Origin of the sequence: Flavobacterium sp. (genome assembly GCF_046296355.1) — a bacterium.
GTDB lineage: Bacteria > Bacteroidota > Bacteroidia > Flavobacteriales > Flavobacteriaceae > Flavobacterium.
In genome coordinates this window covers 1-111706 of the sequence record NZ_JBKBLM010000005.1, presented here as the reverse complement: position 1 = coordinate 111706, position 111706 = coordinate 1, and the positions used below count along the sequence as shown (strand labels likewise).

Below are 111706 nucleotides of genomic sequence, written 5' to 3'. Positions count from 1 at the left end.
TTTTAATAAAGTAGATGTGGGGCAAACACTTTATAGAATTTAATTTAAGAACGTATTGTTTGATTTGGTTAGACAATATTAGCACAATCATCGATTAAAACACAAATAAAATCGATGAAATACATAATTTTATAATTATTATAAGATATTTTCCTACTTAAGTGTATTTCGTCGATACTTTTTATCGATGTTGACAAAACTAAAAAACCACTCCGAAGAGTGGCTTTTCTATATACTATTAAAAAATTAAGCAGATTTGTAAATCCGGTTTATAGGTATCGAATGTCCTTGTTTGAGAATAACCCGCTGATCAGTCAACGCCCAAACTGTAGTTTCGACTACTTTTTTAGATTGATTGTCTTCAAAATAAATTCTAATTTTAGAGTGCTCCAAATTGCCTAAAGCCAAAGCTCTATACAAATCTGAATGCCGTTGTTGGATTTCTTCTCGTGTTTCTAACACATCGGATTGTGGAAAGGAAAGAAGCTGAATTGTTTCTTTCTCAATGGTTTCAAAGTTGGGTTTCATAATACATAGATTAAGTTTGTAAATAGATTAATGGGCAGAATAAAATTAATAAAATATATTTGTGAACCAAACATTTACCCAAAAAACACCAAAACCATTTTGACAACAACTATCTCAAATTCAATACTCTCAGCCAAAATAAACCACAAAGGCGCTGAACTTATCTCGCTACAAAATCTTGAAACCAAAAGAGAATACATTTGGGAAGGAAACCCCGAATTTTGGGGAAAACACGCTCCTGTCCTATTTCCGATAGTAGGTACGTTAAAGAATAATTGCTATGAATATGAAGGCAAAATATTTTCTTTAAATCGACACGGATTTGCAAGAGATTTTGATTTTCAATTAATTACACAAGAAAAAGATAAAGTGGTTTTTTCCTTACAAGCTAATGAGATGACTTTTAACATTTATCCATTCAAATTTGAATTACAACTCACTTATACTTTGAATGAAACAACCTTAAACGTGTCTTATAAAGTGATTAACAACAGTTCTGAAACAATGCCTTTTTCTATTGGCGGACATCCGGCTTTTGCCTTAAATAATACCTTCGAAAAGTATGGTTTACAGTTTGAATCAGGCGAAAAATTAATTAGTTATACCTTAGAAAACGATTTGCTTTCAGACAAAACCCAAAACATTGAATTGAAAAATAACCAATTACCACTTACCTATTCTCTATTCGAAAAAGATGCTTTAGTGTTTAAGTCATTGCAATCAAAACAAATCAAAATCCTCGAAAACAATTTGCCTATCTTAAATTTCAAGTTCAATGATTTTCCTCATTTCGGAATTTGGACCAAAATAAATGCGCCATTTATCTGCTTGGAACCTTGGCTAGGCTACGCAGACACTACAAATACCATTGGAAATATCTTGGAGAAAGAAGGAATTCAATTGGCAGAAAGTAATTCTTATAAAGAATATAATTTTAGTATAGAAATTATATAAATTTACAAAAACGATTTTATGCTTACCATCAATTTTCATCCCTTTCAAAACCTTGAAACAGAGCGCTTGCTCTTGCGTCGCATTAACGAAAACGATGCTGACGAAGTTTTAGCCCTTCGCGGCAATCCCGAAATCATGAAATATATTCCGAGACCTTTGGCCAAAACCAAAGAAGATGCCTTGGAACATATTGCTATGATTGAAGACAAAATCGTAAACAATATTGGCATCAATTGGGGAATCACTATTAAAGGAAGTGACAAAATCATTGGCATTATTGGTCATTACAGAATCCAACTCGAAAATCACCGCGCTGAAATCGGTTATATGTCGTTACCCGAATATAATGGCAAAGGTTACATTACAGAAGCGATAAAAGCCGTTGTTGAATATGGTTTTGAACAGATGAACTTACACTCAATCGAAGCCGTAATTGATCCTGATAACATAGGTTCTGAAAAAGTTTTACAAAAAAATGGCTTTGTCAAAGAAGCTCATATATTAGAAAACGAATTGTGGGAAGGAAAATTTTGGGATACGGTTATCTACTCTTTACTGAAAAGAAATTTCAAAAAGTAATTACTTTTTATCAAACTTCGGAAGTGTCTTAATATACAATGTTTCCACTTGCTTCCTAGCCCAATCAGTCTTGCGCAAAAAGGTCAAACTCGATTTAACACTCGGATTGCTGTTAAAACACTTAATCTTAATCAGTTCGCCCAAAGTATCAAAACCATAATAGTCAACCAATTGCTCTACTATTTTTTGAAGCGTAACACCGTGAAGCGGATCTTTTGAAGGCACATTTTCCATAAAACAAAGGTATAGATTTCAAAAATAAAAACCGCCATTCAATCAAGAAAGGCGGTTTAAACTCCGACGAATCGGAAAAACTATAACTATTAATTTAATTAAAATACAAACTTAAATCCGAAAGATAAAGGTGTTGTTAAGTTTGGCATACTTCCGCCCAAAGCATTAACATAAATCGGATCTGCTGTAGCAACGTGAGCTAAAGAGAAATTGTTTATTGTTGTTTTGTCGCCACCATCAGGTTTGATTGTAGTTGAAGTGAAATTGGCCAAGTCATAAGAAAACTCAACAGAGAAATTTTTAGTGACAAAAAAGTCAAAACCACCAGACATAGCAACGCCAAACTGAGTCACTTTAGTATCGGCTTCTTTTTCTTTACCGGTAATAATTGGTGTCGCTAATTGACCAAAGAAGTAAAAATTGCCTGCTATGTTCCAATACTTTCTTACCAATGGTTCAACCACCATTAAATTAGTATTGGCATTAGTTACCGAACCGGTTTCCGATTTGATATTCATAATACCAACTCCGGCTCCAACGGCTACTGATGGTGTGACGAATGTTCCAACAATAGGAATTACCGATAGATTTGTGGCGGTGTCATCACCTGTTTTTGTTTGTTGGTAACCAAATTGTGAAGTGGCAAACCATGCGCCTTGTAATCCTTTACTTTGTTCTTGTGCTTGAGCAGTTAAACCAAAAAAAGCCAAACCTGCTACTAATAATAATTTTTTCATTTTGATTTGTTAGTTTAAAATTATACCCCAAAATTAGTCGGAAGATTTTGCCGAAAAACTGATATAAATCATTGTTTAAACATTTTTTTTATTGATAATTTCGTCGACATTTCAGTTCAGAATTAAGCATTAGTTTAGTACATTTGCCATCCGATGTTGAAAACGATTAACATACTTAACAAACGCGCCAGGTTCGATTATGAGATAATTGAAACTTACACGGCCGGTATTGTTTTAACCGGAACCGAAATCAAATCAATTCGCTTGGGCAAAGCCAATATTACTGAAGGATTTTGTGAATTTCACAACCACGAATTATTCGCCATCAATACCCAAATTGACGAATACTTATATGGTAATCAGTTCAATCATAAAGCCAAAAGCGAACGCAAATTATTATTGAATAAAAGAGAGTTAAAAAAACTCGAAAGAGCGATGGATACGAAAGGTTTGACCATTATTCCGTTGAAGTTGTTTACCAATGAAAAAGGGATAGCCAAATTAGATATCGGACTTTGTAGAGGAAAGAAAACTTATGACAAACGCGAAAGTCTTAAAGAACAAGACACAAAGCGTGATTTGGATCGAATTAAAAAATCATTCTAATTCTTATCTTCCAATAAAGGTACAAAACGGAATTCGCCAAACTCATGTTTTTCGAATTGGGTTTCATTTTTACGAATTAACATCGTCATTACTTGCTCGCCTTCACCTAGCGGAATAACCAATCTTCCCCCTATTTTGAGCTGAGCCATCAATGGTTTTGGAATAATTGGTGCGCCGGCAGTCACGATAATGCTATCGAATGGAGCGTGATTAGGCAAGCCTTTATAACCGTCTCCAAAAGACAAATGTTTGGGACGAATGCCCAACTTTGGCAACAAAGCCGAAGTAATTTTAAACAACTCATTCTGTCTTTCTACCGAATATACTTTGGCACCCAAAGCCACTAAAACCGCAGTTTGATAACCCGAACCGGTTCCGATTTCTAGCACTTTATGATCTTTTTTTACCTTCAACAATTCGGTTTGAAACGCTACAGTATAAGGTTGGGAAATGGTTTGTCCGGCCGCAATTGGAAACGCTTTATCCTGATACGCAAAGTCTTCAAAACTCGAGTTCAAAAATAAGTGTCTGGGGATTTTCCGGATGGCATCTAAAACGTGTTTATCGGTAATTCCTTTTTCTTCCAACACTTTGGCTAGTTGATTTCGAAGTCCTTGATGTTTGCTGGTATCTTTCAATGTAGGTTGAGATTTAAAGCGTAAAAATAGAAGTAAAAATTTCAATAAACAAATTCCTAATTCCATTAAACTTTTAAACCCTTAAACTTTTAAACTTTAAACTAAAATGCTACTTTTGATAAAATTTATCTTTATGCTCAAAGTTGGCGTTTTAGGTGCCGGTCACCTCGGAAAAATACACTTGCGATTACTACAACAATCTGAAAAATACGAACTCGTTGGTTTCTACGATGAGAATCACGAAAACGGGGCCAAAATTGAGGCCGAATTTGGATACAAACAATTCGATACCATTGCCAAATTAATCCACGCAGTAGATGTAATTGATATTGTTACGCCAACACTTTCGCATTATAAATGTGCCAAAGTTTCGATTAAATCAGGCAAACATGTTTTTATTGAAAAGCCAATCTCCGCAACGGTTGCAGAAGCTGAAGAAATTATTGCTTTGGCCAAAGAATACAATGTCAAAGGACAAGTTGGGCACGTTGAAAGATTCAACCCGGCATTCATTGCAGTGAAAGACCAAATCGAAAACCCAATGTTTATTGAAACCCATCGTTTGGCCGAATTCAATCCGCGTGGTACTGATGTTCCCGTAGTTTTGGATTTAATGATACACGATATCGATGCGATTTTGAGTGTGGTGAAATCAAAAGTAAAAGCGGTTCATGCCAGTGGTGTTTCGGTGTTGAGTCAGTCACCAGATATTGCAAATGCCCGAATCGAATTTGAAAACGGTTGCGTGGCCAATATTACTTCGAGCCGTATTTCAATGAAGAATATGCGCAAATCTCGTTTCTTTCAGAAAGATGCTTACATCTCTGTCGATTATTTAGACAAAGTTTGTGAAGTCGTAAAAATGAAAGAAGCACCTGAAGTTCCCGGAGATTTTGATATGATTTTACAAAATGCAGAAGGCCAAAAGAAACAAATCTATTTCAACAACCCGGAAGTAGCACCCAACAATGCCATTTTAGACGAATTGGAAACTTTTGCCGATGCCATCAATAGCAATGGAAAACCCGTAGTCACTTTAGAAGACGGAACAGAAGCTTTACGCGTAGCTTATATGATTATTGATTCGATGAATGAAAAAAACTAACTAAACAAACATAATGAATACAATTGCTGTAATAGGTGCAGGAACTATGGGCAACGGAATTGCCCACACTTTTGCCCAAAGCGGTTTTACCGTAAAACTAATTGATATTTCCGAGAAATCTTTGGAAAAAGGAATGGCAACAATTGCTGCTAACCTTGACCGAATGGTAACCAAAGGAACCATCACCGAAGAAGACAAACACAAAACCATTGGTAACATCATCACTTACACCGATATCAAAGACGGCGTGGTTGGTTGTGATTTAGTGGTTGAAGCTGCTACAGAGAACGTAAGTTTAAAACTCAATATTTTCAAACAACTAAGTGACATTTGCGACCACAATGTAATTTTGGCCACTAATACGTCTTCGATTTCTATTACCCAAATCGCAGCACAAGTCGTTCATCCCGAAAGAGTCATTGGAATGCACTTTATGAATCCGGTGCCGATTATGAAATTGGTAGAAATTATTCGAGGTTACAACACGTCTGATGAAGTGACCAAAATCATCATGGATTTATCGATGAAATTAGGTAAAACCCCAACAGAAGTCAACGATTATCCGGGCTTTGTAGCAAACAGAATTTTAATGCCAATGATTAACGAATCCATCGAAACGTTATACAATGGTGTTGCAGGCGTAAGCGAAATTGATACCGTAATGAAACTCGGAATGGCGCATCCCATGGGACCATTACAACTAGCCGATTTCATCGGATTAGATGTTTGTCTTTCGATTCTAAACGTAATGTACGACGGTTTCAAAAACCCAAAATATGCTCCTTGCCCATTATTAGTCAATATGGTTATGGCCGGAAAACTAGGCGTAAAATCGGGCGAAGGTTTCTACGATTATTCAGAATCGAAGAAAGCAGAGAAGGTTTCGAAGCAGTTTATATAAATGTTGTAGGTTCTAAGTTGTAAGTTCTAGGTTAAAATTAAACCAACTTACAACTTACAACTTACAACCCACAACTTACAACCAAAAAATGTCAAAAATAATCCCTTTCAAAGCCGTTCGTCCAACACCCGATAAAGTGGCGTTGGTGACTTGCCGAAACTACGATGATTACAGTTCGGCCGAACTCGCGGCTTGGTTGAGTTTTAATCCGTATTCGTTTTTGCATGTGATACATCCTGCCTATATGTATTCGCAGAAAATTACTTTGGACAAGCGCTTTAAAGGTGTGGCTCACAAATACCAGGACTTCAAAGATGACGGTATTTTTATGGAAGAAGATAAAGCCGCTTTTTTTCTGTATGAAATCAAAACCAAATCACAGTCGTTCACCGGAATAGTGGCCGGAACTTCAATCGAAGATTACAAAAATAATGTCATCAAAAAACACGAAGACACCTTGCAATATCGCGTAGAATATTTTAAGGATTATTTGCACCAAACTGGTTTTAACACCGAACCGGTTTTAATCACTTATCCGGATAATGAAACGCTAAATACTTGGATAGCCGAAAAGAAAAAAAGCTCTCCAATTTACAACTATTCCACCACCAATAAAGAGCAACACCAACTTTGGAAAATAGAAACCAAATCAGAAATAGATTGGTTATCCCAACAGTTTGAAAATATTCCTGAGTTATACATAGCCGATGGACATCACCGCTCGGCTTCAGCAGAGTTATTGTATGATGAAGACAAACATTTAGGCAACGAGAACCTAAACTATTTCATGAGTTTCCTAATTGCCGAAAGCAATGTCAAAATCTATGAATACAATAGAATTATTCGTGATTTGAATGGCTTTTCCAAAGAAGATTTTGTAGAGAAACTCTCCGAAAATTTCATCATCAAAGACAAAGAGCAAGAGTTGTGGAAACCGCAAAGCAAGTTTGAGTTTGGGATGTATCTCGATGGTAGTTTTTATGCGTTGTTTTACAAGCAAGAAAACAATCAGCCTTCTATTTTGGAAAATTTAGACGCTCAAATTTTATACGACAAAGTCTTGCAACCTTTATTGGGCATAGAAGATTTGCGAAACGACGAACGCATCGAATACATTCCGGGAAAGCAATCTATTTCAACGATTAAAGAATTGGTAGACGAAGGAGAATTTGAAGTTGGTTTCATGCTTTATCCTTCCGACATCTCTGAAATCAAAGCTTTGGCTGATAACAATTTGATTATGCCCCCAAAAAGTACTTATATAGAACCGAAGTTCAGAAGTGGATTGATGGTTTATGAATTGTAGGTTAGAAGTACGATTTACGAAGTACTAAATAAAAAATTAAAACATAAGCATGTCAATAGCACAAAACCTTCTCGAAATAAAAGCTTCTCTCCCATCACACGTGACTTTGGTAGCGGTTTCCAAAACCAAACCTGTTGCTGATTTGATGGAAGCGTACAATGCCGGCCAACGCATTTTTGGGGAAAATAAAATCCAGGAAATGACCGAAAAATGGCAGCAAATGCCAAAGGAAATCGAATGGCACATGATTGGTCACGTGCAATCCAACAAAGTGAAATATATGGTTCCGTATGTGAAACTAATTCAAGGTGTTGATAGTTTGAAATTGCTCAAAGAAATCAACCGTCACGCCGTTCGTTGGAGAAAAAATATTAATTGTCTGTTGCAAATTCACATAGCCGAAGAAGAAACCAAATTTGGTTTAGACGAAAAAGAATTAGACGAATTACTAAACTCCGAAGAATTCAAAAGCTTTACCAATATAAAAGTCGTTGGTTTAATGGGAATGGCAACCTTCACTGATAACCAAACCCAAATCAAACGCGAATTTGACCATTTAAAATCGATTTTCGATAAATACAAATCACTGAACACTAATAACTGCCAACTGAACACTCTCTCCATGGGCATGTCAGGCGACTATCAATTAGCTATCGACTGCGGAAGCAATATGGTTCGCATTGGAAGTAGTATCTTTGGAAGCCGATAAAAAGCTAATCACTATTCACTAATTACTATTCACTTATTTGTACGCAATACTCGACATAGAAACTACCGGAGGTCAATTTAATGAAGAAGGCATTACCGAAATCGCCATCTACAAATTTGACGGACACGAAATCGTAGATCAATTCATCAGCTTGGTCAATCCCGAAAAACCAATTCAGCCTTTTGTAGTTAAATTGACAGGGATTAATAACGCCATGTTGCGTTCGGCACCAAAGTTTTATGAAGTCGCCAAACGTATTATTGAGATTACTGAAAATTGTATTGTTGTAGCACATAACGCTTCTTTTGACTACAGAATTTTGCGCACGGAATTCGGTCGATTAGGCTATGATTTTATCAAACCAACACTTTGCACCGTAGAATTATCCCAAAAATTGATTCCCGGACAAGCTTCTTATAGTTTGGGGAAATTGGTTCGTTCATTGGGTATTCCAGTTACCGACAGACATCGTGCCAGCGGTGATGCATTGGCCACAGTAAAATTGTTCAAAATGATTTTAGACAAAGATGTGGAAAAGGAAATCCTAATCAGCCTAATCAAAGCCGAAATCAAAAAAGGATTATCACCAAAATTGCTTGACATAGTGGAAAGTATGCCAACAAGAACCGGTATCTACTACATTCACAATGAAAAAGGCGATTTAATTTACATAGGCAAAAGCAAAAATATTAAGAAAAGAATTAACCAACATTTCACCGGAACAACCGGCAAGTGCAAAAAGATTCAACGAGAAGTCTTTGCCGTTACTTACGAAGAAACCGGTAGCGATTTGATTGCCTTGTTGAAAGAAAGTGAGGAAATCAAAATCAACAAACCCATTTACAACCGCTCGCAACGCAAAACCATTTTTCAATATGCCTTGTATGCCGAAAAAGATGAAAATGGGTACATGGCCTTGAAAGTCCAAAAGGCAGATGGTCGCAAAAAGGAAATCACCTCTTTTACATCAATTCAAGAAGGGAAAAATCTTTTGCATAAAATCACGGCTCAGTACCATTTGTGCCAAAAAATCAATGGTCTTTACGATACCAAAAACGGTTGCTTCCAATTGAAAATAAAAGAATGCAACGGCGCATGTTTGAACCAAGAACCCACTGAAGCATACAACGAACGCGTAGAAGAATTTATCCGCGAAATGAAGTTTGACAACAACAATATGGTCATCATTGATCGCGGCAGAAACACCAACGAACGTAGTGCCGTACTTATCGAAGGCGGTATTTACAAAGGCTATTGTTTCTTTGATTTAAACTACCAAGTCAACAACATCGAAATCCTGAAAAACCTAATCATTCCAATGCAAAACAATCGCGATACCCGAACGATTATTCAAGGATATTTACGTCGTCATAAAGTAATTCGAATTGTAAAATTTTAATTTATCAGGAGCTATTTCCCGCTATCCGTTGCAATCTCTTCGAGGATTTCCACTACAAATGCGAAGCATTCATAGAACTCCAATTACAAATATTATCTTTGTGAGATAATCGGGGCTAAAAAAACAAAGTGCATTGAACTACTTAATCACCATCATAGGACCAACAGCCATCGGAAAAACTTCCCTGAGCATTGCTTTGGCCCAACATTTTGGTTGTGATATTATTTCGTGTGACAGCCGACAGTTTTTCAAAGAAATGCGTATTGGCACAGCGGTTCCAACCGAGGAAGAACTTAAATCAGCCACACACCATTTCATCCAAAACAAATCCATTTTCGATTCCTATTCTGTAGGCGATTTTGAGCAGGAAGCCATTTCCAAATTGGATGAATTATTTCAGAAGAATAATGTTCAAATTATGGTTGGCGGTTCGGGTCTATACGTTGATGCCGTACTCAAAGGCTTTGATGATTTTCCGGACATTGATGAATCAGTACGAACACAAATCAACGCTGATTTTGAAAAACTTGGCATAGATTATCTACAGCAAAAGTTACAAGAATTAGATTTAGATTATTTCCAAAAACTAACGTCTGAAAACCCGCAAACATTACAAAATCCGCAACGTATGAAACGCTTTGTGGAAGTTTGTTTGGGAACAGGAAAGCCATATTCAAGTTTTATAGGTCAAAAGAAAAACAATCGTCACTTCACTCCTATTGTAATCGGTTTAGAAGCCGAGCGAGATATCATGTACGACCGAATCAATCAACGTGTCGATATGATGATTAAAGAAGGACTTTTGGCAGAAGCCGAACAATTATACCCACATAAACAGTCGAATGCGCTGCAAACTGTGGGTTACCGAGAACTCTTTGATTATTTTGATGGAAAAATTACCTTGGAATTCGCCATTGAAGAAATCAAGAAAAACACGCGCCGTTTTGCCAAACGCCAAATCACTTGGTTCAAACGAACCAAAAACACGATGTGGTTTGACTACAAAACAGATCCAAAAAAAATAATTAATCATTTACATTTGATAATTCATAATTCATAATTCATAATTATTTATATGCCTATTGCGCCAAACTTTACGTCAAAACTGCAACAAGATTGGGAAGTCACATTCTTGCAATGCTATCCTAATGGGTACTTGAAATACACTGATTTGTGCAACATCCTGCAATTAACAGCCGGTTTGCATGCAGAATTAGGCGGAATTAGTTTTAGCGATATGCAAGTGCATCATCAAGCTTGGGTTTTGAGTCGGATGCGAGTTGAAATCAAACGTTTACCCAAATGGAAAGAAACGATAACCGTAAAAACCTGGATCAATTCGTTGGAGAATTCACGCTCGATTCGTTGTTTGGAAATGTATATCGGTGACGAGAAAATTATTGGTTGTGAAACCTTTTGGGCTGTTTTTAACACCCAAACGCGTCGTCCTGAGAATTTGGCTTTGCCACACGAACATTTTGAAAAGTTTCCTGAGAGAGCGACTTTACATCCTTTTAGCAAAATAGATATTCAACACGAAATGCAAACGGTTGGAACGCACATAGTCAAACTTTCTGATTTGGACATTGTCAACCATGCCAACAGTGTGAAATATTTAGAATGGTGTTTGGATTGTGTTGATTATACAATCATTCAGCATCAAAAGATTAATAGTTTTGAGATGAACTATCTGAAAGAAGTCTCGCTAAACGATACCGTTGAAATCAAACAGAAAGCTTCAAATAACGATATCATTTTTGCTGTTCAGCGAGAGGAAAAAGCCAATTTTGCATTACAATTGCACTTAAAATAAAAAAGCTCCGATTTCTCGAAGCTTTTTACTTTATTTTTTCACGACCAATCGGAAACCTTCTCCATGAATGTTGAGAATTTCAACACTTGGATCTTCTTTCAAGTATTTGCGCAATTTGGCAATGTAAACGTCCATACTTCTTGAGGTGAAGTAGTTGTCTTCTCTCCAAATTTTGGTTAGCGCCAACTCTCTTGGCATCAAATCGTTTTCGTAAATCGCCATCATTTTTAATAAATCAGACTCTTTTGGTGACAATTTGATTGGTTCGTCATTACCAAATTTTAAATAACGCAACTTAGAGTTTAAAAGAAACTTCCCGATTTGGAACTCAAATTTGGCCGGCTCGTTTTTAGTTTCAGCTGACTTTCTTTGGATAATGGCTTTGATTTTCATCAATAAAACATCAGAGTCGAAAGGTTTGTTCAGATAATCATCTGCCCCAACTTTGTAGCCTTTCATCACGTCTTCTTTCATTGATTTTGCCGTTAAGAAAATCAAGGGCACATCTTTGTTCTTTTCTCTGATTTCTTTGGCTAAGGTATAACCGTCTTTGTAAGGCATCATGACGTCCAAAATACACAAATCGTAATTGTCTTTTTTGAATTTTTCGAAACCTTCCATACCGTTTTTGGCTAGCGTAACATCAAAATCGTTTAGTGTGAGATATTCTCTCAATACGATTCCGAAGTTTTGGTCATCCTCGACTAGTAGTATTTTTTTATTTGCTTCCATAGTATTTTTTTTAATTTATGAGTGGGACTTTAATTATAAATATGCTTCCTTTTCCTTTTTCACTTTCTACAAAAATTTGACAATTGTGGTCATCAAGTATTCGTTTAACATAGGCCAATCCTAATCCGTGACCTTTTACATTGTGCAAATCACCGGTGTGTTCGCGGTAAAATTTTTCAAATATTCTTTTTTGTGCCGCTTTGGTCATTCCGGCGCCTTGATCTTTAATTTTGACAATCACAAACTCCTTGACATTTTCGGTATATATATCTATAACGGGATTATCGGGAGAATATTTTATGGCATTATCTAAAATATTAACAAAAACATTGGTAAAGTGAACATCATTCAATAAAACCGTTGTTCTTGTTGCGTCAAAATGTGTTGTTATACTGCCATTTCGGTCATCAATAATAAGATTAACATGATCAATGGCGTCTTCTATTATGCTGTGTATATCATTGGATTCCTTATTAATTTCTAACTCACGCTTTTCTAATTTAGAGATACGCAATACATTTTCCACTTGGGCATGCATTCTTTTATTTTCATCTCTTATCATTTGCAGATAACGATAAATTTTTTCTTTATCATCAATTACTTTAGGATTTTTAATCGCATCTAAAGCCAAATTAATTGTTGCAATAGGTGTTTTAAACTCATGTGTCATATTATTAATGAAATCGGTTTTGATTTCAGATATCTGACGTTGCTTTATCAATTGATTTAACGCACTTGAGTAAGCAATGATAATAATCAAAGTGAAAACGATTGACAATATGCAAATCCCTATCAATTCTGAAAATAAAAATTTCTTTTTCTGCGGGAAAGTGATTAACAATTGGTACTTATTATTACCGTCATTATCAATAAAAATCGGGATAGAATAAGTTGACGCCTTTTCATACCTGAATCGATCAGACTTGATTTTTGTAGCTAAACCATTGCTGTAAATATTGTACTCAAATGGAGTTTTAACCCCATACTGATTGAGTTCATCAGACAATAACTTTTGCAAAACTTCATTTTTAACCCTTTCCTGAATGGGTCTCAAAGCCGCAATATCTTTGTAAAAAATTTCAAATTGAGCATTGTCTAAAGATTCGGTTCTGCCCTCTTTTTCAATTTTAATATCTGGTGATTGATTCTGCTTAATAGAAGAATTATCAATATTGTCAGTATAAATTTCTGTTTTTCGCTTAGCAGTATAGTTTTTGATTTCTCTTAAACTATCCATTTTTCTGTCAATGAACGACGAATTAATTCCGTAATCTTCGGATATGATGCTATTGGAATAGACAATCATCTCATTGGTTCTGGAATCTCTTTGGTAATACCCAAATTCCAAAAAATCACTTTTATCCGGTACTTTTCCGGTACTGTCAATTACATTATTGTATTTTTCGTAATAGGTATACTGCTCTTTCTTTTGCAATTTGTCGGCGACATTACCGAGAACTTGTTTGACATGAAACTTAAATTGTTCTTCATTGTTTTCAAATGACTTGTCAAACCAATATACTTGAACAAGAATTATGCCTATTAAGGACAAACTCATTAAAATTACCAGTAGACGAAAAAACAATTTATTCATTAAACAAATTTAGTATTTTAACATTTATACAATAAATACATTAACCAAACATTAACATCTCAGGCTAATTTTGTTGATTTTTTAATAAATTAAGAATAACATCAACTTGATTCTTAGTATCTTCCATAGAAATATTGTGAATTACAAAATGGCTTTTGGCTATTTTTTGTTCTTCTGACCATTGGTTTTTTATTCTGCTTAAAACACTTTCGCGATTTGTATTATCGCGATCAATAACCCGCTGTAATCGAGTCTCTAAAGGTGCCGTAATTGTAATAATACTGTCACAGTATTTGTAGCTGCCACTTTCAAATAAAATGGCGGCTTCTTTTATTACAAAAGGAAATTTTTGGTGATTTTTCAACCAAATATCAAAGTTTTGTTTAACGAGCGGATGAATAATAGCATTCAGTTTTTGAAGCTTTTCAGGATTGTTAAATACCAACTGAGCCAATTTTGCCCTATCAATTTTTTTATCCGAAATGACGCTGTTACCAAATGCTGTTTCAACCAATCGGGTGACCTCTTGGGTTTCCATTATTTTTTTGGCCTCTTCGTCAGCAATGTATACAGGAATTCCCTTTGACTTTATATAGTTAGCCACTAAAGTCTTCCCGCTTCCTATTCCACCCGTAAGTCCTATTATTTTTGTCATGACTTTACTTTAAAAAATAATTCAGGAAAAGCAACTTCCGGCTTTTGCTTTTGAAGTTTAATCTTGATATAAGATTCTAGAAAACCTCTGCCATAGCCAAAGAATTGTTTTGTAACTGCAATTACAGATAAGAAGCCGATTTCAGGATCTTTAGTTTGTAAAGTGGCAAAAACAAAAATCAGGATATAGTATAAGGCATAACATAAAATCGGGAAGGTTAGACCAAAAAGAAAAAGAAAAACTGAAATTAAAAATCCTATGACAAACAAGGTTGGAAAGAAAAAGGTCAGCTTACTGTATTCGGGATACCAACTATCTAAAATTGGTCGGGCTTTACCAAATTTATTGACTTGAACAGAAAACTTATCCCAATCGATTCTCCTTTTGTGATAAACAAAAGCTTTGGGAAATAATTTTGTCTCAAAACCCAATTTCCATAATCTTATAGACAAATCCGGATCTTCTCCGGGATGGATATTTCCAAATCCGTCGGAAGCTTCAAAGGCTTTTTTGGCTATTCCCATATTAAAACTTCGGGGTTGAAACTTAGTCAACTTTTCTGAACCACCACGAATTCCACCGGTAGTTAAAAAAGAAGTCATGGCAAAGTTAATGGCTTTTTGGATATTGGAAAAAGAATCTAAAGCAGCATCAGAACCGCCAAAGCAATCCACATAATTTAGGGTTAACTCTTTTTCAACTTCGGTCAAATATTGCTTTGGTATTATACAATCTGAATCAAAAATAATATAGTAATCTCCTTTTGCCATTTTCATTCCAAAGTTTCTGGAATCACCTGGACCACTATTTTCTTTAAAGTAATAGGAAATATTAAGTTTATCTCTGTAGGCATCTATTGCTTCTCCACAAGGAATAGAAGAGCCGTCTTCAACAATTACAATTTCGTAAGGTTTATTATAGTTAGAAAGCACAAGACTTTCCAAAAGCTCCTTGATTTCATCGGGTCTGTTGTAAACCGGAATTACAATTGAAAAATACATAACATAAATTTTAACAAAGATAAGTTTTATACAAAAGAAAAACCACCTAAAATTTAGGTGGTTTTAAACTATTATAAAAGAACAAATGTTTACTCTTTAATCACTTTAATCGTTCTCACTTTGTTATCAGCAGTTACTTTTACCATATAAGTACCACTAGCTAAATTAGACATGTCAACTTGTCCTTGATTAGCTCCAATTGCATTAACGCTCATTTTTTGACCTAACAAATTGAATACTTCAACGCTTGTGATTTCTTGGTTATAGGATAGATTCAATACATTTTTAACCGGATTTGGATAATATGTGAAATTATTACTGTCAAAACCTTCATTAGATAATAATTGATTTCGTGAAACTCTTAAACAGAAACTACCCACTTGATCATCTGAATAACCTGCAACTCTAACATAATAGGTTTGACCTGCAGTAACGGCCGTATTTACAATTAATGAATTCCATGAAAATCCGTTTGGTTGTAATACAATACCACCATCATTATCACATGCAACTTGTGTTAAAGCACCGCAAGCTCCGGAATATAGAGCAACTTCTGTATCATACAAAGTACCTCCTAAGAAGTCTGTTGACACATCAACTGTAGCGGCATCTGCCGGTGCCACAAAAGAGTACCAAACATCATTCAAGCCATAGGCGAAACATGTTGCAGGAGTAACACCTGAATCTGTAGAACCTATATTAGTTCCATTAGTATTAGTTCCATTACAGAAAGTATCATCAACTACTAAGGCAATAGCGGCAGGACATTCATCATTTGCCGGAGCCGGAGCCGGAGTGACAGTTAAAACACCGCTTCCGAAAGTTGCACCATCCCAGAAATTACCATTGTTTGGAGGTGAAGCGTTAATTCCACCATAAACAAACGGACCACCGTTTAAAGTAAATCTTGTAGCATAATAATATGTTCCCGGTGCTAAAGCAGCCCCAATTACAGCTTGATATTCGTCATCATTACCCGCTTCAACATTGAAAGTGGCAGGAATCCATATAGTCCATGTATTTGGATTTGAATTGTCTCCTACCGGACTAATTCCAACCCATGCAAGTACACCTGGAGCTTGTCCTGAAGTAGTATCAGTAAGACCCGGCTCATAAACTCTTCCGTAAACCGTTGTATTACCACCTTGTACAATTGTAGCTGTCGGTGGCCATTGCAAGTTGGCGTAATCCACAGTATCTGTTGGCTGCGCTTCAGTAGTAAAACTCCAAACTGAGCATCCTATTGCTTCACCTGCTGCATTTCTGGCAATAACTTGCCAATAGATTGTAAAGCTGTATTCTCCAACAGGGCCAACAGCTGGAATAGTTGTAGCTGTAAAGTTTCCTCCAAATACTAAATTATCAACAGCTGTTCCTGTATAAACATCGTAAGAAGTTGCAGGATCACCGGTTGTTGGTGCTGTCCATGATAAATCAAAAGTAGCAAAAGCAGGAACTGTTGTACTACCATCGGCAGGAACCGGAGTCGAAGCACAACCCGGAAGAACCGCAGCCGTTGTACAAACTATTCTTCTTTCTCTTGATACATTTTCTGTTCCGCAAGTTGAATTGGTATGTATATAAAATCTAATTATACCATTGGCTGTAGGCGAATAAACCACACTACCGGCACCAACAGCTAAAGCAGTTGAACCATCAGCGGAAGATATGGTAATATAATCTGTCGGAACAGAAGTGGAGAAAGTATAAGTATTAGCAGCAAAAACTTCAACGTTAGAGTATTCTCCTGCCCATGCATCATCAATGGTTACATTAGTTGAAACACCATCACAAGTATCAACTGTTAATGGGTCTGCCGGATATAAAGTTGCTGTCAAACACAAAACACCACAGATTACATTAGTTGTTCTTTCCGAATCTTGAGTACCACATGTAATATTTGTATTAATGTGAACTCTTATATTACCGGTTACTGTTGAAACCCATGTAAGAGGTTGTGTTCCGGAAGCAACGGAAGTTGCACCATTATCGGTACTAATTGTAAAGAAATCAGTTGCTATAGAACTGGTAAACTTATACGTTTGACCTGAAGTTACACTTACAGTAAAGTAATCACCTGCAAAAGAGTCCTCTGATATTAAAGTAGGCGTAAAACCGTCGCAAACAGTAGGAGTAATTATACCACCTGGAAAATCAAATCCTGTCAAACAGGGAGTTGGTACAGAAATGATTGTTGGTGAATTAAAACAAAATCCCCAATTCCAATCCGCGCCGGCTAAACTATCATTGTAATAAATACGATATTTAAAACCTGATAATTGTGTAGCCGTAAAAGCAGCCACATCTAAATCAGGTGTGGAGAAAGTTACTTTTGGGATTGTACAAAAATTATCAAAAACAGCCGTGCTGTTTCCTGGAAGATTTCCTCCCCAAGGCACCCAAGTTGAAGTATCAGCATTCCAATACTCAAATCTTAAAACATCGGCGTCTAAATAATTGTATCCATAAAGAACACTTACTCTAACTTTTTGTTCACCTGCTGTATGGGCTGCAGTCAAATCAATAATTGGAGATTCAGCAGCTATTTGATCATCGCTGGTACCGCCAGCATCGTCATCATCAAAAGCAAAATTTGCTGAAGTTGTTGGATTAGCTTCAAATGCTGTGGCTGCAGCATTGTAAGTTCCAGTGACTGTCCAAGCAGGGTTAGGCCAACCCGCATTTTGGTTCAGTACTTGGGCGTTTATTTGCCAAACCGAAAATAAGGCAAACAACAATAAGTAATGTTTTTTCATTTGTTAAAGATTAAAAGTTAATTAACTATAAAAGTACTTTAAATAAAAAAAACTCACAAAAATTATTTGCGAGTTTTTAATATAGATATTAACAATCCTTACTATTTTATACTTGGCACTAAAACCATTTCATTAGTATCGGCATTATAATCAACTCCGTCAAAACCGAAACCGAATAAATTTAAGAAATCTTGTTTATAACCTGCTAAATCTCCTATTTCGGGAAGATTTTCTGTTGTAGCGGTTGCCCACAAGGCTTTAACTCTTTCTTGAATATCTTCACGCATTTCCCAATCGTCTATTCTGATTCTGCCTTTATCATCTGTTGGAACCGCTGCATTTGTATAAAGTCTGTCGGCGAAAAGTCGTTGGATTTGCTCAATACAACCTTCATGTACCCCTTCAGCTTTCATTATTTTATACAATAAAGAAATATATAAAGGAATCACCGGAATAGCTGAACTGGCTTGCGTTACCAATGCTTTATTTACAGAAACATATGCTTTTCCTCCTAAAGACTTTAAACTGTCTGTAATTTCAAAAGCTGTAGCTTCTAAATGGTCTTTAGCTCTACCAATAGTACCTTTTCTGTAAACTGCTTCAGTTACTTCCGGTCCGATATAAGAGTATGCTATAGTTGTGGTTCCTACTGCTAAAACTCCTGCATTTTTTAAAGCTTCCATCCACATTGACCAATCTTCACCACCCATAACTACAACAGTATTGTCAATATCTTCCTGATTAGCCGGTTCAATAGAAACCTGAGTTACATTTCCGGTATGAAAATCTACGGTTTTGTTGGTAAACGTCCCTCCAATTGGTTTCAAAACCGAACGATGCAAAACACCTGAAACAGGGTGCATACGAACCGGTGAAGCCAAACTGTAAATTATCATATCCACTTGACCTAAATCAGCTTTGATTAAGTCAATTGTTTTTTGCTTTACTTCGTTAGAGAATGCATCACCATTGATACTTTTGGCATACAAACCTGCTTTTTGCGCTTCTTGTTCAAAAGCAGCAGAATTGTACCAACCCGGAGTTGCCGTTTTACCTTCAGCAGGCTCTTTCTCAAAGAAAACCCCAATTGTCGCGGCATTAGAACCAAAAGCAGCCGTAATTCTTGAAGCCAAACCGAAACCGGTGGAAGCACCAATCACTAATACTTTTTTGGCACCCTCAATTGTTCCTTTAGATTTTACGTAACTAATTTGATTTTTAATGCTTTGCGCACATCCGTCCGGGTGAGCCGTTAAACAAATAAACCCGCGCATTCTTGGTTCTATAATCATATTCTTTGAAATTAAGTTGTCTGTATATTAAAATTAAAGTGGTACAAAAATAATAAATTAAAACGGTTAGTTTAGTAATGCTTTGGCATGATTGAGTGCCGAATCTGAAATATCTTTCCCCGAAAGCATTTCGGCAATTTCAATTATACGCTCGTCATTGGTTAATAATTTCAATTCGGAAACCGTATTGTCACCCAAAACCGTTTTGAAAACCTTATAATGGGTATTTCCTTTGGCTGCAATTTGCGGCAAATGAGTTATGGCAAAAACTTGCATCGATTGACTCATCTCACGCATAATTTCTCCCATTTTATTTGCAATTTCACCGGAAACACCAGTATCAATTTCGTCAAAAATAATGGTCGGTAATTTGGAATATTGGGATAAAATAGATTTTACTGCCAACATGATTCGGGACATTTCTCCACCGGAAGCCACTTTTTTCAACAAACCGAAATCGGTTCCTTTATTGGCCGAAAATAAGAACTGTAAAGTGTCTTTTCCGTTATTGTAATAGGTTGAAGTTGGCGTGATATCAATCTTGAAACGAACATTGGGCATACCCAACAAATTCAAAATATCGATTAGTTTTTGGGTAAGATTTGGAATGGCTTCACTCCTACTTTGAGAAATTTTAGCCGCAATAGCATCTAATTGAACCTCGAAGTCTTTAATGTTACTTTCAAGTTTAATAATTTCTTCTTCCAAAGTCACCACCGAAACCACTTTTCCTTCTAATTCATTTTGAATGTCAATCAATTCCTCAACCGTTTGTACTTGGTGTTTCTTTTGCAAACCGTAAATGAGTTGCAGTTTTTGATTAAGGAGTTCTAATTTTTCGGGATCATTGAATACCAAGTCCGATTCGCGATTCAGTTCTTTGATAATGTCATCAAACTCAATTAAAATCGAGTTAGTGCGCTCAAAAAGCGACTCATATTCAGTAGAAAAATTGGCGTTTTTTTGAAGTATTGTTTTGAATTCTTTCAGGTTTTTCAACAACCCGAATTGGTCTTCATTGGCCAAAACCAAAAGCGTTGAAAGATTTTCTTTGATGAATTCAACATTATTGAGGGCTTCATAACTCTTTTCAAGTTCTTCTAACTCACCTGATTTTAATTGGGCTGAATGCAATTCGTTGAACAGAAATTCGTTATAATCTTTCTCTTTCAGTATGGCAGACAAACTTGCTTTTTGGGTTTCCAAAGTAGCTTTAGCCGAACGATATTGTTTTAATATTGATGAATATTCAACTCTGAATTCTTGATTTTTTGCAATGGCATCAATGATTTTAAACTGGTATTCTTCTTCGGATAATTCTAAAGTTTGGTGTTGTGAATGCACATCGATTAGGTAAAAACTCAAATCCTGTAATTGCTGTAAATTCACCGGACTGTCATTTACAAAAGCACGTGATTTTCCAGAAGGTAGAATTTCTCTTCTAATGATAGTTTCTTCTTCATAATCCAAATCATTGGCTTCGAAGAAAGACTGTAAGTCATATTTTCCTATGGCAAAATTGGCTTCTACGATACATTTTTCTTCTTTATTTTTTAGCGAAGACAAATCAGCTCTTTTGCCGAGCACCAAACCTAAAGCGCCAAGAAGTATTGATTTTCCAGCTCCGGTTTCACCTGTAATAATTGAAAAACCGTTAGAAAAATCAATATTTAATTTTTCAATTAAGGCGAAGTTTTCAATCGAAAGCGAAGTAATCATGTGCAGAAAATGAAGTAAAGTTTAAGTAGTAAATATACTAATTATAACTTGATGGTTGCCCATTTACTTGAATTGAGTGGTGATATCTTATTCAAAGTATCGATAGTTGCTGACATTGAAACTTTTGGACCGCCTGAAAGGATGGAAACAATTTCGTCTCCTTTGGCATCAAAAAACACCCTGGTCAAAAAGGCATTGGAACGCACCTTATAAATCCCGCTTAAAGTAGTAATAGATTCTAAAATTTTTTCTTTAGAAGTTTTCAAATCTTTAGACATGTTATCTAAACCTTCTCTATGGTATTGGTACATCGCATCTCTGAAGGCATCATAAGTACCCGAAAGCATATCGCTAACCAAAAAGAAACGATTCTGATTGCCATCAACTTGACTCCATCCTTTATAACCACTTTGTTGGGCCACAGTCATAACTTGTTGCGCCACATCAAACCAAGGTTTACCACCATAAAGCGTATAAGTATCGGCATCAAAACCTAATATCATATAACTGTAATAAGCCAAAACAGAGACCAAATTGGAATCAAAATTGGCCGGATTAAAAAGGAGGTTTTCAAACTCTATGTATCGAAAAGAAAAATCTTTATCATTATAATTAAAAACCGGGGAAGAATACGTTGAGTTGAATATTGGTCTGGAAGATTCAACTTGAATTGTAGCTGAGAATTGATTCGATTCATAGCTGTTTAGGATGATTACCATCGAACAGTTTATCTTTTCATGCTGCTTATATTCTTCTCCTGTCCAATCTGTTTTGTTGACAAACTCATTGATTGATTTTTCCAAATTTTTAAAAATTTGGCTATTCGCATTGGTGACTTTATCCGAGTTGACTTGAACTGTACAATTTAATTGCTGCGCATGGGTCACTCCAACCAAAAACAATAAAAGAAAACTAGCTATTTTTTTCATAATGTGTCATTACTTTAGTCATTATATCCTCCGCTACTGCTTCTTTTGATTTTAAGGGCATAGGCTCAATCACAAAATCTTTATTAATAAATGTAATTTTATTAGTTGAAGTTGCAAAACCTGCACCTTTATCTTGTAGCGAATTTAAAACAATCAAATCTAAGTTTTTTTTCTGAATTTTCAGCTTCGCATTTTCAATTTCATTTTCGGTTTCCAGAGCAAAGCCAATTAAGAATTGCTTTTGTTTGATTTCGCCTAAAGAAGCTAAGATATCTTTTGTTTTTTCGAGTTCGATAGTGAAAGCTGCTTCTGTTTTTTTTATCTTTTGGTCTGCGACTACTTTGGGTTTATAATCTGCCACGGCTGCGGCGCAAATAGCAACATCCATTTCCTTAAAATACTGATGACAAGCCTCATACATTTCTTGAGCTGAAGTAACTCGTATTAAATTGACATTTGTATTATCAACATTCAAATCCGTTGGACCCGAAATTAAAATCACTTCTGCACCAAGATTGGCCGCGGTTTTAGCAATATCAAAGCCCATTTTACCCGAAGAATGATTCCCTATAAATCGAACCGGATCAATCGCTTCATAGGTTGGACCGGCCGTAATCATGATTTTTTTACCTCGCAAAGACAATTTACTTTCCAAGTCTTTCTCTAAAAAGTCCACAATGTTTTCGGGTTCTGCCATTCGGCCTTCACCTGATAATCCACTGGCTAACTCACCACTTTCAGCAGGAATCATGATGTTACCGAATTGCTTCAGCAAATTAAAACTCGATGAGGTTGACGGATGTTTGTGCATATCCAAATCCATTGCTGGAGCAAAGTATACCGGACATTTAGCCGATAAATAAGTCGCAATTAAAAGATTGTCGCAATTGCCATTTGCCATTTTGGAAAGCGTATTGGCTGTTGCCGGAGCAATCAACATCAAATCGGCCCAAAGTCCTAACTCAACGTGGTTGTTCCATTGTGCATTCTCGTCTTCTTCGTTGTAGAAAGTAGAATGAACCGGATTTTTGGAAAGTGTGGATAATGTTAACGGTGTTACAAAATCCTTAGAAGCAGGTGTCATTATCACTTGGACATGTGCACCTGCTTTTATAAATAATCTAACTAATGAGGCTGTTTTATAGGCGGCAATTCCTCCGGAAACGCCGAGTAGTATTTTTTTACCGCTTAAAACAGACATCTGAATTAGTCTTTTGTAGTATCTCTGTAGTAAATTTTGTCATCAAGCCATTCTTGAACAGCCAATGCGTGAGGTTTTGGTAATTTTTCGTAGTATTTAGAAACTTCGATTTGCTCTTTGTTTTCAAAGATTTCTTCCAAACTATCGTTGTAAGTGGCAAACTCTTCTAATTTTTCAGTCAATTCTTTTTTGATTTCAGAGTTGATTTGGTTTGCTCTTTTAGCCATTATTGTTATTGCCTCGTAAACATTGCCGGTACGCTCTTCAATTACAGTTTTATTGTAAGTGATTGTGTTAACCGGTGCATTCGTCTTTTTTAAATCCATGACTTTTTTATTTAGTAAATTGTTTTAAATCTGTTTCAATTCTAGCCAACATTTCATCGGCTTTTGCTTTGTACTGTGTATCTTCTTTGTGCTTGATTAATCCGGCATAAGCCGCTTTGGCAACATTCAAACGGTCTTCCATTTTAGAAGGCACACTATTTATAGCCAACTTGTAGGCCGAATCCAACTTGTAAAACAAAGCATCTTCTTTATAAGGCGTTCCTGGATAATTAATAACAAAGTTATCAAAAGCCACTATCGCTGCTTTGTAATCAGAAATTGTATTATAAGTTTTAGCATTTTCGAATGCTTTTTTCTCTAATTTCTCTCTTAATGATTTTGCTATTGTATTGGCATCACCTATATATTGTGATTCCGGGTACACATCGATAAAATTTTGCAGTTTTTCAATGGCTTTATAAGTATCTACTTGGTCTAAACTGTATACCGGAGACAATTTTGAGAAGCATTTTGCTCCTAAAAATAAAGCTTCTTCAATTTTTTCACTCTTTGGATAACTTGAAGCAAAATTTTCAAATTGATAACCCGCTAAATAAAATTGATTGGTTTTATAAAGTGATTGTGAATACATGTAAAACATTTTCTCAGCTTGCGGTTTCCCTTTGTAAGCCGGAGCAATTTGTTCAAAAAGTCTTATCGCTTTACCGTATTTCTTGGCATCATACATTTTGTTTGCCATATCAAACTTGACAGCAATATCCTCCGATTTTAATGCTTTTTGGTATTCGCTACACGACGAAAAAAATACTATGAATGCAAATAGGGCTAAAAATTTCTTCATTATGATGTTTAATGTTGCTGATTTTAAAGACATTTTGTGATTAAAAAAGCAATTGCAAATTTAGTTATTAATTGTTTACTACAAAATATTTTTTTCGACTGTGAAAAAACTACATTTTTGAAATTTTATTGGTAAAATCATGCAAGCGCGTTGCTAAGTTTTCATCAGCATTTACCAGCGGCAAACGAACGGTGTTCTCTGATAACCCCAATGATTTAAAGACTTCTTTAATTCCGGCCGGATTGCCTTGCTCGAAAATCATGTCAATTGAATCGGCCAAAAGGTAATGCAATTTATAGGCTTCTTCTACTCTTCTGTTCAAACCTAAATGCACCATTTCTGAAAATTGCTTTGGAAAACCCTCTGCAATTACGGAAATAACACCCGAGCCACCGGCTAAAATCATTGGCAATGTAATCATATCATCTCCTGAAATTACCAGAAAGTCTTTTGGCTTGCCTTGAATCAATTTCATAGCTTGAACAATATCACCTGCCGCTTCTTTGACAGCCACTACATTTTTAAAATCATTGGCCAAACGAATAATCGTTGACGGCAACATATTACTGGCAGTTCTTCCCGGAACATTGTATAAAATAATCGGAAGTGGTGAAGCTTCAGCAATGGCTTTGAAATGTTGGTAAATACCTTCTTGTGTTGGTTTGTTGTAATAAGGTGAAACCGATAATATTGCCACAAAATCAGCAAAATCTCTTGATTTTAATTCGGCCACAACTTCCTGCGTGTTATTGCTTCCAACACCCAAAACCAAGGGCAATCTTCCCTTATTGGCTTCCACGATTGTCTTTATTACCAATTCTTTTTCATCTTTAGACAAAGTTGCGGTTTCAGCAGTGGTTCCAAGAACAACTAAATAATCAATTCCGTTGTCAACTTGGAAGTTAACAATTGATTTTAACGCCTCAACATCTACTGAGAAATCTTTTTTGAATGGGGTAACAAGGGCAACTCCGGTGCCAATTAATGATTGCATTTTAAATTTTATTTAGAATTTTTAAATATTTGAATAGTTCGTCCATAAAGACTTTGTAATTTTCTGCATTGGTATTGATCATAAAGTGATTCAGCCTTTTGTCAATAGAAGCAAAACCGACTTTAAACCCGGCTTTGGATAGATGTGAAACTAATAAAAGTGCCACTTTTTCAGTATCGTAATAATTGATTAGCAAATCAAACGGCTCTTTAATAAAATCTTTAACTTCCTTTTTATCAACCGTTCCGTGCCAACTCAAATCTTTGTGGCTGAAAGTGGGATAATCAAAAACTTCATTCTTTTTGATTTTGTTTTTGAAAACCAAAACTTTAATGTCGTTTTCGGAAATTCCGTTCTTAATTAGCTCTTGAACTAAAGCTTCTCTTTCGTTAAAGTAGGTTTCATCAAAAATAATTCCGACCGTTTTAATCACGCTATCTGAAGCCAAATGTTTGACATTTGATAAACTATTCTTAACAATTTTTTTTGTTGAAAAATCCTTTAAGTAATTTAAAAACATACTACTTTTACTTGAATTACAAAATTACTAAAATTAGCGCCAAAAGCGATGGTAAAACTAAAAAACTATAACGTTGTATTGAAACATTTTGTTTTATTATTAACATTTACTAGCCTTATTTCCTGCGCGGAAAAAAAATACACAGTAACCCGGATTGAAGGCAAAGAAATTGCGATTACCGACAAGAATTCAGAAGTGACTGAAATTGAAAACTTTATCAAACCGTATCGCGATAATATTGACAAAGATTTAAGTTTGGTTTTGGCCAATGCACCGGAAACCATTGACAAATCGGGAGAATGGCAGACGCCAATGGGTAATTTTTTATCCGACATCACTTTTGAGAAATCAAATAACATTTTTCAACTCAGAGAGCAAAAATCAATCGACATTTGTTTGCTTAATCACGGTGGCATCCGAACTATTATTTCAAAAGGCGACGTAACGGCAAGAAATGCTTTTGAAATTATGCCTTTCGAAAACAGTTCGTTTGTTATTGGTTTAAAAGGTGAACAAATCCTGGAAATGGTAAACTATATCATCACTGAAAAGAAACCGCATCCGTTGAAAGGCCTGACATTTACCATTGGAAAAGACAATCAGCCGAAAAATATTGTTGTTAACGGAAAAGCTTTGGATAATAATAAAATCTATTATGTCGTCACTTCAGATTACCTTGTAAATGGCGGAGATAACATGCTTTTCTTTAAAAAAGGCGTTGAAAAATATGACCTAAACTATAAGCTTAGAAATATCATCATTGATTATTTCAAAGAAAATAAAACTATTACAGCCAATAAAGACATCCGAATCAGCAAAGAACCATAAGATGAAAAGAAGAGATTTTATACAAAAAACAGCGGCGAGTTCGGCATTACTTGGACTTGGCGGACTTTCATTGAGTAGTTTCAAGACTTTGAATACCAAACAGCTTACGGTTTTGCACACAAACGATGTCCACAGCTATATTGATCCGTTTCCGGCGAATCATCCTAAGAATCCGAACATGGGCGGCGTTGCCCGTAGAGCGGCATTGATAGAAAGTATCCGCAAAGAAAATCCCAACGTATTATTGCTTGATGCAGGAGATATTTTTCAAGGAACACCCTATTTCAACTATTACGGTGGCGAATTGGAATTTAAGTTGATGAGCATGATGCAATATGATTTGGCGACCATTGGAAACCATGACTTTGACAATGGCATTGAGGGTTTATATGCCCAATTACCTCATGCTAAATTTGAGTTTGTTTCGGCCAATTATGACTTCAAAAACACTATAATGAATGGCCATGTAAAACCTTATAAAGTGATTAACAAAGACGGAATAAAAGTCGGTGTTTTCGGGCTTGGCATAGGTTTAGAAGGTTTGGTGGATAAAAAGAATTACAAAGAAACGGTTTATAATGACCCGTTAACCGTTGCCCAAGATATGTCTCGTATTTTAAAACACGAAAAGAAATGTGATTTGGTCATTTGTCTTTCCCACATTGGCTACAAATACAAAGACGATGCTGAGAAAATTTGTGATACTAAATTGGCGACTTTAACCAAAGACATAGACTTAATCATAGGCGGTCATACCCATACTTTCCTAGACAAACCAACTGTTTTAAAAAATGTTGAAAACAAAGATGTTTTGGTGAACCAAGTTGGTTGTTATGGCATTAATTTAGGCCGAATTGATTTCTACTTCGATGACGACATGTCATTGTCAACTACCGGGAAATCAATTATTGTTTGATTTTTCGGCAATAATTACATACTTATATAAAGAAAAGAAAGCTAAGGTATTGAAAGTCATGGCTAATGGTCTGAACAGTTTTTGAAACTCATTGACCAAAAAGTACTTTTCAATAAAAACGGTAAACTGCAACATCACAAAAAGTAAAACAGAGATCAGTAAAACCGAGTTTTGCTTGTTATCATTCATCACATAACTGGAAAGCGCAATACCGGCAAATAAAGAAATGAGTATATTTTGCAAAATCAATAAGTAAAAACTATTGGCCGGGATTTCATTGGTTTCTATAAATAAATAAAAGAAAATCAACAAAAAAGGTGTCGTGGCAATAATTACCGGGATAAAGTCTTTCACTTTCTGCAGCTTGAAAATAAGATAAATAACCACAATCCTGTGAATGGTAAATATAATTAAGGCATAATAAAGACAAATAGGCGTATTGGGAATAAACAAAATATTAACCACCATTGAAAGCAACAAGACGATAACAAAAGTGGGGTTTTTCTTTTCTGAATTAATTAAATAAATCCCCGTCAACAGCAATGGAATCAATGGTTTCAGCGAACATATAAAAGGTGTATACGCTAAGTATTCTGAAACAATTTCAAAGAAAGCTATAATGAAATAGCCTAAGGTTAATGACTTTAATATGTTGGCTTTTGTAACCATGAAAATCATTTAGGATTATTAAAATTAACACAAAAAATAATACCAAATGATTAAATCACTAAAAAATTAATCTTTTCCTTACTAAGAAATCATTCCTAAAAAGTCATCTTCGGTTATAATCGGGACTTTTAGTTGTTTGGCTTTTTCTAATTTGGCCGGACCCATATTATCACCCGCAACCACAAAATCAGTCTTTGCCGAAATGGAACTACCTACTTTTCCGCCGTTGTCTTCAATGGCTTTTTTCAAATCGTCACGCGAGAATTTTTCAAATACGCCGGAAACTACAAAAGTTTTGCCGGCGAGTTTGATAGTTGCATTCGGATTGTATTTTTCAATAAGTTCTAATTGAACGCCATATTGTTTCAAACGCTCAATGATATGGACATTTTCTTCATTTTCAAAGAATTCGATAAGGCTTTGAGCTATCTTCTCTCCTATTTCATCTACCAAAATCAAATCCATTAAAGATGCATTTTTAATCGCGTCAATCGATTTATAATGTTTGGCTAATTTTTTGGCTACCGTTTCTCCGACATAACGAATTCCAATCGCGTACAAAACTCTTTCAAACGGCACTTCTTTCGATTTTTGAACGCCATTGACTAAATTCTCTGCCGATTTCTGCGCCATGCGTTCCAATGGTAAAATTTGGTCAACCGTGAGTTCGTATAAATCAGCGTAATCTTTTACTAAACCATTATTGAAAAGTAAAGCGACAGTTTCTCCTCCAAGCCCTTCAATATCCATCGCTTTGCGCGAAATGAAATGTTGAATTCTACCGATAATCTGTGGTGGACATCCATAAAAATTGGGACAATAGTGATTGGCTTCACCTTCAATTCTGACTAATTCCGAATGGCATTCTGGACAATGAGATATGTATTGCGTTTTTTCTGAATCCTGATTTCTTTTAGCCAAATTAACCGCAATAATCTTCGGAATAATTTCGCCTCCTTTTTCTACAAAAACGGTATCTCCAATTCTAATGTCGAGCTTTTCAATTTGGTCGGCATTGTGTAAAGAAGCTCTTTTTACAATAGTTCCTGCTAATTGTACCGGCTCCAAATTGGCCACAGGTGTAATCGAACCTGTTCTTCCTACTTGATACGAAATCGAATTTAATTTGGTGGAAACTTGTTCGGCTTTGAATTTATAAGCCATTGCCCAACGCGGAGATTTAGCCGTATAACCCAATTCATCCTGATGTTGGAAACAATTAACCTTAATGACAACGCCATCAGTTTCGTAAGGCAAGTTGTGTCGGTGTTCGTCCCAATAATTGATGTATTCGAAAACTTCTTCTAAACTATTGGCCAATCTGGCTTCTTTCGGGACTTTGAAACCCCAATTTCTCGCAGCTTCTAATCCTTCAAATTGGGTTTTGATATTGAGATTGTTTCCTACTATAAAGTATAACAAACATTCTAATGGTCGCTTGGCTACTTCGCTGCTGTCTTGCAATTTCAAACTTCCGGAAGCCGTGTTTCTTGGATTGGAATAAGGTGTTTCGCCTATTTCAATCAGTTCTTGGTTCATTTTTTCGAAACCTTCAAATGGCAGAATAATTTCGCCGCGAATGTCGAATCTTTCCGGAAAACTTCCTTTTAATTTAAGTGGAATTGATTTTATCGTCTTTATATTATTGGTGACATCATCTCCTTGAAAACCGTCACCTCGAGTTACGGCACGTTTTAATTTTCCATTTTGATAAGTAATGGAAATCGAAGCGCCGTCGTATTTTAATTCGCAAGTGTATTGCAACGGCACATTACCTAATACTTTTTGGATTCGGGTTTCCCAGTCGGTTAAATCTTCTGTAGAATAAGAATTGTCTAAAGAATACATGCGGTAATCGTGCACGACTGTTTGGAAATTCTTGGTAATCGTACCGCCAACTCTTTGTGTTGGAGAGTTTTCGTCGAATAATTCCGGATGCTGATTTTCTAACTCTTGAAGTTGTTTTAATTTTTGGTCAAATTCAAAGTCGGAAATCGTTGGATGGTCTAACACATAATAATTGTGGTTGTGTTGGTTGAGTTCGTCGCGTAAATCCTGAATGATTTTGGGAATATCCATAAAAAGAAATTGGCTATACTAGTTGCAAATTGTGTGCACTAAAATAGCCAATATTTTTGAAAAAGGAATAAACTTTACGACTGAATTATTCCGTTGATTTGCAAGTATAATTGTCCGTCGCTCAAAATAGCACCTTGCGTAATTAAATCGAATATAGAAGTATTTCTTCCGTCTTCATACTCTTTTTTACCTAAATGAATTTCTACCGTATCGGTAAATAAGTTATCACTTAACCATTGCAAGCCTTCTTTTTCCATAAAATTGACTTCCGGGTCTAATGCTTTCAACACTATAGACTGAATTAATTTTTCCTGACAATGAAAAAGGAAAATGTGGTTTTTAGAAAAATGCTCTAAGTATTGCGCATTGGTCAAAACGCCTTCCCAGATTAAATCGGAGAAAACGTCTAATTCTTGTTCGGCTACTTCCGGCTTATCGGCTTTGATTTTGTCCCATTCGCCTTTGTCTATAGATTGTGTGGCTAAGAAGTTACTGAATTCTTGGTGTAGGGCTTCGAATTGTTCTTTGGTTAGTCTTTTGTATTTCATGCTTTTTAAGGTTCTGAGGAACTGAGGATCTAAGGTTCTGAGGTTTTTTCTAGCCCCGATTGCAACGGCATCCTTTTGTCTTGTTGTCAAACAAGGCAAAAGATATAGTGGAAAGCGGGATTAGCTTCAAAAAAAAAATCCCGACTTACATCGGGACTCTTTGTTTTGTATATCGAAATATTATTTCTCAGCTACAATTTCGTATGGCAATTCGATCACTACTTCTCTGTGTAATCTCACAGTTGCAGCATATTTACCTGTACGTTTAACCACACCACTAGTGATGAATTTTCTATCGATTGGTTGACCAGCAGTTTCTAAAGCCGAAGCGATATCGATGTTGGTGATTGAACCGAATAATTTTTCTCCACCTGCTTTTGCAGTGATTTTAATCTCTAAAGCTTTTAATGCTTCAGCTAATTTTTTAGCATCATCAACAATTTTAGCTTCTTTGAAAGCTCTTTGTTTTAAGTTTTCAGCTAAAACTTTTTTGGCAGAAGGTGTTGCTAATTGAGCAAACCCTTGCGGGATTAAGAAATTACGACCGTAACCGTTTTTTACTGTTACTACGTCATCTTTAAATCCTAAATTTTGAACGTCTTGTTTTAAGATCAATTCCATGTTGTTGTCCTTTATTAGAGAAGTTAGGTTTCTGTTACGAAAACCAACAACTATTGTTTAAATATTATTTTAATAAATCGGCCACGTATGGCATTAAAGCTAAGTGACGCGCTCTTTTAACAGCTACAGACACTTTTCTTTGGTATTTTAATGAAGTTCCGGTTAAACGTCTTGGTAAAATTTTACCTTGCTCGTTTACGAATTTCAATAAGAAGTCAGGATCTTTGTAGTCTACATATTTGATACCTGATTTTTTGAAACGACAATACTTTTTAGTTTTGTTGGTTTCAATATTCAATGGAGTAAGATATCTGATATCTCCGTCCTTTTTTCCTGAAGCGGATTGTTGTAAAGTTGCCATAATTACGCTTTTGTTGCTTTTAATTTAGTTCTTCTTCTTTCAGCCCAAGAGATTGCGTGTTTGTCTAAACTTACAGTTAAGAAACGCATAACTCTTTCGTCACGTCTAAACTCAGTTTCAAAAGCGATAAGAGCTTCTCCTGATACTTGGAATTCGAATAAATGGTAAAAACCACTTTTCTTGTTTTGGATTTCGTAAGCTAATTTTTTTAAGCCCCAATCCTCTTTAGATACCATCGTTGCTCCTTTAGCAGTAAGAAAATCTTCAAATTTGCTTACTGTTTCCTTTACCTGAACTTCAGATAAAACGGGATTTAAGATGAAAACAGTTTCGTAATGATTCATAATAAATTTGTTAAATTTTAAATTGGGCGCGAAGTTATAAAATATTTTTCGAAGTACAATCGCAATAGGCCTTAAATCGTCTAAAAGTAAAAAATATCGTTTAAAAGCAAAAATAATCGATAAAATGCTTGGTGGTTCCAAAAAAACTATATACTTTTACATCACCAAATCTATAATAAATAATATTATGAAACTAAATTGTGTTGTTGTCGATGATAGTTCAATCCAAAGGATGATCATTGCAAAGTTAGTAAATAATCACCCAAATCTACATTTAGTAGGTGATTTTTCTAATGCAATTGAAGCAAAAAATTGCATGTCGGTTCACACTGTTGATTTAATCTTTCTCGATATCGAGATGCCGGTTATCAGCGGATTTGATTTTTTAGACGGATTAAAAGTAAAACCCCAAATTATTTTTATTACGTCAAAAGCAGAATACGCTATGAAAGCGTTCGATTATGATGCTACGGATTACCTACAAAAACCGATAGCTTTAGATCGTTTTAATGCTTCTGTTCGAAGAGCGATGGATTTCCATATGCTTAAGAAAGAAAATCAAGAAGAAGAAGGAGAACATATCTTTATTAAGAGTAACCTTAAGAAACTTAAAGTTTATACCAATAAAATTAAGTGGATTGAAGCTTACGGAGATTATGTAAAAGTAGTAACGGAAGAAGACAGTAATCTGGTACTTTCTACCATGAAATCGTTTGAGCAGGATTTATCGAAAGAAAAATTCATCAGAGTTCACAAATCCTACATCATTAATATTGATAAGGTAGAACGTTTCAATAGTAAGTTTGCCGAAATTGGGGTTACTAAAATTCCTTTGAGCCGTAACAAAAAAGAAGATTTGATTAAAGCTTTAGCTATTGCTTAAATTTACTCAATAAAAATCGACATTTACAGTAACCTTTATAGCTCTGTATTGCGATACCACATCAAAACTATTCAGTACTTTCTGGATAGTTTTTTTTGTGCCCTGTAATGGCGTTTCGCTCGGAATTTTAATCATAATAGTCCGAATGTATTCATTTCGAATGCGACTAATCGCCGGTTCTTCCGGACCGAGAACCGGAATCGATAAGTTTTGTTGCAATACTTGGTACAACCACATCGAACCTTCTTTTAATTTATCAAAATCCCGATGCTTCAAAGTAAGCTTTATTAAGCGATAAAACGGCGGATAGTAATAAATCTTACGTTCGTACAATTGCTCCTTATACATGCCTTCATAATCGTTATTCGTTACTTGCTGAATCACATTGTGCAACGGATTATAAGTTTGAATTATCACTTTCCCTCTTTTTTCGCTTCTTCCTGAACGACCCGAAACTTGCGTCATCATTTGGTAACTTCTTTCAAAAGCACGAAAATCGGGATGATACAACATATTATCAGCATTCATGATGCCAACTAATGATACGTTATCAAAGTCTAATCCTTTCGCCAACATTTGGGTTCCGACTAAAACATCTATTTCACGATTCTTAAATCCGTCTATGATTTTTTCAAAACTGTATTTGCCTCGAGTCGTGTCTTGATCCATGCGCTTGATATTCTTATTCGGAAATAATTCGGCTAATTCCAATTCGATTTGTTCGGTTCCAAAACCTTTGGTTTCCAAGTCTACGCTCGAGCAAACATGACAATTCGAAGGCTTGGCCATATTGTAACCACAATAATGACAGCGCAATTGGTTTTTATATTTATGGTAAGTCAAACTCACATCGCATTGCGGACATTGCGGCACGTGACCACACGTCATGCATTCTAAAACCGGTGAAAACCCACGACGGTTTTGGAATAAAATTACTTGTTCGTTATTAGCAAAAGCTTCGGTGATCTCTTCGATTAATGTCAGGCTGAAATGGCCTTTCATTCTTTTTCGGAAATAGTTATCTTTCAAGTCAACCAATTCAATTTCGGGCATTTGGACTTTTCCGTAGCGTTCTTTTAAACTCACCAAACCAAACTTTCCCGATGTCGCATTGTAATAAGTTTCAATACTTGGTGTCGCCGAACCCAATAAAACTTTAGATTGATGGGCATTAGCCAAAACTATAGCCGAATCACGAGCATGATATCTTGGCGCCGGATCTTGTTGCTTGAATGTTGGTTCGTGTTCCTCGTCAATGATGATTAAACCTAAATTAGAAAAAGGCAAAAACAAAGCCGAGCGCGCTCCAATGACAACTTGCGCTTTTTCGGAAGTATTCAAAACTTGGTTCCACACTTCTACTCTTTCGTTATTGCTATATTTCGAATGGAAAACTGCGACTTTGTTGCCAAAATGTTGCGTCAAACGACCCACTAATTGCGTGGTTAAAGCGATTTCGGGTAACAAATACAAAACTTGTTTTCCTTCTGCTATGTAATTTTCTATGAGTTTGGTATAAATTTCTGTTTTGCCGCTAGAAGTTACGCCGTGCAATAAACAAACGTCTTTTTCAAGAAAGACATTTTCAATTTCATTAAAAGATTTTTGTTGTGCTTCGCTCAGAGACAATTCATTCTCAATTTTATTCTTATCAAAATTGACTCTGTCTTCTTGAATATAATACTCTTCAAAAACACCTTTTTCAACCAAAGCTTTTACGATGGCTGTTGAAGTTTGAGCGGTTTCGGTTAATTGCTTGACAGAAATTGGCTTTTGCTCTTGCGCTTGTAATTGGAAATACTGAAGCACTAAATTTTTTCTTTTATCCGATTTTAAACTGTCTAAAAGTGTGATTAAGTTTTCTTCTGCTGAATAATTTTCATGCAAACGAATATAGCGAATGAGTTTGGGTTTGTATTCTTCCTGAATTTCTTCTTCTAACGAAATGATATTTTTATTAATCAATCTTTGAATAACCGGCAAAACCGTTTTCTTGTTGAGGATATCAATGATGTTTTGTACTTTCAACGAACTTTGATGTTGCAACGCTTCGTAAACCAAAAACTCATCGTCTGATAATTCGGTTTCATTGACAACAGTTTCTTTGCGTTGCGAAATAATGGTTTCGCTTTCGAGCAACAAAGCCGAAGGCAAAGCACCGCGATATACATCACCGATATTACACATATAATAGGCCGCAATCCAAAACCACAGGTTGATTTGGAATTCGTTTACGATGGGTTTTTCGTCAAGGATTTGGTGAATTTCTTTCGCTTCGTAAAGCGTTGGTGCGTTTTGGTGTAAGTCGATTACGAGTGCGGTGTAAATTTTGTTTTTGCCAAATGGAACGGCGATTCTCATTCCTTTAGAAATGAAATTATATTCAGTTTCTGAAACCTTGTAAGTAAAGGTTTTAGGCAGAGAAAGCGGAATGATAACTTCAATGAAATAATTCATTTTCAGGGTAATTATTTTTGTCTGATCCAAATTTGCGATCTTCCAAAAAGAGAGATTCCTAAATAGCCTCGAACAATCAATTTATCTTTGCTATGCAAAGTAATTTTGCAACGATAGGTTTTCCCGTTTTTCGGATCGGTGATTTCACCACCATCATAAGTGTCGTCTTTTTTTGTCAATCCTTTGATGATAGTTAATCCTAAAATAGGCTTGTCTTTATTGACTCCTTCACACTTGTTACATTTTCGTTTTCGGTGTTCCGGCTCAAGAATTTCAATGATTTTGCCACATACCTTTCCATTCTCTTCGAAAATTTCAACGACTCCTTTTTTATTTCCTGTTTCGTCATCAATAGTTATCCATCTCCCAAAAATAGTTTGTGAGAAACTGAATTGACAAATCAGTAAGAATCCAAGTAAAACATTTAATTTCATTGTGACTCTAATTCTTTCTGCTTTTCGCGTTTAATGTGATTGATAGATGCGTTTAAATCGAAGCCCAAAAGCAATACCATACAGTTTATCCAAAGGTAAAACATCACAACGAGTAATGTTCCGATGGAACCGTAAAGTTCGTTGTATTTAGAAAATTTCACTACCCAAATCCCAAAGAAATAGGAAGAAATAATAATCAAAATCGTAGTAAATACGGAACCAATAGAAATAAAAGAACGGTTGGCTTCACGCTTAATGCCGAACTTAAACAACAAGGAAGTCGCTGTTAAAATCATTAGAATAACGAAAGCATAACGGCCCATTTCTATTAGTGGAATATTATCCGACAAGACATCTTGAATTTTGGTTTTTTGAATCAAAACCTCAAACACTACAATGGCCGCGACCGTAATAATCAAAAGGAATGAGAGTAATAGAGATAAACCGAGCGACACAAAATACTGTCGGAAGAACTTTCTTTTCATTAAGTTATTGATGTGGTGTGAACTTTCAAAACCGCCTAGAATAGCATTCACGCCATTGGTCATTAACAAAATCGCCATAAAAAAACCGGTAGAAATTAAGCCCGAGTTACTGTTGTGCAAAATATCATCAATAATCACAGCTATGGCATCATAAGTTGTTGGCGGGACGCTTTGCTTTACAAATCCTAAGAAATCTTCTTGAAAACCTTCTATAGGAATATACGGAATGAGATTCAGTATAAAAAGAGCAAAAGGAAACAAGGCCATAAAAAAGCTAAAAGCAATGGCTCCGGCACGATAAGAAATTGCGCCTTCGAAAATTCCAATGAAGTAAATTTCAATTAAATCATAGAGTGACAAACCATGTAACCAAGGTAATTTGATTTTTTGTAACAGTAAAACCAATTGCTTAACAACCGGAATTTTTTTAAGTTTAGCTTCTATCTCAATACTCATTTTAAAAGGCTTTTAGGCTTAAATCCATGTTGTAAACCGAATGCGTCAATGCACCGGAAGAAATATAATCCACGCCGCATTCTGCATACTGACGAATGGTAGTTTCATTGATATTTCCGGAGGATTCGGTTAAGCATTTGTCACCAATAAGTACTACGGCTTTTTCGGTATCTTCAAAGTTAAAATTGTCAATCAAAATGCGGTAAACGCCTTCGTTTTGAAGTATTTCTTCTATTTCGGCTAAATTTCTGGCTTCAACTATAATTTTTAAATCGAGGTTATGGTGTTTTAAAAACTCCTTAGTTTTTGTAATAGCGTGCGTAATCCCACTTGCAAAATCATTATGATTGTCCTTCAACATAATCATATCATACAACGCAAAGCGATGGTTCTCTCCGCCTCCGATTTTTACTGCCCATTTTTCACAAGCTCTGAATCCAGGCGTGGTTTTTCGAGTGTCTAAAATTTTGGTTTTGGTGCCTTCTAAAAGCCGGACATACTTATTGGTTTTGGTTGCAATAGCCGACATTCTTTGCATCGAATTCAGCACCAAACGTTCGGCTTTCAAAATAGACTGCGAACTTCCGGAAACGTGGAAAACAACATCGCCATGTTTTACTGCAGTGCCATCTTCAATAAACACTTCGACTTCTAATGTAGGGTCAACATTTTCGAAAACCATTTTAGCAAATTCCACTCCGGCGATGATTCCGGTGTCTTTGACTAAAAGTTTGGCTTTTCCTGTAGCCGTATCCGGAATACAAGCCAGCGAACTGTAATCGCCCGGACCAATATCTTCGCGAATGCCGTTTTGAATAATACTATCAAGTTCTGTTTGAAACTGTTTTTCTGAAATCATTGGGTAAGTATTGTTTGGCTAAAGTAGTATTAAATTTAGTGATTTAAAAATGAAAATTGAATTTGAATTTCTATTTTTGCAACACAACAACACAACTCATGTACAAACTACTTATCCGTCCAATTCTTTTTTGGTTTGACCCTGAAGAAGTGCATTATTTCACTTTCTCTTTGGTCAAATTTATTTCCAAAATTCCTTTTGTACCCAATATTTTAAAATCGATTTACGAAGTCGAAGATAAACGTTTGGAACGCGAAGTTTTTGGGTTAAAATTCAAAAACCCGGTTGGATTAGCGGCTGGTTTTGACAAAGATGCCAAGCTTTACAATGAGTTATCTCATTTTGGTTTCGGGTTTATCGAAATTGGAACCTTGACACCAAAGCCTCAAGACGGAAATCCTAAAAAACGTTTGTTCCGTTTGAAAGAAGACAGCGCGATTATTAACCGAATGGGGTTCAATAACGGAGGTGTTGAAGCAGCGGTTTTGCGATTAAAAGAGAACAAAGGCGTTTTAATTGGCGGAAATATTGGCAAAAACAAAGTCACTCCGAATGAGAATGCGACTTCAGATTACTTAATCTGTTTTGATGCGTTATTCAATCATGTGGATTATTTTGTGGTGAACGTTAGTTCTCCGAATACCCCAAACCTGAGAGAGCTACAAGAAAAAAAGCCTTTGACTGAGCTTTTGAATACTTTACAATCGCATAATTTATTGCATGAAAAACCAAAACCAATCTTGCTGAAAATCGCTCCCGATTTGACTAATGAGCAACTTTTGGACATTATCGATATTGTAAACGATTCTAAAATCGCCGGCGTTATTGCAACGAATACTACCATTTCCCGTGAAGGATTACAATCCGAAAACAAAATCGAAACCGGCGGATTATCCGGAAAACCTTTGACTGAACGTTCGACAGAAGTCATTCGTTTTCTTTCTGAAAAGAGCAACAAAGCCTTTCCAATTATTGGTGTTGGCGGTATTCATTCGGCTGAAGATGCGATTGAAAAATTAGAAGCCGGAGCGAGTTTAGTACAATTGTACACCGGATTTATTTATGAAGGTCCGAATTTGATTAAAGAAATCAATCAGAAAATTTTAGAAAAAAAGTAAACAGTAATTGGTTAGCAAACCTACCAAAAAAGCAGTTCCAAAACTTAGCAACGTCCCAATTAAAACATATTCGGTCAGCTTTCTATCTTTGGCTTCTTTCAAATCTCCAAATCTGAATATTGATTTGGCGGCCAATAAAAATCCGATGGCTTCGTAATGTCCTGTAATAACAAAGTAGAACACGAACAATCTTTCTAATATCCCAATGTAGTTTCCGGCATTTTGCAAGGAATCATCGCTCTTGTCATTTTTACTTTCGGGCGTCCAAATAGAAATGATGTTTTTAATGATGATGGAAGTCGGTTTGGTTAATAAAACTAAAGCCGTTACCATAATCCAGAATAGATTATCCATAAAAGAAAAATCAATTATTTGGCCATTATATAAAAACGAAATTACTACCAAAACCACTAAATGCAATAGCTGATCTACTATAAACCAATTGCGTTTGGTTTTCTTTTTCTGAAATTTTAGCTTCAGAAAATCAATAAATCCGTGTGATAAAGCCAAGGCGAAAGCATAACCGAAAAAATCAGTTTTCCCGATAATAATAAAGGCTAAAACACCATGTAATAAGGTATGCAAATACAGATACGGACTGCGATGCACTTTATGTTCTTTGTCTGAAACCCAAGAATTCGGTTGCAGAATAAAATCGCCTATTAAATGTGCCAAAAGCAGCTTTACGAAAATAATCATACGCTTAGGTTTTTAATTTTTTGGCGGAAATAATTTTCGGTTTCCAATAGCAAATCATATTGCGCCCGCTTTCGTCTTCGGCTTACTGCAGCTTGATTGATGCCAAGCTTCTGCCCGATTCCGTCTTGTGCTAAAGTAGGATTTTGCATCGCCACTTGAACCAATTCCGCCGATTGTGGCAACCAGCTGTCCATAAACGTTGACGCTAAACGAAGTTTTAGATTTAAATCGGAATCCAATTCAGTATTTCCTGTGTTTACGGCCAAATTAACTTTTTGCTTTTTTAAGGTTTGGAAAACTTCCCCTGAACGCAAAAAGGCCGTTCCATTGCTTTCGGATATTTTCTTAGCGGCATAAGTTTTGTCGCCAATCCCAATGCTCATTCGGGCGTCGAGCTTTAAAGTTTTAAAATACGCTTTGATTTGTAAAGCCGCGTATAATGCTTCTTCCGGATTTTTAATCTCCAACTGAAATTCATCGCCACGATAGATTTCCCATTCGGCCGGACTCTTTCCAAAGGTGTTCAATAAAGCCTTTAAACCATCCATCCAAACATTGGAAGACAGCTTTCTGGAGTTGACAATATCGCCTGTAATTATGCTTATCATAACTCAAATATAAGCAATATATTTAATTATTCAAATTTTATTACCAAAATGTGTAATAAATACAATTATTACCAAAATGTGTAATATTTAATTTTATTACTCAAAAGGGTAATATTTTGTCAAAATATAAATTTTAAAAAATGGCTAGTTTTAGTATCTTTGAAAGCGATTATGAAGCCAATCAAAATTATAGAATGTCCACGCGATGCCATGCAAGGCATTAAAACCTTTATTCCGACTGAGAAGAAAGTGGATTATATTCAATCCTTACTTCGCGTAGGTTTTGACACGCTTGATTTTGGGAGTTTTGTTTCGCCCAAAGCGATACCGCAAATGCAAGACACTGCAGAGGTTTTGGGAAGATTGGATTTATCGCAAACTACGAGCAAACTTTTAGCCATCATTGCCAACACACAAGGTGCGCAATTGGCTTCTCAACACAAGGAGATTCAATATTTAGGCTTTCCGTTTTCTATTTCAGAGAACTTTCAAATGCGAAATACTCATAAGACTATTGCCGAAAGTTTAGTCACGCTACAAGAAATTTTAGACATTGCCAATGGTTCCAATAAAGAAGTCGTAGCCTATCTTTCTATGGGTTTTGGCAATCCGTATGGTGATCCATGGAATGTTGAAATCGTAGGCGAATGGACAGAAAATTTGGCAACTATGGGTGTGAAAATTTTGTCGCTTTCCGATACGATTGGAAGTTCAACGCCGGAAGTTATTAATTATTTATTTTCGAATCTGATTCCGAAATACCCTGATATAGAATTTGGTGCACATTTACATACAACTCCAGATAAATGGCATGAAAAAGTGGACGCAGCTTACAAAGCCGGTTGTCGTCGATTTGACGGTGCGATTCAAGGTTTTGGTGGTTGTCCGATGGCCAAAGATGATTTGACCGGGAATATGCCAACAGAAAAACTGCTCTCCTATTTCACGACTCAAAAGGAAAATACCAACACAAGTCCGATGAGTTTTGAAAGCGCATATAATGAAGCTTCAAAATTATTTAGTGCTTTTCATTAAGACTTTCTTCTTTTGAATAGTTTATAAATTTCAATCCACATCACCGAAATAAATCCGACCAGAACACTAAAACCTATTTGTGTTAAATCAATCCTTTCAAATAAAAAGAATTTAACAAAAACCGGAACAAACAATAATACTGATGTCATTATTATGGTAACACCAATAATCAGCAATACCAGATTGTTTTTGTAACGAATAGTCGTAAAAACAGAATAATAAAACGAACGATTCGCCAAGGTTAAAAAGATATTGGACGCAATCAAAGCAACAAAAATATGAGTTCTCGTTGCATTTTCTGTCAATCCATGATAAATGCAATATTGGTACACAAAAAGCAATCCCAGCGTAATTACCAATCCTTGAATAATACTAATCGTTATTTCTTTTAAATTAAAAAAAGTGGAGGTTAAAGGTCTAGGTTTTTGCAACATTAAATTGCGTTCCATGGGTTCATTTTCATAAATGATAGAACAAGTTGGCCCCATAATTATTTCCAAAAAGATAATGTGAACCGGCGTAAAAATATTGGGATAAATCCAGCCTAAGGCCAATGGAATAAAGACAATGAGAATAATCGGTATATGAATTGAAATGATATACTGAATGGCTTTTTTGAGGTTGAGATAAATTTTTCTACCCATCGCAATGGCATCGGTCATTTTGCTGAAATCATCATCTATTAAAATCAGATTTGCGGCTTGTTTTGCGATTTCGGTTCCCTTTTTACCCATCGCAATTCCGATATGCGCCGATTTCAATGCCGGACCATCGTTTACTCCGTCACCGGTCATCGCCACAATTTGGTTATTGTCTTTTAAGGCTTGAATGATTTTAAGTTTGGCTTCGGGAAACATTCTAGTAAAAATGGCGGTTTCCATCACTTTTACTTTTAAAGTCGCTTCGTCCATTTCCATCAACTCGTCTCCGTTTAAAACTTTGTCAGCATCTTTAAAACCTACTTGTTTGGCAATAGTTGTAGTAGTGGCAGCATTATCACCGGTAACGATTTTCACTTGAATTCCCGCATTATAAAACGTCTCGAAAACTTCTTGAATATTCGCTTTTGGCGGATCATAGAATGCGACTAATCCTTTAAAAGTAAACTTAAATTCTTGCTGGGTTTTAGGATAATCTTTTTCTGAAAAATCAGCTACACCAACACCTAGAATTCGATAACCTTCGTTTGCCATAATTTCCATGGCTGTTATTACTTGCATCTTCTCAGAATCATTTAAATTGCTGACTTCAATTAAGGCTTCCGGCGCGCCTTTCGCAGCAATAATTCTTTTGCCTTTATGGTCTTCAAAAATATGCGTCATCATTGGTGGTTTTCCGCCCAATGGATATTCGTGAATCAATTTGAAATTGGTCCTTTCGTCTACGGATTCTAATTTGGCGTAAGCCTCATGCACTGCAATTTCCATAGCATCAAACGGAATCGGTTCGCTTGACCACATGGCATAACTTAAAAGTTCTTCGGCTTCCGGGTTTAGTTTTTCATTCGTATTGATAATGGCATTGGAATGGAAAAGGTATAATTGCGCCAAACTCATTTTGTTCTCCGTAATCGTGCCGGTTTTATCGGTACAAATTACGGTTGCGCTACCTAAAGTTTCCACTGTTTTAGTTTGTTTGGTAATAATGCCCATCTTCATCAAACGCCAAGCGCCAAGTGCCATAAAAGTGGTGAAAGCCACCGGGATTTCCTCCGGAATTACGCTCATGGCAATCGTCAATGCTTTCAACAAACTGTCTAAAACACCTTGGGAATAATAAAAATTAATAGCCCAAACTATGCCAAAAGTGACCAATCCTATGATGGACATTTTCTTTACAAAATTGGTAATTTGAACTTGCAACGGCGTTTTTTCCTCAACAATCTCTTCTAAACTTTTACCAATTTTCCCTAGACTTGTTTGGTTTCCAATAGCGGTAACTTCACCAATGGCCAATCCTGTTGCAACTGTTGTGCCTTGAAATACTTGGTTACTATCAGAAGTTTCACTTTTAAAAACAGATAAAGATTCACCGGTCAAAATAGATTCATTCACCGAAAAATCATTCGATTGAATAATCACCGCATCGGCCGGAATAAAAGTACCTTCTTCCACTTGAATAAAATCGCCTAAGACAATTTCTTCACTCAGAATTTCAATTATTTCACCATTGCGAATGACTTTACTTTTGGGTTGGGATAATTTTTTTAAAGCGTCGATAGCATTCCTGCTCCGAGCTTCTTGAAATAAGGAAATAGCCGCAACAAAGAAAATAGCAACCGACATAAAAATTCCATCGCCATAATCTCCGGAAATAAAATAAATACTGGCTGCTGCCACTAAAAGTATAAACATCGGTTCTCTTACCATTTCTAATAATGAAATTAGAAAGTGATTCTTTTGTTGGTGTTGCAAAGAGTTGGTACCGCTTTTATTTCTGGAAGTAATAACTTCATCATTTGAAAGTCCGCTAATATTTATTTTGTTTTCTGTCATGATGATGAAATAAGTATGCCCTAAGTTAGTTATTTAAGATGAATTTAACCACTTTATTTGTTTAAGATTACTATATTTGCACGCAATTTAACTACAACTACAAATTGCATGAAAGCACACACTTCTAAAATCGTTGGTGAAGGTTTAACCTATGACGATGTACTGCTGATTCCTAATTATTCTGAAATTTTACCGCGCGAAGTCAATATTCAATCGAAAATATCTAAAAATATTTCGCTCAATGTTCCTATCGTTTCTGCTGCTATGGATACCGTTACCGAAAGTTCTATGGCGATTGCCATGGCGCAAGAAGGCGGCATTGGGGTTTTGCATAAAAACATGACGATTGAGCAACAAGCGGCAAAGGTCAGAAAAGTAAAACGTGCTGAAGCCGGAATGATTATCGATCCGGTAACTTTACCTTTAAATTCTACTGTTGGCGATGCTAAAATGTTGATGAAAGAACACGGAATCGGCGGTATTCCTGTGGTTGATGAAAACGGAATTTTAAAAGGTATCGTAACCAATCGTGATTTGAGGTTTGAAAAAATCAATTCGCGTTCTATTTTAGAAGTAATGACTTCTAACAATTTAGTTACAGCAGCCGAAGGGACAACACTACAAGAAGCAGAAGGAATTCTGCAACAAAATAAAATTGAAAAACTACCTGTAGTTGACGCCGATTATAAACTAGTTGGACTAATTACTTTTAGAGATATAACCAAATTGGCTCAAAAACCGGTAGCCAACAAAGATAAGTTCGGACGTTTGCGCGTTGCTGCAGCACTTGGCGTGACTGCCGATGCATTGGAAAGAGCGACTGCTTTGGTTAATGCCGGAGTTGACGCTGTCATTATCGACACCGCTCACGGTCACACTAAAGGCGTGGTTGATGTGTTGAAATTGGTAAAATCTAAATTCCCGAATTTGGATGTCATTGTTGGAAACATTGCCACAGCGGAAGCAGCTTTGTATTTGGTAAAAAATGGTGCCGATGGCGTAAAAGTCGGTATTGGTCCGGGTTCGATTTGTACCACTAGAGTTGTGGCCGGAGTTGGATTTCCTCAGTTTTCTGCTGTTTTAGAAGTTGCGGCTGCGTTACGCGGAACCGGAATTCCCGTGATTGCCGATGGTGGAATTCGTTACACAGGCGATATTCCAAAAGCGATTGCCGCAGGTGCTGATTGTGTAATGCTCGGTTCTTTATTAGCCGGAACGAAAGAATCTCCGGGAGAAACCATCATTTTTGAAGGCAGAAAATTCAAATCTTATCGCGGAATGGGTTCTGTGGAAGCCATGCAAGAAGGTTCAAAAGACCGTTATTTCCAAGATGTAGAAGACGATATTAAAAAATTAGTTCCGGAAGGAATCGTAGGTCGCGTACCTTATAAAGGAGAATTAAACGAAAGCATGCAACAATTTGTTGGCGGACTTCGTGCCGGAATGGGTTATTGTGGTGCCAAAGATATTCCGACCTTACAGGAAACAGGAAGATTTGTTAGAATCACCGCTAGCGGAATTGGCGAAAGTCATCCTCACAATGTAACGATTACTAAAGAAGCACCGAATTATTCGAGGTAAGTTTAGCCATTAGGCATAAGTAAAAAGGCATAAGTTTAATTCTTATGCCTTTTGTTTTTATATAAAATTTGAGAATTAAATACCCAAATAATTACTTGGTGAAATGGCTAACAATTCCGCTTTAATTTCATCCGAAACGTTTAAGGTTTCTATGAAGGCATGAATTGATTCTTTGTTCATTACTTCATTCGTTCTGGTCAATCCTTTCAAGGCTTCGTATGGATTTGGATAACCTTCGCGACGCAAAATGGTTTGAATAGCCTCGGCAACAACTGCCCAGTTTTTCTCTAAGTCTTCGGCGAATTTTGGCTCGTTTAATAACAATTTATTCAAACCTTTCAAAGTCGCTTCAAAAGCAATGATTGTATGTCCGAATGGAACGCCTACATTTCTCAAAACCGTACTGTCCGTCAAATCGCGTTGCAATCTTGAAAGTGGTAATTTGGCAGACAAATGTTCAAAAATAGCATTGGCAATACCCAAGTTTCCTTCGGAATTTTCAAAGTCAATTGGGTTTACTTTATGTGGCATCGCCGAAGAACCAATTTCTCCTGCTTTGATTTTTTGCTTGAAATAATCCATCGAAACGTAGGTCCAAATATCTCGGTCTAAATCGATGATAATGGTATTGATTCTTTTCAAAGCATCAAAAAAGGCTGCAAAATGGTCGTAATGTTCGATTTGTGTAGTTGGGAAAGAATGTTGCAATCCCAAAGTTTCTTCTACGAAAGTGGTTCCGAATTGTTTCCAATCAACAGTAGGATAAGCCACATGATGTGCGTTATAATTTCCTGTCGCGCCACCAAATTTAGCAGCAAACGGAATATTGAACAACAAACGCATTTGCTCTTCTAAACGTTCTACGAATACCAAAATTTCTTTTCCTAAACGCGTTGGTGATGCCGGTTGACCGTGCGTTCTGGCCAACATCGGAATGTCTTTCCATTCCATTGCCAATTCTTTTAACTTGGCTATTAACTCAATTAAACTTGGCATATACACTTTTTCAAAAGCTTCTTTAGTCGAAAGCGGTATCGCAGTGTTATTGATATCTTGAGAAGTCAATCCGAAATGGATAAACTCTTTGTAATCACTCAAACCTAATGTTTCGAACTTGTCTTTGATGAAATACTCAACGGCTTTTACATCGTGATTGGTTGTTTTTTCGGTTTCTTTGATGACCAATGCATCTTCGGTAGTGAAGTTTTTATAGATATCTCTAAGGGCTTCAAAACTGTTTTTTTCAACACCTTTTAATTGAGGTAAATTACTTTCGCATAGTGCAATGAAATATTCAACTTCAACCAGAACTCTATATTTAATTAGAGCTTCTTCGGAGAAAAAAGCCGCTAAAGATTTGGTTGCTTTTCTATATCTTCCATCAATGGGTGAAATGGCATTTAAAGTAGTTAGTGACATGTGCTTTATGTTGTTTTGTTGTGGTGCAAAAGTAAGGAATAGTGTTCAGTGTTCAGTCTTTAGTGTTCGGTTTTTTATCTAAAACCGAGTAATTTTTGTTTTAAAAACGGAACGCCATCTGTAGCATTCATTGGAATAACTTCTAACGGATTTTGTAAATCATAAATCCTTGCCGGTTTGGGGTCAATATAAAACATAGGTACATTTCGATTGGCATAATGCATTAGTCCAGCCGCAGGATAAACTTGAAGCGAAGTGCCAATGACCGCTAAATAATCGGCAGTTTCCACAATTTCAACAGCTTCATCCAACGCCGGAACCGCTTCGCCAAACCAAACGATATGTGGACGCAATTGATTTCCTGTGGAATCAACATCGCCTATGTTCAAATCGGTTGTCCAGTCTAAAACTTCAAATCGATGATGGTTGTCACTTCGCACTTTTAATAATTCACCATGCAAATGCAAAACCTTACTGCTTCCGGCTTGTTCGTGTAGATTGTCTACATTTTGAGTGATGATATGAACGTCGAAATCATTTTGTAATTCGGCCAAAGCATAATGCCCAAGATTCGGTTTTACTTCGTGCAATTGCCTTCTTCTTTGGTTGTAAAAATCTAAAACCAGTGCTTTATTTCTGAGCCAACCGTCATAGGAAGCGACTTCCATGACATCATGACCTTCCCATAAACCATCGGCATCACGAAAGGTTTTGATACCACTTTCGGCTGAAATTCCGGCTCCGGTTAAAACGACTAATTTTTTCATTATCATTATTTGGATTTAAAACTACGCATTTTTGTTATTTTTGGCAAAACGAATTTTATGATTGACCTTGATTACCTAAACTATCTCGAAGATTTTTTAACCGAAAACCGCAAAGAGCGATTCCAAAAAGTATTGGAGAATCGCACCAATCACTTTACCATTGCCGTAGAAGATGTATTTCAGTTTCACAATACGAGTGCGGTGATGCGCAGTTGCGAGGTTTTTGGGATTCAGGAAATCAATATTGTAGAACATCGGTTTGGCAAAAAAATCGACAAAGAAATTGCGATGGGCGCTCAAAAATGGGTAGACATTAATAAGTTTGACAATATTTCCAATTGTATAAAATCCTTGAAAGACAAAGGCTATCAAATCATTGCCACCACACCGCACAATGATTCTTGTTTGTTACACGAATTCGACGTCACTAAAAAGAGCGCTTTGTTCTTTGGCACCGAAAAAGAAGGACTTTCCAAGGAAGTAATGAGCCAAGCCGATGGTTATTTGAAAATTCCAATGGTTGGTTTTACTGAGAGTCTAAATATTTCGGTTTCTGCAGCGATTATCATTCAAGATATCACTACTCGCCTACGCCTATCTGATATAAATTGGAAATTAACCCAAGAAGAATTTTTGGAAAAACGATTGCTTTGGGCAAAAAATACTATCAAAGACATTAAGCGTATTGAAGAGCGCTATTACGCTGATAAATAATTATTCTTTGATGTACTTTTCATGTTTTTTAGTCAATACTTTATATTGCTCATAACATTCACTGATGGCATCCAAAATCTGTAAATCGTTAGCGGATTGAATAAATGATTCCGAGTAATTACAACGCTGCAAAATTTCGGCAATCTCTTTTTTATCTACACCTAACAATACGGAGATCATTTCTCGGTCAAATTTAGATTCCAAAAGAGTACGAACGGTATCGTCTTTCTTCATCTGTTTCAGCTTCTTCAGCTCTTTGGGTTTGTTACCAAAGAAATTATACAACATGTCTGCCGGATTAAAAATAGAGCCCAACACACGGGTGAAAGCATTTGGAGAACTCTCGCCGGCTTCATAAGCTGTTGGCAAACCTGAGATACTGTAACGGTAGTTTTCTTTTTCGGGAATCAATTTAGAATCGACTTCAAGGTAACCGGTCAAGTCGTATTTTTTAACAATCACTTCTTCTAAAGCTATGGCTTTTTCTGTCATTAAGATTTTGGCTGTACCATTTTTCAACCAGTCATTGGTTACTCTGATTCTCAAAGATTGGTAGCCCAATATGGAAATATGCAAAGTGTCACTTACGCTGACTTCCATTTCAAAATAGCCGCTGGCATTGGTTACCACACCTTTTACTTTGTTAATGTTAATCACATTAGCATTGGGAATTGGCAATAGGTTATTGTCATTCACAATAGTACCGCTAACTTTTTGACCGACTGGATTGTCTTGCGCTAAAGCACTCAGTGAAAATAGAAACAAAAATAAAAGGGTAAAATATCTCATAGCTAATTTTGATGGTTTAAAAGTATGAAACTCTTTTAAGATATTTTGAAGTTTGTTGCCAGAATTAGAACAAAATTAACAAAAGCTCAAATTAAGAATTACGAATTAGTAATTACGAATTACGAATTAGGGGTATGTAGAAAAAAAGAATCTCCGTTCTTACCTTAGTAAAAACGGAGTTCTATTATATTCGAATTATAAATTTCGTAATTACTAATTCGTAATTCGTAATTTTAAAGCGTTAGCTTTTTCTTGGCCTTCTGGCTTTAGCATCGTCAAAAGAACGACCTGCCGGTCTGTCGGTATTTCCTTCAGAACGTCTTGGTGCTCTTTCTTCTCTTTGAAACGAACCCGGTTCTCTTCTTGGAGCAGCATCTCTGTCGCTTCTAAAACCACCTTCTCTTGGCGCTGAGCTTCTGTCGCTTCTAAATCCGCCTTCTCTTGGAGCCGAACTTCTGTCACTTCTGAAACCGCCTTCTTTTCTTGGTCCGAAACTTCCGCCACCGCTTCTTGGTGCTGAACTTCTACCACCAAATCCGCCTGAGCTTCTTCTATCTCCGCCACCACTTCTTCCGTTATGGTCACGTCTTTCGCGGCTTCCACCATCGTTTTTAGAAATCTCAACGTTGATTCTTCTGCCGTTCATGTCAAACCCGTTAAGGATAGACATTACTTTATCCGTGTGTTCTCCGTCAGTGTTAAAGAAAGAGAAACCTTCTTTTACATCTACTTTGAATACGTCATCACGACCTAAGTCTAGTGTTTCTTTTAAGAAGTCTTTCAATTGCATCCAATCGAAATCGTCTCTTGAACCAATATTTACGAAATAACGAACAGGATCACCGGCTCTGATTTCTCTTGGTTCTGAACTTCTTTCGCTTCTTTCACCACCTTTTTCACCTGATAAATCACGTTTCTTTTTGTAGTAGTTGATGAATCGGTTGAACTCAACCGAAACCATTTTCTTGATTAATTCCTCTTTAGTCAATCCGTCAAGCACTTCGTTAATCGCCGGGAGATAGTTGTCTATCTCGTGGTCAACTTCGGTATCTTTGATTTTATTGGCTAAGTGCAATAATTGGATTTCGCAGATTTCAATTCCACTAGGAATCGTTTTCTCTTCGAATTTTTGTTGGATGATTCTTTCGATAGACGAAATTTTACGCAACTCACTTTTAGTGATAATTACGATTGAAGTTCCCAATTTCCCAGCACGACCTGTACGGCCTGAACGGTGATTGTACGTTTCAATTTCGTCCGGCAATTGATAGTTTACTACGTGCGTAATGTTATCAACGTCAATTCCACGAGCCGCAACGTCTGTCGCAACAAGCATTTGAATTTGACGACCACGGAAAGATTTCATAACCCCATCACGTTGCGCTTGAGATAAATCTCCGTGCAAAGCTGCGGCGTTGTATCCGTCTTCGATTAGCTTTTCAGCCACCGCTTGGGTATCACGTTTTGTTCTACAAAATACTACCGAGAAGATGTCCGGATTAGCATCGGCCAATCTTTTCAAAGCTTCGTATCGGTCACGAGCATTCACACAATAAAATTCGTGAGAAACTGTTGCCGAACCTGAGTTCTTAGTTCCAACGGTTACTTCTGCCGGATCATGCATGAATTTTTTAGCAATTCGTGCCACCTCAGCAGGCATAGTAGCTGAAAACAACCACGTATTTTTTTCATCCGGTGTATCTGATAATATCGAAACGATATCGTCATAAAACCCCATGTTCAACATCTCATCTGCTTCATCAAGAATACAGAAGTTAATGTTTTTAATGTTCACAAGTCCACGATTAATCATGTCTTGCATTCTCCCCGGTGTAGCGACAATAATTTGTGCTCCACGTTTTACATCTCTGGCTTGTTCCGTAATGCTCGCACCACCATAAACTGCCACTGTATGTAAACCTTTTACATATTTTGAGTATTGTTTAATCTCGTTGGTGATTTGTAAGCATAGCTCACGCGTTGGTGATAAAATTAACGCCTGCGTATTTCTGTTTTCGGCATCAATTTTTTGAATAAGCGGAAAACCAAAAGCGGCCGTTTTCCCTGTTCCTGTTTGCGCTAACGCAACCAAGTCTGTGTTTTGTTCCAATAGTACCGGAATCGCTTTTTCTTGTACTTCTGACGGATTCTCAAATCCTAGATCTTTGATCGCCAGCAGTAACGATTCATTCAGACCTAATTGTTCAAATTTATTCATATAAAGTTTTAAAATTTGGTGCAAAGGTAAGTTTTAAAAACCATATACGCTAATTTGTTTTGCTTTGATAATCAGAATGTTAAGTTTTGCCCAACAAAGTAACTGAGTAGCTGAGTGTCTGAGTAGCTGAGTTTCAGACATTTTTTGTATTAATTTAGGGTGTAATTAGGAGCATTACTTTTGTCTTTCTGTCACTTATGCTCCCGCTATCCGCGCTACATGCCTGCCTGCCGGTAGGCAGGGTAGCTAGCTCTTATCGGGGCTAATCAGAACGTTAGTCTTTACTCAGCTACTCAGTTACTCAGGCACTCAGCGACTCAAAAACGCAACCAACTGCTTCACCGCCAATCCACGATGACTAATCACTGATTTTTCTTCTAAAGTCAACTCAGCAAAGGTTTTAGCGCAACCATCGGCTACAAAAATCGGGTCGTAACCAAAGCCATTGGTTCCGATTTTCTCTTCAATGATTTTGCCGTTAATGATTCCGGTAAAAAGGTTTTGTTCACCATTTAAGTTTAGGCAAATAACGGTTTTGAAATTGGCTTTTCTATTGGTTTCATCCTTAAGATTAGTCAATAATTTATCCATATTGGCATTATCATCTTTCTTTTCGCCTGCATAACGAGCCGAATAAACTCCGGGTTCGCCATTCAAAACAGCAACTTCCAAGCCTGAGTCATCAGCGAAACAATTGTATCCGAACATTTCAGTAATATAATTGGCTTTCAAAATTGCATTCCCTTCAATAGTGTCTGCTGTCTCTGGAATATCTTCATAGCAACCGATGTCTTCCAAACTTAAGATTTGAATTGACGACGGAAGCAAGAGCTGAATTTCTTTGATTTTGTTTTTATTATTGGAAGCGAAAACTAATTTCATTATAAATTGATTTATTTTGATGTTTACAAATATGCGAAGAATATCGGGTTTACTATTGGCTAAACATTAAATTGCAAATCGTAGTAAACTTCGCTAAAAACAAAATACTAAAGTTGATAAACAAAGTAAATTACTACTTATAAAACCCAAATCTTTTCTTTTTTAAAATTTTAAGAATTGTTCAATCCTAAAGCATCTTAAATTCGTAAATAAGTCAAATACCACTAAGTTCCGTATGGAAAAAAATACTATCCCGTATGGTAATTGTTTGTCATGTCTTGTCGGCATTTTTCTATTATTGTTTCAAAACGCCTCAGCCCAATTCCTTTTGTCCAAAGGAAACACCACCGAAAAAGTTTCCATCCATGATAAATCTGAATATGTTGATGTTGGCCTTCGCAATTTGACATTGGAACAAGTTAGGGCTTCAGAAGATCTAAAGTTCAAACCGATGTTAAATGAAAATACCGACTTCGGATTTACAACACACCACTTTTGGATACGTTTCCAATTAAAAAATACTTCTCAAGAAAAGGTTTACTATTTCTTCGAAACGGCCAGACCAATTACTGATGTGGCCGAACTTTATGTAATCAATCAAAAGGAAAAAGTCTCAAAATTAGTCAGTGGTGATGCTATTCCTTGTACACAAAGGAGTTTTAATCACAGAAAAACCATATTCAAAATCGCACTAAATCCGGGTGAACAGCAGCAATTTTATCTTCATGTAAAAAGTGATGGTGAAATGCTTTCAATGCCGATGATTCTATACAGTTTGGAAGCGTTAATTCAGATGACCTCTTTTGAGCAATTTGTTTTTGGATTCTTTTATGGAATTTTAATTATTGCCGCCATTTTGTACTTATTCTTTTTCTTTGGTATGCGTGATAAGACCTTCTTTTATTACAGCATGTATGTGGTTTTTATCGGGTTACTTCAATTTGCTATTGATGGCTATTTTTACCAATTTATCACACCGCAATCGGGTTGGTTTTCATTGCATGCAGTTGTTTTATTTGCTTGTGTTGCCAATTTCTTTTTGGGCAGATATGCTCAAGTATTTTTGAAAATAAAAGAGTACAATCGGACTATCAATTTTGCTTACTACATATTATACATTCTTAATGCAATTTTATTTTTATCCCTATTGTTTATTCCAAAGGCACTGCAGTACTCCTATCCTATTGCCAACGGATTAGGGTTAATTGTTCTGTCTTTAATCATTGCTTCACAGATTTCAATTTACAGAAAAACCGAGAAAATAGATCGATTTTTTGCCATTGGTGTATTCTTTCTAATTTGTGGATTTGTCGTTTTTATTTTAAAGAATTTCAGTGTATTGCCGCTTAATTTTTGGACAGAAAACGGTTCAAAACTCGGCACCGGTATGGAAGTTATCTTCTTATCGCTTTCGATGGCGAATTTAATTCGCAACCTCAAAAACGAACGAGAAGAATTGCAAACTTTAGCACTTCAACGTTCGGAAGAAATGAACGAATTGAAGTCTTACTTTTTATCCAATATAAGTCACGAGTTGCGCACACCGTTGAATGCGATATTGAATACCGCAAAATCAATGGCCAAAGAAAGCAATAACAAGGAAATTCAAGATGGTAGCCAAATTATAAAGTATTCAACTTATAGTTTATTAAGCTCTGTCAATGATATTTTAGACTTTTCAAAAATTGAGAAAAACGAAATCAAATTAGAGCTTTCCGATTTTGATTTGGTCAGAACTGTAGAACACATTGCCAACAATTTTGCACGAGAAGCGAGCGACAAAGGACTTGATTTCACTTTCCAAAAAGGAGATGATTTGCCTGAAATGGTTAATGGCGATTCGGTTAGACTGAATCAAATTTTGCATAACATTTTGAGTAATGCACTCAAATTCACTCATGAAGGATTTGTTAAATTTAAGATTGAAGCCAAAAAAGGAAAAGACAACAAAGCTCAAATAACCTTCACCGTTAGCGATACCGGGGTTGGGATTTCCAAAGAAAAAATCAACAGTATTTACGATTCCTTTTCGCAAGAAGGCATCAATAACAAAAGGAAATTTGGCGGGTTAGGACTCGGACTTTACATTGTAAAACATTTAGTTGATTTGCACAACGGAAAGATTAAAATAGACAGCACTGTTGATTTAGGTACCGTTTGCGAAATACAATTGGGCTACCAAAATGTTGAAGTGGTTAAAGAAACAATCATTGATAATAATCCTGAGCTTGAATACGATTTGAAAGGAAAATCAATTTTGGTGGTTGAAGACAATGCGATGAATCAAATGGTGATTAAAATGATAACCAAAAAATGGTTAAATACTACAGTTGATTTTGCTAATAACGGCGAAGAAGGCGTTAAAAAGCTAACCGAAAATCATTATGATATTATCTTGATGGATTTGCAAATGCCTATTATGGATGGTTATGAAGCCACAATAGCTATCAGAAATGGTGAAGCCGGAGAAAACAAAAAATCGATTCCAATAATCGCTTTAACCGCAGATGTTATGGAAACAACTAAATCAAGAGTAATAGAAATCGGAATGAACAAATATTTGTCGAAACCGGTTGATAAAGATTTACTTTTTGAAATCATTAAACTATTAGTGTAACTATTTGGCAGTAACCATTAGGAGTAAACTAAATTTATATTTACTTTTGCCTCGTTTTTAAATACACTTTACAATGGTAAAAGATTTATTCGAAAGAATACAAAACAATAAAGGTCCATTAGGTAAATGGGCTTCTCAAGCCGAAGGTTATTATGTGTTTCCAAAATTGGAAGGCGAATTAGGACCAAGAATGAAATTCCACGGAAAAGATATTTTGAACTGGAGTTTGAATGACTATTTAGGCTTAGCCAATCACCCGGAAGTACGCCAAGCCGATACTGATGCGGCCGCACAATACGGAGCGGCTTACCCAATGGGCGCTCGCATGATGAGTGGTCATACAGATGCTCACGAACAATTAGAAAAAGAATTAGCAGCATTTGTTCAAAAAGAAGCGGCTTATTTATTGAACTTTGGTTACCAAGGAATCATGTCTTGTATTGATGCATTGGTGACAAAAAACGATATTATTGTTTACGATGTTGATGCTCACGCTTGTATCATTGACGGTGTGCGTTTGCATATGGGTAAACGTTTTACCTACAAACACAACGACTTGGAAAGCATGGAGAAAAACCTTCAACGTGCAACCAAAATGGCTACTGAAACTGGCGGTGGCATTTTATTCATTACCGAAGGCGTTTTCGGAATGCGAGGTCAACAAGGAAAGTTGAAAGAGATTGTAGAAATGAAGAAAAAATACAATTTCCGTTTGTTAGTAGATGATGCTCATGGATTTGGAACACTTGGTAAAACAGGAGCCGGAGCCGGAGAAGAGCAAGGTTGTCAGGACGGAATTGATGTTTATTTCTCAACGTTTGCCAAATCTATGGCGAGTATCGGAGCATTCTTAGCAGCAGATAAAGACATTATTGATTATTTAAAATACAATTTGCGTTCGCAAATGTTTGCCAAAGCTTTACCAATGATTCAAACCGTTGGTGCTTTGAAAAGATTACAATTGTTAAGAGACAATCCGGGATTAAAAGACAAACTTTGGGAAAACGTAAACGCATTACAAAACGGATTAAAAGCCCACGGATTTAATATTGGCGACACTAATACTTGTGTAACTCCGGTTTATTTGGAAGGTTCAATACCTGAAGCAATGGTGATGGTAAATGACTTAAGAGAAAACTACGGTATTTTCTTGTCTATCGTGGTTTATCCGGTGATTCCAAAAGGAATTATCTTATTGAGAATGATTCCAACCGCTTCTCATACTTTGGCTGATATCGAAGAAACCCTTACGGCTTTTGATGCCATTTATGAAAAATTAGTAAACGGAACTTATAAAAAAATTGCCGAAGCCACTACTGTTGATGTGTCTTAAAAAAACATTCCTTTAAAAACAAAAAACCATCCTTCTCAGGATGGTTTTTTGTTTATTGGTAATTAAAATTTATTGTACTTTGATAATTTTACTTTCATCAATGTTAAATGCTTTTACTACTGCTTTATAATCCTTTAAATTTACTTCAGCCGTTTTATTACCGAAATAAGCTGGAATTACTACTACTCTAAATATTTGATTCAATCTGTAACTTGAACTTACACCGGCTAAATCAAAACCTTCCATATATACTTGTGCATCAAATCGGGTAAAGTCAAAATCATAGCGTAAATCTAAAGTGCCATCTCCGAAAAAATAAGTTTCCGGTAGTGGTTTCCAAATATCTTCTCCTTGAAACGAACCGGATAAACGGTATACTAAAACCATATCAGAATTGTATATAGAATGAGGGAAAACCAATACCGAACTATAATCATTTGGCAAAAAATTCACATTGGTATATTCAAATACTTCACTTATGGTGTCGTTATCAATTCCGTCATTTTCATTATCGTTAACGGTGCAACTTTGTAGCGTTATCATCCCGATAAAAGCTAAAACTAAAGTAATCTTTTTCATGGTATGTATGTTTTAAATGATTAATGATAATTGGCACTATCCAATATTGATGCCAAACTTTTATTTTAACAAAAAAATGTACTTTTGACAAATGGGAAGAAACAATCCAAAAAACATCAAAGCGCACAACGATAAACTTCACAAGGCGCAAGATAAGGAAAAAGCCAAGAAAGCTGCTCGTGCCGAACAGCTAAAAGCTATTGTGAAAAAATTTAATGAAAATAAAGACGAAAAATAAAAACCTCACATTACTGCGAGGTTTTATTATTCTAAAGTACCGATTATCATCGGGATAAACGATTCACAAATTTTGGGAAACCAAAATGGTTCTGTGCTTACATATTCCTTCTATACTGTCCGCCAACTTCAAACAAAGCTGAAGTAATCTGACCTAACGAACAATACTTTGTAGCTTCCATTAATCGTTCAAATAAGTTTTTGTTGGAAATAGCGGCTTCTTGCAACATATTCAATTGCTCTTCCTCAATGCCTGTATTGGCTTGGTGTAGCGTTTCTAAAGTTTTGATTTGGAATTGCTTTTCCTCTTCTGTCGCACGAATAACTTCTAATGGAACTACTGTTGGAGAACCTTTGGAACTCAGGAAAGTATTTACACCTATAATTGGGAATTCGCCTGTATGTTTCAACGTTTCATAATACAAACTTTCTTCCTGAATTTTACTTCTTTGGTACATCGTTTCCATAGCACCCAAAACACCGCCACGTTCTGTAATTCTGTCGAATTCTTGTAATACCGCATCTTCTACTAAATCGGTTAGCTCCTCAATGATAAAAGAACCTTGGATTGGGTTTTCGTTTTTGGCTAAGCCCAATTCTTTGTTGATAATCAACTGAATCGCCATCGCACGACGTACTGATTCTTCCGTTGGCGTCGTGATTGCTTCATCATACGCATTTGTATGCAATGAATTACAGTTGTCATATATCGCATACAAAGCTTGTAAAGTTGTACGAATGTCATTAAAGTCAATTTCTTGAGCATGAAGCGAACGTCCGGAAGTTTGAATGTGGTATTTCAACATCTGCGCTCTTTCGTTGGCACCGTATTTTTGTTTCATGGCTTTCGCCCAAATTTTACGCGCTACTCTACCAATTACGGCGTATTCAGGGTCAATTCCGTTAGAGAAAAAGAAGGATAAATTCGGTCCGAAATCATTGATGCTCATCCCACGACTCAAATAATATTCCACGTAAGTGAAGCCATTCGCTAAAGTAAACGCCAATTGCGTAATTGGGTTCGCTCCTGCTTCTGCAATATGATAACCCGAAATCGAAACCGAATAGAAGTTACGCACATTCTTTTGGATAAAATATTCCTGAACGTCTCCCATCAATCTCAAGGCAAATTCAGTCGAGAAAATACAAGTGTTTTGTGCTTGGTCTTCTTTCAAAATATCTGCCTGAACCGTTCCGCGAACTTGCGTAAGCGTTTTGATTTTGATATCATCGTAGATTTCCTTTGGCAAAACTTGGTCACCGGTAACGCCTAAAAGCATTAAACCTAAACCATTGTTTCCTTTGGGCAAATCGCCGTTGTATCTTGGACGGGCTACTTTTTTAGCTTTATAGATTTCATTGATTTTTTCTTCGATTTCTACTTGAAGATTATTTTCAATAATGTATTTTTCACAGTTTTGGTCGATGGCTGCATTCATAAAGAAACCAAGCAACATCGGAGCCGGACCGTTAATCGTCATCGAAACCGAAGTCATCGCGTGACTCAAATCGAAACCGGAATACAATTTCTTCGCATCGTCTAAACAACAAATAGAAACTCCGGCATTCCCGATTTTACCGTAAATATCCGGACGTAAATCAGGGTCATTTCCATATAACGTTACCGAGTCAAAAGCAGTTGACAAACGTTTCGCAGGCATTCCAAGGGAAACATAGTGAAAACGACGGTTGGTTCTTTCAGGTCCGCCTTCTCCTGCAAACATACGCGTTGGGTCTTCGCCTTCTCTTTTGAATGGATACAAACCTGAAGCAAAAGGAAATTCTCCCGGTACATTTTCCTGTAAGTTCCATTTTAAAATATCGCCCCAAGCTTGGTATTTTGGCAACGCTACTTTCGGAATTTGAGAATGAGACAAACTTTCGGTATGCGTTTCAATCTTGATTTCCTTGTCGCGCACTTTAAAGCTGTAAACCGGATTTTTATATTTGTTTACCTTGTCATCCCAAGTTAGGATAATTTCCCAATTGAATGGATCGAGGTTCATTTTTACGCGGTCAAATTCTTTAACCAATAAGTTTAAGAAGTCTTTGTTATCTTCATTGAAATTCAAGCTGTTAACTTCAATTCCGGCTTTATTGATTTCAGCTTGCTTTTTGGAAACAGATTCAATCGTTTTATAAATACCGTATAACTTTTGAGCGACTTCAACCTGCGTCAAAACTGTCTCATCATATTTGCGATTGTTCTCGGCAATTTCAGATAAATAACGCGTTCTGTGTGGTGGAATTACGAATATCTTCTCGCTCATTTCACGAGTGATTTCGAAAGTCGATTTTAAATCGGAACCGGTTTTCTCTACAATCTTATCCATGATTTTTTTGTAGAGTGTATTCATTCCAGGATCATTAAACTGTGACGCAATGGTTCCAATAACCGGCATTTCATCCGGATTCGTATCCCACAGATTGTGATTGCGTTGGTATTGTTTTTTCACATCGCGAATCGCATCCAAAGCACCGCGCTTGTCAAACTTATTAATCGCTACCAAATCCGCAAAATCAAGCATGTCAATTTTCTCTAATTGGGTTGCGGCCCCAAATTCTGGCGTCATTACATATAAAGAAACATCAGAATGTTCTAAAATTTCGGTATCACTTTGCCCAATTCCGGAAGTCTCAAGGATAATGATATCATATTTAGCAGCTTTCAACACCTGAATCGCTTCGTTTACATATTTAGACAAAGCCAAATTGGATTGACGTGTAGCCAACGAACGCATATAAACTCTAGGATTATTAATGGCATTCATACGTATTCTGTCTCCTAATAAAGCACCACCAGTTTTGCGTTTTGATGGATCGACCGAAATCAATCCGATAGTTTTTTCAGGAAAATCTATTAAAAATCTGCGAACCAATTCATCTACCAAAGATGATTTTCCGGCACCACCGGTTCCTGTAATTCCCAAAACCGGGATATGTGTAGTTTCATTTTTCTTGTGTATGGCCTCCAAAGTTTCTTTGGCTACATCCGGGAAATTCTCAGCCGAAGAAATCATACGGGCAATCGCCGTTGGATTCTTTTCTTCCAAATGATTGATTTCACCGTTCAATTCGTCACCAACAGGATAATCCGATTGTTTTACCAAATCATTAATCATGCCTTGTAATCCCATTGAACGTCCGTCATCCGGAGAATAAATTCTCGTAATTCCGTATTCGTGTAGTTCTTTGATTTCATTAGGCAAAATAACACCGCCACCACCGCCAAAAATTTTAATATGACCGGCGCCTTTTTCCTTTAATAAATCGTGCATATATTTGAAATACTCGTTGTGACCGCCTTGATAAGACGTCATTGCAATGGCGTTAGCGTCTTCTTGAATAGCGGTATTTACTACTTCTTCTACACTTCTATCGTGACCTAAGTGAATTACTTCTACTCCGGTCGCTTGAATTATGCGTCTCATGATGTTTATAGCAGCATCGTGACCATCAAAAAGTGACGCAGCAGTTACAATTCTGACTTTATTTTTTGGAATATACGGGATTTGTGGTTCCATTTTGAGAATATGATAATTTAAGTGCCGCAATTTACGCAATTAATAAAAATTACACAGTAAATAGGTGGCATAATTTTTGTCAAGTTTAGACAAATATTAACAGTTGCTAATCAATCTATTTTTAACTTTGACAATCAAATCTTTACTATGAAAGCAATGTTTTACAAATCCCCAATCAATAACTTTACTATGATTAAAACAATTTTCACCCTTATTCTTTCCGTTAGTTTTTTGAGTTGTGCTGAAATGCAACAAATCGCTAATCAATTTCCGGAAATCAACCAATCCAATCAATTAGACATCGCTGGTGGTTTAAAAGAAGCACTTAACAATGGTATTTCCAAACAAGTATCAAAATTAACTGCGGTTGATGGTTTTTATAAAAATGAAGCGGTAAAAATTTTAATGCCTGAAGAATTACAAAAAGTGGACAAAGCTTTGCGAAGAGTCGGATTAGGTTCTTTAGCCGATGATGGTATCAAAATGCTAAATCGCGCTGCTGAAGATGCCGTGAAAGAATCGACACCTATTTTTGTCGATGCTGTAAAACAGATGAGTTTCGCTGATGCTAAAAACATTTTGATGGGGAATGAAAGTTCGGCCACTACCTATTTACAAACTACCACTACTTCTCCACTATATGCCAAATTTAATCCAGTGATTAAAAGTTCATTTGCCAAAGTAGGCGCGGATAAAGTTTGGAGTAATATCATTAACAAATACAATGCTATTCCTTTGGTAAAAAAGGTTAATCCTGATTTAACCGATTACACCACCAACAAAGCGCTCGAAGGTGTTTTTAAAATGATTGCTGTGGAAGAAAAAAACATCAGAACCAATATCAATTCAAGAACTTCAACTTTGCTGCAAAAAGTTTTTTCATTGCAAGACAAGAAGCTGTAAGTCGTTTCTAAAATTTTAGAAATCAATAACATAAGTATAACATAATCTTAACACTTGAACTCAGAAACACGACTTATCTTTGTAGTGTAATAAATTGGTTTTTTATTATTTGGTTAGGTTAGTTAAAAAACTGCCGGTGCTTGGGAAAGCATCGGCTATTTTTTTAGACTATTTTTTCGTGGAGTATTTTGAAATAAGCAAATGCCTTAAACAATCGGCTTCCGTACCAAGAAAACATTTCCCCATCGACAAAAACGGTCTTGGCATGATGGGTAAATCGGCCCAATTCAAAAGCGTGTTCATCAGTAAACGGAAAGGGTTCAGAGGACAATAAAACCAAATCAGGATCGCCTTGTATGCGCATTTTTTGGACAATGACTTCAGGATATCTTACTTCGTACTTGGGATGATTATCATAAATATTTTCGAATTTATTCAGTTTCAATAATTCATTAATAAAAGTCTCTCCGCCAGCTACCATGTAAGGATTGGCCCAAATAAAATAAGCGACTTTATTAATCGGTTTGTCTTTGATGAACTGTTGAAAATCGGTTTTTGCAAAATTGATTTTGTCAATCCATTTTTGTGCTTCGGTTCTTTTGTTAAAAAGCTGCCCAAAATCGGCTATCATTTTCAAATTGTCTTCCAAAGTGATGATATCAGTTACCCAAACCGGACAGATTTTAGATAATTCTTCGACTATCTCGGGAGTATTCTCTTCTTTATTGGCAATGATAATATCCGGCTGTAGTAAACGGATTTTTTCGAAATGGACTTTCTTGGTGCCACCGATAATCTTTTTGGTAGATTTAAAATGGAAAGGATGAACACAAAATTTAGTAATGCCAACAATGCTTTCTTCCAAACCCAAGTCATACAAAAGTTCGGTTTGCGATGGAACTAAAGAAACTATTCGCTTTGGCGTTGTTTCAAAAGTGTGGGTTGTTCCGAGTTGGTCTGTGAAAATTTTCAATTGGGATTATAATTTCAAGATGGATTCCATTTCCTGCTGCAATTTTAAGGCTTCTTCCCTAGCCTTTTGGGCAAAATCTGTTCCGTTAGAAGCGTAAATAATGCCACGCGATGAGTTGATTAACAAACCAACTTCTTCATTCATTCCGTATTGACAAACTTCTGAAAGACTTCCGCCTTGCGCGCCAACGCCGGGAACGAGGAAGAAACTATTCGGGACTATTTTACGGATATCTGCAAAATATTCTGCTTTGGTTGCGCCAACAACATACATCAAGTTTTGACTATTCTTCCATGTTTTGGAAGTTTTAATAACTGTTTTGTACAATTCTTCCCCATCAATACTTTTCGTTTGAAAATCAAAAGCGCCTTCATTTGATGTTAGTGCCAACATAATAGTGTGTTTGTTTTCAAAAGCTAAAAACGGTTCAACTGAATCTTTACCCATATAAGGCGCAACAGTTACAGAATCAAAGTTTAAATCTTCCAGAAAAGCTTTGGCATACATGGTTGAAGTATTGCCAATGTCACCGCGTTTTGCATCAGCTATAGTGAAAATTTCGGGATGATTTTCGTTTAGATAATTGATGGTTTTTTGTAATGATTGCCAACCTTTTAAACCATAAGCTTCATAAAAAGCCGTGTTGGGTTTATAGGAAACACACAAATCGTGCGTGGCATCGATAATGGCTTTATTGAATTCGAATATAGGATCTTCCAGTGCTAATAAATGCTGCGGAATTTTAGTTAAATCGACGTCTAAACCAATACAGAGAAAAGATTTTTTTTGGCGGATTTGTTGAACGAGTTGTGTTGTTGTCATTTTTTGATTAGTTGCCTGTCTGCCGACAGGCAGATGGTGCAAAGTTACTAATTGAAATGTGAAAAGTGAAAATTTTATAACAATAGCTTAAAATTATATAACGCCTATCTTTTGTTGCTGAAATATCTTTGTAAAGCTAATAATAAGTAATGCCTTAATTATTGTTGGCTACAAAAAAAGTTGGGGTTAGAGAGAAAAAAAAGCCGTATTTATTTACGGCTTTTTTGATGGAAATATTTTGTTACTTTTATAAACGATAATAAATCCGAATCTATTTATGAAAATCTTTATCAAATTTGACTTTAATGCAGTTTGTCGCAAAGTTTTAGAAGAAAAACTCATCAAGTACGAAATCAAACATCGAATTCTGGGGTTTGGTGAAGTGGAAATTCTTGATAAAACCAACACTAAAACCTTCCAGGAATTCACTGATGAACTCAAAGAATACGGAATCGATATCATTGAAAACCAAAAAACTGTTTTGGTCCAGAAGATGAAAGACACCATAATTGAAATGATTCACAGTCCGGAATTAGTAAATGTCAAAAGCTCTGTTTATCTTGCAGAGAAATTGAGCCATAGTTATGGCTATTTGTCAAATTTGTTTTCTGATGTAACCTATACTTCTATAGAAAATTACATCATCATGCAAAAAATAGAATATGCCAAACAACTCGTTGTCAGCGGACAATTAAGTTTAACTGAAATAGCCTTTAAACTCAATTATTCCAGTGTTGCCCACTTGAGCACTCAATTTAAGAATGTCACAGGGATTACACCCTCGGCTTTCCAAAGGATTATAAACAAGAGAAGAGAGATTGCTAACAAAAAATAATTTATGCAGAAGGACTATATACACATTATTTTGGCGGATGATGATGAAGATGACAGGTTATTTTTCACCGATGCCTTTGAGGAATTAAAGATTAATACCAAAGTAAATACGTTTAATGACGGAGTTGAACTCATGAACTATTTGAACCAACCCGATGCCGTTTTACCCAATGTATTGTTTCTTGATTTAAACATGCCGAGAAAAAACGGAATCGAATGTTTGGACGAAATAAAAAAAGACAATCGATTTGATGATATTGCCATAGCTATATTTTCAACTTCTTCTTCAGAAGAACATGTGGAAGAAACGTTTATCAGAGGTGCCAATATTTATATCAAAAAGCCAAGTGACTTCGCCACGCTTAAAAAAGTATTGTCAGATGTAGTGACCATCAATTGGCAATACCATACTTCGGGATTGAACAAGGACAATTTTTTACTAAGAATATAAAGCCTAAATCATGAAACTAAATGCCTTTTATAAATCCCCAATCTTTCTCAAAAGCATTTTTGTGGTTTCAATTTTTGCCATATTTTTTATTTCCGCAGTTACCTTTAAGCACATCAATTTATTGAATAATTCGTCTAAATGGGTCAATCATTCTTATGATGTCAACCTCGAATTGGAGCGCTTATTTTCCTATTTAAAAGATTCAGAAACCGGTCAACGTGGTTTTTTGATTACCAAAGATTCTACTTTTTTAGAACCCTATATCCACGCCAAAAAGAAAATTGAACATTCGTTAGACCTTGTTAAAAGTTATTCTCAAAATGATCCTGACCAAGAAAATAACCTTAGAAAATTAGAATTCTATATCAATAAAAGACAAAATTACCTTTCGGCAGCATTGCACCTTTCTTTAAACAAATCATTAAATGACACCGAGCTAAAAGAAAAACTATTGGTGGGCAAACATACCATGGACAGTGTTCGCAATCAAATCAATATCATGATTCTTTTAGAGAAAAAAAACCTCAAATCAAGAGAACTGAGTTATAAAGACACCATCAAAGTCACTCCGATTTTTATCTACATTACTTTGCTGATTACCTTAGTCCTAATATCGATTTCCTATATCCGAATCAATCGCGATTTAGAAAAAATGCAAGTATCCAATAACCGTTTAACGGTCCTCAACGAGTCGAGCAATTTGGCGGAAATAGTGGGTAATTTCGGGAGTTGGCAACTTAATATTGACAACGATGAATATACTTTTTCAGACAACGTTTATCGCTTGTTGGGTTGCGAGCCACAATCCTTTAAAAATGGGCAAGATGATTTCCTGAAATATGTGCATCCGGAGGACAAATCCTATTTTGAAGGAATAAATTCAAAACGACTTGAAAATGACAATCTACCGTCTTTTACTTATAGAATCATCAGAAAAGATAAAAAACTGCGATATTTCAGAACAACAGGGCGAATTGTAACCAACAAATCAGGAAACAAGCTTTTAATTGGTACCACTAGTGATGTAACCGAAGAAGTTTTGGCTTCCTTATCATTAGAACAACAAAACATTGAACTGGAAGCCAGTAATAAAGAGCTTTTGGCTTTTAATTATGTGGCCAGTCACGATTTACAAGAACCTTTGCGTAAAATTCAGACCTTTATTTCCCGACTTTCCGATAAGGAATACAACAATCTATCCGATAACGGTAAGGAATACATCACCCGAATTCATTCTTCAGTTGACCGAATGAGAATTTTGATTGACGATTTGCTTCAATATTCAAGAGCCAATAAAACCGAAAAAGTATTTGAAAAAGTTAGCCTCAATGAACTGTTAGAAAATGCCAAATTTGATTTAGCCCAATCTATAGAAGAAAAAAATGCAGTTATTCGTAGTGGAGAATTGCCTAAAATGACGGTAATTCCGTTTCAAATTCAACAATTGTTCATCAATTTAATTGGAAACTCATTAAAATACAGCAAGGAAAATGTAGTGCCTGAAATTAAAATATCTTGTAAAAAAGTAACTGCTTTTGAAGAAGATTTGATTCCGAAGAATACCAAAGACAAATTTTACAAAATTACTTTTGAAGACAATGGTATTGGCTTCGAACAAGAATATGCCGAAAAAATATTCATCCTTTTTAACCGATTGCACAACAAAAATGAATATGCAGGAACCGGTATCGGATTGGCCATTTGTAAAAAAATTGTTGAAAATCACAAAGGCTATATTTTTGCCAAAGGAAAGCCTTATGAAGGCTCAATCTTTACCATATATCTTTCGGAAGATTGCTAAGACCATTCAACTTCAAAAAAATGAATTCTGTGTTTCTCGCAGGATTTTTTTGTTTAATGGAAATTCTGTAACAATTTGAAAAATTGTTGTAACGCAAAACCTTTACAATCAACAGAAATTTGTAATGGCTTTAATCACTACTAATTGCCCAAGATTGATAAAACCAAATTAACCTATAAACACAATATCATGCAAAATATATTATACACTGTAGCCGTAGTTCTAATTATACTGTGGTTCTTTGGATTCCTTGTTTTTAATGTAGGTTCCATAATTCACATACTGTTATTAGTAGCAGTAATAGCCATTTTACTAAGAATCATAAAAGGAGAAGAAATATAGAGCATCTCAACACTTTACAATCATTTTGATACTAATTGAAATAATCTAAACTAAGATTTGGGACAAGTTACTTTGAGAATTGCTTATGGATATATGTTCTAAATTTGATAAGCACAAAAAAAGGCTAACATATACTGTTAGCCCTTTTTTTTAGAAAACTTCGCTTTCTTTTAGTTTCTCCATATTGTTAACTAATTGGAGTTCGTCAACAAATTTTTGAATTTTCCCGTTCATCACGCCATCCATATCAAAAACGTCTAAACCAATTCTGTGGTCAGTTACACGACCTTGCGCATAATTATATGTTCTTATTTTAGCGGAACGGTCACCCGAACTTACTTGAGAAGTACGTTTTGTAGCGTCTTCTGCTTGTTTTTTGGCTAATTCTTGTTCATATAAGCGAGAGCGCAATACTTCCAAGGCCTTGTCTTTATTCTTATGTTGTGATTTTTGATCTTGACATTGGGCCACCAATCCCGAAGGAATGTGTGTTAAACGAACCGCAGATTTAGTAGTATTTACGGATTGTCCACCTGGTCCAGACGAACAGAAAAAATCTACGCGAACATCGTTCATATCAATTTGTACGTCAAACTCTTCTGCTTCCGGTAAAACCATTACGGTTGCTGCTGAAGTGTGTACTCTACCTTGGGTTTCCGTTTGTGGCACACGTTGTACACGGTGAACACCGGCTTCAAATTTCAAAGTGCCGTAAACATCTTCTCCGGTTACTTCAAAAATTACCTCTTTAAAACCTCCCGAAGTTCCTTCGTTCATATCCACTACAGAAGTTCTCCAACCACGAGATTCACAATATTTGGTATACATTCTGTATAAATCTCCGGCAAAAATAGACGCTTCATCACCACCGGTTCCGGCACGGATTTCAACCATCACATTTTTGGCATCTTCGGCATCTTTTGGAATCAACATGAATTTGATTTCCTCTTCCAATTCAGGCAAACGCTCTTTGGCTTCGTCCAATTGCATTTTGGCCATTTCAACCATTTCAGCATCTGAACCATCAGCAATAATTTCGTTGGCTTCTTTGATATTGGCGTCAAGGGTAACATATTCATCACGTTTTTCCATCAACGCTTTCAATCCTTTGTATTCTTGATTTAACTGTACATAACGTTTTTGGTCGGAGATAACATCAGGCTGGATAATCAAGTCTGATACTTCGTCGAAACGTTGCTTTACATATTGTAATCTCTCTAACATGTGTTTGTCTTTCTATTTTGGAGTGCAAAAATACTAAAAAAAGTGTTCAGTTGGCAGTGTTCAGTTGGCAGATTTTTTATAGTATTGTATTGTTATAAAAAAACTACCACAATGAAAACCTTAATCACGATAGTAACCGTTTTGTTATTTGTTTCCTGCCAAAATAAATCGGCTAATAAATTTGAAAAGTTAGAAAAAATGAACTGGCTCGTTGGCCAATGGGAAAACAAGACTCCGGAAGGTCTTTTGACCGAAACTTGGACTAAAGAGAACGACAGTACTTTTTCGGGCCAAACTTATTTTATTAAAAATGAAAAAGATACAGTGCATTCAGAAAGTATCGTTTTAACCCAATCAAAAGACGAACTGATATACAGACCAACTGTAAAAGGTCAAAACAATGACGAGCCGGTAGATTTCAAATTAACAACAGAAGTGGAATATAGTTTTACTTTTGAAAATCCGAAACATGATTATCCTCAAAAAATAACTTATAAAAAAGTCAATGACAAAGCATTGGTTGCGACCATTTCGGGTAACCAACAAGGGAAACAAAGCTCAGAAAGTTACCCGATGAGTAAAAAATAACACTTTAATTCTTATTAAACAGAAAGCTTCACCTTCTCGGTGGGGCTTTTTTTGATTTGTAAATAATAGTATTTCAATCAATTAAAAATATTATTTATATTTAATCTAAATAAACTTTTTTTATTCATTTCTCGTATTTATATTTGCATCGTTATTTTTAATTATTCTAAATAAATGAACAAATATATCTCAATTCTCGCCTTAACACTAACTACTAGTGCCATTGGTTTTTCCCAAGAGACCAATAATAATTTTCAAGAAGAACTTTATGCAGTGAACGATACTGTAAAAAATAAAAAAGGTGAAGTCCTTCAAGAAGTAATTATTATCTCTCAACAACAAAAAACGATTGTAAAAGGAGGTAAAACCAATATCAAACCGCTTGACTTGCCTCAAGCCACTTTTGTAATTGGTAAAGAAACTATCAAACAACAACAAATTCTAAGATTGTCTGACGCTTTAAAAAATGCCAATGGCGTCTATGTTTCCGGCGCGAGTAATGCTTCAGGAAATAACCAAGAAGAATTAGGCTCAAGAGGTTTTACCTTCAGTGGTGGAAACACTTTTAAAAATGGCATCCGTTTCAACGGGTCATTAATTCCTGAGACCAGTTCGTTAGAAAGCATTGAAATCCTAAAAGGAAGTGCAGCACTTTTATACGGAAACGTTGCTCCGGGCGGAATTTTAAACCTTATCACCAAAAAACCAAGATTTGATAATGGTGGCGAATTGAGTTTCAGAGGAACGGAATACAATTTCTTTAAACCTACCGTTGACGTTTACGGCGCTGTAAATAACAGCAATACTGTCGCTTACCGCTTTATCAGCAGCTACGAACAAGGCAATAGTTTTAGAGATAATGTTCAAACACAGCGCATTTATTTCAATCCATCTTTCCTGTTTGATATCTCCGCAAAGACCAATATCTTGATTGAGGCCGATTATACCAAAGACAACAGAACACCTGATTTTGGTTTGGCCGCCATTGATTATAAAGTAGTTGAATTGCCCATAAACTCTTTCCTAGGTTTCAACTGGGGAAGATTTGATTCAGAACAAACAGGTTTTACATCAACCATTAATCATGATTTGAATAAAAATTGGCAATTAAAAGGTATCTTTTCGTACCAAGGTTACAGCACTAATTTATTGTCGAGTTTGAGACCAAATGCCGGAATTAACGACCCTAACAATCCAAACAATAATCTAGTACGAACTAATGGAGATTGGATTCGAGGTGTTCAAAAAGCCGATACAGAGCAAGATTACAGTTTGGTTGAATTCGATTTGAATGGAAAATTCAATACAGGAAAAATAAAGCATACTTTACTGGTTGGTGCCGATGCAGACCAAAGCAATACCGCTACTTTGGCTTATAAAAACATCAATTATTACGACAAAATAAACATCTATAATCCGAGTGTTATTCTTGAAAAAAATTCAATTTATGACAACACCATTGTGCCTACAATGGATAAAAACACTAATGCCGATGCCAATGTAAAAAGAGCCGGAGTTTATTTTCAAGACTTAATCGAAATGCATACAAAATTCAAAGTATTGGCCGGTTTGCGTTACAGCTATTTGGAAAGTACCAACAACACTTTGACTTTTAGTATCAACACTAATGCTGAAACCACAACAAACGATAATATAATCTCACCAAAAATTGGTTTTGTATTCCAACCTACCACAAACAACTCCATTTTTGCCAGCTATTCTGACTCATTTGTGTTGAATACCGGAACCGACAGAAACTTAAATGCTTTACCACATTCAACTATCAACCAATACGAAGTTGGGGTTAAAAATGAATTCTTCAAAGGTCATTTGGTAGCCAATTTGACTACTTACTTAATTGACTTTAGCAATTTGGCCCAAACCGATTTCTCCAACGGAAATACCAACACCAACATCAAAGAATTGGCCGGAGCTTACCAAAGTAAAGGAGTTGAATTAGATATTACAGGTCATCACAAAGGATTAAGATTGATTGCCGGTTATAGTTTTAATGAAACCAAATACACTAAGAGTAATATTTATAACACTGGAACTTATTTAAGATTTTCTCCAAAACACACAGCCAATGCGAGTGCTTTCTACACCTTTGAAAATACTAAGTTAAAAGGATTAGAATTAGGTTTACAATCTACTTTCATCGGAGAACGTTTAGGCGGAAGATTAAGACCAAATAACGCTTCTACTGCAGCAGAAATGGCCAGAAAACCAATACCGGTAGAAGGTTTTTTACAATTTGATGCATCCGTTAGTTATTCAATAAAAAATTTCGCTATCAGAGCCAGATTATCCAATTTAGTAAATGTAGTGAATTATTATGTTTACGATGACAATACCGTAACCCCGATTGCTCCAAGAATGCTAACCACTACTTTGTCTTATAAATTCTAAAAAATGAAGCAAGCCTCCATCAGAAATTTGCACCGTGACTTAGGATATTTTTACATTGGGTTAATCATTTCGTTTGCCTTTTCGGGCATCATGATGAACCACAGAGACCATTGGCATCCCGAAAAATATACAGTCGAGACCAAAGCCATCGAAGTAAAATTGCCGACTGAAGATAAAATCAACGAGCCGTTTGCAGATTCTTTAGGGAAAGCTTTAGGCATTGAGGATAAAATTCGCCGTCATAATGTAAAAGAAGGGAAGTTTAAAATTTCTTTCGAAAAACACGATGTCGAAATTGATATGGCTACCGGCAAAGGAGAAATTGTTTCCTTTCAAAAAACACCACTCATCAGTCACATGATGAAGCTGCACAAAAACACTTCCAATTGGTGGATTTATTACTCTGATATTTTTGGAATATCACTTATCACTATAGCTATCACGGGTGCGATTATGATTCCGGCCGGAAAGTTTACCTTTAAACGTAGGGGTTGGAAATTGGCCGTAGCCGGATTAATTTTCCCTTTATTGTTTCTGTTTTTGTTTGGTTAATTTGAAACGAAAAAGCTCCCAAATATGGGAGCTTTTTTATTTTACATCGAATAGTTTTTGAACATATAAATCCAAATCATCCGCGAAAGCCTAATGTTGAAACAACTTAATGCAATAATTACTACACCAATAATCGGGATGATTCTCAAATCGAAAGTTTCTTCAAAAAATGGACTCGCAATTAAATAGGTAATGATGCCTTGTCCGACTGTTAGTCCGTAATTGACAAACATGGCTCCAAAAAAATAACCCGGTTCTTTTTCGAACTTGAAATTACAATGACTGCAATGTTCGTTCATCTTTGGAAACCCAAAACTAAAGAAGAAACTCTTATCGGCAAATACTTTACCCTTGTGACAGTTGGGACATTCGTTGCGGAAAATATGGTATAAACTACTTAACATGGGCAATTTTTCTGCAAAGATAAACACTGAAAGACCAAACAAAAAATAAAACCCGCTCATTGCTGAACGGGTTTTTCTATTTTCTATATTCAATTCTCTATTTTCTTTCGGGAATACTAGCCAAGATTTCCAAGAAAAACTTCCAAAACTTTTGAGAAGATTTAATCGAAGCTCTTTCGTCCGGACTGTGTGCACCGTGAATGGTTGGTCCAAAAGAAATCATATCCATACCCGGATAATTCGTTCCTAAAATACCGCATTCCAATCCGGCGTGACAAGCGACTACATTCGGTTTGGCGCCGTTTTGTTTCTCATAAATATTAACTAAAACGTCTAATATCTCAGAATTCACATTCGGTGTCCAACCCGGATAGCTACCGCCAAATTCAACTTCGCAACCAAACAATTCATACGCCGAACGCAAACCATTGGCCAAATCCATTTTAGAAGTTTCCACTGAGGAACGTGTTAAATTTTGGATTGAAATCTCGCCGTCTTTTACAATCACACGAGCAATATTATTGGAGGTTTCTACCAAGTCTTCCATATCGGCAGACATACGGTAAACGCCATTGTGCGCGGCATAAATCGAACGCAACAAACCTTCCTGAACACCTAAATCCATTACTTTCGAAGGCAAATCGCTTTTTACAATTTCAATCTCCAGCTTCGGCTCCATCGTTTTGTACTCGGTTTTGATATCGGTAATGATTTCCTGCATGTCGAACACAAACGCTTCGTCATACATTCCGGCCACAATTACTTTAGCAACACTTTCACGCGGAATTGCATTGCGCAAACTTCCACCGCTGATTTCGGCTATTTGCAAACCAAAATTTTCAAAACCGTCGAATAACAAACGATTCATGATTTTGTTGGCATTTCCTAAACCTTTGTTGATGTCCATTCCAGAGTGTCCGCCATTCAAACCTTTTACAGTAATGGTATAACCCACAGAACCTTCAGGTGTTTCTTCTTCAGTATAACTTCTGGTAGCAGTAACATCGATTCCACCGGCACAACCAATATCAATTTCATCGTCTTCTTCTGTATCTAAATTCAAAAGGATTTCTCCTTTTAAAATACCGCCTTTTAAGTTCAAAGCTCCGGTCATTCCGGTTTCTTCATCAATCGTAAAAAGTGCGTCAATCGCAGGATGCGGAATGTCTTTGCTTTCCAAAACCGCCATAATGGCCGCAACACCTAAACCGTTATCTGCGCCTAAAGTTGTTCCTTTGGCACGAACCCAGTCACCATCAACATACATGTCAATGCCTTGGGTTAAAAAGTCGAAATCGGTGTCGTTATTTTTTTGATGCACCATATCCAAATGTCCTTGCAAGACAATGGTTTTGCGGTTTTCCATACCCGGAGTAGCCGGTTTGCGTATGATTACATTTCGAATATCGTCTTCAAAAGTTTCCAATCCCAAACTATTTCCGAAGTTTTTCATGAATTCAATCACACGTTCCTCTTTTTTAGACGGTCGAGGCACCGCATTTAAATCGGCAAACTTGTTCCAAAGTGCTTTGGGTTCAAGGTTTCTAATTTCTTGGCTCATTTTTTTTAAAGTTGCTAAGTTACTGAGTTTCCATGTTGCTGAGTTTTGTATGGTCAACAGCCGATAAATAACTAAGTTATTCAGCGACTCAGCGACTCAGTCACTCAGCTTGGCAAAGTTACAAAGTTTAACTACTTTAGAAATTGATTTGTGATTATATTTACATTTTAAAAATTGATCTTGAAACGCAAATACATCCTTCCCTTATTTTTATTAATTCAGATAGTATTTCTGAAAATCCTTGCCTTTTTTCCTGAAACGGTGGAACGTTTATACAGTAACGGATTGTACGTTTGGATTTCTCATTTTTCCCGAACTATATTAGGCAAAGTTCCTTTTTCTGTAGGCGATATTATCTACGGAATCACTATTATCTATTGCATTTACTGGTTCTTCAAGAACCGAAAATTGAATTGGAAAGACAAGATTTGGGCTTCCTTAAGTTTTATCTCTGTGGCTTATTTTATGTTCCATTTCCTTTGGGCATTTAATTATTACCGTGAGCCCCTTTTCGAAAAAATGAGGATCAAAAGGGAATACACCGAAAAAGAATTAATAGCCTTTACCAAAAAACTGATTGTCAAAACCAACGAAGTACAATTTGCGATAACCAAAGATAAAACTAAGAAAGTAGTCAATCCATATTCGCAAGACAGTATTTTTAAACTGACACAAAAGGGTTATGATAATTTGGCCAAACAATATCCGATTTTCATCTATGAAATTCCCAGTCGAAAAAAATCGTTAATCAGTTTGCCACTGACCTACATGGGATTTGGTGGTTATTTGAATCCATTTACTAATGAAGCCCAAGTCAATGACAAATTACCAATGTATGGATTTCCGAATGTCGTTTGCCACGAAATGGCTCACCAAATAGGTTTTGGCAGCGAAAGTGAATGCAACTTTATCGGCTTCATGGCTGGTGTCAAAAACGAGGATTTGTATTTTCAATATTCAGCTTTGTCTAATGCTTTACGTTATTGTATGACGAATATCGGAATGAAAAACGAAAAGGAATTCAACCGCTTAAAAGTCAAAATCAACTCAGGAATTTTAGAAAACTACAAAGAGAGCGAAGAGTTTTGGGAACAGTACGACACCATTATTGACAGAGCCTTTCATGCTTTTTACGACCAATACTTAAAGTCAAACCAACAGGAAGACGGCATTGACAGCTACAGTAAGTTTGTGGATTTACTCATCAATTACTATAAAGACAAGGAAATAAAATAACAAAGCATTATTAAATAAAAAAACCACCTAATGAGGTGGTTTGTCTTTTAATCATAAAAGGATTTTGCTTCGCAACATCCTTCAAAGCTCCGCTTTGAAAATCAAAATCCCGAAAATTAAAATCAGAATAAATTCTATTTTAATTTTCGGGATTTGATTTATTCGTGATCCCAGAAGGATTCGAACCTTCGACCTACTGCTTAGAAGGCAGTTGCTCTATCCAGCTGAGCTATGGAACCATGCTTAAAAATGTCTTTTACAATTGTCGGGGTGGCAGGATTCGAACCTGCGGCCTCCTGCTCCCAAAGCAGGCGCGATAACCGGGCTACGCTACACCCCGAAAAGCGGAGAGACAGGGACTCGAACCCTGGCGACGGTTACCCGTCGACAGATTAGCAATCTGCTCCATTACCGCTCTGGCACCTCTCCTAATTCGTCAATTTGTAAAAGAACATTTTCTTAAAGCGGTTGCAAATGTAATTTATCATTCTATAATTTACAACTATTTCATTTCTTTTTTTAGATTATAAAATAAATAAATACTAAATAACTTAACTATCAACAAGGTAGAAACACTATATTTTATTTAATCCTTTACAAATAAAGATTTATTGGGCTTACGATTCATTATTTTACAATAAAAGTTTAGATTTGCAGGACAAACAAACAACAGAATATCATGAGTAAAAAAGTAGTTATCGTATCAGCAGTAAGAACGCCTATCGGAAGTTTTATGGGAAGTTTATCTACTGTTACTGCAACACAATTGGGTGCCGTTGCTATCAAAGGTGCTTTAAATAAAATCAATTTAGATCCAAGTTTAGTTGACGAAGTTTTAATGGGTAATGTAGTGCAAGCCGGCGTTGGTCAAGCACCTGCAACTCAAGCCGCTATTTTTGCAGGATTGCCAAATACCGTTCCAACTACTACCGTAAATAAAGTTTGTGCTTCAGGAATGAAAGCCGTAATGCAAGGCGCACAAGCCATCATGAGTGGTGATGCTGAAATCGTGGTTGCAGGCGGAATGGAAAATATGAGTTTGATTCCACATTACGTTCATTTAAGAAACGGTGTGAAATTTGGCCCAACAACTATGATTGATGGCATGCAAAAAGACGGTTTGACCGATGCTTACGACGGAAACGCCATGGGTGTTTGTGCCGATTTATGTGCATCAGAATATAAAATTACGAGAGAAGAACAAGACGCTTTTGCTATTCAATCATACGAGCGTTCAGCTAAAGCTTGGTCTGAAGGAAAGTTTTACAACGAAGTAGTTCCTGTTGAAATTCCGCAACGTCGTGGCGAACCGATTATATTTTCTAAAGATGAAGAATTCACAAATGTGAAATTAGATAAAATTCCGGCTTTAAATGCAGTATTTACCAAAGAAGGAACTGTAACTGCGGCCAATGCTTCAACGATTAATGACGGCGCAGCCGCTTTGGTTTTAATGAGTGAAGAAAAAGCACAAGCTTTGGGTTTAAAACCTTTGGCTTACATCAAATCATATGCTGATGCCGCACAAGAACCAAAATGGTTTACCACTACCCCGGCAAAAGCTTTACCAAAAGCCCTAGACAAAGTAGGTTTATCAATAGCTGATGTAGATTATTTCGAATTCAACGAAGCGTTTGCTGTTGTTGGTTTGGCGAATGCCAAAATCTTAGGATTAGACAACGACAAAGTAAATGTAAACGGTGGCGCCGTTTCTTTAGGTCATCCACTAGGATGTTCGGGAGCAAGAATCATCGTAACATTAATCAATGTTTTAGAACAAAACAATGCCAAAATCGGAGCCGCAGCTATCTGTAATGGTGGTGGTGGTGCTTCAGCCATAGTAATAGAAAGAATTTAAAATAATTACGAATTACGAATTATGAATTACGGTTAAACCAATTCATAATTCGTAATTTATAATTCATAATTGACCTAGATGTTTGCCATTTGTAACCTTGCTATAATTCCTTTACGAGCCGAACCGAGTGATCGAAGCGAAATCGTTTCGCAAGTCTTGTTTGGTGAGCATTTTGAAGTTTTGGAAAAGCAAAACCAATGGGCAAAAATCAAACTGCAATATGATGATTACGAAGGTTGGGTTGATTCTAAGCAATACCAAGTCATTTCAGAAAAAAACTTCACGGATTTATCTAAGGATGCTATTATTCTTAATGCTGATTTGGTAGAATATGTAACCAATGCCAAAAACATGTTGTTGCCTATTCCGCTTGGTGCTTCGTTATCATTTTTGAATCATAGCGAAATCAATGTTGAAGGCTTTGAATTTGAAGGTTTGAGAACCAGCGGTGTCAAATCAAAATCCGATTTGATTGCTACCGCTTATATGTATTTGAACGCACCTTATCTTTGGGGTGGCAAAACACCTTTTGGAATTGACTGTTCCGGTTTTACACAAATGGTTTACAAACTGAACGGCTATCATTTGTTGCGCGATGCTTCCCAGCAATCCGGTCAAGGCGATGCTTTGAGTTTTATTGAAGAAAGCGAACCCGGAGATTTGGCTTTCTTTGACAATGAAGAAGGAAAAATTATTCACGTTGGCATTATGATGGAAAACAACTACATCATCCACGCTAGCGGCAAAGTCAGAATCGACAGATTAGACCATTTAGGAATTTACAATGCTGAACAAAACAGACATACTCATCGTCTGAGAGTTATCAAGAAAATTATTTAAACCAAAACTTTTTGTTTTGGTTTTTTTATTTAAATTTAGATTTCTAAATCCTTCAAAATGAAATCCATCAGCAAAATTTTGTTTTTAACTTTAGGCATACTTTCGGTAAGCTGTATCAAAGAAAAAAACGGGGAAACCACCGATTCTCGCTACCAACCCAAAGAATTCGTAGAAGTAAAACATCCGGACTGGAGCAAAAATGCTACTATTTACGAAGCCAACATTCGTCAATTTACACCGGAAGGCACATTCAAAGCTTTTGAAGCTCATTTACCCAGAATAAAAGCGATGGGAATTGATATCATTTGGCTAATGCCGATTCATCCGATTGGGGTTGAAAAACGTAAAGGAACATTAGGCAGCGAATATTCGGTAAAAGATTATTATGGGGTCAATCCTGAATTTGGAACCAAAGAAGATTTCAAACATTTGGTAGACAAAATCCACAGTATGGGCATGTATATCATCATTGATTGGGTTGGGAATCACTCATCGTGGGATAATCAATTAGTGAAAGACCATCCGGATTGGTATACTAAAACCGAAGAAGGTAATTTCCAACCAACGCCATGGTATGATTGGGATGATGTAATCGACTTTGATTATGACCAACCCGAACTTCGAAAATACATGACCGAAGCTTTAGTGTATTGGGTAAAAGATTTCAATATTGATGGTTACCGATGCGATACGGCGGGCTTTATTCCGACTGATTTTTGGGACAATGCTCGAGTCGAAATGGATGCAGTAAAACCCGTTTTCATGTTGGGCGAATGGGAATCTCGTGATTTGCACAAAAAGGCTTTTGACATGACCTATTCTTGGACATTATTCGATAAAATGGTTGCCGTAACCCGTGATAAAAAAAGCATGGGAGGATTGGTCGAATATATGGCGCACGATGTAAGCACTTTTCCACGCGATGGCTACAGAATGCTTTTCACCGATAACCATGATATGAATTCTTGGAACAACAATATGGAATACAATTTCGGAGACGGATTGGGAGCTTCCATAGTTTTAACCGGAACAATCAACGGAATGCCGTTGGTTTACGGCGGACAAGAAGCCGGATTAGACCGTTCACTCAAATTTTTCGACAAAGATTTAATCGATTGGAGTAAAATGCCCTATGAAGGATTATTCAAAAAACTATTTGACCTAAAACATCGCAATCATGCTTTATGGAATGGTGAACATGGCGGCATCATGGTTCGAATTTATAGCGATAAAATGGAACAAGTGATTTCATTTTCGCGAACAAAAGACAAGGATAAAGTGATTGTGGTTATGAATTATAGTGACCAGCCAACCACTGTAAAACTCAATTCCAAATTCCAAAAAGGAAACTATACTGAAGTGTTTTCAGGCAAAAAAATTGCTCTCTTAGGCGATGACGTATTCACACTAAAATCTTGGGAATATATGGTTTTGGAAAAATAAAAAAAGCCCTAATAAATCGGGGCATTTAATTTATAAAGTCTTAGTCTATTTCAACAAAAAGTTCAAACCAACATTGATACTAGAACGACTATTAGTAACCCTAGAGTAATCATTTTGCTTGAAAATATCATTTAATCCACCTTGACCTTCATACTCAAAGAATAATTGTAGTTTATCGTTTAGCGGGATTTTAACGCCAATGCCGAGTGCCAAACCAAAATCTGTTGTATTGAACGCATCAGTAACATCTGTTCCAAATCTGCTTTCTTCTGCATTAAGTAAAAATCCAACATAAGGTCCGAATTCCAAGAACCAATTCCTTTTATTACCAAAATGCCAATTGGCCATTACCGGAACGGTTAAATAATTCACATTGAAATCGGTTATGTAATCAAATCCGTCAACATCTTCAATAAAACCATTATCCCAACCTTTTTGGTCATAAATTAATTTTGTTTTGATACTCCAAGTATTCGAAAAATAATAATCCATCGAACCGGCCAAGTTCATTCCTGAACCGTTATCCGCTGAAAATTCTGAATCTGAAACTGTAGAGCTATTATACCCAATATTGAAACCAAATTCAACATCACCTTTTTTCTGAGCCGAAACATAGGAGGTCAAGCCTAATGCTAAAATCAATGTTAATGCAACTTTTTTCATGTTTATTTTGTTTTTAGTGATTCAAAAATAATCTTTTAGGAAGAAAAATATATGGCCTTTTAAATTTCTTTTAAAACTTTAACTAAATAGTCAATTTCTTCTTTGGTGTTGTAATGACTGAATGAAATACGTAAACTCGGTTTTACCAAATCTTCCTTCAATAGCATTTCAGCCAAAACATGAGAAGGTCTAACACTACCACTTTGACAAGCACTACCTCGAGAAACCGCGATACCTTTCATATCAAGGTTGAACAAAATCATAATGGTTTTTTCGGGAGAAAAAGGCAATACTACATTGAGTATATTATAAAAAGTATCCGCTCCATTTTGTTTTACTGATGGAAAAGCAATTTGCAACTGATTAGAACAATACTGTTTCAAGTCAGCAATATAGTTTCTTTCTGTCTCCAAATGATCATAAGACAACTGCAAGGCTTTGGCCATACCGGCAATTTGATGGACAGATTCGGTTCCGGCGCGCCAACCTTTTTCTTGTTCGCCACCAAACAACATAGGCTGCAACACCAAATTTTTCCGAACAAACGCGAAACCAATTCCTTTTGGACCATGAAATTTGTGTGCACTGGCTACTAAAAAATCTATTGGTAATTGTTGTAAATCCAATTCGGTTTTGCCAACAGATTGCACCGTATCACAATGGAACAAAGCTTTACTTAGGTGACACAACGCTCCTATTTTGGCAATATCATGAATCACTCCGGTTTCGTTATTGACATGCATCAAAGTAACCAATGTCTTGGTTTCAACCGAAAGCAAATCGGCCAACTGAGTGTAATCTAAACTACCGTCTTGCAACACTTTTACAAAGTCGACTTCAATATTAAATTCCTCTTGCAAAGCTTGTACAGTGTACAAAGTCGCATGATGCTCAACTTTGGAAGTAATGATTCTTTTGACGCTGAAATCTTTGACCGAACTTCTCAAAATCCAATTCGTGGCTTCGGTTGCGCTTGAAGTAAAGATGATTTCCTGGGCATTGCAGTGCAAACATTTGGCTATGGTTTTCCGGGAAGTTTCTATCAAGGCTTTGGCACTTCTGCCAACACTGTGCGTGGAAGAAGGATTACCGAAATCAGATTGCATCACGCTAACCATTTCATCAATAACTTCCTGACGAATGGGCGTTGTTGCGGCATTATCGAGATATACTTTTTGCATGTTGCAAATATAAAAAAGTACTGTCCTAATAAAATGATAAAAGATAAATTTAATAGTATAAAAAACTTATTTTTGCTAAAAATTTCTATACCAATGAAACGAATTTTAGGGTTATTAGCCGTAGTTTTATTTATCAATGCTTGTGATGATGGTGATTTAACTGTTGACACTATTGACTTCGCCGATGTACCGGTTCAAAAATGTTCTCAAAAAGACATTCTATATAAAATAAGCGACAACAAAATGTTAATCTTAGCCATTCCGGCTGCGACTTTTGTGAATGATGAAACGCCGGATAACGATCCTATTGAAGTGCAAATCAGCGGCAATATCGATGTGGTTTACAGACAATATAACGGAACACCGACTGATGCTAACATTTGTGATATAGTTACAGCGGCAACGCCCAATTTGTCGGAGGAATGGAATGCTACTTCGGGAACTATTTTAATCACTTCTACCGCTATAAAAACGGTAAATTCAACTACCGGAATAACCCAAATTACCGGTTACAGACATTACATCGTTTTTGAAGACATTGTCTTTTTAAAGCCAGATGGTACAACCCAAACTTATGCCGGAAACTCTTTTGTATTTGGGAATTATAACGCCAGTCAAAGTCCGCTAGCCTTCGGATTTAACGAAGAAGCCGCCATAAGCACTTGCTCAGGTGACAATCGAATATTTAACTTTAACAGTAGTGAAGTTTTTATTTTAGATTTAGCTGATTTTGCTACGCTATTCCAAAATGTGGAAACCACAGAGCCGCGAATTGCCTATATCAGTGCCACCAATAAAGTCAACTACCGATTGTATTCGGGTACGATTAACAACGCCTACTTTTGTACAACACCTGTGCCGAGTACGCCAACGCTCACAGAAAACAATTGGTTAGCCAATGATGGTGATGTTGCTGACGGTACCGGAATAATCAGTGTGACGACAACTCAGCCTTCTCTGGGCGTTTTTGAACACACCATTCGCTTGAAAAAAGTAACCATGACTAAAGGAAACAGTGATTTTTATTTAGGTGATGATTATTTGTACGGAAAAATAGTTACCCCTTAATTGAAAGTTAAAACCACTTTCTGTGCTTTAGATTTTCTTATTTTTACAAAAAAACAAACATGCCAAACGACTGTATAAGCTATCAAAAATCAGGATATTTCACTAAATTAATCGTTGATTATTTAGAGGAGAAGCCTGAACTGAAAGCCTTGTACAATCGGTTTCCTACTGTTGACAATTTCAAATTACAAATTGAGGAAAAAGAGCAAAATTTCAATGACAATTTCAAAAGGCAGATTTTAGTTACCGCTTTAGAAAAGCAATACCAAGGATTTGAAATATCGGAAAATACTAAAGTCAATATTTCGCAACTATCCAACCCTAAAACCTTTACTATTACTACCGGACATCAGTTGAATTTATTCACCGGACCATTGTATTTTTTGTATAAGATTGTTTCGGTAATCAATCTTTGCGAAGATCTAAAACAAGCTTATCCTCAACATAATTTTGTTCCCATTTATTGGATGGCGACGGAAGACCACGATTTTGAAGAAATCAATTATTTTCATTTTAAAAACGTAAAAATCAAGTGGGACAGAGAAAGTTTTGGTCCGGTTGGCCGACTTTCTACAGCAGGTTTAGAAGAAGTTTATGAAGTTTTTGCTAAAGAGTTAGGCTGGGGTGAGAATGCCGCTTATTTGAAGAATCTATTTGACAATAGTTACCTTAAACACTCTAATTTGGCCGACGCTACAAGGTATTTAGCCAACGAATTGTTTAAAGATAAAGGTTTGGTGATCCTTGATGGAGATGATGTGGCGTTGAAACAATTGTTTGCCCCTTTTGTTAAAGAAGAATTGCTCCACCAAACGTCTTTTCAAAATGTAACCAAAACCAACGAAGCGCTACAAGATTATTCGATTCAAGTCAATCCCAGAGCAATCAATCTTTTTTATATAGAAGATACTATCCGCGAACGCATAGTTTTTGAGGATAACCTATACAAAGTCAACAATACCAATTTGTCTTTTTCCGAAAGTGAAATTCTAACCCTTTTAGAAACCAATCCGGAAAAATTCAGTCCGAATGTAATTGTACGACCGCTTTATCAAGAAGTCATTTTGCCCAATCTGTGCTACATTGGCGGCGGCGGTGAAATTGCTTATTGGTTACAATTAAAAGCCAATTTTGAAGTGAATAAAGTTACGTTCCCGATACTTTTAGCCCGCAATTCTGTGCTAATAGCTACCGAAAAACAAGTCCAAAAAGCAGATAAGCTTCAACTTACTTGGGCGGATTTATTTAGCAACCAACAAACTTTGTTTGATAAAAAGACACAAGAATTCTCCCAATTCAACCTTGATTTCACGGCACAAAAAGAGCATTTGAAAAAACAGTTTGAAGCTTTAAATCAAATGGCGTCACAAACCGATAAATCCTTTAGTAATGCTGTAAAAGCTCAGGAAGTTAAACAACTCAAAGGTTTGGAAAACTTGGAAAAACGTTTTCTCAAAGCCGAGAAAAAAATTCATGCGGAAAAATTAGATCGCATCCTTCAATTGCAAAACGAGTTGTTCCCCAACCAATCACTTCAGGAGAGAAGAAACAACTTTAGCGAGTTTTATCTCGAAAACAGTAATTTACTGAAAGACAAACTCTTTAATGAATTAAAGCCGTTAAAAGCCCATTTTACTGTAATTACCCTTTAGTTTTCAACACGAAAACGTTTTCGTTGTGCATTAAATTCATAATGTTAATTTTGTTTTATTAATTTTAACTAAATAATATTAAACTAAACCATTATGAAAAAACAATTACTCATACTCATCACCCTCTTCTTTTGCATTCAATTCAATTATGCTCAGGTAATTTCAATGATTGGAAGCACTAGTCCATCTGGAAGTTGGACTGTAGATACCAATATGAATACTACTGACAATGTGACTTATACATTGAACAACGTTACAGTAACAACCGCCACTGATCCTTCGAGTACCGGCTTGAAATTTCGCCAAAACGCAGATTGGGCTGTTAACTGGGGTTCCGCAAATTTCCCTTCGGGAACTGCGACTCAAAATGGTGCTAACATCATGACCCAAGCAGGAACCTACGACGTCACTTTTAACAGAGTAAACGGCACCTATACGTTTATACCTTCGGGATTTACAAACATTGGAATTTGGGGACCGGCAGTAGACGCGGTAAACGGTTTTGGTGGTCCAGACGTGGATATGGTAACCACTGACGGAATCAATTACACGCTCTCAGGATTTACTTTTACTACTGGTACTGCTTATTTTCGTTTTGATGAAAACGGTTCAAACACTTGGGGAAGTACTGCTTTTCCAGCAGGAACAGCTGTTCAAGGCGGTCCATCGATACAAGTTGCGGGCGGCGAATGGTTTGTTACGTTCAACAAAAACACTGGAGTTTATACATTTGCATATCCAAGCGTAGGGATTTTGGGAACGGCAACCTCTGTTGGTTGGGGAAGTGATATCGATTTAAATACAACGGATGGATTTAGCTATACGATTTCTAATTTAGCATTAACCGATGGTGTAGTGAAATTTAGAAAGGATAATGCATGGGATATTAATTGGGGATCATTAGATTTTCCAACGGGAACCGGCGTACAAAATGGAGCAGAAATTCCGGTAACTGCCGCAACTTATGATATTACTTTTGATAAAAGCACAGGAAATTATGCTTTTACTAATACGTTATCCAATCCTCAAAATTCGATTTCGAAAGCAAAAATCTATCCAAATCCATCGAATACTATCTGGAATCTGTCGCATAGCATAACAATTGACAGTGTTGAACTTTATGATGTGACTGGCAAAGTAATTCAAAGTTTTAAGCCAAATGCTAACCAATACGAATTGGATGGATGTGAGTTAAGTCATGGCGTTTACTTTGTAAAAATAAAATCAGGAGCAGATTTTGCCGTGCAGAAAATTATCAAAAATTGACAACTGTTGTTTTTTTATAATGATTTAAAAACGTTACTTTTGCACCCGAATTTAAAATCATTTATATCAAAATGGCAACAAACAGAACTTTTACCATGATTAAGCCTGATGGCGTTGAAAACGGACACATCGGTGGAATATTAAATATGATTACTGAAGGTGGTTTCAGAATTGTATCAATGAAATTAACTCAGTTGACTGTAGCGGACGCTCAAAAATTCTATGCTGTTCACTCGGCTCGTCCATTTTTTGGAGAATTAGTAGAATTCATGACTCGCGGACCAATCGTTGCAGCAATCTTAGAAAAAGAAAATGCAGTAGAAGATTTCAGAACTTTAATTGGTGCTACCAATCCTGCTGATGCCGCTGAAGGTACTATCCGTAAAAAATATGCGACTTCAATCGGAGAAAATGCCGTTCACGGTTCAGACTCTGACGAGAACGCAGCTATCGAAGGTGCTTTTCACTTTGCCGGCAGAGAGCAATTCTAGTAGTGAGTTAGGAGTTTTCAGTTGGGAATATCTCAACTGTATAAGTATAGAATCCCGTTTCTTTTGAGACGGGATTTTTTATATAAATTATATGTAAAAATAGTACCGAAGAGTGTCACGATTAAAATTAATCGATGTAAAACTTAGCTCGTCCGTATGACAAAAAGCAGAACACAAATAATCCTAATTCGCTCAAAATCAGCAAAATTGTTCATAAAAAATGCTTTTATTTAATCGTCGATGTAATTAATTTTACTACATTTAATGTCAATTTTTAAATTTATTGGCAATGAAAACTTTATCCATTACTATCGCGTTTGTCGCGGTTATGGTTGGGGTTTCGTGTAGTGATTCCGAAACCGGTACGATTACTACTGCACAGCAAAATGAGCAGGATGCACAACGACTTTCATTAGTTTCTACAACATTAGCACAAACAGACCTAAGACTTTATTACAATGAAAATGTCTTTAGGATTAATCTAACCAGACTCTCTCGACAATCAACGGCTTCAGTTTTAGCCAGCGGAGCACCTATCAGTAAAATTTTTACCGTAGCTGAATTATCATACCCGCAACCTTATTATTTAGTCTTAGATTCTAATAATAACGGAGCACCTTACGTGTATTGCATGGTATACCTGATTAAGTTTGAAGATGGCTATCCACCACATCAATTTTACTCAATGGCTGCCATAGATGCTGCGATTAACTCGGGAGAGATTATTGTTGAAAACACTGAAAGACTTCATAAGTGCCTATTTTTATGATGCTTACTCCCTAAATAAGTATAATAACCTAACTCAATAGTAAATATTTAAAACACAAAAGCACCTTATTGGTGCTTTTGTGTTTTATGGTTTTGGTACAGAATTTATCCTGTCATTTCGTGTAAGACTTACATCGTTCTCCCTGTATATACATTTTCAAGCTATTAAAATGAATGGTGAACGGAACTGTTTTCCAATAACTTTCGTCTTCATTTTCAGGATTAGTGTATAAATACCAAAGCGTGTAAGCGGCATTGTCAAACCCTTTCTCAAGTATAGGCTCGCCGGCTTCATTACACTCTATGCCCCAAGTGACCGCTTTTTTAGGCTGTTCGTGCAATTGGTAAAAACCAGTGCCGTTGGCGTTTAATTCTACTGTAGGCTCGGCTCCATTAAAAAAATAAGTCCCGGCAATGGGATAACCAATATCAGTAGTAAGATAATGAATACCATCTTTGGCTTCAATTTTAGTCTGAGCAAAACTGTTGGCTACAAAAACCAACCAAACAAAAAGGAATAACGTTTTTGACTTCATACACTTTAAATTTACTTTGAAATAAAAATAAAAACTATTCAAAGTCGTTCATCGTTGCCTTACAATTAGTTATGAACAGTTTAGGTGACCAAATGTTGATTTCTTAAAAAAAAACACTTTTCAACGGTAGGGTATTTAAAGTTAATCTTGTTTAATAACAAATTCTAAATTTAAATGGTATGAAAAAATTAAAAAATTTATTAGGGATTATCGTTTTGGTAATCGTATTGGCTTCTTGTTCAAATGATAGCGGAAGCAATCAAAACAGTGTGAATATTGTTGCCAGAGCAACTTACTCACCATCGGCTAACAGAACCTCTTTAAATGGTGATGTGGTTTTAACCAGCTTTAAAATCAACTTGAGAGAAATTGAATTTGAATTTGCTGAAGGGAGCGATGATAACGACGATGACAACTCTAACGGTGATTCTGATGATGATGGTTTTTACGACAGCGATGATGAGTTTGAATTATACGGTCCGTTTGAATTAGACCTTTTAAACCAAAATGCGCCTATTACTACAGTAACTGTTCCTAACGGTACTTATGAAGAAGTAGAATTTAAATTACACAAAAGTACCAATAGTGCTTCTGCTATGTTCAACAAATCTGTTGAAATTACCGGAACCATTAACGGAACTCCATTTATCTTTTGGCACGACATAGACGAAGACTTCGAAATTGACTATGAAGACGCCAACCAAAACTTAGTAATAAGCAACAATTCTTATGATTTAGTATTCAATTTTGATTTAAACCAAGTGTTGAGTTTGGTTGACCTAAGCAGTGCTGTTGACGGCGATGGTGATGGTGTTATCGAAATTGGTCCAAATGATACCGACGGCAACCAAGCTTTAGCTAACCTTTTAGAGGACAGCATAGAAGATTCTTGCGACTTGGACGATTAATGTTAATTTGAGATTAGAGTTAAGTTTGGCCCCAACGTAGTTAAAGACGTTGGGGCTTTTTTTAGTAGTAATTTGATTCTCAAAGGTTTTAAAATATAAGTTTACCATTAGCGCTGTAGAACATATTCTACAAGCATTATTAAAATGTATTACACCCTAATAGCTTAAAGAGACTTACTTTTGTATGGTAAATTAAATTAAAAAATTAATTTTGCCGCCCCAACTCTTTAACGTTTGTTTATACCTACAGCGAACAAATTTTAAAAAGCTCCATATTGAACGCTATCTATCTTAAAAAACTAAAGTTTGAGGATCGAAAAGTCGTGCATTACACTTTACTGGTATGCATTATTCTTTTACAGCTTATTGCTGTGATCATTTGGTATAACGAAACCGCTAACGAAACCAAAGTTGACAAGTCTTTCGATAACATTGATTATGCCAATGTAGTTAACGGTTTTACCGGTAAGTTAAACATTACGATTATCCAATCGCAGGAGTATTTTAACGATTACATTAGTACCAAAAATCCTAATGCTTTAGACAGTTATTTGGGTTCGTTAAAACAAACAAGTTCGCTAATCGACAGTTTAACACTTACTTCTAAGAACCAAGAAGCTTTTAAAACACTTTTGTCCAAAAGAGATAAAGCCACCGCTGATATTCTACTCATAAAATCTTCTATAGATTCTGTAATCAACAGGCAAATTCATCCCAATCATGAAGATGTGGTAGCGCCATTCCGATTTGACCGTCTGAACTACAACAAAGTGCTCGATAGTATCGATACCAATACTTCCATCAAAATAGACAGTATTTCAAGAAAAGGACTATTAGCCCGATTATTAGCTGCTTTTTCGGGTAAAATTGAAATTCAAAAAGAACAGCTCAATACGGTTATTACTATGAAATACAAGGACAAAGTAAAAACCGGCACGCTCGAAGAGCAAATGAAATACTTGATTTTAACCAGTAATAAATACTATGCTGCAGAGTTTGGCAAACTACAATCGGCTTTCCTCAACTTGAGAAAAAAAGACATTGAGTTGCTCAAATTCAACACCGAACTGTTGTTGATGAGTCAGGCAACTCTACCCGATTTTACCAATGCCGCACAAGATTTGAAACTCAACAGTCAGCAGGATTTAAAAGACCAATTGACAACCAACAAAGCCATTAGAAATTATTCGATAGTGGCTATCATTGTTTTGATGTTTGTAATCTCGCTAATTTTGTTCGGATTTACACGCTTGGCTTTTGAGTATGAAAAAAGATTGACTACTGCACAGGAAAAAATTCGACAAAGTCTCAACTTTAAGAATAGAATTATGGGAATGATTAGCCACGAGATTCGCTCACCGCTGAACATTATCGCCATTTACAGTCAAAAGATAAGTGCAACAGTTAAAGACAATGAGGTGAAAGAAACCTTTCAATCAGTTCAGTTCACCACCAATTCTTTGTTGTTATTGTCCAATCAAATATTAGAATATTCTAAAGACGAAAACCATCGTCTTACTTTAAAAAACAAAAACTTTAATCTCAAAACTGAGCTGGAACAAATCATAACCGCCATGACCTCATTGGCCGAAAGCAAAGGCAACAAAATAAAGTTAAGCTCAAATATAGACATTGATCATGAAGTGTATTCGGATGTGGCTAAAATTCACCAATTGTTTTACAACATTATAGGCAACGCCAACAAGTTTACCGATAAAGGTTTAATCAAAATAACTCTCAACCAAGACAACGCTTCAGACTATGAAGTAAACCTACAAGTGACTGTTGAAGACAACGGCATAGGAATTGCAGCAAGCGATTTGGCCAACATCTTCGAATCTTATTATCAAGGAACGGTTTCTAATAACGTTAATGATTTAGGCGTAGGTTTAGGATTAAATCTTTGCAAGGAAATCGTAGAATTATTTGAAGGAAAAATTGAGGTGGAAAGCCAAGAAGGCAAAGGAACCAAAGTGAGTTTCGATTTGGCTTTAAGCAAAGTTTAGACAGCACAATTCAATTGAGCGGAAAGAAAAATTAATAACGTAACGTATCATTAAAATGAAGCCGACACAAAATTTCACTTTTTTAATTGCAGACGATCACAGCATTGTCAGACAAGGCGTTTCTTTATTAATTAAAGAATTGTTTTTTAATGCCAAAATTCATCAGGCAGGCAATTTTAAAGACACACTCAAAATTCTGAGAGAAACCAAAATTGACTTGCTCGTACTAGACATCAACTTTCCGGATGGCAATAGTTTAAACATCATAGCCGAAACCAAAAACATCCAACCCGATATTAAAATATTAATCTTCTCGGCCTATGACGAAGATATTTATGCACTCCGTTACTTGAATGCCGGTGCTTCGGGCTATTTGAACAAAGGAAGCAACGAGGAAGAAATGAAGCAAGCCTTGAAAAGTATGATTGTTTCGGGCAAATACATAACCCAAAACATCAAAGACCGCATACTCGATTCATACATCTCTAAAAAACCCATCAATCCTTTAGAATTATTGTCTAACCGTGAAGTCGAAGTAGCGCGATTGCTCATCAAAGGCTACGGAAATATGGAAATTGCCGAATATTTAAACGTAAAGAAATCTACAGTCAGTACTTTTAAAAACAGAATCTTTGAAAAACTTGAGATTGACAATTTGGCCGATTTGATTGATTTCTTTCATTTATACAATTAAATAAACTCTCGGTTTTTTGACTTCAAAAGCCGGTTTACGAGCCTAACCGATTACATGAAAAGCAACCCCAAAAAGGTTGCTTTTTTTGTAGAAGCAATTCTACAACAAACCCTTGCCTATTCTACAAATAACTCCTTTTCATTGCTTTAGATTTGCCTAAAGATTGAAAGCAAAATGTTTTCAAGGATTTGGGTTTATAACAAACATTAATCAGGGTTAGTTTTAAATAAATGATTGTGGGTTTCCTTAAAAATCCTACTCGGCTAAAAATTGTCTATTAAAGAATTAGGCCAGTAGGATTTCTTAAGGATGAATCGTAAGGAAATGATTAACTCTTTTGTCATGAACAATACAATGATGCACAAAAAAACCGTTTCAGTAATTAGCTATTTGACTATAATAGGTTGGATAATAGCTTTTATAAACTATCGAAATGGAGCAAAATCGTCCTTGGCTAAGTTTCATTTGGAACAATCATTTGGCTTAGCTATAATGGTAATTGTGACCAATATCATAATGACTATACCCATTTATTTTGACTCTTTCTTTATTCTATTATTAATTATTAACAACATGGGATTGGTTATACTTTGGATTGCCGGATTAATAAGTGCCTACTATGGTGTGAGACTACCATTGCCATTTATTGGATTTTATTTCAAAGATAAATTTCGATTTATCCAATAAAGTTAACCATCCCATTTTTTAAAATACAAAGTCTCCTTATGATTGACCAGATTAACAAGCTGATACAAATAAACTTGTTGCTTTTCTTAAACGCTAAGCAAAAAACGATGATACTCCAAGATTTTAAAAATCACGAAGGAAGTCCGCTTCCCGGTGCTAAAATGTTAGCCGAAATAATGCAACAAAAAGAATTGATAAAAACCCATTCGGAAAAAGAATACTGTTACGAACTAACCGAATTAGGAAAATGCATAGCCGAAACCGGCGGTTGGCTAAACCATGTAGAAAAACTGAAAATAGCCAAACCACAAAACAATTTAAAATTGAACCAAAGACCACAAAACAAATCCCGAAGATTAAACGTAGAATTAATCATCGCCGGAATTATAGTAGTGTTTCTGAGTTGTTTGATTGTCTCTTGTATTTAAATCCTGTTTGCCTTTTTGACTGAACAATATCTAATCTGCCTAAAAGCTCTGATAGCCTAAACTATTGGAGCTTTTTTTGTAAAAAGTACTTTGATACAAAACCACTAAGGATTATGGAAAAACATCGTACTTAAAAAATTTCTAACATTTTATTATCTTAGCCTTAACTAAAACCATACTGTATGAAAATCCCATTCCTACTCTTAGCCTTTTTATTTGCTTTTACAACCGCACAAAGTCAAACCATTGATGAAGCCTTAATTACCGGAAAATGGAAAGTAAAAAAAGCCACTGCACTCAAAAATGCCGACAAACCCGAAACCAAAGAGCTGGTTACAGGTTTTCAAAAAGCTACTTATCATTTTAATGCTGACCACAGCTTCACCTTTGAAACCAAAAGCAACACCAAAATGATGGAACAACTCGAAAAATTGTTCCAAAACAACAAATGGATATTCGACAAAAAGAAAAAGCAAATCAAAGTCGGACTCAAAAAAGAAGGCTATTCCAACATAACGTTTATTGTGAGTATAAAAGATAAAAAAATCATTTTTCTCATTGACGATGCCCAGATTGAAATGGTCATGAAGAAACACTAACGAGTATGATAATATCATAACTATTCACTAAAATTATATAACACTTTACCCAATCTTTTAATTGAATTTTACTACTATGAAAAAGTATCTCATAGTGGTAATTCTTGGGTTAACCTTTTGGTCTTGCCAACAGGAAAAAACGGTTGTAGTCAAAAAAGTTGTACCCGAAAGACGCCAACCCAAAGCCATAACATACCAATGGCAAAACACAAAAGATTGGTTGGCCAAAACATCGGACAGCAGTGCAATTGATATCGCTTTAGCGGTGAACCGTACCGACAAAGCTAACTTCATCAAAATGGATTCGGTGGTGATTCCAACCGATTTAACCGGTGATATTGCTTATTATCTTCCGTTTCCTTTTGAAGTAAAAGCCTTGGAAGAAGTCAACAAAATCATTTTTTTTTCTTATCCGACACAAACTTTTGCCACCTATGAAAATGGTCAATTAACCTACACCGGTCCAACCAATATGGGTCGGAAAAAAGACCAAACACCTACCGGTCTTTTCTTTACCAATTGGAAAGCCGAAGAAACCACAAGCACTTTCAACGATGAGTGGGATTTGAAATGGAATTTTAATATCGCTAACAAATTAGGCGTTGGTTGGCATCAATATGAATTGCCCGGTTATCCGGCTTCGCATTCTTGTTTGCGCCTTTTGGAAAAAGATGCACAGTATCTTTATGATTGGGCTGACCAATGGGTTTTACTAGATGATGAAACGGTTTCGGTTAAAGGTACACCGGTTGTAATTTATGGGGCTTATGATTTTGAGGCTGAAAAACCATGGTCACAATTGGTCACCAATCCCAAAGCATTAAACACCACAGAAGATGAAATCACAAAACAAGTAACGCCATTTTTAAAAAACATTTTGGTACAACAACAAAAAAGAGTTCAATACCAAGGAAAAAAATAAGTCAAAATCAAATACCACAATTGCGAGAGAAGCATTCCTAAATGGGATGCTTTTTTTGTGCTAATATTATTTTGCTTATTTTTGGGTAAACCAATACCACCTATTTTGCTCAAACTAAAACCATACAAAGAACTTATCAGTTATGCGGTTGCCATGGCTGTATTGCTCTTATTGTTGCGTTGGTTAGAATTTCGCTTTTTGGTTTTAGGACATCAATATGAAATTTACATCGGTATCATTGCGTTGCTCTTTCTGCTGTTTGGCATTTGGCTTGCCAATAAAATTACCAAACCCAAAGTAGAAACCATAGTAATCGAAAAAGAAATTCGCTTACCTATCCAAAACTTCATTCTAAACGAAACCGAATTACACCAAAGAAACATTAGCAAACGAGAACTAGAAGTATTAACGTTAATGGCCAAAGGGTTGAGCAATCAGGAAATCGCAGAACAGTTGTTTGTTTCCCTCAATACCATTAAAACACACAGCGCCAAACTCTTTGAAAAACTTGAAGTCAAGCGAAGAACACAAGCCATTGAAATAGCCAAGAAATTACAACTCTTGCCTCCTACTTTAGGATGATTTTTCAAAAATCACCCAAAAGGATGAGTGCAGAAATCGCACAAAAACTAACCTTTGCAACCTAATCAAAAACTAAAATTATGAAAAAAATTATTATTACTAACGGACTTATCGCCGGCGCTATAGTAACCGCTTTTATGGTGTATAGTACTATTGAAATGCAAAAACCCGACTTTCAACCAAGCATGGTTCTCGGTTACGCCGGAATGCTTATTGCCTATGTCTTTGTCTTTTTAGGGATTAAAAACTACCGCGACAATCATAATAATGGTGTGATTACTTTTGGACAAGGTTTTAAAATTGGAATGCTTATTTCGTTGATTGCTTCAACAATTTATGTCGGCGTTTGGTTAATCGAATACTACTGCTTCTTTCCCGATTTTATGGAGAAATTTTCTGCCATGAGCCTCAAAAATCTTAACAAAACAACCATGACAGCGGCGGAAATCAAAGCCAAAACCGATGAAATCAATATGTTTAAAGAATGGTATAAAAATCCTATTTGGGTTATCCTTCTTACTTATGCTGAAATATTAATACCAATAGGATTATTAGTTCCGGTAATTAGCGCCTTAATCTTAAAACGAAAAACGGTAGCGACTGAGACAATATAACACTCGCCTATTTTTGTTTAAAACAAAATCATCCTCAAAACTTCTTGAGGATTTTTTTATATATTTATAAAACCAAAATTCAAAACATGAATCCTGATATTCAAAACTATCATAACATTCAAGAACCCAATTACAAGGTCATTTGCGACAAACTAGCCGAGATTATCCTTAAAAATTTACCCGATGCAGAGCACAAAGTCTGGCATGCACATCCCGTTTGGTTTATAGACGGCAATCCGATTTTAGGTTATGACAAACTAAAATATGGTTTGCGCTTGATGTTTTGGAGTGGCGTAACTTTTGAAGAAACCAACTTAAAACCGGGAAGCGGAAAATTCAAAGATGCATCAATCACTTACACCTCAATTGATCAACTCAATTTTGAAGACATTGAACGTTGGCTCCAAAAAGCTAAAGACATTCAATGGGATTATAAAAATATAGTGAAACGAAAAGGTGTATTAGAACGACTGAAATAAATAAAATTATTTTTACTAATCAGAATTTGTAACCTTTAAATAATCAGGAAACAACAGTGATGTCGGAACCTGTAGTGGAAGAAAAACCAAAACATGATACCGAAGATAAAGAAAATAATCTTCAAATTCAACTAATAAAAAACGCCGGTTCTATTGAATCGGCGTTTCGTTTTTTATAAAAAGCTAAACTGCTTTTCTGTCGATTCCAAATAAGCGATTCTCGCAAATCTACCGTGATGCGTGATAGATGCCGGATGCAATTTGCCTTCGACTATGTCAAACCAATAGGGAATGCCGTTTTGCTTTTGGACTGCATCCCGACTTTCCAAATGTTGAATGGTTTCAAATCCATCTCTCGAGGTAACTGCAATGGTATAAATAAAATCGGAAGTGATTTGCGTTTGGGTAAAATATTTATAGGTACCGAAATCAACTTCACCGGCTTCACAAACAAAGCATTTCGGATTAAAAAATCGCTCTCCGGTTTGCCTGTTGTAGATTTTATAAGCCGCTTCTTTCCTACTCCATAAATTCCAAACCATCTGTTCAGAATCTTCTGAATTTAGAATAAGTTTTTGTTCATCTTCAGTAAAAAGTTTGTCTAAAAAACCCTTGCGTTGCCAATTGCTTTCCTTTTTGGCTTTCGCCAAATCTATGATGTCGTTACCAATCATTTCTCAGCCAATTTAGTTTCAATGATTTCAATTGTCGCTTTGATGCTGATCATTTTTTCCATCGCCAAATTGTCAATGTCAATCCCGAAAGCATCTTCGACATCCAAAACAATATCAACCAAATTCGCGGAATTGATTTGCAAATCGGTTATGAAATCTGTGTCTTCGGTCAGATTCTCAAACGCCTCCTGATTGTTTACAAAAGGCTTTACAATATTTTTTAATTTTTCGATGATCTCTTCTTTAGTCATAGTGGTATTTTTTAAACAGTACACAGGCGTTAACATCGCCAAAACCAAAACTCGCTTTGGCTACTATATTTAATTCTTTTTTAATCAGTTGTTGCGGAATGCGACTTTCGCTAATAATAGCCGTAATCTCGGGATGTAAATCTTCACAATTGGTATTCGAAAAAATAAAACCATGGTGCAATTGCAACACTGAAGCCACGCTTTCCACGCTACCGGAAGCCGACAAACAATGACCAACCATCGATTTTAACGAATTGATGTAGGGAAAATTATCGCCGCTTAAATTAAGTGCTTTACTCCAATTCTCGATTTCCAAACCGTCTTTAGCAGTCGCAGTTAAATGTCCGTTAATAGTATCGATTTCATTTGGTTTAATATTCGCATTTTTCAATGCTTCTGTAATACATCGCTTCACCGCTGTGGCATTGGGTGCAGTCATGGTTCCGCCACCGCGTTGTCCACCCGAATTGATATTACCACCTAGAACTTCCGCGTAAATCTTAGCGCTACGAGCTATTGCACTATCCAAATCCTCTAAAACCAAAGCACCGGCGCCACTTCCCGGAACAAAGCCTGAAGCTGAAGCTGACATTGGTCTGGAACCATTTTCGGGCGTATCATTGTGTTTAAAGGTACAAACTTTCATCGCATCAAATCCACCCCAAATATACGGTCCGGAATCGCTGGTACTTCCTGCCAAAATTCGTTTGGCTTGTCCCAACTTGATTCGTTCATACGCCATCAAAATGCTTTCCGTTCCTGTGGTACAAGCGGATGAATTGGTCGTGACTTGATTCCCTAAACCTAACTTTCCACCTAAATAAGCGCTTACGCCACTATTCATCGTTTGCGCTACGGCGGTGCTGCCTAATCTTCTGGTTTGTAACTCATCAATCTTATAAATGCTTTCGCGAAATTTATCAATTCCGGATGTTCCGGTTCCGAAAATAGTTCCGCTATCCCAATCGGGTTCGGTATTGATTTCCATAGATAAACCGGCGTCTTTCCAAGCATCAATTCCGGCAATAACGCCGTATAAAATTCCCGACGAATTGAAATTTCGGAGTTCCAACTCCGTGAAGTATTGCAAGGATAGTTCAGTTGATATCTCAGGCTTTCCGGCAATTTGACAAGAGAATTGCAAGCGTTCCAATTCGGCGTCATGCTTAATTCCCGAAATACCGTTTTGAATCGCATGCGTAAACGCAGGAAGTCCGACTCCGTTTGGAGCGACAATTCCCAGTCCGGTAATGACGACTCTTTTATTCATTTTATGCTTTAATTATGCCTGCGATGGTACCTTTGCAAACTGTCTCTCCGACTTCATTCAACATCTTTACTTGGCATTTTAATTTACCAAAACGGAAAAATATTTTCTCTGAAAACACCGTTACTTTTTCATTAGGATAAACCGGTTTTAAAAATTCTATTTCGCATGAGGTTAAAGCAATTATACCACTTTTAGTGAATTCATTATTCAGCAAAAAAATCCCCAAACAAACGACACCGATTTGCGCCATGACTTCGGTTAAAATCACGCCCGGCGTTACCGGATTATCTTTGAAATGACCTTTGTAAAAATCTAAGTTTTCGTCAAAAGTATAACTGCCTTCTACGCCATTTTCATCTATGTGAATGATTTCATCCACAAACAAAAATGGTTTAGAATACGGCAAACTCGATATGATTTCTGCTATTGTCATATTTTAAAATGCTAATAAAATGCGTTGCGCTGAAAATCCGGGACCGAAACTCAGCATTAATCCTTTTTCTCCTTTTGATGGTTTATTGTCCATAATGCGCTCTAAAACGTACAATACTGTCGCGCTCGACATGTTGCCGTACAATCGCAACACTTCTTTGGTATCATCAATATTTTTGCCTAAATCTCCGAAAAAATCTTCCACTGTTTGTACTATTTTTTTTCCACCTGGATGAAAAATTAAATGATCTATATCTTCCATCTTCAAATTGTTTTTGGCCAAAAACGGATGAATAATATCCGGAAAATGAGCCGAAATCGTTTCGGGCACTTCGATGTCTAAGACCATTTGTAAACCCATATTGGTGAGTTTGAAACCCATCATGTGAATGTTGTCGTAGAAATGATACATCGATTCATCCAGGATTTCCGGACCTTCATCTTCTTCGTGTGACGTCAATAAAACACAAGCCGCGCCGTCGCCAAAAATAGCTGCACTAACGACATTCGCCATCGAGTAATCATTTAGTTGAAATGTCGCGGTTGGACTTTCGACCGCAATTACGGCTGCTCGTTTTCCCGGATTGGCTTTGAGGAAGTTTTTGGCATAAATCATACCCGAAATTCCGGCGGCACAACCCATTTCAGTCACCGGCAAACGCACTATGTCTTGGCGGAGTTTTACTTTGTTAATCAAATAAGCATCGAGTGACGGAATCATGATACCGGTGCAACTGACGGTGATGATGTAATCTAAATCGGTTGGTTCCCAATGCGCTTTTGCTAAAGCTTTAACCAAAACCTTTTCGCCTAAATCAATCATTTCTCGAACATAAATATCATTTCTCGATTCAAAAGAAGTATTGGTAAAAACTTCAATCGGATCCATGATAGAATAGCGTTTGTCGACCATCGCGCCTTCGAATATTTTTTTGACTTTCCGAATAAAGCGTTCGTCTTGACCAAAAAGCCAAGCATCGAGATACGGCAGAATTTCTGCTGTAGTTCGGGAGAATTTTGGTAATTCTTTGGCGACTAATTTAATTTTTACACTCATATTTTTTGGATAATCCATTGGTAGCGGAACGCCCATTTCCATTGGATAGTATATTTTTTTAATTCTAATTCTTTTGAATAGTGTTCCAATTCGGCTTTTTTAAATCCGCGTAAAATGGAAACCAAACCATCTTCCCTTGACATGTCATTTAACTGAAAAACAAAGCATAAGGCTTGGAATAATCGGTAAGCAATGGCGCTTCTTTGCAAATCATTGATGACGATTCCGATGCTTGCCTTTTGATAAAATACTTGCATTAAGCTCAGGATTTCTTCGTCTTTGAAATGGTGTAAAGTCAAGGTGCACAAAACAATGTCATAGTCCAAAGCTTTGAATTCGGCCTCAAAAATATCTTGACATTGGTAACTGATGTTTTCCTGTGCTTTCGACAAGGTTTTCGCATGACTAATCGTAAACGCATTGGCATCAATTCCGATTAATTTGAAACGATAATTGTTTTGTTTTCCATAGTCGGCTAACGACCGTAGCATATCGCCATTGCCACAACCGATATCGACTATGGTTATTTCTCGGTCTTTTGGAATGCCTTTCAGCAATTGTTGAACGCCTTGTAAAGTTAGTTGATTACCTCCTAAAAGCCGATTGATTTTGGCGATTTTATCCAATGCATCGCGTAAGATTTCGCCTTCCATGGCAAAGTCGTCCATGATTTCGGGTTCGTCGGTTCGGTATTTAGTGTTAATCATCATTTAAGTTTAGACAATTATGGGTTTACCATGTGTTTTTTTGATAATCATAGGCAACAAAAAGGGCGCTATCATTACTATACGAAATACAATATCCGAAAGTTTGGGTTTCAATAATATATTAGCCAACAATCTTCCGGTTTTTAATCGGGTTTTGAAATTTTTATTCCAATGTTGGGTATAAACTTCTTCCAATGCTACTCTGCTTTTTATCTTTTCTTTTAAAAAGTCATCAATTACTTCGGCGGCAATTTTGGCACTATGAATCGCCATCGCCATACCGTTGCCACATAACGGATGGATTAATCCCGCAGTATCGCCTATCATCAAAATGTGATTTTCAACCGGAAGTTTTTGCTCAAAAGAAATCTGGCTGATGGTTAACGGTTTATCGAAAAGTAGTTTACTATTTTGAAAAATATCTTTTAAATGCAGATTTTGCTCAAGGACTTCTTTTTGGTATAAATCACTATCCTTGTGCTTTTTGAAGGTTTCATAGCTCGCCAAATAACATATATTGATTCGGTTATCTTCCACTTTAGAAACGCCGCAATAACCGCCTTTGAAATTGTGTAAATCTACAACTTTATCGGAAAACTGACCTTCGTAATGCGCTTTAACTGCCAACCAAGGTGATTTATTTTGGATAAAATTTCGGTTCAATTGGATGTCGATATTGGAACGTTTGCCAAATGCACCGAGGACAATTTGGGATTTAATAATTGTTTCTGTAGCAGTAGTGATAGTAAAAACATCATCGGCAAAATGGACATTTTCTACACTTTCTTGAATCATTACACAACCATCAGCTATTGCTTTTTGGTACAAATAATAATCTAAAGCATAGCGACTTATACCAAATCCGCCCAAAGGCAAAGTGGTATTTATCGTTTTTCCTAAAACAGTTGAGAATTGTAGTTGGTTGATGTGTGTTGGTTTCAACTCATCGATGGAAATGTTTAACCATTGCCAATAAGGCAACACTTCATTGGAGAGGTATTCGCCGCAGACTTTGTGTTTAGGATAGCTATTTTTCTCTATCAGCGTAACGGGAATATCCAGCTTTCTCAGGTGAATTGCCGCCGTTAAGCCTGCCAAACCACCGCCAATAATTACTACTTTATTCTGATTCATAACAAAGTAAATTTAGCGAAATGATTGGAAGTAATGTTATATAATTCTGTTAAAGTAATTCGCTGCAAAATTGCATAAAAAAAGCCAACTCGATTTGAATTGGCTTCTTAGCTTTATAGTTTTCCTTCTTTAATCTCTTCGACTATTTCCGGATTTAAGAGCGTTGATATATCGCCGAAATTAGAGTAATCGCCTTCTGCTATTTTTCTTAAAATGCGGCGCATGATTTTACCCGAACGCGTTTTAGGCAAGCCCGAAACGAATTGTATTTTATCCAACTTAGCAATCGGACCGATTTGATCTGAGATTAATTGGTTGATTTCTTTGGCTAAGTTTTCTTGGTTACGGCTTTCGCCTACTTCTTTCAAGATTACAAAACCATACAAGGCGTTTCCTTTGACATCATGAGGAAAACCTACAATCGCACTTTCTGCTACCGCCGGATGCTCATTGATAGCATCTTCAATCGGAGCGGTTCCCAAATTGTGCCCCGAAACAATAATCACATCATCGACTCTACCGGTAATTCGGTAATACCCAACTTCATCGCGCAAAGCGCCATCGCCGGTGAAATATTTTCCCGGAAAAGCGGTGAAATACGTTTCTTTATAACGCTGGTGATCGCCCCAAATCGTTCTTGCAATGGATGGCCATGGGAATTTGATACACAAACTTCCGGTGACTTGATTGCCTTCTATTTCGTTGCGGAGTTCATCCATCAAAACGGGTTGGATTCCCGGTAATGGTAGCGAAGCGTAAGTCGGTTTTGTTGGTGTTACAAACGGAATTGGTGAAATCATGATGCCTCCGGTTTCGGTTTGCCACCAAGTATCTACCAGCGGACATCGTTTTCCGCCTACATGGTCATTGTACCAGTGCCAAGCTTCTTCGTTAATTGGTTCGCCTACGGAACCAATTACTTTTAGGGAACTCAAAGGGTATTTTTGTACATAATCCAAACTCTCTTTGGCTAAGGCACGAATAGCTGTTGGCGCCGTGTAGAATTGGGTGATTTTGTGTTTTTCGATTACTTCCCAAAAACGACTAAAGTTCGGATAAGACGGAACACCTTCAAAAATGACGGTTGTAGCGCCGTTTAACAATGGTCCATAAAGAATATAAGAATGTCCGGTAATCCAACCTATATCGGCGGTACACCAATACACATCGTTTTCTTCGTAGTTGAAAATATTTTTAAAAGTATAGGCGGTATACACCATATAACCTGCTGTCGTATGTACCATTCCTTTAGGTTTTCCGGTGGAACCTGAAGTGTAAAGAATAAATAATGGATCTTCGGAATCCATAATTTCGGCTACGTTGTTTGGAATTGCTTCATCTAATAATGGTTGTAACCAAAGGTCGCGACCATCTTTCATCGTTACAGCAGTGTTGGTTCTTTTTACTACCAATACTTTTTCTACTGTTGGGCATTTTTCCAAGGCTTCATCTACGATTCCTTTTAAGTCGATGGATTTATTGCCACGGTAACTACCATCGGAAGTGATGACCATTTTACATTCACAGTCATTAATTCGAGCCGCAACTGCTGAAGCGGAGAATCCTGCAAAAACCACGGAATGAACCGCACCAATTCGAGCACAAGCTAAAACAGCTACGGCCAATTCAGGAATCATCGGTAAATAAATACAAACGCGATCGCCTTTTTGAACGCCTTGGTCTCGGAGTACATTGGCTAATTTGGCTACACGTGCGTACAATTCGTTGTAAGAAATATGCTGCGCTGCTTCGTCAGGATTATTGGGTTCGAAGATGATAGCGGTTTTATCACCACGGCGGGCTAAATGTCGGTCGATACAGTTTTTAGTGATGTTGACTTTGGCATCAACAAACCATTTAAACTTGGCTTGCTGAAAATCAAATTCAAAAACTTTATCCCATTTTTGGTACCAAGTAAAATTCTCATCGGCGATTCGGTCCCAAAATTTACGGGGTTCACGAATCGATTTCTTATACATTTTGAAGTAATGCTCCAAATTCAGTATTTTGTAATAACTCATTGTAAATCTTCTTTTATTTTCGTTTTGTTATGTAAATATAAATATTCTATTGGTGTAGTGTTAAATTTTCTTGCTAAATAGATATAGTTGAGAAGAAAGAAGCAAGAGACATGAAGCAAGACTTTATTCGTTTGAGGATAAAACTTCTTTTTTCTTTGCTCTTGCTTCTATTCTCTTTTATTTAAAACTTCCAATCTTGGCTAGTTCCAACACTTCTTTGATTTCGTCAATAATGGCTTCGTCATCAATGGTGGATGGAATTTGGAAGGTATCGCCATCGGCTATGCTTCGCATTAATTTGCGCAGAATTTTACCCGAACGCGTTTTGGGCAAACGGTTGACAATCACAACATCTCTAAGGGAAGCCACAGCGCCGATTTGTTCTCTGACTAATTTTACAATTTCGTGTTGCAGTTGGAAGTGTTCAATGGCTTCTCCTAATTTGGTTACGACTAAAGCCAACGGAATTTGTCCTTTCAATTCATCGTTAATCCCAATCACGGCACATTCAGCTACCGAATGATGTGAAGCTACAATTTCTTCCATTTCGGCTGTGGATAATCTATGTCCGGCAACGTTAATCACATCATCTACTCGACCGGTGATAAAAATATAATCGCTTTCATCTTTAAATCCGCCATCGCCTGAGAAATAATAACCGGGGAATTTCTGCAAATAACCCGCTTGAAAACGGTGATTGTCATTCCAAATATCAAGTAAAGTTCCAGGTGGCAAAGGCAATTTGATTACCACATAACCTTCTTCATTTGGTCCTAACTCTTGTCCGTTTTCACCTAAGATTCTAATATCATAACCCGAAACCGCTTTGCCTGAAGAACCCGGTTTGATAGGTAAATATTCTACGCCCATCATATTGGCAATCATCGGCCAACCCGATTCGGTTTGCCACCAATGGTCGATAGCCGGAATCGGAATGTGTTCGCGGTACCATTCTAAAGTCGCCACATCACAACGTTCACCGGCTAGGAATTGTGTTCGCAAACTGGATAAATCATATTGCTTGATAAACTCTCCATTTGGATCTTCTTTTTTGATGGCGCGAATGGCGGTTGGTGCCGTAAACATCACACTCACTTTATGTTCGGCAATAACTCTCCAAAACGTACTTGCATCGGGTGTTCTTATCGGTTTGCCTTCAAAAACTATCGTAGTATTTCTGTTGATTAACGGTCCGTAAACAATAAAGCTATGGCCTACAACCCAACCCACATCGGAAGCGGCCCAAAACACTTCACCCGGTTGGACGCCGTAAATCTTTTGCATGGAGAATTTAAGTGCTACCGTATAACCTCCTGTGTCTCTTACAATGCCTTTGGGTTTACCTGTAGTGCCCGAAGTGTATAAAACATATAACGGATGCGTAGTTTCTACCGGAACGCAATCGGCTTCTTCAGAGCCGTAGACTAAAGCATCATAATCGACATCGTATTTCTTAAACGGAATTCTGGCGCCGAGTTTTCGGTTGAGCACTACCACTTTTTTAGGTTTGTGTTCGGCCAATTCAATTGCTTCATCTACTAAAGGCTTGTAGGCAATTAACCTATCGATTTCAATTCCTGAAGAAGCGGTTAAAATAACTCTTGGTTTACAATCATCAATTCTGATGGCCAATTCGTGTGGCGCAAAACCACCGAAAACCACCGAATGCGTTACTCCTATTCGGGCGCAAGCCAACATGGCAAAAGTGGCTTGTGGAATCATCGGCATGTAAATGATAGCGGTGTGTCCTTTTTTTAAACCTAAAGACAATAAACCACCGGCGAGTCGTGCGACTTCTGATTTGACTTCGTTGTAAGTATATTTTTTAACCGTTTGGGTAACCGGTGAATCGTAAATGATGGCAATTTGGTCGCCGAAACCATCGTTAATGTGTTTGTCTAAGGCCAAATAACAAGCGTTCAGGCTTCCGTCTTTGTACCATAACGAATAACCGGTTTCGTCTTCGGATAAAATGTTTTGCGGTTTGGTAAACCAATCGATTTCATTGGCCTGTTCCGCCCAAAAAGCTTCGGGGTTTTGGATGCTTTGGTTGTATAGTTCTTGGTAGTTCATAGTTAAATTTTGAATGTAGTTGTTACATCCTTTTCGTTTGAAAAAGACAAAATATTGTTCAATAAATGTTACTTAAAGACTTAGTTTTCCAGCAGTTCGTTGACTTGTTCTACAACTTTTTTAATGGAAAAAGGCTTGGTTAAATAGGCATCGGCTCCGAGTGCCATTCCTTTTTCGATATCGCTTTCTTTGTTTTTGGCGGATAGAAAAATCACTTTACAGTGGTTGAGCTGTTCGTTCTTTTTAATCTGTTCCAAAGTTTCAAATCCGTCTACCAAAGGCATCATGACATCGAGGATGATAATATCGGGAAACTGTTTTTTTAAAATATCCAGAGCTTCCTGACCGTCGCGGGCAATAAACACTTCAAAGTTGTTCTTTTTGAAAGTGTATTCCAATGACATTACTATGTTGGGTTCGTCGTCTACAATTAAAATCTTTTTCATGGCTGCTGTTTTTTGGGTATTGTAAAACTCAAACACGCACCGCCGGTAGCATTATTGGTGGCCCAAATTTTACCTTTGTGGTGTTCGATAATCTGTTTGCAAATCGCTAATCCTAATCCGCTACCAATAGGTTTTTTAAAATTCTGATTGGTCGATTGGTAGAACTTGTCAAATATGGTTTCAAAATCATTGGGTGCAATACCTTTGCCGTTATCGCTTACTTCTACTTGCACAAAATCGTGTTTTTCATAAACCGCTAAGGTAATCAAACCGTTATTCTCGGGACAAAACTTAATGGCGTTCGACACCAAGTTCGTCACCACTTGCACTATTCTGTCTTCATCAAAATCGGCTTTCAGATTACCGTTGCCTTCTACATGAACGTGAATGTACTTGTTGTTAATCAACTGTTGCAAAGGTTCAATCGCATTTTCAATCGTTTCCAAAACCTTGTGTGTAGCAAAGTTAACTTTTTGTCGGCCGGTTTCAAACTTTTCTAAGTCGAGAATTTTATCAATCAAGCGGTTCAATCTATCCGATTCTGATATGATATTTTGCAGAAACTGTTTGCGCAATTCTTCCGGAATTTCGTCATCGTCGTATAAAATCTCGCTCGAAGCTCTGATGGCCGTGATTGGCGTTCGCAATTCGTGGGTAACCGTATCAAGAAATTCGTCTTTTTGCTTGTCTTTTTCCATCAAAGAAACGTTAGCATCTTGCAACTTGGCGGAGATTTCTTTGAGCTCGTTGGAGGTTTCAATCAGCTTTTTGTTGATGATGATGTTCTCTTTGGATTCTTCTAAAATCTTCAAGACTTCGGGCAAGGTTATCTTTTCTTCTTTGACTACGCTTGAGATTAAAATTTTGGCGGAAGCCGTACCGATATGTCCGGTCAACAGGTTTTCGGAGAATTTGATTAAACGCGCATCGGCTAACTCTTCATTTTTGTCAACATTGTATTTTACGTTGAAGATGTTCATGGCGCGCTTGGTTCGTTCTTCGCCTAAGAATTTAATCAGCACTTTTTCGATGTCGGTTCGATAAGCCGTTCCTTTCCACACAAATGCATTTTCGTGCATGGTGATGTATTTGTTGATGTCTAAGAACATTTCGGCATAATTGCGCTCGCGGTAATTGCCTTTGAAACTTACTGAAACCGCGATGTAAATCATGAAGTTGAACAACAAACTCCAGAACAACGCATGTGGCACCGGTTGCAAATAATCTAATCCGAAAAGTTGTAATGGTTTTAATAATTTGATGCCAAATAAACCTTCGGTAATGAAGGAAGTACCGGAGGATGTTATACCTAAGGCATAAGGCACCAACAGTGTGTACAAACAAATCAAAAAGCCTACAATCAAACCCGAAACCGCTCCGGTTCTTGAACCTCTTCTCCAAAACAAAGCGCCGAAGAACGATGGTGCCAATTGGGCAATAATTACAAAAGCGACTAATCCGATAGAGAACAAACTGTAATCTAATGCGAAATAACGGTAGAGGAAATAGGAAATGATAATTAGCGAGAAAATCCCAATTTTACGGATGTTAACAATCTTTTTGTTGATGGTACTTTGCTCGTTGTGTTTCAGTCTTCCCAACAAACCATAAGGAATAATTAAGTTGTTACTCACCATCGTAGACAATCCGATAGACGAAACGACAATCATAGAAATGGCTGCTGAAAATCCACCCAAGAAAACCATCACGGTCAAAGTCTTATTGTCAAAAAGTTGTGGAATTAATAGCGAATACGTATCCGAGTTCACGCTTTGCCCATCGAATAAAATATTGCCGCCCCAAGCAATTGGGTACACAAAAATATTGAACAGCAACAAGTACAACGGAAACAACCAAACTGCGGTGTTCACATGATTTTCTCTGGTATTTTCAATCACCGAAACCTGAAATTGTCTCGGCAACAGAAAGATAGCAAACAACGAAAGAATGCACAAGAAAAACCAGTTGATGGCTTGTGGCAATCCGCCTATGGTGTTCTTTTGTTGGAAGTGTTCTAAAAGCGACGCTTTAGCATAAATATCATCAAAACCGTCAAAGACAAAGAACGTTACATAAACGCCGATGATGATAAAGAAAACCAATTTCAATACACTTTCTAAAGCCACTGCGGTTACTATTCCTTTGCGTTTTTCAGAAGCATCAACGTAACGCGTTCCGTAAATGGAAGCAAATATCGCCAAGGCAAAAGCCACGTAAGTTGTACTGTCGTCAAAGATGTTAGAACTCGATTCAGTTTGGGTCACTACGTGAAACGTTTCGGCAATCGATTTTAATTGCAAAGCGATGTAGGGCAAAATACCAAACAAACAAACGATGGTTACGACTGCTCCTAAAAAACGGCTATTGCCATAACGAAGCGAAATAAAATCGGCGATACTAGATACTTTATTGACTCTTGAAATGCGAATGATTTTCTTTAAGATAATCATCCATGCCGGAATAATGATGATTGGCCCTAAATACACCGGAAGGTAATTCAGCCCCGAATTGGCGGCCACACCAATACTGCCGTAATACGTCCATGCCGTACAATAAACCGCTAAGGAAAGTGAATAAATATAGGGATTGTTCGTCCATTTTGAGTTTCCTTTTTTCTCTGCCCAATGGGCGATGAAGAAAAGAATCCCTAAATAAAGTGCCAATATGATTAATAATACTATACTATTCATGGTAGCGCTTTATGATGATGAAAGACAACAAAATGGAAAACAACCACACCGAAAAAATGTAAATGTAAATCACCGGAAAACCCATAACACACTCGGCACTATCAAAGAGCAGCAGTATCGGAAGATTTAATCCGATGAGCAGCACCATGGTGATGATGATTAATTTTTGTTGGTGTCTTTGTTTCATTTATTATTTGAATCTATTAAAAGCCAAAAGCCCTTAACGAATTAAGAGCTTGAGGCAACCAATAAACTTTATTGTTTAATCTTCATATTCATTCGTTATGGCATACCACCCGAAGATGGTTAATCCGGTTACAATCAAAGGTAATAATACAAAAAATATAATTATCCCGAAAACCAAATCGTCTTGTTTTCCTGAGGTTAATTTCCCTCCGAAAATACCGATGGCATAGTACGCTACAGCTATCGCTAAAGCAATCCAAACTATTCCTAAAAATTTCTTTACTGTGTTCATAGTTTCTGTTTTAGTCGTGAAGTGTATTAATTTTTCTGTCGATGTAAATCATTCCGATGACAAAACATACGGCTGCAATTCCTATTGGATACCATAATCCTTCGAGGTAAAACTCGACGTCACCGGCTTCTTTGGATTGGGACACAAAGTAGGTTGAAATGGCCGGAAGTAATCCACCAAATATACCATTTCCAACGTGATATGGCAACGACATCGACGTATATCTGATCTTCACCGGGAACATTTCTACTAAGAAAGCTGCGATTGGACCATACACCATCGTTACAAATATTACTTGAATGAAAACCATAAAGATTAAAAACCAACGATCGGAACTATTGATGGTTTTGGTAACTTTGGTTTCGATTTTGTCTTTTCCTTTATCATCTACCATTAGTTTTCCGGCTTCGAAATGAAGGGTTTTGATTTCTTCTACTTTGGTTCCGTCTGTATATTCTTTAGTCGTAGTGTAAACAGAATCCATTTTAGTAGCATCTACTTCTTTCATAGAAGGAACTACTTTAGTATTCGCAGCGATTTCCGTTTTCTGAGTCAAATCGGTGCTATTATACATGGCTCTGTATATTGGTCTGTAAAGGAAAATTGCCAATAACATTCCCGCCATCATGATTGATTTTCTGCCCCATTTGTCGCTCAACCAACCAAAGAATACGAAGAAAGGTGTCCCTAAAATTAAGGCGATACCCAATAACATATCCACTTGAGAGGAATCGATACTTTGTACGGTTTTTAAGAAGTTCATGGCATAGAATTGTCCGGTATACCAAACTACTCCTTGTCCCATTGTCGCTCCGAATAAAGCCAACAAAACAAATTTTAAGTTGTATTTGTTACCAAAACTCTCTTTTAACGGATTAGTTGATGTTTTTCCTTCTGATTTGGCTTTGGCAAAAACGGGTGATTCGTCCATGTTTTTACGGATAAGGTAAGACACATAAACCATTAGGATAGAAACCCAAAACGGTACTCTCCAACCCCATTCGTCGAAAGCTTCTTTTGACAATAAACTTTTGGTCAATAAAATAACCATTAACGAAATGAATAGACCTACGGTTGCAGTCGTTTGAATCCACGAAGTCCAATAGCCTTTTTCACCTTTTGGCGCGTGTTCTGCCACATAAGTTGCGGCGCCACCATATTCTCCACCAAGGGCCAAACCTTGAAGTAAACGAAGAATTAACACTAAAATCGGTGCGGCAAAACCAATGGTTTCATAACTCGGAATACATCCAATTACGAAGGTCGCGCCACCCATTAACATCAAAGTAACCATAAAAGTATACTTTCTTCCAATAAGGTCACCCAATCTTCCGAAGAATAATGCTCCAAACGGACGCACTACAAAACCTGCGGCAAAGGTTGCTAACGTTGACAAGAACGCTGCGGTTGGATTATCTGTAGGGAAGAATTTGGTTGATAACACAACGGCTAAACTACCGAAGATGTAAAAATCATACCATTCAATCATGGTTCCCATAGAGGAAGCGGAAATCACTTTCCAAATTCCTTTTGTTTTTTTATCGCTCATACTATTGTTGGTTTAGATTATAAATAAATTTGAAGTTGTAATAAGAATTCTCCTTTGTAGCTATCAACTTTGTCACTAGCAGTATACACCGGACGGGTTGAATATTGTGCGGTAACCTTAGCATGATGCCCATCAATAAAGAAGTTACTACCAATATCGAACTGGTTACTAGCTTTGTCTAAAGCATCAAAATTCTTGTAAGTATAGGCCGCAAATGGTTGGATGCGCACCTTAGGTTTCTCAGCCGAATTGGGTAATAAGACTCCGGCTTGTGTATACCAGATGGTTCCTGTACCAATCATTGGTTGTAAATTACCCGCACCTGCTAAAGCTCTACCTCCGGTAAAATTAGGATCGGCTACACCTTCGTTCATGATTCCTAAGTTTCTCAGGTAATTGGGACCAAAGTCATAATCGTATAAAACACTATAGGCCGTAAGTGCCATTTTACTTTCTTTCTTCCCGATGGGCATGTCGAGAAATACATCACCGGCAAAAAGATTAGCGGCATGCGTATCAACATTACCATTTACTGAAGTTTTGGTTGCACTTGGCGCTGTATAGAAACCGGCTCCTATGTTGAAAACCTTTTTGGTTCCCAAATAAGTTCCTACTTTGTATGGCAACAAATTAGATTCTTTATCGAAGAGTTGGTACTCAAAATAACCGGCTTTAGACCATCGTGCATTGTTGTTATTATCAACCGCCACTGAGGCATCGGTGGTAGTTGCATCTACCGGAGTTTGATTGGTTACAAATGGCTTGTTAATACTCAAACGGTATTCAAAACGGTTATATTTTCCTTTAGCAAAAAGTCCCATTTGACGAGCAAACTGATCGCTGTTTTCAATAGTTGGCCAGTTAAAAATAGGCGCGTCAATGGCTAAGTAATTTAAAGTTGAAGACATGGTCATACGAGACAATCCCATGTAATAATGTAAACCGGCTCCTACTGACAAGCTAAAAGGTTTTTTCTCTTGCGGAAGCACCACAGCATATTCATTCCAAGCATCGTGGAAAAATATACCCGGTTTTTTTCCGGCGCCATAACCACCGGTTCCTGAGGAACCAGAAGCACCACCGTTAATAAACGTTTGGTTGTTAATCCCGATGTGAGTTACAATCATGTAACGAGGAGAAATTTGCGCATAAGCTAATAAACGAAGCCGACGAAGACCAATGTCTTCTTGTGTGCTAACTCCCTGTTCACCTATCATAGTTCCGGGATTCATTTCTGAAGAGCGCATCCAAATTTGATTCCAGGTTATGAATCGCATGTATTTGGTTCCTTCGGGATTGAGGTTGAATTTCATTCCTCCGCCGTAGTCTGGTGACCCTTGAGAGAATGCAAAAGCTGAACAAAGCAATGCACTCAAAATAAAACTTTTTTTCATAATTTGAATTGTTGGTTTTGGTTATGTTTTGTTGGACCAAATTCTAACAATTTGTCAATGAAAAAAATTATGATATATATTAATGTAAAATACTATAGCTAATCTTTGAAACGCTCCCATTTTATGAGCATAAACTTGTCACCCAACTCGGTAATAATCATCCCGGCACCTTTGAGAACTTCTTTGTTTTTGAGGAATTCAACTAGTTCTAAGTGGTTGTATATCTTATACGTGGGGTGATAATCGGTGTGATTGGGTTTGGAAATTTTAAACTCCTTAACCCAGTTGCTCACCGTGACGTGGGAAACGCCTATAATACGCTCAATTTCGCGGTAACTTAGGCCTTCCAAATACAACTGCAGTGCTTTGGTCACATAGTAACTGTCTATCTTTTTACCCAGTTTGTTAACGGTAAAGTAGTAATTGCATTTTTTGCATAAAAACCTTTGTCTGTCTTTGATGACGCCACTTTTTACTATAGCATCGCTTTGGCATTTGGGACAAGCTAAAATCTCCATATATATAAATTTTGCATAAATATACTTATTTAGCAAATATACAAAAGTGTTTTTGATAATTTTTTTGGTTAAAAATTAGAGAGAGTGCAATTTTATTCAGGAATTGTTGTGGATAAGGCAATTTTGAGAAGGTACGAAGTACGAAGTGGGAAGTACGAAGTAAAGAGCCATTCATATTGTGGTGCATTTTTATCATTACGAAAAAGTATGCTACATTTTTGTCGCTACTGAAAAGTATGACACATTTTGTGCTACATTTTTGTCGCTACTGAAAAGTATGACACATTTTGTGGTGCATTTTTATCACAGCTGAAAAGTATGTACAATGGGTTGTGATGACTATAGGGGTTTTCTTTTTACTTATCCCTTTTCCTCTCTTTTATAAGAATTTTATGTTGATAACTTGATGTAAATTCACTTCCAATTGGAATTGCTTGATGGTAGGAAATTTTGTAAGTTTGGAATATAAGTGATGATTGGGTTTTTATATCATTCTTATTAGAACGTTAGTGGCAATGCCAAAACACCAGTAATGAAATACACGAAAAAGAAAATCATTATCTCAATTGTTTCAGTCCTATTATTAATAATGGCGATGTGTTTTATTAATTTAAGTAACTCAATTTCTGAATATTATTCAAC

General features: G+C 36.5%; 108 protein-coding genes and 3 tRNA genes. 47 read left to right on the top strand and 64 right to left on the bottom strand.

Features of this window, described 5'->3' with window-relative positions; genetic code table 11:
* Positions 1-246 precede the first annotated feature (246 nt).
* Positions 247-528 carry a hypothetical protein gene (locus tag ACK4HO_RS04600; RefSeq protein WP_409663211.1) on the bottom strand — a complete coding sequence of 94 codons (282 nt, stop codon included), beginning with the start codon at positions 526-528 and terminating at the stop codon, positions 247-249.
* Positions 529-627: 99 nt separating this feature from the next.
* On the opposite strand from ACK4HO_RS04600, the gene ACK4HO_RS04595 reads away from it, so the two are divergent.
* Complete coding sequence (locus ACK4HO_RS04595; protein WP_409663208.1) at positions 628-1482, top strand: aldose 1-epimerase family protein; 855 nt, start codon at positions 628-630, stop codon at positions 1480-1482.
* A gap of 18 nt (positions 1483-1500) precedes the next feature.
* Positions 1501-2061 (top strand): GNAT family N-acetyltransferase, encoded by a 561-nt coding sequence (locus ACK4HO_RS04590; protein WP_409663205.1) that lies wholly within the window; start codon positions 1501-1503, stop codon positions 2059-2061.
* Here the strand turns inward: ACK4HO_RS04590 and ACK4HO_RS04585 are convergent, their stop codons facing one another.
* Together ACK4HO_RS04585 and ACK4HO_RS04580 are read right to left on the bottom strand one after the other, a co-directional pair.
* Positions 2062-2295 (bottom strand): VF530 family DNA-binding protein, encoded by a 234-nt coding sequence (locus ACK4HO_RS04585; RefSeq protein WP_409663202.1) that lies wholly within the window; start codon positions 2293-2295, stop codon positions 2062-2064. It lies immediately after the preceding gene.
* Between the two features lie 98 nt (positions 2296-2393).
* Positions 2394-3032 carry an outer membrane beta-barrel protein gene (locus ACK4HO_RS04580; protein WP_409663199.1) on the bottom strand — a complete coding sequence of 213 codons (639 nt, stop codon included), beginning with the start codon at positions 3030-3032 and terminating at the stop codon, positions 2394-2396.
* Positions 3033-3185: 153 nt separating this feature from the next.
* Between ACK4HO_RS04580 and smpB the strand changes: the two genes are divergently transcribed.
* Positions 3186-3638 (top strand): SsrA-binding protein SmpB, encoded by a 453-nt coding sequence (gene smpB, locus ACK4HO_RS04575; RefSeq protein ID WP_409663196.1) that lies wholly within the window; start codon positions 3186-3188, stop codon positions 3636-3638.
* Here the strand turns inward: smpB and ACK4HO_RS04570 are convergent.
* Complete coding sequence (locus ACK4HO_RS04570) at positions 3635-4276, bottom strand: protein-L-isoaspartate(D-aspartate) O-methyltransferase (RefSeq protein WP_409663193.1); 642 nt, start codon at positions 4274-4276, stop codon at positions 3635-3637. The two genes, smpB and ACK4HO_RS04570, sit on opposite strands and share 4 nt — an antisense overlap.
* Positions 4277-4409: 133 nt before the next feature.
* Between ACK4HO_RS04570 and ACK4HO_RS04565 the strand changes: the two genes are divergently transcribed.
* The 7 genes from ACK4HO_RS04565 to ACK4HO_RS04535 all read left to right on the top strand — a co-directional run bounded on the left by ACK4HO_RS04565 (position 4410) and on the right by ACK4HO_RS04535 (position 11509).
* Positions 4410-5381: a Gfo/Idh/MocA family protein gene (locus ACK4HO_RS04565; protein WP_409663190.1), complete on the top strand. Its 972-nt coding sequence runs from the start codon at positions 4410-4412 to the stop codon at positions 5379-5381.
* A 13-nt stretch (positions 5382-5394) separates the two neighbouring features.
* Positions 5395-6282 (top strand): 3-hydroxyacyl-CoA dehydrogenase family protein, encoded by an 888-nt coding sequence (locus ACK4HO_RS04560; RefSeq protein WP_409663187.1) that lies wholly within the window; start codon positions 5395-5397, stop codon positions 6280-6282.
* 88 nt (positions 6283-6370) lie between these two features.
* Positions 6371-7588, top strand: a complete 1218-nt coding sequence (locus ACK4HO_RS04555) for a DUF1015 domain-containing protein (protein ID WP_409663185.1) — start codon at positions 6371-6373, stop codon at positions 7586-7588.
* A gap of 49 nt (positions 7589-7637) precedes the next feature.
* Positions 7638-8297, top strand: coding sequence for a YggS family pyridoxal phosphate-dependent enzyme (locus ACK4HO_RS04550; RefSeq protein WP_409663182.1), 660 nt, complete (start codon positions 7638-7640; stop codon positions 8295-8297).
* 37 nt (positions 8298-8334) lie between these two features.
* Positions 8335-9696, top strand: a complete 1362-nt coding sequence (locus ACK4HO_RS04545; protein WP_409663180.1) for an exonuclease domain-containing protein — start codon at positions 8335-8337, stop codon at positions 9694-9696.
* Positions 9697-9829: 133 nt separating this feature from the next.
* Positions 9830-10756, top strand: coding sequence for a tRNA (adenosine(37)-N6)-dimethylallyltransferase MiaA (gene miaA / locus ACK4HO_RS04540; protein WP_409663177.1), 927 nt, complete (start codon positions 9830-9832; stop codon positions 10754-10756).
* A 15-nt stretch (positions 10757-10771) separates the two neighbouring features.
* Positions 10772-11509: an acyl-[acyl-carrier-protein] thioesterase gene (locus ACK4HO_RS04535; RefSeq protein ID WP_409663175.1), complete on the top strand. Its 738-nt coding sequence runs from the start codon at positions 10772-10774 to the stop codon at positions 11507-11509.
* Between the two features lie 30 nt (positions 11510-11539).
* Here ACK4HO_RS04535 and ACK4HO_RS04530 read toward each other — a convergent pair whose 3' ends face one another.
* The 13 genes from ACK4HO_RS04530 to ACK4HO_RS04470 all read right to left on the bottom strand — a co-directional run bounded on the left by ACK4HO_RS04530 (position 11540) and on the right by ACK4HO_RS04470 (position 26030).
* Complete coding sequence (locus tag ACK4HO_RS04530; protein WP_409663172.1) at positions 11540-12241, bottom strand: response regulator transcription factor; 702 nt, start codon at positions 12239-12241, stop codon at positions 11540-11542.
* A gap of 10 nt (positions 12242-12251) precedes the next feature.
* Positions 12252-13835, bottom strand: coding sequence for a sensor histidine kinase (locus ACK4HO_RS04525; RefSeq protein ID WP_409663169.1), 1584 nt, complete (start codon positions 13833-13835; stop codon positions 12252-12254).
* Positions 13836-13899: 64 nt separating this feature from the next.
* Positions 13900-14490, bottom strand: a complete 591-nt coding sequence (coaE, locus tag ACK4HO_RS04520; protein ID WP_409663167.1) for a dephospho-CoA kinase — start codon at positions 14488-14490, stop codon at positions 13900-13902.
* Positions 14487-15491, bottom strand: coding sequence for a glycosyltransferase (locus tag ACK4HO_RS04515; RefSeq protein WP_409663165.1), 1005 nt, complete (start codon positions 15489-15491; stop codon positions 14487-14489). The genes coaE and ACK4HO_RS04515 overlap by 4 nt, the downstream gene beginning before the upstream one ends.
* Positions 15492-15580: 89 nt before the next feature.
* On the bottom strand, positions 15581-18247 hold the full coding sequence (locus ACK4HO_RS04510) for a T9SS type A sorting domain-containing protein (RefSeq protein ID WP_409663162.1): 2667 nt from the start codon (positions 18245-18247) through the stop codon (positions 15581-15583).
* Positions 18248-18348: 101 nt separating this feature from the next.
* Positions 18349-19539 (bottom strand): enoyl-ACP reductase FabV, encoded by a 1191-nt coding sequence (fabV, locus tag ACK4HO_RS04505; RefSeq protein WP_409663160.1) that lies wholly within the window; start codon positions 19537-19539, stop codon positions 18349-18351.
* 66 nt (positions 19540-19605) lie between these two features.
* Positions 19606-21258, bottom strand: coding sequence for a DNA repair protein RecN (recN, locus tag ACK4HO_RS04500; RefSeq protein ID WP_409663157.1), 1653 nt, complete (start codon positions 21256-21258; stop codon positions 19606-19608).
* A gap of 41 nt (positions 21259-21299) precedes the next feature.
* The gene (locus ACK4HO_RS04495) at positions 21300-22187 is read right to left on the bottom strand and encodes a DUF4835 family protein (protein WP_409663154.1); all 888 of its coding nucleotides are present in this window, start codon (positions 22185-22187) and stop codon (positions 21300-21302) included.
* Positions 22171-23388, bottom strand: a complete 1218-nt coding sequence (gene coaBC, locus ACK4HO_RS04490; RefSeq protein WP_409663151.1) for a bifunctional phosphopantothenoylcysteine decarboxylase/phosphopantothenate--cysteine ligase CoaBC — start codon at positions 23386-23388, stop codon at positions 22171-22173. Before coaBC ends, ACK4HO_RS04495 begins: the two co-directional genes overlap by 17 nt.
* Positions 23389-23393: 5 nt before the next feature.
* Positions 23394-23714, bottom strand: a complete 321-nt coding sequence (locus ACK4HO_RS04485) for a DNA-directed RNA polymerase subunit omega (protein WP_121313610.1) — start codon at positions 23712-23714, stop codon at positions 23394-23396.
* 7 nt (positions 23715-23721) lie between these two features.
* On the bottom strand, positions 23722-24516 hold the full coding sequence (locus ACK4HO_RS04480; protein WP_409663149.1) for an outer membrane protein assembly factor BamD: 795 nt from the start codon (positions 24514-24516) through the stop codon (positions 23722-23724).
* 109 nt (positions 24517-24625) lie between these two features.
* A complete protein-coding gene (gene dapA, locus ACK4HO_RS04475) occupies positions 24626-25510 on the bottom strand; it encodes a 4-hydroxy-tetrahydrodipicolinate synthase (RefSeq protein WP_409663146.1) in 885 nt (294 codons plus the stop codon).
* 1 nt (position 25511) lies between these two features.
* On the bottom strand, positions 25512-26030 hold the full coding sequence (locus ACK4HO_RS04470; RefSeq protein ID WP_409663143.1) for a DUF6913 domain-containing protein: 519 nt from the start codon (positions 26028-26030) through the stop codon (positions 25512-25514).
* Between the two features lie 48 nt (positions 26031-26078).
* Here ACK4HO_RS04470 and ACK4HO_RS04465 point away from each other — a divergent pair, with 48 nt between their 5' ends.
* Positions 26079-26858, top strand: a complete 780-nt coding sequence (locus ACK4HO_RS04465; protein ID WP_409663141.1) for a 5'-nucleotidase C-terminal domain-containing protein — start codon at positions 26079-26081, stop codon at positions 26856-26858.
* Between the two features lies 1 nt (position 26859).
* Positions 26860-27774, top strand: coding sequence for a bifunctional metallophosphatase/5'-nucleotidase (locus ACK4HO_RS04460; RefSeq protein ID WP_409663139.1), 915 nt, complete (start codon positions 26860-26862; stop codon positions 27772-27774).
* Here the strand turns inward: ACK4HO_RS04460 and ACK4HO_RS04455 are convergent.
* The 6 genes from ACK4HO_RS04455 to rpsF form a co-directional block, all read right to left on the bottom strand.
* Complete coding sequence (locus ACK4HO_RS04455) at positions 27760-28443, bottom strand: hypothetical protein (RefSeq protein ID WP_409663136.1); 684 nt, start codon at positions 28441-28443, stop codon at positions 27760-27762. The genes ACK4HO_RS04460 and ACK4HO_RS04455 overlap by 15 nt on opposite strands.
* A gap of 81 nt (positions 28444-28524) precedes the next feature.
* Complete coding sequence (gene ligA / locus ACK4HO_RS04450; protein WP_409663133.1) at positions 28525-30522, bottom strand: NAD-dependent DNA ligase LigA; 1998 nt, start codon at positions 30520-30522, stop codon at positions 28525-28527.
* Positions 30523-30596: 74 nt separating this feature from the next.
* Positions 30597-31070: a DUF6495 family protein gene (locus tag ACK4HO_RS04445; RefSeq protein ID WP_409663131.1), complete on the bottom strand. Its 474-nt coding sequence runs from the start codon at positions 31068-31070 to the stop codon at positions 30597-30599.
* 180 nt (positions 31071-31250) lie between these two features.
* Positions 31251-31691, bottom strand: a complete 441-nt coding sequence (gene rplI / locus ACK4HO_RS04440; RefSeq protein WP_409663128.1) for a 50S ribosomal protein L9 — start codon at positions 31689-31691, stop codon at positions 31251-31253.
* A gap of 64 nt (positions 31692-31755) precedes the next feature.
* On the bottom strand, positions 31756-32052 hold the full coding sequence (gene rpsR, locus ACK4HO_RS04435; RefSeq protein WP_121313597.1) for a 30S ribosomal protein S18: 297 nt from the start codon (positions 32050-32052) through the stop codon (positions 31756-31758).
* 2 nt (positions 32053-32054) lie between these two features.
* Positions 32055-32396 (bottom strand): 30S ribosomal protein S6, encoded by a 342-nt coding sequence (rpsF, locus tag ACK4HO_RS04430; RefSeq protein ID WP_121313596.1) that lies wholly within the window; start codon positions 32394-32396, stop codon positions 32055-32057.
* Between the two features lie 187 nt (positions 32397-32583).
* Between rpsF and ACK4HO_RS04425 the strand changes: the two genes are divergently transcribed.
* Positions 32584-33279 (top strand): LytR/AlgR family response regulator transcription factor, encoded by a 696-nt coding sequence (locus ACK4HO_RS04425; protein ID WP_409663123.1) that lies wholly within the window; start codon positions 32584-32586, stop codon positions 33277-33279.
* Positions 33280-33285: 6 nt separating this feature from the next.
* Here ACK4HO_RS04425 and priA read toward each other — a convergent pair whose 3' ends face one another.
* The 4 genes from priA to nadC are packed head-to-tail and all read right to left on the bottom strand — an operon-like array spanning position 33286 to position 37970.
* Complete coding sequence (gene priA, locus ACK4HO_RS04420) at positions 33286-35736, bottom strand: primosomal protein N' (RefSeq protein ID WP_409663120.1); 2451 nt, start codon at positions 35734-35736, stop codon at positions 33286-33288.
* An 11-nt stretch (positions 35737-35747) separates the two neighbouring features.
* Positions 35748-36170 carry a DUF2147 domain-containing protein gene (locus ACK4HO_RS04415; protein ID WP_409663117.1) on the bottom strand — a complete coding sequence of 141 codons (423 nt, stop codon included), beginning with the start codon at positions 36168-36170 and terminating at the stop codon, positions 35748-35750.
* Positions 36167-37111 carry a YihY/virulence factor BrkB family protein gene (locus ACK4HO_RS04410; protein WP_409663114.1) on the bottom strand — a complete coding sequence of 315 codons (945 nt, stop codon included), beginning with the start codon at positions 37109-37111 and terminating at the stop codon, positions 36167-36169. The genes ACK4HO_RS04415 and ACK4HO_RS04410 overlap by 4 nt, the downstream gene beginning before the upstream one ends.
* 1 nt (position 37112) lies before the next feature.
* Positions 37113-37970, bottom strand: a complete 858-nt coding sequence (nadC, locus tag ACK4HO_RS04405; protein ID WP_409663111.1) for a carboxylating nicotinate-nucleotide diphosphorylase — start codon at positions 37968-37970, stop codon at positions 37113-37115.
* A gap of 98 nt (positions 37971-38068) precedes the next feature.
* Between nadC and ACK4HO_RS04400 the strand changes: the two genes are divergently transcribed.
* Positions 38069-39088 carry a quinone-dependent dihydroorotate dehydrogenase gene (locus tag ACK4HO_RS04400; protein ID WP_409663108.1) on the top strand — a complete coding sequence of 340 codons (1020 nt, stop codon included), beginning with the start codon at positions 38069-38071 and terminating at the stop codon, positions 39086-39088.
* On the opposite strand, the gene ACK4HO_RS04395 is transcribed toward ACK4HO_RS04400, so the two are convergent.
* Both ACK4HO_RS04395 and ACK4HO_RS04390 read right to left on the bottom strand, forming a co-directional pair.
* Positions 39074-39787 (bottom strand): DUF3307 domain-containing protein, encoded by a 714-nt coding sequence (locus ACK4HO_RS04395; protein ID WP_409663105.1) that lies wholly within the window; start codon positions 39785-39787, stop codon positions 39074-39076. The genes ACK4HO_RS04400 and ACK4HO_RS04395 overlap by 15 nt on opposite strands.
* A complete protein-coding gene (locus tag ACK4HO_RS04390; RefSeq protein ID WP_409663101.1) occupies positions 39784-40395 on the bottom strand; it encodes a SatD family protein in 612 nt (203 codons plus the stop codon). The genes ACK4HO_RS04395 and ACK4HO_RS04390 overlap by 4 nt, the downstream gene beginning before the upstream one ends.
* A 171-nt stretch (positions 40396-40566) precedes the next feature.
* Here ACK4HO_RS04390 and ACK4HO_RS04385 point away from each other — a divergent pair, with 171 nt between their 5' ends.
* The gene (locus ACK4HO_RS04385; protein ID WP_409663098.1) at positions 40567-41430 is read left to right on the top strand and encodes a hydroxymethylglutaryl-CoA lyase; all 864 of its coding nucleotides are present in this window, start codon (positions 40567-40569) and stop codon (positions 41428-41430) included.
* Here the strand turns inward: ACK4HO_RS04385 and ACK4HO_RS04380 are convergent.
* Positions 41427-43925: a cation-translocating P-type ATPase gene (locus ACK4HO_RS04380; protein WP_409663094.1), complete on the bottom strand. Its 2499-nt coding sequence runs from the start codon at positions 43923-43925 to the stop codon at positions 41427-41429. The genes ACK4HO_RS04385 and ACK4HO_RS04380 overlap by 4 nt on opposite strands.
* Positions 43926-44033: 108 nt before the next feature.
* On the opposite strand from ACK4HO_RS04380, the gene guaB reads away from it, so the two are divergent.
* A complete protein-coding gene (guaB, locus tag ACK4HO_RS04375; protein ID WP_409663091.1) occupies positions 44034-45506 on the top strand; it encodes an IMP dehydrogenase in 1473 nt (490 codons plus the stop codon).
* Between the two features lie 75 nt (positions 45507-45581).
* Here guaB and purB read toward each other — a convergent pair whose 3' ends face one another.
* Positions 45582-46925, bottom strand: a complete 1344-nt coding sequence (purB, locus tag ACK4HO_RS04370) for an adenylosuccinate lyase (RefSeq protein WP_409663088.1) — start codon at positions 46923-46925, stop codon at positions 45582-45584.
* Positions 46926-46999: 74 nt separating this feature from the next.
* Complete coding sequence (locus tag ACK4HO_RS04365; RefSeq protein WP_409663214.1) at positions 47000-47695, bottom strand: SIR2 family NAD-dependent protein deacylase; 696 nt, start codon at positions 47693-47695, stop codon at positions 47000-47002.
* A gap of 54 nt (positions 47696-47749) precedes the next feature.
* Between ACK4HO_RS04365 and ACK4HO_RS04360 the strand changes: the two genes are divergently transcribed.
* Complete coding sequence (locus tag ACK4HO_RS04360; protein ID WP_409663084.1) at positions 47750-48406, top strand: TrmH family RNA methyltransferase; 657 nt, start codon at positions 47750-47752, stop codon at positions 48404-48406.
* Here ACK4HO_RS04360 and ACK4HO_RS04355 read toward each other — a convergent pair whose 3' ends face one another.
* The 3 genes from ACK4HO_RS04355 to ACK4HO_RS04345 all read right to left on the bottom strand — a co-directional run bounded on the left by ACK4HO_RS04355 (position 48407) and on the right by ACK4HO_RS04345 (position 52295).
* On the bottom strand, positions 48407-49195 hold the full coding sequence (locus ACK4HO_RS04355) for a carboxypeptidase-like regulatory domain-containing protein (protein WP_409663081.1): 789 nt from the start codon (positions 49193-49195) through the stop codon (positions 48407-48409).
* Positions 49196-49436: 241 nt separating this feature from the next.
* Complete coding sequence (locus ACK4HO_RS04350; protein ID WP_409663078.1) at positions 49437-51413, bottom strand: DEAD/DEAH box helicase; 1977 nt, start codon at positions 51411-51413, stop codon at positions 49437-49439.
* 309 nt (positions 51414-51722) lie between these two features.
* Positions 51723-52295 carry a non-canonical purine NTP diphosphatase gene (locus ACK4HO_RS04345; protein WP_409663075.1) on the bottom strand — a complete coding sequence of 191 codons (573 nt, stop codon included), beginning with the start codon at positions 52293-52295 and terminating at the stop codon, positions 51723-51725.
* Between the two features lie 235 nt (positions 52296-52530).
* On the opposite strand from ACK4HO_RS04345, the gene ACK4HO_RS04340 reads away from it, so the two are divergent.
* Positions 52531-54912 (top strand): 7TM diverse intracellular signaling domain-containing protein, encoded by a 2382-nt coding sequence (locus ACK4HO_RS04340; RefSeq protein WP_409663072.1) that lies wholly within the window; start codon positions 52531-52533, stop codon positions 54910-54912.
* A gap of 73 nt (positions 54913-54985) precedes the next feature.
* Complete coding sequence (locus tag ACK4HO_RS04335) at positions 54986-56245, top strand: aminotransferase class I/II-fold pyridoxal phosphate-dependent enzyme (RefSeq protein ID WP_409663069.1); 1260 nt, start codon at positions 54986-54988, stop codon at positions 56243-56245.
* Between the two features lie 69 nt (positions 56246-56314).
* On the opposite strand, the gene ACK4HO_RS04330 is transcribed toward ACK4HO_RS04335, so the two are convergent.
* Positions 56315-56824, bottom strand: a complete 510-nt coding sequence (locus tag ACK4HO_RS04330) for a hypothetical protein (protein ID WP_409663066.1) — start codon at positions 56822-56824, stop codon at positions 56315-56317.
* Between the two features lie 91 nt (positions 56825-56915).
* On the opposite strand from ACK4HO_RS04330, the gene ACK4HO_RS04325 reads away from it, so the two are divergent.
* A complete protein-coding gene (locus ACK4HO_RS04325) occupies positions 56916-57062 on the top strand; it encodes a hypothetical protein (RefSeq protein WP_284652253.1) in 147 nt (48 codons plus the stop codon).
* Positions 57063-57159: 97 nt separating this feature from the next.
* Here the strand turns inward: ACK4HO_RS04325 and ACK4HO_RS04320 are convergent, their stop codons facing one another.
* Entirely contained in the window at positions 57160-60585 is a 3426-nt protein-coding gene (locus tag ACK4HO_RS04320) for a methylmalonyl-CoA mutase family protein (RefSeq protein WP_409663062.1), read from the bottom strand.
* A gap of 189 nt (positions 60586-60774) precedes the next feature.
* Here ACK4HO_RS04320 and ACK4HO_RS04315 point away from each other — a divergent pair, with 189 nt between their 5' ends.
* A complete protein-coding gene (locus ACK4HO_RS04315; protein WP_409663059.1) occupies positions 60775-61488 on the top strand; it encodes a DUF4197 domain-containing protein in 714 nt (237 codons plus the stop codon).
* Between the two features lie 163 nt (positions 61489-61651).
* Here ACK4HO_RS04315 and ACK4HO_RS04310 read toward each other — a convergent pair whose 3' ends face one another.
* Both ACK4HO_RS04310 and pyrF read right to left on the bottom strand, forming a co-directional pair.
* Positions 61652-62461, bottom strand: a complete 810-nt coding sequence (locus ACK4HO_RS04310) for an ABC transporter substrate-binding protein (protein WP_409663056.1) — start codon at positions 62459-62461, stop codon at positions 61652-61654.
* A 6-nt stretch (positions 62462-62467) separates the two neighbouring features.
* A complete protein-coding gene (gene pyrF / locus ACK4HO_RS04305) occupies positions 62468-63283 on the bottom strand; it encodes an orotidine-5'-phosphate decarboxylase (protein WP_409663053.1) in 816 nt (271 codons plus the stop codon).
* A gap of 277 nt (positions 63284-63560) precedes the next feature.
* Here pyrF and ACK4HO_RS04300 point away from each other — a divergent pair, with 277 nt between their 5' ends.
* The 4 genes from ACK4HO_RS04300 to ACK4HO_RS04285 all read left to right on the top strand — a co-directional run bounded on the left by ACK4HO_RS04300 (position 63561) and on the right by ACK4HO_RS04285 (position 66711).
* Positions 63561-64118 carry a helix-turn-helix domain-containing protein gene (locus ACK4HO_RS04300; protein ID WP_409663050.1) on the top strand — a complete coding sequence of 186 codons (558 nt, stop codon included), beginning with the start codon at positions 63561-63563 and terminating at the stop codon, positions 64116-64118.
* A 3-nt stretch (positions 64119-64121) separates the two neighbouring features.
* Positions 64122-64568 (top strand): response regulator, encoded by a 447-nt coding sequence (locus ACK4HO_RS04295; protein ID WP_409663048.1) that lies wholly within the window; start codon positions 64122-64124, stop codon positions 64566-64568.
* Between the two features lie 10 nt (positions 64569-64578).
* Positions 64579-66369, top strand: a complete 1791-nt coding sequence (locus ACK4HO_RS04290) for a CHASE3 domain-containing protein (protein ID WP_409663045.1) — start codon at positions 64579-64581, stop codon at positions 66367-66369.
* A gap of 189 nt (positions 66370-66558) precedes the next feature.
* Positions 66559-66711, top strand: a complete 153-nt coding sequence (locus ACK4HO_RS04285) for a lmo0937 family membrane protein (protein ID WP_409663042.1) — start codon at positions 66559-66561, stop codon at positions 66709-66711.
* Between the two features lie 150 nt (positions 66712-66861).
* Here the strand turns inward: ACK4HO_RS04285 and prfA are convergent, their stop codons facing one another.
* Complete coding sequence (prfA, locus tag ACK4HO_RS04280; protein ID WP_409663040.1) at positions 66862-67935, bottom strand: peptide chain release factor 1; 1074 nt, start codon at positions 67933-67935, stop codon at positions 66862-66864.
* Positions 67936-68046: 111 nt separating this feature from the next.
* Between prfA and ACK4HO_RS04275 the strand changes: the two genes are divergently transcribed.
* From ACK4HO_RS04275 to ACK4HO_RS04265, 3 genes are all read left to right on the top strand, one after another.
* Positions 68047-68523 (top strand): DUF6265 family protein, encoded by a 477-nt coding sequence (locus tag ACK4HO_RS04275; RefSeq protein ID WP_409663037.1) that lies wholly within the window; start codon positions 68047-68049, stop codon positions 68521-68523.
* 174 nt (positions 68524-68697) lie between these two features.
* Positions 68698-70932, top strand: a complete 2235-nt coding sequence (locus ACK4HO_RS04270; protein ID WP_409663034.1) for a TonB-dependent siderophore receptor — start codon at positions 68698-68700, stop codon at positions 70930-70932.
* A gap of 3 nt (positions 70933-70935) precedes the next feature.
* Positions 70936-71484 carry a PepSY-associated TM helix domain-containing protein gene (locus ACK4HO_RS04265; RefSeq protein WP_409663031.1) on the top strand — a complete coding sequence of 183 codons (549 nt, stop codon included), beginning with the start codon at positions 70936-70938 and terminating at the stop codon, positions 71482-71484.
* A 41-nt stretch (positions 71485-71525) separates the two neighbouring features.
* Here ACK4HO_RS04265 and ACK4HO_RS04260 read toward each other — a convergent pair whose 3' ends face one another.
* Complete coding sequence (locus ACK4HO_RS04260; protein WP_409663028.1) at positions 71526-71948, bottom strand: DUF983 domain-containing protein; 423 nt, start codon at positions 71946-71948, stop codon at positions 71526-71528.
* 37 nt (positions 71949-71985) lie between these two features.
* Positions 71986-73449, bottom strand: coding sequence for an aminoacyl-histidine dipeptidase (locus ACK4HO_RS04255; RefSeq protein WP_409663025.1), 1464 nt, complete (start codon positions 73447-73449; stop codon positions 71986-71988).
* A 180-nt stretch (positions 73450-73629) separates the two neighbouring features.
* Here ACK4HO_RS04255 and ACK4HO_RS04250 point away from each other — a divergent pair, with 180 nt between their 5' ends.
* A complete protein-coding gene (locus ACK4HO_RS04250; RefSeq protein WP_409663022.1) occupies positions 73630-74685 on the top strand; it encodes a DUF3810 domain-containing protein in 1056 nt (351 codons plus the stop codon).
* Between the two features lie 165 nt (positions 74686-74850).
* Here the strand turns inward: ACK4HO_RS04250 and ACK4HO_RS04245 are convergent.
* The 3 genes from ACK4HO_RS04245 to ACK4HO_RS04235 all read right to left on the bottom strand — a co-directional run bounded on the left by ACK4HO_RS04245 (position 74851) and on the right by ACK4HO_RS04235 (position 75114).
* Positions 74851-74924, bottom strand: a tRNA-Arg gene (locus ACK4HO_RS04245).
* 26 nt (positions 74925-74950) lie between these two features.
* Positions 74951-75025: transfer RNA gene (locus tag ACK4HO_RS04240), tRNA-Pro, on the bottom strand.
* Positions 75026-75030: 5 nt separating this feature from the next.
* Positions 75031-75114, bottom strand: a tRNA-Ser gene (locus ACK4HO_RS04235).
* 250 nt (positions 75115-75364) lie between these two features.
* Between ACK4HO_RS04235 and ACK4HO_RS04230 the strand changes: the two genes are divergently transcribed.
* From ACK4HO_RS04230 to ACK4HO_RS04220, 3 genes are all read left to right on the top strand, one after another.
* Positions 75365-76543 (top strand): acetyl-CoA C-acyltransferase, encoded by a 1179-nt coding sequence (locus tag ACK4HO_RS04230; protein WP_409663020.1) that lies wholly within the window; start codon positions 75365-75367, stop codon positions 76541-76543.
* Positions 76544-76621: 78 nt separating this feature from the next.
* Positions 76622-77383 carry a C40 family peptidase gene (locus ACK4HO_RS04225; protein ID WP_409663018.1) on the top strand — a complete coding sequence of 254 codons (762 nt, stop codon included), beginning with the start codon at positions 76622-76624 and terminating at the stop codon, positions 77381-77383.
* A 57-nt stretch (positions 77384-77440) separates the two neighbouring features.
* Complete coding sequence (locus ACK4HO_RS04220) at positions 77441-78826, top strand: alpha-amylase family glycosyl hydrolase (protein ID WP_409663015.1); 1386 nt, start codon at positions 77441-77443, stop codon at positions 78824-78826.
* Between the two features lie 45 nt (positions 78827-78871).
* Here the strand turns inward: ACK4HO_RS04220 and ACK4HO_RS04215 are convergent, their stop codons facing one another.
* Positions 78872-79489: a porin family protein gene (locus ACK4HO_RS04215; RefSeq protein WP_409663012.1), complete on the bottom strand. Its 618-nt coding sequence runs from the start codon at positions 79487-79489 to the stop codon at positions 78872-78874.
* A gap of 59 nt (positions 79490-79548) precedes the next feature.
* On the bottom strand, positions 79549-80670 hold the full coding sequence (locus ACK4HO_RS04210; protein WP_409663009.1) for a cysteine desulfurase family protein: 1122 nt from the start codon (positions 80668-80670) through the stop codon (positions 79549-79551).
* Positions 80671-80763: 93 nt separating this feature from the next.
* Here ACK4HO_RS04210 and ACK4HO_RS04205 point away from each other — a divergent pair, with 93 nt between their 5' ends.
* From ACK4HO_RS04205 to ACK4HO_RS04185, 5 genes are all read left to right on the top strand, one after another.
* On the top strand, positions 80764-81738 hold the full coding sequence (locus ACK4HO_RS04205) for a hypothetical protein (RefSeq protein WP_409663006.1): 975 nt from the start codon (positions 80764-80766) through the stop codon (positions 81736-81738).
* 59 nt (positions 81739-81797) lie between these two features.
* Complete coding sequence (bshC, locus tag ACK4HO_RS04200) at positions 81798-83390, top strand: bacillithiol biosynthesis cysteine-adding enzyme BshC (protein ID WP_409663003.1); 1593 nt, start codon at positions 81798-81800, stop codon at positions 83388-83390.
* Positions 83391-83483: 93 nt separating this feature from the next.
* Positions 83484-84656, top strand: a complete 1173-nt coding sequence (locus ACK4HO_RS04195) for a T9SS type A sorting domain-containing protein (protein ID WP_409663000.1) — start codon at positions 83484-83486, stop codon at positions 84654-84656.
* Between the two features lie 71 nt (positions 84657-84727).
* Complete coding sequence (locus tag ACK4HO_RS04190; RefSeq protein WP_121313545.1) at positions 84728-85147, top strand: nucleoside-diphosphate kinase; 420 nt, start codon at positions 84728-84730, stop codon at positions 85145-85147.
* 289 nt (positions 85148-85436) lie between these two features.
* Entirely contained in the window at positions 85437-85916 is a 480-nt protein-coding gene (locus ACK4HO_RS04185; protein ID WP_409662997.1) for a hypothetical protein, read from the top strand.
* Between the two features lie 112 nt (positions 85917-86028).
* Here the strand turns inward: ACK4HO_RS04185 and ACK4HO_RS04180 are convergent, their stop codons facing one another.
* Positions 86029-86451, bottom strand: a complete 423-nt coding sequence (locus ACK4HO_RS04180; RefSeq protein ID WP_409662996.1) for a hypothetical protein — start codon at positions 86449-86451, stop codon at positions 86029-86031.
* A gap of 179 nt (positions 86452-86630) precedes the next feature.
* On the opposite strand from ACK4HO_RS04180, the gene ACK4HO_RS04175 reads away from it, so the two are divergent.
* The 10 genes from ACK4HO_RS04175 to ACK4HO_RS04130 all read left to right on the top strand — a co-directional run bounded on the left by ACK4HO_RS04175 (position 86631) and on the right by ACK4HO_RS04130 (position 94370).
* Entirely contained in the window at positions 86631-87359 is a 729-nt protein-coding gene (locus tag ACK4HO_RS04175; RefSeq protein WP_409662993.1) for a hypothetical protein, read from the top strand.
* 275 nt (positions 87360-87634) lie between these two features.
* The gene (locus tag ACK4HO_RS04170) at positions 87635-89365 is read left to right on the top strand and encodes a sensor histidine kinase (protein ID WP_409662991.1); all 1731 of its coding nucleotides are present in this window, start codon (positions 87635-87637) and stop codon (positions 89363-89365) included.
* A 55-nt stretch (positions 89366-89420) separates the two neighbouring features.
* Positions 89421-90059, top strand: a complete 639-nt coding sequence (locus ACK4HO_RS04165) for a response regulator transcription factor (protein WP_409662988.1) — start codon at positions 89421-89423, stop codon at positions 90057-90059.
* A 342-nt stretch (positions 90060-90401) separates the two neighbouring features.
* A complete protein-coding gene (locus ACK4HO_RS04160) occupies positions 90402-90746 on the top strand; it encodes a DUF4870 domain-containing protein (RefSeq protein WP_409662985.1) in 345 nt (114 codons plus the stop codon).
* A 38-nt stretch (positions 90747-90784) separates the two neighbouring features.
* Complete coding sequence (locus ACK4HO_RS04155; RefSeq protein ID WP_409662982.1) at positions 90785-91174, top strand: hypothetical protein; 390 nt, start codon at positions 90785-90787, stop codon at positions 91172-91174.
* A 182-nt stretch (positions 91175-91356) separates the two neighbouring features.
* Positions 91357-91773 (top strand): hypothetical protein, encoded by a 417-nt coding sequence (locus ACK4HO_RS04150; protein ID WP_409662980.1) that lies wholly within the window; start codon positions 91357-91359, stop codon positions 91771-91773.
* 76 nt (positions 91774-91849) lie between these two features.
* The gene (locus ACK4HO_RS04145; protein ID WP_409662977.1) at positions 91850-92695 is read left to right on the top strand and encodes a L,D-transpeptidase; all 846 of its coding nucleotides are present in this window, start codon (positions 91850-91852) and stop codon (positions 92693-92695) included.
* Between the two features lie 105 nt (positions 92696-92800).
* Positions 92801-93277 carry a response regulator transcription factor gene (locus tag ACK4HO_RS04140; RefSeq protein ID WP_409662974.1) on the top strand — a complete coding sequence of 159 codons (477 nt, stop codon included), beginning with the start codon at positions 92801-92803 and terminating at the stop codon, positions 93275-93277.
* 80 nt (positions 93278-93357) lie between these two features.
* Positions 93358-93891 (top strand): DUF4199 domain-containing protein, encoded by a 534-nt coding sequence (locus ACK4HO_RS04135; RefSeq protein WP_409662971.1) that lies wholly within the window; start codon positions 93358-93360, stop codon positions 93889-93891.
* An 86-nt stretch (positions 93892-93977) separates the two neighbouring features.
* Positions 93978-94370: a DUF1801 domain-containing protein gene (locus ACK4HO_RS04130; RefSeq protein ID WP_409662968.1), complete on the top strand. Its 393-nt coding sequence runs from the start codon at positions 93978-93980 to the stop codon at positions 94368-94370.
* 173 nt (positions 94371-94543) lie between these two features.
* On the opposite strand, the gene ACK4HO_RS04125 is transcribed toward ACK4HO_RS04130, so the two are convergent.
* The 16 genes from ACK4HO_RS04125 to ACK4HO_RS04050 all read right to left on the bottom strand — a co-directional run bounded on the left by ACK4HO_RS04125 (position 94544) and on the right by ACK4HO_RS04050 (position 111064).
* Positions 94544-95044, bottom strand: coding sequence for a 4'-phosphopantetheinyl transferase superfamily protein (locus ACK4HO_RS04125; RefSeq protein WP_409662965.1), 501 nt, complete (start codon positions 95042-95044; stop codon positions 94544-94546).
* Entirely contained in the window at positions 95041-95295 is a 255-nt protein-coding gene (locus ACK4HO_RS04120) for an acyl carrier protein (RefSeq protein ID WP_409662962.1), read from the bottom strand. Before ACK4HO_RS04120 ends, ACK4HO_RS04125 begins: the two co-directional genes overlap by 4 nt.
* Complete coding sequence (locus ACK4HO_RS04115; protein WP_409662959.1) at positions 95288-96565, bottom strand: beta-ketoacyl-[acyl-carrier-protein] synthase family protein; 1278 nt, start codon at positions 96563-96565, stop codon at positions 95288-95290. Before ACK4HO_RS04115 ends, ACK4HO_RS04120 begins: the two co-directional genes overlap by 8 nt.
* Position 96566: 1 nt before the next feature.
* On the bottom strand, positions 96567-96998 hold the full coding sequence (locus tag ACK4HO_RS04110) for a 3-hydroxyacyl-ACP dehydratase FabZ family protein (RefSeq protein ID WP_409662956.1): 432 nt from the start codon (positions 96996-96998) through the stop codon (positions 96567-96569).
* 3 nt (positions 96999-97001) lie between these two features.
* Complete coding sequence (locus ACK4HO_RS04105; RefSeq protein ID WP_409662954.1) at positions 97002-98054, bottom strand: type III polyketide synthase; 1053 nt, start codon at positions 98052-98054, stop codon at positions 97002-97004.
* Positions 98051-98764 (bottom strand): methyltransferase domain-containing protein, encoded by a 714-nt coding sequence (locus ACK4HO_RS04100; protein ID WP_409662951.1) that lies wholly within the window; start codon positions 98762-98764, stop codon positions 98051-98053. The genes ACK4HO_RS04105 and ACK4HO_RS04100 overlap by 4 nt, the downstream gene beginning before the upstream one ends.
* Positions 98765-98770: 6 nt before the next feature.
* On the bottom strand, positions 98771-99895 hold the full coding sequence (locus ACK4HO_RS04095; protein WP_409662949.1) for an NAD(P)/FAD-dependent oxidoreductase: 1125 nt from the start codon (positions 99893-99895) through the stop codon (positions 98771-98773).
* 113 nt (positions 99896-100008) lie between these two features.
* Positions 100009-101916 carry an acetate--CoA ligase gene (gene acs, locus ACK4HO_RS04090; protein ID WP_409662946.1) on the bottom strand — a complete coding sequence of 636 codons (1908 nt, stop codon included), beginning with the start codon at positions 101914-101916 and terminating at the stop codon, positions 100009-100011.
* Between the two features lie 177 nt (positions 101917-102093).
* Positions 102094-103989 carry an acetate--CoA ligase gene (locus tag ACK4HO_RS04085; RefSeq protein WP_409662943.1) on the bottom strand — a complete coding sequence of 632 codons (1896 nt, stop codon included), beginning with the start codon at positions 103987-103989 and terminating at the stop codon, positions 102094-102096.
* A gap of 80 nt (positions 103990-104069) precedes the next feature.
* Complete coding sequence (locus ACK4HO_RS04080; RefSeq protein ID WP_409662940.1) at positions 104070-104435, bottom strand: response regulator transcription factor; 366 nt, start codon at positions 104433-104435, stop codon at positions 104070-104072.
* Positions 104432-107125 carry an ATP-binding protein gene (locus tag ACK4HO_RS04075; protein ID WP_409662937.1) on the bottom strand — a complete coding sequence of 898 codons (2694 nt, stop codon included), beginning with the start codon at positions 107123-107125 and terminating at the stop codon, positions 104432-104434. The genes ACK4HO_RS04080 and ACK4HO_RS04075 overlap by 4 nt, the downstream gene beginning before the upstream one ends.
* Entirely contained in the window at positions 107118-107312 is a 195-nt protein-coding gene (locus ACK4HO_RS04070; protein ID WP_409662934.1) for a hypothetical protein, read from the bottom strand. The genes ACK4HO_RS04075 and ACK4HO_RS04070 overlap by 8 nt, the downstream gene beginning before the upstream one ends.
* A 75-nt stretch (positions 107313-107387) precedes the next feature.
* Positions 107388-107603 carry a DUF6814 family protein gene (locus tag ACK4HO_RS04065; protein ID WP_409662931.1) on the bottom strand — a complete coding sequence of 72 codons (216 nt, stop codon included), beginning with the start codon at positions 107601-107603 and terminating at the stop codon, positions 107388-107390.
* Between the two features lie 10 nt (positions 107604-107613).
* Positions 107614-109152: an MFS transporter gene (locus ACK4HO_RS04060; RefSeq protein WP_409662928.1), complete on the bottom strand. Its 1539-nt coding sequence runs from the start codon at positions 109150-109152 to the stop codon at positions 107614-107616.
* A gap of 17 nt (positions 109153-109169) precedes the next feature.
* Complete coding sequence (locus tag ACK4HO_RS04055) at positions 109170-110546, bottom strand: porin (protein ID WP_409662925.1); 1377 nt, start codon at positions 110544-110546, stop codon at positions 109170-109172.
* A gap of 98 nt (positions 110547-110644) precedes the next feature.
* Positions 110645-111064 carry a helix-turn-helix domain-containing protein gene (locus ACK4HO_RS04050; protein ID WP_409662922.1) on the bottom strand — a complete coding sequence of 140 codons (420 nt, stop codon included), beginning with the start codon at positions 111062-111064 and terminating at the stop codon, positions 110645-110647.
* Between the last annotated feature and the right edge of the window lie 642 nt (positions 111065-111706).

Coding starts and splice junctions, on each gene's coding strand:
- ACK4HO_RS04495 (WP_409663154.1), bottom strand. CDS start 22,187: ATGAAAAAAATAGCTAGTTTTCTTTTATTGTTTTTGGTTGGAGTGACC.
- dapA (WP_409663146.1), bottom strand. CDS start 25,510: ATGCAATCATTAATTGGCACCGGAGTTGCCCTTGTTACCCCATTCAAA.
- coaE (WP_409663167.1), bottom strand. CDS start 14,490: ATGACAAAAATAATAGGACTTACGGGTGGAATAGGAAGCGGGAAGACT.
- ACK4HO_RS04110 (WP_409662956.1), bottom strand. CDS start 96,998: ATGACAATAGCAGAAATCATATCGAGTTTGCCGTATTCTAAACCATTT.
- ACK4HO_RS04190 (WP_121313545.1), top strand. CDS start 84,728: ATGGCAACAAACAGAACTTTTACCATGATTAAGCCTGATGGCGTTGAA.
- ACK4HO_RS04395 (WP_409663105.1), bottom strand. CDS start 39,787: ATGATTATTTTCGTAAAGCTGCTTTTGGCACATTTAATAGGCGATTTT.
- priA (WP_409663120.1), bottom strand. CDS start 35,736: ATGAATTATTTCATTGAAGTTATCATTCCGCTTTCTCTGCCTAAAACC.
- ACK4HO_RS04265 (WP_409663031.1), top strand. CDS start 70,936: ATGAAGCAAGCCTCCATCAGAAATTTGCACCGTGACTTAGGATATTTT.
- ACK4HO_RS04585 (WP_409663202.1), bottom strand. CDS start 2,295: ATGGAAAATGTGCCTTCAAAAGATCCGCTTCACGGTGTTACGCTTCAA.
- ligA (WP_409663133.1), bottom strand. CDS start 30,522: ATGGATATTCCCAAAATCATTCAGGATTTACGCGACGAACTCAACCAA.
- ACK4HO_RS04160 (WP_409662985.1), top strand. CDS start 90,402: ATGAACAATACAATGATGCACAAAAAAACCGTTTCAGTAATTAGCTAT.
- ACK4HO_RS04390 (WP_409663101.1), bottom strand. CDS start 40,395: ATGATAAGCATAATTACAGGCGATATTGTCAACTCCAGAAAGCTGTCT.
- ACK4HO_RS04155 (WP_409662982.1), top strand. CDS start 90,785: ATGATTGACCAGATTAACAAGCTGATACAAATAAACTTGTTGCTTTTC.
- ACK4HO_RS04055 (WP_409662925.1), bottom strand. CDS start 110,546: ATGAAAAAAAGTTTTATTTTGAGTGCATTGCTTTGTTCAGCTTTTGCA.
- ACK4HO_RS04215 (WP_409663012.1), bottom strand. CDS start 79,489: ATGAAAAAAGTTGCATTAACATTGATTTTAGCATTAGGCTTGACCTCC.
- ACK4HO_RS04470 (WP_409663143.1), bottom strand. CDS start 26,030: ATGTTTTTAAATTACTTAAAGGATTTTTCAACAAAAAAAATTGTTAAG.
- ACK4HO_RS04285 (WP_409663042.1), top strand. CDS start 66,559: ATGCAAAATATATTATACACTGTAGCCGTAGTTCTAATTATACTGTGG.
- ACK4HO_RS04320 (WP_409663062.1), bottom strand. CDS start 60,585: ATGGAACCACAAATCCCGTATATTCCAAAAAATAAAGTCAGAATTGTA.
- ACK4HO_RS04380 (WP_409663094.1), bottom strand. CDS start 43,925: ATGACAGAAAACAAAATAAATATTAGCGGACTTTCAAATGATGAAGTT.
- ACK4HO_RS04425 (WP_409663123.1), top strand. CDS start 32,584: ATGAAACTAAATTGTGTTGTTGTCGATGATAGTTCAATCCAAAGGATG.
- ACK4HO_RS04065 (WP_409662931.1), bottom strand. CDS start 107,603: ATGAACACAGTAAAGAAATTTTTAGGAATAGTTTGGATTGCTTTAGCG.
- ACK4HO_RS04105 (WP_409662954.1), bottom strand. CDS start 98,054: ATGAGTGTAAAAATTAAATTAGTCGCCAAAGAATTACCAAAATTCTCC.
- ACK4HO_RS04050 (WP_409662922.1), bottom strand. CDS start 111,064: ATGGAGATTTTAGCTTGTCCCAAATGCCAAAGCGATGCTATAGTAAAA.
- nadC (WP_409663111.1), bottom strand. CDS start 37,970: ATGATTTCAGAAAAACAGTTTCAAACAGAACTTGATAGTATTATTCAA.
- ACK4HO_RS04340 (WP_409663072.1), top strand. CDS start 52,531: ATGGAAAAAAATACTATCCCGTATGGTAATTGTTTGTCATGTCTTGTC.
- ACK4HO_RS04445 (WP_409663131.1), bottom strand. CDS start 31,070: ATGAAATACAAAAGACTAACCAAAGAACAATTCGAAGCCCTACACCAA.
- ACK4HO_RS04220 (WP_409663015.1), top strand. CDS start 77,441: ATGAAATCCATCAGCAAAATTTTGTTTTTAACTTTAGGCATACTTTCG.
- ACK4HO_RS04100 (WP_409662951.1), bottom strand. CDS start 98,764: ATGATGATTAACACTAAATACCGAACCGACGAACCCGAAATCATGGAC.
- prfA (WP_409663040.1), bottom strand. CDS start 67,935: ATGTTAGAGAGATTACAATATGTAAAGCAACGTTTCGACGAAGTATCA.
- smpB (WP_409663196.1), top strand. CDS start 3,186: ATGTTGAAAACGATTAACATACTTAACAAACGCGCCAGGTTCGATTAT.
- ACK4HO_RS04335 (WP_409663069.1), top strand. CDS start 54,986: ATGGTAAAAGATTTATTCGAAAGAATACAAAACAATAAAGGTCCATTA.
- ACK4HO_RS04515 (WP_409663165.1), bottom strand. CDS start 15,491: ATGTATTTTTCAATTGTAATTCCGGTTTACAACAGACCCGATGAAATC.
- ACK4HO_RS04095 (WP_409662949.1), bottom strand. CDS start 99,895: ATGAATCAGAATAAAGTAGTAATTATTGGCGGTGGTTTGGCAGGCTTA.
- ACK4HO_RS04465 (WP_409663141.1), top strand. CDS start 26,079: ATGGTAAAACTAAAAAACTATAACGTTGTATTGAAACATTTTGTTTTA.
- ACK4HO_RS04300 (WP_409663050.1), top strand. CDS start 63,561: ATGAAAATCTTTATCAAATTTGACTTTAATGCAGTTTGTCGCAAAGTT.
- ACK4HO_RS04180 (WP_409662996.1), bottom strand. CDS start 86,451: ATGAAGTCAAAAACGTTATTCCTTTTTGTTTGGTTGGTTTTTGTAGCC.
- coaBC (WP_409663151.1), bottom strand. CDS start 23,388: ATGTCTGTTTTAAGCGGTAAAAAAATACTACTCGGCGTTTCCGGAGGA.
- purB (WP_409663088.1), bottom strand. CDS start 46,925: ATGTCACTAACTACTTTAAATGCCATTTCACCCATTGATGGAAGATAT.
- ACK4HO_RS04070 (WP_409662934.1), bottom strand. CDS start 107,312: ATGAAACAAAGACACCAACAAAAATTAATCATCATCACCATGGTGCTG.
- recN (WP_409663157.1), bottom strand. CDS start 21,258: ATGATTACTTCGCTTTCGATTGAAAACTTCGCCTTAATTGAAAAATTA.
- ACK4HO_RS04410 (WP_409663114.1), bottom strand. CDS start 37,111: ATGAGTATTGAGATAGAAGCTAAACTTAAAAAAATTCCGGTTGTTAAG.
- ACK4HO_RS04085 (WP_409662943.1), bottom strand. CDS start 103,989: ATGAACTACCAAGAACTATACAACCAAAGCATCCAAAACCCCGAAGCT.
- ACK4HO_RS04150 (WP_409662980.1), top strand. CDS start 91,357: ATGAAAATCCCATTCCTACTCTTAGCCTTTTTATTTGCTTTTACAACC.
- ACK4HO_RS04560 (WP_409663187.1), top strand. CDS start 5,395: ATGAATACAATTGCTGTAATAGGTGCAGGAACTATGGGCAACGGAATT.
- ACK4HO_RS04290 (WP_409663045.1), top strand. CDS start 64,579: ATGAAACTAAATGCCTTTTATAAATCCCCAATCTTTCTCAAAAGCATT.
- ACK4HO_RS04485 (WP_121313610.1), bottom strand. CDS start 23,714: ATGGATTTAAAAAAGACGAATGCACCGGTTAACACAATCACTTACAAT.
- bshC (WP_409663003.1), top strand. CDS start 81,798: ATGCCAAACGACTGTATAAGCTATCAAAAATCAGGATATTTCACTAAA.
- acs (WP_409662946.1), bottom strand. CDS start 101,916: ATGAGTTATTACAAAATACTGAATTTGGAGCATTACTTCAAAATGTAT.
- ACK4HO_RS04205 (WP_409663006.1), top strand. CDS start 80,764: ATGAAACGAATTTTAGGGTTATTAGCCGTAGTTTTATTTATCAATGCT.
- ACK4HO_RS04355 (WP_409663081.1), bottom strand. CDS start 49,195: ATGAGATATTTTACCCTTTTATTTTTGTTTCTATTTTCACTGAGTGCT.
- ACK4HO_RS04080 (WP_409662940.1), bottom strand. CDS start 104,435: ATGAAAAAGATTTTAATTGTAGACGACGAACCCAACATAGTAATGTCA.
- ACK4HO_RS04555 (WP_409663185.1), top strand. CDS start 6,371: ATGTCAAAAATAATCCCTTTCAAAGCCGTTCGTCCAACACCCGATAAA.
- ACK4HO_RS04315 (WP_409663059.1), top strand. CDS start 60,775: ATGATTAAAACAATTTTCACCCTTATTCTTTCCGTTAGTTTTTTGAGT.
- ACK4HO_RS04165 (WP_409662988.1), top strand. CDS start 89,421: ATGAAGCCGACACAAAATTTCACTTTTTTAATTGCAGACGATCACAGC.
- ACK4HO_RS04400 (WP_409663108.1), top strand. CDS start 38,069: ATGTACAAACTACTTATCCGTCCAATTCTTTTTTGGTTTGACCCTGAA.
- ACK4HO_RS04525 (WP_409663169.1), bottom strand. CDS start 13,835: ATGAATAAATTGTTTTTTCGTCTACTGGTAATTTTAATGAGTTTGTCC.
- ACK4HO_RS04270 (WP_409663034.1), top strand. CDS start 68,698: ATGAACAAATATATCTCAATTCTCGCCTTAACACTAACTACTAGTGCC.
- ACK4HO_RS04120 (WP_409662962.1), bottom strand. CDS start 95,295: ATGACTAAAGAAGAGATCATCGAAAAATTAAAAAATATTGTAAAGCCT.
- ACK4HO_RS04125 (WP_409662965.1), bottom strand. CDS start 95,044: ATGATTGGTAACGACATCATAGATTTGGCGAAAGCCAAAAAGGAAAGC.
- ACK4HO_RS04210 (WP_409663009.1), bottom strand. CDS start 80,670: ATGCAAAAAGTATATCTCGATAATGCCGCAACAACGCCCATTCGTCAG.
- ACK4HO_RS04415 (WP_409663117.1), bottom strand. CDS start 36,170: ATGAAATTAAATGTTTTACTTGGATTCTTACTGATTTGTCAATTCAGT.
- ACK4HO_RS04580 (WP_409663199.1), bottom strand. CDS start 3,032: ATGAAAAAATTATTATTAGTAGCAGGTTTGGCTTTTTTTGGTTTAACT.
- ACK4HO_RS04230 (WP_409663020.1), top strand. CDS start 75,365: ATGAGTAAAAAAGTAGTTATCGTATCAGCAGTAAGAACGCCTATCGGA.
- rpsF (WP_121313596.1), bottom strand. CDS start 32,396: ATGAATCATTACGAAACTGTTTTCATCTTAAATCCCGTTTTATCTGAA.
- rplI (WP_409663128.1), bottom strand. CDS start 31,691: ATGGAATTGATCTTAAAACAAGACGTTCAAAATTTAGGATTTAAAGAT.
- ACK4HO_RS04260 (WP_409663028.1), bottom strand. CDS start 71,948: ATGAGCGGGTTTTATTTTTTGTTTGGTCTTTCAGTGTTTATCTTTGCA.
- ACK4HO_RS04115 (WP_409662959.1), bottom strand. CDS start 96,565: ATGAATAAAAGAGTCGTCATTACCGGACTGGGAATTGTCGCTCCAAAC.
- ACK4HO_RS04275 (WP_409663037.1), top strand. CDS start 68,047: ATGAAAACCTTAATCACGATAGTAACCGTTTTGTTATTTGTTTCCTGC.
- ACK4HO_RS04550 (WP_409663182.1), top strand. CDS start 7,638: ATGTCAATAGCACAAAACCTTCTCGAAATAAAAGCTTCTCTCCCATCA.
- ACK4HO_RS04075 (WP_409662937.1), bottom strand. CDS start 107,125: ATGAATAGTATAGTATTATTAATCATATTGGCACTTTATTTAGGGATT.
- ACK4HO_RS04510 (WP_409663162.1), bottom strand. CDS start 18,247: ATGAAAAAACATTACTTATTGTTGTTTGCCTTATTTTCGGTTTGGCAA.
- ACK4HO_RS04060 (WP_409662928.1), bottom strand. CDS start 109,152: ATGAGCGATAAAAAAACAAAAGGAATTTGGAAAGTGATTTCCGCTTCC.
- ACK4HO_RS04295 (WP_409663048.1), top strand. CDS start 64,122: ATGCAGAAGGACTATATACACATTATTTTGGCGGATGATGATGAAGAT.
- ACK4HO_RS04385 (WP_409663098.1), top strand. CDS start 40,567: ATGAAGCCAATCAAAATTATAGAATGTCCACGCGATGCCATGCAAGGC.
- ACK4HO_RS04175 (WP_409662993.1), top strand. CDS start 86,631: ATGAAAAAATTAAAAAATTTATTAGGGATTATCGTTTTGGTAATCGTA.
- ACK4HO_RS04480 (WP_409663149.1), bottom strand. CDS start 24,516: ATGAAGAAATTTTTAGCCCTATTTGCATTCATAGTATTTTTTTCGTCG.
- pyrF (WP_409663053.1), bottom strand. CDS start 63,283: ATGACAACAACACAACTCGTTCAACAAATCCGCCAAAAAAAATCTTTT.
- fabV (WP_409663160.1), bottom strand. CDS start 19,539: ATGATTATAGAACCAAGAATGCGCGGGTTTATTTGTTTAACGGCTCAC.
- rpsR (WP_121313597.1), bottom strand. CDS start 32,052: ATGGCAACTTTACAACAATCCGCTTCAGGAAAAAAGGACGGAGATATC.
- ACK4HO_RS04185 (WP_409662997.1), top strand. CDS start 85,437: ATGAAAACTTTATCCATTACTATCGCGTTTGTCGCGGTTATGGTTGGG.
- ACK4HO_RS04350 (WP_409663078.1), bottom strand. CDS start 51,413: ATGAATAAATTTGAACAATTAGGTCTGAATGAATCGTTACTGCTGGCG.
- ACK4HO_RS04225 (WP_409663018.1), top strand. CDS start 76,622: ATGTTTGCCATTTGTAACCTTGCTATAATTCCTTTACGAGCCGAACCG.
- ACK4HO_RS04600 (WP_409663211.1), bottom strand. CDS start 528: ATGAAACCCAACTTTGAAACCATTGAGAAAGAAACAATTCAGCTTCTT.
- ACK4HO_RS04145 (WP_409662977.1), top strand. CDS start 91,850: ATGAAAAAGTATCTCATAGTGGTAATTCTTGGGTTAACCTTTTGGTCT.
- ACK4HO_RS04460 (WP_409663139.1), top strand. CDS start 26,860: ATGAAAAGAAGAGATTTTATACAAAAAACAGCGGCGAGTTCGGCATTA.
- ACK4HO_RS04360 (WP_409663084.1), top strand. CDS start 47,750: ATGATTGACCTTGATTACCTAAACTATCTCGAAGATTTTTTAACCGAA.
- ACK4HO_RS04530 (WP_409663172.1), bottom strand. CDS start 12,241: ATGGAAGCAAATAAAAAAATACTACTAGTCGAGGATGACCAAAACTTC.
- ACK4HO_RS04590 (WP_409663205.1), top strand. CDS start 1,501: ATGCTTACCATCAATTTTCATCCCTTTCAAAACCTTGAAACAGAGCGC.
- ACK4HO_RS04195 (WP_409663000.1), top strand. CDS start 83,484: ATGAAAAAACAATTACTCATACTCATCACCCTCTTCTTTTGCATTCAA.
- ACK4HO_RS04455 (WP_409663136.1), bottom strand. CDS start 28,443: ATGGTTACAAAAGCCAACATATTAAAGTCATTAACCTTAGGCTATTTC.
- ACK4HO_RS04345 (WP_409663075.1), bottom strand. CDS start 52,295: ATGAAATTAGTTTTCGCTTCCAATAATAAAAACAAAATCAAAGAAATT.
- guaB (WP_409663091.1), top strand. CDS start 44,034: ATGAAAGCACACACTTCTAAAATCGTTGGTGAAGGTTTAACCTATGAC.
- ACK4HO_RS04325 (WP_284652253.1), top strand. CDS start 56,916: ATGGGAAGAAACAATCCAAAAAACATCAAAGCGCACAACGATAAACTT.
- ACK4HO_RS04255 (WP_409663025.1), bottom strand. CDS start 73,449: ATGAGCCAAGAAATTAGAAACCTTGAACCCAAAGCACTTTGGAACAAG.
- ACK4HO_RS04330 (WP_409663066.1), bottom strand. CDS start 56,824: ATGAAAAAGATTACTTTAGTTTTAGCTTTTATCGGGATGATAACGCTA.
- ACK4HO_RS04535 (WP_409663175.1), top strand. CDS start 10,772: ATGCCTATTGCGCCAAACTTTACGTCAAAACTGCAACAAGATTGGGAA.
- ACK4HO_RS04135 (WP_409662971.1), top strand. CDS start 93,358: ATGAAAAAAATTATTATTACTAACGGACTTATCGCCGGCGCTATAGTA.
- ACK4HO_RS04130 (WP_409662968.1), top strand. CDS start 93,978: ATGAATCCTGATATTCAAAACTATCATAACATTCAAGAACCCAATTAC.
- ACK4HO_RS04565 (WP_409663190.1), top strand. CDS start 4,410: ATGCTCAAAGTTGGCGTTTTAGGTGCCGGTCACCTCGGAAAAATACAC.